The sequence below is a fragment of the Chitinophaga sp. CCNWYY40 genome, assembly GCF_037483205.1.
Classification (GTDB): Bacteria; Bacteroidota; Bacteroidia; order Chitinophagales; family Chitinophagaceae; genus Chitinophaga; species Chitinophaga ginsengisegetis.
Map to the genome: position 1 here is coordinate 346029 of NZ_JBBHLF010000005.1, position 115343 is coordinate 461371.

90 protein-coding genes and 1 pseudogene (2 of these 91 cut by a window edge) are annotated in these 115343 nt (G+C 45.8%); 36 read left to right on the top strand and 55 right to left on the bottom strand.

Annotated elements, in window-relative coordinates; all coding sequences use genetic code 11:
- From porL to V7S65_RS20445, 5 genes are all read right to left on the bottom strand, one after another.
- Positions 1 to 91, bottom strand: the 5' end (the start) of a protein-coding gene (porL, locus tag V7S65_RS20425) for a type IX secretion system motor protein PorL/GldL (RefSeq protein ID WP_079469906.1). The gene continues 653 nt to the left of window position 1, outside the view; 91 of the gene's 744 nt are visible here — the first part of the coding sequence; the start codon lies at positions 89 to 91; its stop codon lies off the left edge, out of view.
- Positions 92 to 231: 140 nt separating this feature from the next.
- Positions 232 to 1515 (bottom strand): type IX secretion system lipoprotein PorK/GldK, encoded by a 1284-nt coding sequence (gene porK / locus V7S65_RS20430; RefSeq protein ID WP_227024431.1) that lies wholly within the window; start codon positions 1513 to 1515, stop codon positions 232 to 234.
- A 271-nt stretch (positions 1516 to 1786) separates the two neighbouring features.
- Positions 1787 to 3832 carry a thioredoxin domain-containing protein gene (locus V7S65_RS20435; RefSeq protein ID WP_336387782.1) on the bottom strand — a complete coding sequence of 682 codons (2046 nt, stop codon included), beginning with the start codon at positions 3830 to 3832 and terminating at the stop codon, positions 1787 to 1789.
- Positions 3833 to 4006: 174 nt separating this feature from the next.
- A complete protein-coding gene (locus V7S65_RS20440; RefSeq protein ID WP_079469908.1) occupies positions 4007 to 4798 on the bottom strand; it encodes a uroporphyrinogen-III synthase in 792 nt (263 codons plus the stop codon).
- 35 nt (positions 4799 to 4833) lie between these two features.
- Positions 4834 to 5886: a DUF4271 domain-containing protein gene (locus tag V7S65_RS20445; RefSeq protein ID WP_147252292.1), complete on the bottom strand. Its 1053-nt coding sequence runs from the start codon at positions 5884 to 5886 to the stop codon at positions 4834 to 4836.
- A 217-nt stretch (positions 5887 to 6103) separates the two neighbouring features.
- Between V7S65_RS20445 and hemW the strand changes: the two genes are divergently transcribed.
- The gene (gene hemW / locus V7S65_RS20450; RefSeq protein ID WP_336387780.1) at positions 6104 to 7231 is read left to right on the top strand and encodes a radical SAM family heme chaperone HemW; all 1128 of its coding nucleotides are present in this window, start codon (positions 6104 to 6106) and stop codon (positions 7229 to 7231) included.
- Between the two features lie 66 nt (positions 7232 to 7297).
- Here the strand turns inward: hemW and V7S65_RS20455 are convergent, their stop codons facing one another.
- Both V7S65_RS20455 and V7S65_RS20460 read right to left on the bottom strand, forming a co-directional pair.
- Complete coding sequence (locus V7S65_RS20455; protein WP_079469911.1) at positions 7298 to 8272, bottom strand: deoxyhypusine synthase family protein; 975 nt, start codon at positions 8270 to 8272, stop codon at positions 7298 to 7300.
- Positions 8273 to 8424: 152 nt separating this feature from the next.
- A complete protein-coding gene (locus V7S65_RS20460) occupies positions 8425 to 8877 on the bottom strand; it encodes a hypothetical protein (RefSeq protein ID WP_079469912.1) in 453 nt (150 codons plus the stop codon).
- Between the two features lie 302 nt (positions 8878 to 9179).
- On the opposite strand from V7S65_RS20460, the gene V7S65_RS20465 reads away from it, so the two are divergent.
- From V7S65_RS20465 to V7S65_RS20490, 6 genes are all read left to right on the top strand, one after another.
- The gene (locus tag V7S65_RS20465; RefSeq protein WP_079469913.1) at positions 9180 to 9779 is read left to right on the top strand and encodes an acyl carrier protein phosphodiesterase; all 600 of its coding nucleotides are present in this window, start codon (positions 9180 to 9182) and stop codon (positions 9777 to 9779) included.
- 97 nt (positions 9780 to 9876) lie between these two features.
- Positions 9877 to 10473 carry a DUF2911 domain-containing protein gene (locus V7S65_RS20470; protein ID WP_336387779.1) on the top strand — a complete coding sequence of 199 codons (597 nt, stop codon included), beginning with the start codon at positions 9877 to 9879 and terminating at the stop codon, positions 10471 to 10473.
- Between the two features lie 379 nt (positions 10474 to 10852).
- A complete protein-coding gene (locus V7S65_RS20475; RefSeq protein ID WP_336387778.1) occupies positions 10853 to 11992 on the top strand; it encodes a cystathionine gamma-synthase in 1140 nt (379 codons plus the stop codon).
- A 143-nt stretch (positions 11993 to 12135) separates the two neighbouring features.
- Positions 12136 to 12909, top strand: coding sequence for a TIGR02757 family protein (locus tag V7S65_RS20480; protein WP_111577076.1), 774 nt, complete (start codon positions 12136 to 12138; stop codon positions 12907 to 12909).
- 17 nt (positions 12910 to 12926) lie between these two features.
- A complete protein-coding gene (locus V7S65_RS20485) occupies positions 12927 to 13868 on the top strand; it encodes a DUF6263 family protein (RefSeq protein ID WP_111577077.1) in 942 nt (313 codons plus the stop codon).
- Positions 13868 to 14212, top strand: coding sequence for a hypothetical protein (locus V7S65_RS20490; RefSeq protein ID WP_079471746.1), 345 nt, complete (start codon positions 13868 to 13870; stop codon positions 14210 to 14212). The genes V7S65_RS20485 and V7S65_RS20490 overlap by 1 nt, the downstream gene beginning before the upstream one ends.
- Before the next feature lie 43 nt (positions 14213 to 14255).
- On the opposite strand, the gene V7S65_RS20495 is transcribed toward V7S65_RS20490, so the two are convergent.
- Both V7S65_RS20495 and V7S65_RS20500 read right to left on the bottom strand, forming a co-directional pair.
- Positions 14256 to 14912, bottom strand: coding sequence for a sterol desaturase family protein (locus V7S65_RS20495; RefSeq protein ID WP_079471745.1), 657 nt, complete (start codon positions 14910 to 14912; stop codon positions 14256 to 14258).
- A 189-nt stretch (positions 14913 to 15101) separates the two neighbouring features.
- Positions 15102 to 16349 carry a serine hydrolase gene (locus V7S65_RS20500; RefSeq protein ID WP_336387777.1) on the bottom strand — a complete coding sequence of 416 codons (1248 nt, stop codon included), beginning with the start codon at positions 16347 to 16349 and terminating at the stop codon, positions 15102 to 15104.
- Between the two features lie 120 nt (positions 16350 to 16469).
- Here V7S65_RS20500 and V7S65_RS20505 point away from each other — a divergent pair, with 120 nt between their 5' ends.
- Positions 16470 to 17483, top strand: a complete 1014-nt coding sequence (locus V7S65_RS20505; RefSeq protein ID WP_336387776.1) for a fumarylacetoacetate hydrolase family protein — start codon at positions 16470 to 16472, stop codon at positions 17481 to 17483.
- 2 nt (positions 17484 to 17485) lie between these two features.
- Positions 17486 to 17923 (top strand): annotated as a pseudogene (locus V7S65_RS32255) (flavin reductase family protein); the annotation flags it as partial.
- Positions 17924 to 18438: 515 nt separating this feature from the next.
- Here V7S65_RS32255 and V7S65_RS20515 read toward each other — a convergent pair.
- The 3 genes from V7S65_RS20515 to lysS all read right to left on the bottom strand — a co-directional run bounded on the left by V7S65_RS20515 (position 18439) and on the right by lysS (position 21743).
- The gene (locus tag V7S65_RS20515) at positions 18439 to 19197 is read right to left on the bottom strand and encodes a DUF4197 domain-containing protein (RefSeq protein WP_079471800.1); all 759 of its coding nucleotides are present in this window, start codon (positions 19195 to 19197) and stop codon (positions 18439 to 18441) included.
- Between the two features lie 39 nt (positions 19198 to 19236).
- Positions 19237 to 20070, bottom strand: a complete 834-nt coding sequence (locus V7S65_RS20520; RefSeq protein ID WP_336387775.1) for a universal stress protein — start codon at positions 20068 to 20070, stop codon at positions 19237 to 19239.
- 158 nt (positions 20071 to 20228) lie between these two features.
- Positions 20229 to 21743 carry a lysine--tRNA ligase gene (lysS, locus tag V7S65_RS20525; RefSeq protein ID WP_336387774.1) on the bottom strand — a complete coding sequence of 505 codons (1515 nt, stop codon included), beginning with the start codon at positions 21741 to 21743 and terminating at the stop codon, positions 20229 to 20231.
- 293 nt (positions 21744 to 22036) lie between these two features.
- Here lysS and V7S65_RS20530 point away from each other — a divergent pair, with 293 nt between their 5' ends.
- Positions 22037 to 24187 carry a S9 family peptidase gene (locus V7S65_RS20530; protein WP_336387773.1) on the top strand — a complete coding sequence of 717 codons (2151 nt, stop codon included), beginning with the start codon at positions 22037 to 22039 and terminating at the stop codon, positions 24185 to 24187.
- A gap of 697 nt (positions 24188 to 24884) precedes the next feature.
- Here V7S65_RS20530 and V7S65_RS20535 read toward each other — a convergent pair.
- From V7S65_RS20535 to V7S65_RS20550, 4 genes are all read right to left on the bottom strand, one after another.
- Entirely contained in the window at positions 24885 to 25223 is a 339-nt protein-coding gene (locus V7S65_RS20535) for a tRNA-binding protein (RefSeq protein WP_079471739.1), read from the bottom strand.
- Between the two features lie 300 nt (positions 25224 to 25523).
- Entirely contained in the window at positions 25524 to 26075 is a 552-nt protein-coding gene (lptC, locus tag V7S65_RS20540) for an LPS export ABC transporter periplasmic protein LptC (RefSeq protein WP_079471738.1), read from the bottom strand.
- A gap of 126 nt (positions 26076 to 26201) precedes the next feature.
- The gene (locus V7S65_RS20545; protein ID WP_133256123.1) at positions 26202 to 27497 is read right to left on the bottom strand and encodes a hypothetical protein; all 1296 of its coding nucleotides are present in this window, start codon (positions 27495 to 27497) and stop codon (positions 26202 to 26204) included.
- Between the two features lie 170 nt (positions 27498 to 27667).
- On the bottom strand, positions 27668 to 28303 hold the full coding sequence (locus V7S65_RS20550; protein WP_079471736.1) for an LON peptidase substrate-binding domain-containing protein: 636 nt from the start codon (positions 28301 to 28303) through the stop codon (positions 27668 to 27670).
- A gap of 171 nt (positions 28304 to 28474) precedes the next feature.
- Here V7S65_RS20550 and V7S65_RS20555 point away from each other — a divergent pair, with 171 nt between their 5' ends.
- The 4 genes from V7S65_RS20555 (at position 28475) to V7S65_RS20570 (ending at position 31626) form a co-directional block, all read left to right on the top strand.
- A complete protein-coding gene (locus V7S65_RS20555) occupies positions 28475 to 29521 on the top strand; it encodes a glycosyltransferase family 4 protein (protein ID WP_336387772.1) in 1047 nt (348 codons plus the stop codon).
- Positions 29522 to 29569: 48 nt separating this feature from the next.
- Positions 29570 to 30472: a methylmalonyl Co-A mutase-associated GTPase MeaB gene (meaB, locus tag V7S65_RS20560; RefSeq protein ID WP_336387771.1), complete on the top strand. Its 903-nt coding sequence runs from the start codon at positions 29570 to 29572 to the stop codon at positions 30470 to 30472.
- Between the two features lie 6 nt (positions 30473 to 30478).
- Positions 30479 to 31144 (top strand): DNA alkylation repair protein, encoded by a 666-nt coding sequence (locus V7S65_RS20565; protein ID WP_336387770.1) that lies wholly within the window; start codon positions 30479 to 30481, stop codon positions 31142 to 31144.
- 155 nt (positions 31145 to 31299) lie between these two features.
- The gene (locus V7S65_RS20570) at positions 31300 to 31626 is read left to right on the top strand and encodes a DMT family transporter (RefSeq protein ID WP_079471732.1); all 327 of its coding nucleotides are present in this window, start codon (positions 31300 to 31302) and stop codon (positions 31624 to 31626) included.
- A 20-nt stretch (positions 31627 to 31646) separates the two neighbouring features.
- Here the strand turns inward: V7S65_RS20570 and V7S65_RS20575 are convergent, their stop codons facing one another.
- Positions 31647 to 32903 (bottom strand): chloride channel protein, encoded by a 1257-nt coding sequence (locus V7S65_RS20575; protein WP_336387769.1) that lies wholly within the window; start codon positions 32901 to 32903, stop codon positions 31647 to 31649.
- Between the two features lie 184 nt (positions 32904 to 33087).
- On the opposite strand from V7S65_RS20575, the gene V7S65_RS20580 reads away from it, so the two are divergent.
- From V7S65_RS20580 to V7S65_RS20590, 3 genes are all read left to right on the top strand, one after another.
- On the top strand, positions 33088 to 33666 hold the full coding sequence (locus V7S65_RS20580) for a protoglobin domain-containing protein (protein WP_111577087.1): 579 nt from the start codon (positions 33088 to 33090) through the stop codon (positions 33664 to 33666).
- A gap of 34 nt (positions 33667 to 33700) precedes the next feature.
- Positions 33701 to 33961: a DUF2024 family protein gene (locus V7S65_RS20585; RefSeq protein ID WP_079471729.1), complete on the top strand. Its 261-nt coding sequence runs from the start codon at positions 33701 to 33703 to the stop codon at positions 33959 to 33961.
- A 99-nt stretch (positions 33962 to 34060) separates the two neighbouring features.
- Positions 34061 to 34669 (top strand): MarR family winged helix-turn-helix transcriptional regulator, encoded by a 609-nt coding sequence (locus tag V7S65_RS20590; protein WP_079471728.1) that lies wholly within the window; start codon positions 34061 to 34063, stop codon positions 34667 to 34669.
- Positions 34670 to 34676: 7 nt separating this feature from the next.
- Here the strand turns inward: V7S65_RS20590 and V7S65_RS20595 are convergent, their stop codons facing one another.
- The 16 genes from V7S65_RS20595 to V7S65_RS20670 form a co-directional block, all read right to left on the bottom strand.
- On the bottom strand, positions 34677 to 35150 hold the full coding sequence (locus tag V7S65_RS20595; RefSeq protein ID WP_079471727.1) for a GNAT family N-acetyltransferase: 474 nt from the start codon (positions 35148 to 35150) through the stop codon (positions 34677 to 34679).
- Between the two features lie 26 nt (positions 35151 to 35176).
- Positions 35177 to 35392, bottom strand: a complete 216-nt coding sequence (locus tag V7S65_RS20600) for a hypothetical protein (protein ID WP_079471726.1) — start codon at positions 35390 to 35392, stop codon at positions 35177 to 35179.
- 62 nt (positions 35393 to 35454) lie between these two features.
- The gene (locus V7S65_RS20605; RefSeq protein ID WP_079471725.1) at positions 35455 to 36027 is read right to left on the bottom strand and encodes a DUF420 domain-containing protein; all 573 of its coding nucleotides are present in this window, start codon (positions 36025 to 36027) and stop codon (positions 35455 to 35457) included.
- Positions 36028 to 36105: 78 nt separating this feature from the next.
- Positions 36106 to 36798, bottom strand: coding sequence for an SCO family protein (locus V7S65_RS20610; RefSeq protein WP_168771264.1), 693 nt, complete (start codon positions 36796 to 36798; stop codon positions 36106 to 36108).
- 53 nt (positions 36799 to 36851) lie between these two features.
- Positions 36852 to 37256 carry a cytochrome C oxidase subunit IV family protein gene (locus V7S65_RS20615; protein WP_079471723.1) on the bottom strand — a complete coding sequence of 135 codons (405 nt, stop codon included), beginning with the start codon at positions 37254 to 37256 and terminating at the stop codon, positions 36852 to 36854.
- Between the two features lie 82 nt (positions 37257 to 37338).
- On the bottom strand, positions 37339 to 38013 hold the full coding sequence (locus V7S65_RS20620) for a cytochrome c oxidase subunit 3 (RefSeq protein ID WP_079471722.1): 675 nt from the start codon (positions 38011 to 38013) through the stop codon (positions 37339 to 37341).
- Positions 38014 to 38040: 27 nt separating this feature from the next.
- A complete protein-coding gene (locus tag V7S65_RS20625) occupies positions 38041 to 38622 on the bottom strand; it encodes a cytochrome c oxidase subunit 3 (RefSeq protein WP_227024432.1) in 582 nt (193 codons plus the stop codon).
- 1 nt (position 38623) lies between these two features.
- Complete coding sequence (gene cyoE, locus V7S65_RS20630) at positions 38624 to 39523, bottom strand: heme o synthase (protein ID WP_111577089.1); 900 nt, start codon at positions 39521 to 39523, stop codon at positions 38624 to 38626.
- A gap of 125 nt (positions 39524 to 39648) precedes the next feature.
- On the bottom strand, positions 39649 to 41460 hold the full coding sequence (locus V7S65_RS20635; protein ID WP_079471719.1) for a cytochrome c oxidase subunit I: 1812 nt from the start codon (positions 41458 to 41460) through the stop codon (positions 39649 to 39651).
- Between the two features lie 112 nt (positions 41461 to 41572).
- Positions 41573 to 42625 carry a cytochrome c oxidase subunit II gene (locus V7S65_RS20640; RefSeq protein ID WP_079471718.1) on the bottom strand — a complete coding sequence of 351 codons (1053 nt, stop codon included), beginning with the start codon at positions 42623 to 42625 and terminating at the stop codon, positions 41573 to 41575.
- Positions 42626 to 42688: 63 nt separating this feature from the next.
- On the bottom strand, positions 42689 to 43894 hold the full coding sequence (locus V7S65_RS20645) for a quinol:cytochrome C oxidoreductase (protein WP_079471717.1): 1206 nt from the start codon (positions 43892 to 43894) through the stop codon (positions 42689 to 42691).
- A gap of 43 nt (positions 43895 to 43937) precedes the next feature.
- Positions 43938 to 44537 (bottom strand): c-type cytochrome, encoded by a 600-nt coding sequence (locus V7S65_RS20650; RefSeq protein ID WP_079471716.1) that lies wholly within the window; start codon positions 44535 to 44537, stop codon positions 43938 to 43940.
- Between the two features lie 83 nt (positions 44538 to 44620).
- Positions 44621 to 45214, bottom strand: coding sequence for a DUF3341 domain-containing protein (locus V7S65_RS20655; protein WP_079471715.1), 594 nt, complete (start codon positions 45212 to 45214; stop codon positions 44621 to 44623).
- Between the two features lie 48 nt (positions 45215 to 45262).
- The gene (nrfD, locus tag V7S65_RS20660; protein WP_079471714.1) at positions 45263 to 46699 is read right to left on the bottom strand and encodes an NrfD/PsrC family molybdoenzyme membrane anchor subunit; all 1437 of its coding nucleotides are present in this window, start codon (positions 46697 to 46699) and stop codon (positions 45263 to 45265) included.
- 109 nt (positions 46700 to 46808) lie between these two features.
- Positions 46809 to 49877, bottom strand: a complete 3069-nt coding sequence (locus V7S65_RS20665) for a TAT-variant-translocated molybdopterin oxidoreductase (RefSeq protein WP_079471713.1) — start codon at positions 49875 to 49877, stop codon at positions 46809 to 46811.
- Positions 49878 to 49947: 70 nt separating this feature from the next.
- On the bottom strand, positions 49948 to 51213 hold the full coding sequence (locus V7S65_RS20670) for a c-type cytochrome (protein WP_336387768.1): 1266 nt from the start codon (positions 51211 to 51213) through the stop codon (positions 49948 to 49950).
- Positions 51214 to 51662: 449 nt separating this feature from the next.
- On the opposite strand from V7S65_RS20670, the gene V7S65_RS20675 reads away from it, so the two are divergent.
- Genes V7S65_RS20675 through V7S65_RS20685 form a run of 3 tightly spaced genes read left to right on the top strand, consistent with a single transcriptional unit; the run spans position 51663 to position 53764 of the window.
- A complete protein-coding gene (locus V7S65_RS20675) occupies positions 51663 to 52415 on the top strand; it encodes a copper resistance protein NlpE N-terminal domain-containing protein (RefSeq protein ID WP_336387767.1) in 753 nt (250 codons plus the stop codon).
- Between the two features lie 56 nt (positions 52416 to 52471).
- Positions 52472 to 53047: a phosphoribosylglycinamide formyltransferase gene (gene purN / locus V7S65_RS20680; RefSeq protein ID WP_079471711.1), complete on the top strand. Its 576-nt coding sequence runs from the start codon at positions 52472 to 52474 to the stop codon at positions 53045 to 53047.
- Between the two features lie 48 nt (positions 53048 to 53095).
- Positions 53096 to 53764 (top strand): hypothetical protein, encoded by a 669-nt coding sequence (locus V7S65_RS20685; RefSeq protein WP_079471710.1) that lies wholly within the window; start codon positions 53096 to 53098, stop codon positions 53762 to 53764.
- A 6-nt stretch (positions 53765 to 53770) separates the two neighbouring features.
- Here V7S65_RS20685 and V7S65_RS20690 read toward each other — a convergent pair whose 3' ends face one another.
- The 3 genes from V7S65_RS20690 to V7S65_RS20700 all read right to left on the bottom strand — a co-directional run bounded on the left by V7S65_RS20690 (position 53771) and on the right by V7S65_RS20700 (position 58061).
- Positions 53771 to 56236, bottom strand: coding sequence for a TonB-dependent receptor (locus V7S65_RS20690; RefSeq protein WP_336387766.1), 2466 nt, complete (start codon positions 56234 to 56236; stop codon positions 53771 to 53773).
- A gap of 134 nt (positions 56237 to 56370) precedes the next feature.
- Complete coding sequence (locus V7S65_RS20695) at positions 56371 to 57555, bottom strand: GTP-binding protein (protein ID WP_336387765.1); 1185 nt, start codon at positions 57553 to 57555, stop codon at positions 56371 to 56373.
- A 62-nt stretch (positions 57556 to 57617) separates the two neighbouring features.
- Positions 57618 to 58061 carry a MerC domain-containing protein gene (locus V7S65_RS20700; protein WP_336387764.1) on the bottom strand — a complete coding sequence of 148 codons (444 nt, stop codon included), beginning with the start codon at positions 58059 to 58061 and terminating at the stop codon, positions 57618 to 57620.
- A gap of 202 nt (positions 58062 to 58263) precedes the next feature.
- On the opposite strand from V7S65_RS20700, the gene V7S65_RS20705 reads away from it, so the two are divergent.
- Positions 58264 to 58890, top strand: coding sequence for an SCO family protein (locus V7S65_RS20705; protein WP_336387763.1), 627 nt, complete (start codon positions 58264 to 58266; stop codon positions 58888 to 58890).
- Positions 58891 to 58903: 13 nt separating this feature from the next.
- Complete coding sequence (locus V7S65_RS20710; RefSeq protein WP_079471705.1) at positions 58904 to 59338, top strand: Fur family transcriptional regulator; 435 nt, start codon at positions 58904 to 58906, stop codon at positions 59336 to 59338.
- Between the two features lie 52 nt (positions 59339 to 59390).
- On the opposite strand, the gene V7S65_RS20715 is transcribed toward V7S65_RS20710, so the two are convergent.
- The 3 genes from V7S65_RS20715 to V7S65_RS20725 form a co-directional block, all read right to left on the bottom strand.
- Entirely contained in the window at positions 59391 to 61112 is a 1722-nt protein-coding gene (locus V7S65_RS20715) for a M3 family oligoendopeptidase (protein ID WP_336387762.1), read from the bottom strand.
- Positions 61113 to 61319: 207 nt separating this feature from the next.
- Positions 61320 to 61994, bottom strand: coding sequence for a DUF5606 family protein (locus tag V7S65_RS20720; RefSeq protein ID WP_336387761.1), 675 nt, complete (start codon positions 61992 to 61994; stop codon positions 61320 to 61322).
- A gap of 93 nt (positions 61995 to 62087) precedes the next feature.
- Positions 62088 to 63797, bottom strand: coding sequence for a lamin tail domain-containing protein (locus V7S65_RS20725; RefSeq protein WP_336387760.1), 1710 nt, complete (start codon positions 63795 to 63797; stop codon positions 62088 to 62090).
- A gap of 148 nt (positions 63798 to 63945) precedes the next feature.
- Here V7S65_RS20725 and V7S65_RS20730 point away from each other — a divergent pair, with 148 nt between their 5' ends.
- Together V7S65_RS20730 and V7S65_RS20735 are read left to right on the top strand one after the other, a co-directional pair.
- A complete protein-coding gene (locus V7S65_RS20730; protein ID WP_079471701.1) occupies positions 63946 to 64935 on the top strand; it encodes an aspartate-semialdehyde dehydrogenase in 990 nt (329 codons plus the stop codon).
- A gap of 315 nt (positions 64936 to 65250) precedes the next feature.
- On the top strand, positions 65251 to 65502 hold the full coding sequence (locus tag V7S65_RS20735) for a hypothetical protein (RefSeq protein WP_079471700.1): 252 nt from the start codon (positions 65251 to 65253) through the stop codon (positions 65500 to 65502).
- Between the two features lie 85 nt (positions 65503 to 65587).
- Here the strand turns inward: V7S65_RS20735 and V7S65_RS20740 are convergent, their stop codons facing one another.
- The 4 genes from V7S65_RS20740 to uvrB all read right to left on the bottom strand — a co-directional run bounded on the left by V7S65_RS20740 (position 65588) and on the right by uvrB (position 71629).
- The gene (locus V7S65_RS20740; protein ID WP_336387759.1) at positions 65588 to 66247 is read right to left on the bottom strand and encodes a DUF2461 domain-containing protein; all 660 of its coding nucleotides are present in this window, start codon (positions 66245 to 66247) and stop codon (positions 65588 to 65590) included.
- A gap of 154 nt (positions 66248 to 66401) precedes the next feature.
- Complete coding sequence (locus V7S65_RS20745) at positions 66402 to 67487, bottom strand: porin (RefSeq protein ID WP_111577098.1); 1086 nt, start codon at positions 67485 to 67487, stop codon at positions 66402 to 66404.
- Positions 67488 to 67773: 286 nt separating this feature from the next.
- Complete coding sequence (locus V7S65_RS20750; protein WP_079471697.1) at positions 67774 to 69165, bottom strand: ammonium transporter; 1392 nt, start codon at positions 69163 to 69165, stop codon at positions 67774 to 67776.
- Positions 69166 to 69574: 409 nt separating this feature from the next.
- Entirely contained in the window at positions 69575 to 71629 is a 2055-nt protein-coding gene (uvrB, locus tag V7S65_RS20755) for an excinuclease ABC subunit UvrB (RefSeq protein ID WP_336387758.1), read from the bottom strand.
- Between the two features lie 105 nt (positions 71630 to 71734).
- Between uvrB and V7S65_RS20760 the strand changes: the two genes are divergently transcribed.
- Positions 71735 to 72526, top strand: a complete 792-nt coding sequence (locus V7S65_RS20760; RefSeq protein WP_336387757.1) for a S1/P1 nuclease — start codon at positions 71735 to 71737, stop codon at positions 72524 to 72526.
- 120 nt (positions 72527 to 72646) lie between these two features.
- Here V7S65_RS20760 and V7S65_RS20765 read toward each other — a convergent pair whose 3' ends face one another.
- Both V7S65_RS20765 and V7S65_RS20770 read right to left on the bottom strand, forming a co-directional pair.
- Entirely contained in the window at positions 72647 to 73570 is a 924-nt protein-coding gene (locus V7S65_RS20765) for a PfkB family carbohydrate kinase (protein WP_079471694.1), read from the bottom strand.
- Positions 73571 to 73648: 78 nt separating this feature from the next.
- Positions 73649 to 75064, bottom strand: a complete 1416-nt coding sequence (locus V7S65_RS20770; RefSeq protein ID WP_336387756.1) for an MATE family efflux transporter — start codon at positions 75062 to 75064, stop codon at positions 73649 to 73651.
- Positions 75065 to 75513: 449 nt separating this feature from the next.
- Here V7S65_RS20770 and V7S65_RS20775 point away from each other — a divergent pair, with 449 nt between their 5' ends.
- Entirely contained in the window at positions 75514 to 76023 is a 510-nt protein-coding gene (locus V7S65_RS20775) for a hypothetical protein (protein ID WP_079471692.1), read from the top strand.
- Positions 76024 to 76243: 220 nt separating this feature from the next.
- Here V7S65_RS20775 and V7S65_RS20780 read toward each other — a convergent pair whose 3' ends face one another.
- From V7S65_RS20780 to V7S65_RS20790, 3 genes are all read right to left on the bottom strand, one after another.
- Positions 76244 to 78301, bottom strand: coding sequence for an OmpA family protein (locus V7S65_RS20780; protein ID WP_336387755.1), 2058 nt, complete (start codon positions 78299 to 78301; stop codon positions 76244 to 76246).
- 63 nt (positions 78302 to 78364) lie between these two features.
- Positions 78365 to 79372 (bottom strand): PorP/SprF family type IX secretion system membrane protein, encoded by a 1008-nt coding sequence (locus V7S65_RS20785; RefSeq protein WP_079471798.1) that lies wholly within the window; start codon positions 79370 to 79372, stop codon positions 78365 to 78367.
- 89 nt (positions 79373 to 79461) lie between these two features.
- A complete protein-coding gene (locus V7S65_RS20790; RefSeq protein WP_336387754.1) occupies positions 79462 to 92451 on the bottom strand; it encodes an Ig-like domain-containing protein in 12990 nt (4329 codons plus the stop codon).
- 633 nt (positions 92452 to 93084) lie between these two features.
- Between V7S65_RS20790 and V7S65_RS20795 the strand changes: the two genes are divergently transcribed.
- The 5 genes from V7S65_RS20795 to V7S65_RS20815 all read left to right on the top strand — a co-directional run bounded on the left by V7S65_RS20795 (position 93085) and on the right by V7S65_RS20815 (position 101064).
- Positions 93085 to 95682 carry a hypothetical protein gene (locus tag V7S65_RS20795; RefSeq protein WP_133256125.1) on the top strand — a complete coding sequence of 866 codons (2598 nt, stop codon included), beginning with the start codon at positions 93085 to 93087 and terminating at the stop codon, positions 95680 to 95682.
- A 21-nt stretch (positions 95683 to 95703) separates the two neighbouring features.
- Positions 95704 to 96624: a transglutaminase-like domain-containing protein gene (locus V7S65_RS20800; protein WP_227024435.1), complete on the top strand. Its 921-nt coding sequence runs from the start codon at positions 95704 to 95706 to the stop codon at positions 96622 to 96624.
- Positions 96625 to 96640: 16 nt separating this feature from the next.
- On the top strand, positions 96641 to 98491 hold the full coding sequence (locus V7S65_RS20805; RefSeq protein WP_336387753.1) for a chloride channel protein: 1851 nt from the start codon (positions 96641 to 96643) through the stop codon (positions 98489 to 98491).
- Positions 98492 to 98564: 73 nt separating this feature from the next.
- Complete coding sequence (locus V7S65_RS20810; RefSeq protein ID WP_111577106.1) at positions 98565 to 99170, top strand: NAD(P)H-dependent oxidoreductase; 606 nt, start codon at positions 98565 to 98567, stop codon at positions 99168 to 99170.
- A 1-nt stretch (position 99171) separates the two neighbouring features.
- Positions 99172 to 101064 carry a monovalent cation:proton antiporter-2 (CPA2) family protein gene (locus V7S65_RS20815; RefSeq protein ID WP_336387752.1) on the top strand — a complete coding sequence of 631 codons (1893 nt, stop codon included), beginning with the start codon at positions 99172 to 99174 and terminating at the stop codon, positions 101062 to 101064.
- 1 nt (position 101065) lies between these two features.
- Here V7S65_RS20815 and V7S65_RS20820 read toward each other — a convergent pair whose 3' ends face one another.
- From V7S65_RS20820 to V7S65_RS20830, 3 genes are all read right to left on the bottom strand, one after another.
- Positions 101066 to 101317 carry a hypothetical protein gene (locus V7S65_RS20820; protein WP_111577108.1) on the bottom strand — a complete coding sequence of 84 codons (252 nt, stop codon included), beginning with the start codon at positions 101315 to 101317 and terminating at the stop codon, positions 101066 to 101068.
- 7 nt (positions 101318 to 101324) lie between these two features.
- On the bottom strand, positions 101325 to 101582 hold the full coding sequence (locus V7S65_RS20825; protein WP_336387751.1) for a hypothetical protein: 258 nt from the start codon (positions 101580 to 101582) through the stop codon (positions 101325 to 101327).
- A 155-nt stretch (positions 101583 to 101737) separates the two neighbouring features.
- Complete coding sequence (locus V7S65_RS20830; protein ID WP_339546307.1) at positions 101738 to 102997, bottom strand: DUF5009 domain-containing protein; 1260 nt, start codon at positions 102995 to 102997, stop codon at positions 101738 to 101740.
- Positions 102998 to 103059: 62 nt separating this feature from the next.
- On the opposite strand from V7S65_RS20830, the gene V7S65_RS20835 reads away from it, so the two are divergent.
- From V7S65_RS20835 to V7S65_RS20845, 3 genes are all read left to right on the top strand, one after another.
- A complete protein-coding gene (locus tag V7S65_RS20835) occupies positions 103060 to 105111 on the top strand; it encodes a M13 family metallopeptidase (protein WP_336387749.1) in 2052 nt (683 codons plus the stop codon).
- 142 nt (positions 105112 to 105253) lie between these two features.
- Entirely contained in the window at positions 105254 to 106354 is a 1101-nt protein-coding gene (locus V7S65_RS20840; protein ID WP_336387748.1) for a carbohydrate-binding family 9-like protein, read from the top strand.
- 5 nt (positions 106355 to 106359) lie between these two features.
- Positions 106360 to 107448: a family 10 glycosylhydrolase gene (locus tag V7S65_RS20845; RefSeq protein WP_336387747.1), complete on the top strand. Its 1089-nt coding sequence runs from the start codon at positions 106360 to 106362 to the stop codon at positions 107446 to 107448.
- A gap of 81 nt (positions 107449 to 107529) precedes the next feature.
- Here V7S65_RS20845 and V7S65_RS20850 read toward each other — a convergent pair whose 3' ends face one another.
- Entirely contained in the window at positions 107530 to 109818 is a 2289-nt protein-coding gene (locus V7S65_RS20850) for a GH92 family glycosyl hydrolase (RefSeq protein ID WP_336387746.1), read from the bottom strand.
- A 63-nt stretch (positions 109819 to 109881) separates the two neighbouring features.
- Positions 109882 to 111099, bottom strand: coding sequence for a glycosyltransferase family 87 protein (locus tag V7S65_RS20855; protein ID WP_336387745.1), 1218 nt, complete (start codon positions 111097 to 111099; stop codon positions 109882 to 109884).
- A 338-nt stretch (positions 111100 to 111437) separates the two neighbouring features.
- Here V7S65_RS20855 and V7S65_RS20860 point away from each other — a divergent pair, with 338 nt between their 5' ends.
- Positions 111438 to 113285, top strand: coding sequence for an ABC transporter ATP-binding protein (locus V7S65_RS20860; protein WP_227024436.1), 1848 nt, complete (start codon positions 111438 to 111440; stop codon positions 113283 to 113285).
- Positions 113286 to 113365: 80 nt separating this feature from the next.
- On the opposite strand, the gene V7S65_RS20865 is transcribed toward V7S65_RS20860, so the two are convergent.
- Together V7S65_RS20865 and V7S65_RS20870 are read right to left on the bottom strand one after the other, a co-directional pair.
- On the bottom strand, positions 113366 to 113737 hold the full coding sequence (locus V7S65_RS20865; protein WP_336387744.1) for a hypothetical protein: 372 nt from the start codon (positions 113735 to 113737) through the stop codon (positions 113366 to 113368).
- Positions 113727 to 114212 carry a sigma factor-like helix-turn-helix DNA-binding protein gene (locus V7S65_RS20870; protein ID WP_336387743.1) on the bottom strand — a complete coding sequence of 162 codons (486 nt, stop codon included), beginning with the start codon at positions 114210 to 114212 and terminating at the stop codon, positions 113727 to 113729. The genes V7S65_RS20865 and V7S65_RS20870 overlap by 11 nt, the downstream gene beginning before the upstream one ends.
- Before the next feature lie 113 nt (positions 114213 to 114325).
- Between V7S65_RS20870 and V7S65_RS20875 the strand changes: the two genes are divergently transcribed.
- Positions 114326 to 115343 carry the 5' portion of an MrcB family domain-containing protein gene (locus V7S65_RS20875; RefSeq protein WP_336387742.1) on the top strand. The gene runs 77 nt beyond the window's last position, so only the first 1018 of its 1095 coding nucleotides appear in the window; the start codon lies at positions 114326 to 114328; its stop codon lies off the right edge, out of view.

Below are 115343 nucleotides of genomic sequence, written 5' to 3' on the forward strand. Positions count from 1 at the left end.
GTAATTTGAACAATGCTCCTACGATTACCACGGAAGCCGCAATACATACGAAAAAGTTCAGCCATTTAGCTTTGTTAGGATTCATAGCCATAGGTTAAAATTTACTGGTTAAAATGTTAGTTAAAGTCTGTATGGAATAGTTAATTCTCACTGATTTACTCATAATAGTGTACATACTACAAAGGTTTCTTTGGTGTTAATAAATACAGGCTATTACTGATTTTAATTATCCTATCTGTGCTTTACTCGTCTGCTCAGGGCAATGGTACATCTGAAACCAACATAGGATTTCGAACTGTCCTGATACTCATATGTTCTGGTACCTGTTTGAAGGAAATATCCTACGTCTTTCCATGAACCGCCCCTGATTGCTTTACGCTTCATCTTTAATGGTGCATCATCCGGTACATCCATTCTCAGATATGGGTTCATATCTGATGTGAAAGAATAGGCATTTTCGTAAAAGATATCTGCTGTCCATTCTGCAACGTTGCCGGACATGTTATATAAACCATAATCATTGGGCCAGTAAGCATCTGCGCGAACTGTGTAAAAGCCACCATCTTCCGGATAATTACCACGGCCTGGTTTGAAGTTGGCCAGCAAACAGCCCTTTTTGTTACGGATGTAGTAACCACCCCACGGATAAGGCGTTTGTTCTCTTCCGCCACGTGCAGCATATTCCCACTGTGCTTCAGAAGGTAACTGGAATTTATCTTCCGTAAACAGCTTCTTGCTGGCGCGGTAGTCTTCCCAGAATTTACTTCTCCACTCACAGAAAGCGGTTGCCTGGTGCCAGTTTACACCTACCACCGGATAGTTATCAAACGCCGGATGCCAGAAGTACATACGTGTCATCGGCTCGTTGTAGGCGTATGAGAAATCCCTGATCCAGCACAGTGTATCCGGATAAATGGGCACGTCTTTCTTTACAATGAACGTAGAACGCGGCTTGCCGAAATTCTCTCTCAGCTTTGCTTTATCCCAGTTAAAGGTTTCCTGGTGGTAAATCAGTTTACCCACGTCAATATCCTTACGGCCATATAACCGGTCTGCTTCGGTATATACCATCGCATCCAGCTTCTCAATGGTCGCTTTGTCTTTCCAGACAATCTTCTGCTTCCAGTCAATCACATCATGACCGTCATCAGATTTTACATGACCCAGCAAAATGTGTGCAATAGAGTCCTGTACCCAATTCACAAACTGACGGTACTCGTTATTCGTAATTTCCGTAGCATCCATATAGAAGCCGGAAATAGAAATCGACTTGTTACGTGCAGTGTATGCATAGTTTACGTCCTCATCACTGGGACCCATGTGAAAAGTTCCGGCTGGTACGTATACCATCCCATACGGTACAGGGGGAGAGTACTTCGGTCTAGGACTTACGCCGATCAATTGCCCTTGCGCATTTTTAGGGGTTTTACTACCGCCACAGCTGGCCAGCAGGGAAACCAGCAAAACTGCCAACAGACCTTTTACATAGTTAAGCTTCATAAGGGTAGCTTTCATCAGAATATGTTTTTTCTATTAACCAGCCTGGTGTGATTTGCCTGTATACAAGGGAACACATTTCTCATTTTTTCACCCGCTTTGTTTATATGAAAGATAGCAAATGTAATAATTAATTTTAATCCGTAGTGACTTTTTATCCAACTTTTTCAATTCGCCTTATATCCGTTCTGTAACTAGTTTAAACGCGCCTTTTAACATTTTATTATATAAACGTAATAACATTTATTGAATCAATAGCCTCCCTTACAAACGGCAAGTTACATAATTATTATATTAAATTAATAATTTCTTCTATATAATATACGGGCTTAATGCAATGATAATCTTTACATAAATACACCAAAGTGTCATTTTCCCGCTCCCGTTCGGTCAGCAGCGGAATTGCCGGAATATTTTTTTCTGCGCCGACAAGAACCCTGTACGGGATAAACCATTTTCCCGCTTCATTCATTCTTTCCCTGAAATCTTTTCCAACAATGGCCAGTTCGGGGGTACCCTTTACCAGTTGTAATAACTGGCTCGCCCACACGCCAAAGGAAGTAGGGTATCTGACTATCGTTTGCGACAGGCTGGAAACGGCTTCCACACAACGGTTCGCCCATTCCTTCTGATCAAAAACAACAGAAAGGTACCAAAGGTTCTGCATCATTACCGCATTTCCACTGGGCACCGCCCCGTCGTAGATCTCCTTCTTCCGCACAATCACATCATTCTGACCTTCAATAGTATAATAAAAAAACTGTCCCGCTTCATCACCGAAATGAGCTATCACAAACGCCGTAATATCACGCGCCTCGTATAAATACTGTGTGTCACCGGTAACTTCCTGCAATGCTATCAGCGCGCGGATCAAACACGCATAATCATCCAGGAACGCCGGATACTTTGCCTGGTCCTGTTTCCATGTATGATAAAATGCGCTACCAGCGGCTTCCTGGCGGAAATTGGCCATACAGAAATCCATATTGCGGACTGCCATCTCCCGGTAAGCCGGTACACCCAATGCCGCATAAGCTTTACAGCAGGCATGTACCATCATGGCATTCCATCCCAGCAGGATCTTATCGTCCAGCCCCGGCCGGATACGGTTGGCCCTTACTGCCAGCAGTTTTTCTCGGCAACCCTTTAACATAGCCCCGAAAATATCCGCATCGTATCCCTTCTCTGCCGCAAAGGCCAGCAGTGGCTGCTGTACCCATAAAATATTCTGTTCTTCCCAGTTACCATGATCCGTTACATCATAATACTCGCAGAAAGGCTTCGCCTGTTCCCCCAGGATATGATGGATCTCCGCTTTGCTCCAGGTATAAAACTTCCCTTCCACGCCTTCGGAATCCGCGTCCAGGGCCGCATAAAAGCCGCCTTCGGGGCCAGTCATTTCATGGGTAATAAAGTCCATTGTATCCCTGATCGTTTGGGCGTATACCCCGTTGTGTGTCAGCTGGTAAGCATCGCACAACACATCAAGGAGGAGGGCATTATCATACAGCATCTTCTCAAAATGAGGCGCCAGCCATTTTTCATCAGTGGAATAACGGGCAAAACCGCCGCCCAGCTGATCATAAAGGCCGCCCTGCAACATTTTATCGAGCGACAACAACGCCTGTTGCAGCGCTCCGGGATGCTGATACGCATGATGATACCTCAGCAGATAGGCAATGGTAAAGGTTTGCGGGAACTTCGGCGCCCGCCCAAAACCACCCCAGCGGGTATCGGCCTGCTTCAGTATATTTTCGCAGATAGTATCACACTGCGCTTTGGTAAATAATTCTTCAAAGGGAATATTGAGGTGCAAACCAGGCTGTTGCCCAATCTGGGCCGACTGCTGTATATGCTGCACCAGGTTATCTGCCTGTGATTCAATCTCTTCCCGCTTATGCTTGAAAGCATCGGCGAGCGACAACAGTACATCCGTCCAGGAAGGGCGGCTGTATGCCTTCACCGGTGGAAAATAAGTGCCCCCGTAAAAAGGTTTTTTATCCGGCGTAAGAAAAACGTTCAGCGGCCAGCCACCAGCGCCGGTCATAGCCTGTACAGCATCCATGTAAATATGATCCAGATCGGGCCTTTCCTCCCGGTCTATCTTAATATTTATGAAGTGTTCATTCATGATGGCCGCCGTAGCTTCCTGCTCAAAACTTTCCCGCTCCATTACATGGCACCAGTGACAGGCGGCATATCCGATACTTACCAATATAGGTTTATCCTCCTGCAACGCACGTTGCAGCGCCTCTTCTCCCCACGGATACCAGTTTACAGGATTATGCGCATGCTGCAGCAGATATGGACTGGTTTCACTGATAAGCTTATTCATGGATTCCCCCCTACGCGATAAATAATGATTGATCTTCTATTTCTTCTACAAAGAAATTTATTTTTTCAGGATTACAAAGAAATATTTTGAAAACGGCCCCTGCACCGCCATAGCAGCAAAAAAACAGGGATGGCGTAATGCCATCCCTGCCCTGTTTTATCGCAGAAAAATTGCTTATTTCTTTATTAATGTAGTCAGGTACTGCTCCAGCGCAGCTGCCATAGAAGGCGCCTGTGGAAGTGGTGCCTTTACATCGAGTCTTAACCCTGCTTCTTCCACAGCAGCAGAAGTGGTAGGACCGAAGGCGCCGATATGCGTCCCGTTCTGCACAAATTCAGGCATATTCTCAAACAGCGATTTCACACCGGAGGGACTGAAAAACACGATCATGTCATAAGCAGTAGCAGCCAATACTTCCTTTACATCTGTAGAAACGGTTTTGTAAAGGGTAGCGGTAGCATAGTCGCACTTGTTTGCTTTCAGCCATTCTTCAATATCTTTCTTCTGGCTATCGGAACTCGGGAAAAGGAATTTCTCATTGTCCCGGTGTTTGTTCATTACCTCCAGCACTCCTTTGGTAGAACCGTCTGCTCCGTAAAATACCTTCCGCTTTCGATAGAGAATGAATTTCTGCAGATACAACGCAACTGCTTCCGTAATACAAAAGTATTTGCAGTCCTGTGACACCTTAATCTTCATTTCCTCACAAATCCGGAAAAAGTGGTCTACCGAGTTACGACTGGTGAAAATCACCGCCGTAAAGCTGAGAATGTCGATTTTCTGTTTTCTGAACTCCTTCGCTGGCAAACCTTCCACCCTTATGAACGGATAAAAATCCAATTTTATATTGAATTTCCTGGCCAGATCAAAGTAGGGTGACTTTTCTGTTTCAGGCTTAGGTTGAGAAATTAGGATTGACTGAATTTGTTTTCCTTGCAAATCTTTTTTTGGCCCGCCTTTTATCATACGTTTTTTGCTCTTGTGTTAACAATAGGCGATAATCAGGGATTACCAGTTAACCAGATATTCTGCAGCACCTTGGTTAATATTAAAACAGGCGCTACTTCGAATGCGCAAAGGTAAAGAAAAAAATGCAATTTACTGAAAGATAGGTACTGCCTAACCAGTGAATAAGATCTAATATACCTGTAGATAATGAGTAATACAATAAAAAACAAGGATATATATAGGAAAGTACGGGCTATTTCGGGCTTACAGAAGGCAATTATCACCAGGAACGGCACCAGTAACACCCCCAAAATCTTGTTGATCAGGTAAAGAATGAAAATATAAGCATCCGCCAGCTCAGAATTCCCGAATAACCAGCCGCAGAAACGCAGCATAATATACTTAAAACCATACACCACGGCCACCATCACTATTAAACCAGGTATCAGCAACCAGGGCTCCGCCTGTGGAAATACCTGCTGACGGTACAGCACCAGGTAAAAATACAGCCCCAGCGCAATAGCAAAGAAAATATTCAGCAACATGTTAGGGAAAGGCGATTGCGACAACTGGTCCTTTAACTGCCGCTGACTCAAAGTAGGATTCAGAAATGCACGGAACAGATCCGAGAAATATTTCCGGTAAGCCAGCCGGATCACGCTCAGCACCAGCAATACCCCCGCCATCAGGTAAATGAGCCAGTCCATATTACGGTAGGGCCTTATGGGGTTGGTATCTGCAAACCGCGGTTTGCCGGGTTTCAGGAAGACGTTTTCCTGCGATATCTTCTTCAGGTAAAGATCATATGCCGATACCGGCTTTTTTTTAGGCGCAGCCGCCAATGCCAGGCTATCTGTTTTCAGATTTGCCGTGTCCTTCAGCAGCTTTGTGGTATCCTTTTTCACCCGCGCAACAGCCGGCAAAGCAGCCCTGGTGCTGTCTCTCTTAACAGGAGCAGTACGCGCCTTCGGGCGTGATGAATCTGCAGCTGTACGGGTAATCACCGGTTTTTTCTTTACTGCCGGCCGTACCGCAGCGGAATCTGTTGTTTGTGCCAAAACGGGCAAATAACCTAAAATGAATAACAGCAGTAACCAGTTTCGCACCAGGAAAATATTTTGCAATGACTTTAAATCGGTTTTTCAATAACCCGTTTCCCACACAAAGGAATCAACGGCAATTAACAACGTCCTGCCCACATAACAAAAAGGAAACGTAATTATGATATCGCAAAGATATTAAAATAGTCCATAGTTGACCGGAGTGTAGTAAAGGGAAGAAGGTATCTTTGCGGCCAATACGGGTAAACAATCATAAAACGTTATGGCCGGAATTTATTTACATATTCCTTTTTGCAAGCAGGCCTGCTACTATTGTAATTTTCACTTTTCCACCTCGCTGTTGCAGCAGGAGGCAATGGTGAATAGCATTGTGCAGGAAATCGCCCTGCAAAAAGATTACCTCGCACAGGAGCCGGTACATACCATTTACTTTGGCGGCGGTACTCCCAGCCTGCTGAAGGAGCAGGAACTCACTGCTCTCCTGTCGCACCTGCGCGCCACATTTGCGGTAGCAGCGGATGCGGAAATTACCCTGGAGGCCAACCCCGACGACCTTACGGCCGAAAAACTGGTGCAGCTGAAAGCCGCCGGCATCAACCGCCTGAGCATAGGCGTACAGTCGTTTCATGAAGAAGACCTCACCTGGATGAACCGCGCACACAACAGCCGGCAGGCACTGGATTGTATCAAACAGGCGCAGGACCTCGGGTTTCAGAATATCACCATCGACCTTATTTACGGAGGGCCCACGCTCACCAATGAAGGCTGGGAACAAAATGTGAAGCAGGCCATTGCACTGGGCGTTCCGCATTTATCGTGCTATGCGCTCACCGTAGAACCGGGAACGGCGCTGGATCACTTTATAAAGAAAAAGAAAATGGCCGCCACCGACCCGGACAAAGCAGCACAGCATTTTGAAATGCTGATGGAATGGCTGGGAGCAGCCGGCTACGAACATTACGAAATCTCCAATTTCGCTTTACCGGGGTGGCATTCCCGGCATAACAGCAGCTATTGGCAGGGCAAACCCTATCTCGGGCTGGGCCCGTCGGCCCACTCGTTTAACGGCACATCACGGCAATGGAACATCGCAAACAACGCCCAATACATAAAAAGCATTGCGGCAGGTACGGTTCCTTTTGAGATAGAGTCGCTCACTACTGCGATGCAGTTCAACGAATACATCATGACGTCCCTTCGGACCTCCGCGGGATGCAACCTGGAATGGGTGGCAGAGAAGTTCGGAACCGATCATACCATTCATTTACTGGCGCACAGTGAACCGTATATTAAAATGGGCCGCATAGAGCGGGTAGGGGAAGCATTACGGTTAACAAAAGCCGGTCGCCTGTTCGCAGACGGAATAGCCGGCGAGTTATTCATCTTATAAAAAATAAAAAAAAGCAGCGGAGGTAATATCCCCGCTGCTCTTCTATATAAACACAATTAATGTTAATTACCATCCCAGGATATACGCAAACATCAGCGGCGCCACAATAGTAGCATCTGATTCTACGATAAACTTAGGCGTATTAATATCCAGCTTACCCCAGGTAATTTTCTCATTAGGCACAGCACCGGAGTACGAACCATAAGAAGTAGTGGAGTCGGATATCTGGCAGAAATAACCCCAGAAAGGTACATCTGTCCATTCCAGATCCTGGTACATCATTGGTACCACACAAATCGGGAAGTCGCCCGCAATACCGCCACCAATCTGGAAGAAGCCAACACCCTTACCTGCGGAATTGTTGCGGTACCATTCAGACAGGTAGATCATGTATTCAATACCGCTTTTCATGGTAGACGTTTTCAGGTCGCCCTTAATGCAGTAGGAAGCAAAGATGTTACCCATGGTACTGTCTTCCCATCCCGGAACGATGATAGGAATATTTCTTTCGGCAGCTGCAATCATCCAGCTGTTCTTTGGATCAATTTCGTAGTGTTCTTTCATCACACCGCTCAGCAGGAGCTTGTACATGAATTCGTGCGGGAAATAGCGCTCACCGGCTTCTTCAGCATCTTTCCATATTTTGTAGATATGTTTCTGAATACGGCGGAAAGCTTCTTCTTCCGGGATACAGGTATCTGTAACACGGTTAAAGCCCTGCTCCAGCAGATCCCATTCTTCCTGCGGGCTCAGATCACGGTAGTTAGGTACTCTCTTATAATGTGTATGCGCTACCAGGTTCATGATATCCTCTTCCAGGTTGGCGCCTGTACAGGAAATGATATCCACTTTACCCTGACGGATCATTTCCGCGAAAGAAATGCCCAGTTCAGCCGTACTCATCGCACCGGCCAACGTCACCATCATTTTACCACCTTCCAGTAAATGTGTTTCATATCCTTTGGCAGCATCCACCAATGCGGCTGCATTAAAGTGGCGGTAATGGTGCTGGATAAATTGAGAAACAGGTCCCTTATTCATGTCATTTAATCATTTATACATTAACAGTCTGGCTAATAAAGCCTTAACAGGTGGCAAAGTTAAGATAATTTTTGCAGGGGCAAGGGCGTGGGGATAAAACAAAAAGGCCCAGGGTAAATGCCCCGGGCCTTGTATTTTTAACACTACTAAAACTAAGCTTTTTTCAAACGGCTGTATACTTTCATATTGGCGTCTGTATCGGTTTTGATGACAGTCCAGGTATCAGTACTTTCCAGCGTTACAAAATATACTACATTATCTGAAGACGCATATTCCACTACGCAGTAAATGCTTGTGTTAGGATACTTTTTATTCAGTTTGCTGAGTACTTTCAGTGGCAGCTGTTCTGCCTGCAGGTACCGGGAAGTAGCCAGCAGGGTACCGTCTTCCTTGAAGAAGGCTGTCACCTTGGTGTTACTCATGGTAAACTTGGCGGTAAAGGTTTTGTTATCGTCTGTGTACCACTTTACATCGGTAGCACCGTTGAAAGAATCATGGAAAGTACTGTTGATCTTGTTGTTAACAGTAGTTTCATAAGGGCTTGCGAAAAGCACATTGGCACTTAACACGAGCGCTGCGCTGACTAATAAAATAAGTTTTTTCATGGCGGAAAAAATTTATGGTGATTGTAATTTTTTTTGTTTTGATAAGTCAAAGCTACACCCGGAAGTGCCCAGTGGTCAAGGCATACTTTACTGATGGGGGCACATGATTAGTTGGGCTATCCGTTAATGAACGTCCGCCTGACCGGTGGCGGACATACGGCCATACAGACCAGCCATAGCCTGTTTGTTGGTGCCAACCTGCCAATGTTGCTTGGGCGAGAGTTAAGAAATTGTTAAAATGGATAAGGTTTTTCAGCGGTCGACCGGCCACTGCCAATTGCCGCATAAATGTGTATCTTGAGATGATGAATCACCTGGCCCATGCTTACTTGTCTTTCCGCCAACCGGAACTGATCACCGGTAACCTCATTGCAGATTTTGTAAAGGGCCGGAAAAACATGGCTGCCTATACAGAAGGCATCCAGCAGGGCATCCGGATACACCGGGCTATCGACAACTTTACTGACCAACATCCGGTAACGGGCAGGGCTAAACAATTTTTCAGACCGTCCTGCGGATTATACAGCGGCGTGTTCACGGACCTGGTATATGATCATTTCCTGGCCATTGACCCCGAGCGCTTTACAAACGATTCCCTGTATTCGTTTGCCCGTTACGTTTATAGTGAGATTAACCAGCGCGCAGACCAGCTGCCGCCGGCTTTTTTGCAGATGTTTGAACATATGCAGGCGTACAACTGGCTCTATAACTACCATACTACAGAAGGAATTTCCAAATCCATCAGGGGAGTAGCCCGCCGGGCCAGGTATTTGGAAACCGATGGCAATATTGTATTTGCTGTGTTTATGGAACACTATGCCGCCCTGAAAGAATGTTACCAGGATTTCTTCCCTGAGCTTCAAACTTATGTGGAAGAACTGTTACAAACCGAAAACCGCTAACGGCTTGTTAAATGAGAGAACTACGCTTTTCAGATTCCTTAAAAAAAAGTAGGTTTGCCGCCAATAATCTATAAAAGAAATAAAGCTTTCCAGGATGATGAAAAAAGTTCTCCTTTTTGCCTTTGTAGCAGGTTTAATCAGCTTAAGCGCTGCTGCACAGGATAAAAAACTACCTCCACTTGATGCCAGCCCGATGGATATGGCGTATTACCCTGTAATGTATCCCTATGTTGTAAAAGTAAAAGGCGAACCCGGAACACTGGTAGCCAGAGTAATTTACAGCCGCCCGCAAACCAAAGGAAGGGATATCTTCGGGAACCTGGAAGAATACGGTAAAATATGGCGACTGGGCGCCAACGAGGCCACAGAAATAGAGTTCTTCCGGCCCGTGATCATCGCCGGTAAAAACATCCCGAAAGGACGTTATACCCTCTACGCCATTCCAACAGAAAAAACCTGGACCATCATTCTGAACAAAGACACCGACGTATGGGGAGCTTTCAAATATGATCAGAAAAAGGATGTGGTAAGAACTGCCCTCCCGGTATTGTCGCTGGATACGCCTGTAGAAGCATTTACAATGGTGTTTGAAAAAGGAGATCCGGGCGCCAATCTCATTATCGCCTGGGATAAAGTAAGCGTAAGCCTCCCTATTAAATGGTACGAGGGTTCCGCTGTTCCAAAAAAGAAATAAACCTTACATTATAAAATGCCGCCGGGGCGGGGTAAAAGCAGTGTTCTCCTGCTTTTGCTCCGCCCCGGTAACGTTTATACGAAAACTGTTTACACAGTGGTTGCTGTAAAAAGAAAAAGCGGTAAGAATACCGCCTTAAGAATTTTAACCATATCCTATGAAAAACCTGAAACGAATTTAGCCGGTTTATTCATATCCGTTAGTACCTAATTGGTGAATGATATAAAAATGTTCGTAAGCGTCGAATTTTATGCGATCATATTTTAATATATGCTAAAATGGACAAGTTTGCCCTTCATCAATTGGCCAATCTCCAATCGCAAAAACTGGAGTATATTTGGAAACCATCAGAAATTGATCATTCTAAACTATTTAAGACATGAAGCTGGGTACTAAACTCATACACGCAGGTGTAGCTCCCGATCCGTCTACCGGCGCTATTATGACGCCGATCTTTCAAACGTCTACCTATGTACAAAGTGCGCCAGGGGTGCATAAGGGCTACGAATACGCCCGGACGCAGAATCCTACCCGCGACGCCCTTCAGAACGCATTGGCAGCCATTGAAAACGGTACGCATGGCATTTCTTTCGGCAGCGGACTGGCAGCTACAGACGCAGTTATGAAACTCCTGAGCCCCGGCGACGAGGTAATTGCCACCAACGACCTTTACGGCGGCACCTACCGGATCTTTACCAAAGTGTTTGAACGTTACGGTATCCGGTTCAATTTCATCGACATGTCTGATGCCCGGAACATAGAAGCCCATATTACCCCAAAAACCCGGATGATATGGCTGGAAACACCTACCAACCCGCTTTTAAAAATCATAGATATTGCGGCCTGTGCAACGATAGCGCGTAAAAGTGAAGTGATACTTTGTGTAGATAATACCTTTGCATCGCCTTACCTCCAGAATCCGCTGGACCTGGGCGCTGATATCGTGCTGCATTCGGCCACCAAATACCTCGGAGGCCACAGCGATGTGGTTCACGGCGTAGTGATTGTAAAAAATGAAGACCTCGCCAAACAGCTGTATTTTATCCAGAACAGCTGCGGCGCCGTTCCCGGTCCGCAGGATTGCTTCCTGGTGCTCCGCGGTATCAAAACCTTACACGTACGCATGCAGCGCCATTGTGAAAACGGCGTAGTAGTAGCCAATTTCCTCCGCAACCACCCCAGGGTGGATAAAGTATACTGGCCCGGATTTACAGACCATCCAAATCATGATATTGCCAAACAACAGATGAGAGGCTTCGGAGGCATGATGTCCTTTACATTAAAAGATGATAGCATAGAGTCAGCAAACCGGATCCTGAGCAACACACATTTATTTGCCCTGGCAGAATCGCTGGGAGGGGTAGAGTCGCTGATAGGCCATCCCGCCAGCATGACACACGCCTCCATTCCACGCGCAGACAGAATAAAGAACGGACTCGCAGACTCTCTGATCCGGCTAAGCGTGGGTATTGAAGACGCAGATGACCTCACTGAAGACCTCGCAAAAGCCATCGGGTGAGTAATAGATTTTAATTCTTATGCGGTAAAAATTATCTTTACCGGGAGCGTAAATATTTATCCTAACCATGTCCAGAGCCTTTTTATATCTGAATTGAAGATTCCGGTGTAAAAAGGCTTGTGGTAATACACGTGATTAAACTTATGAAGATCCAGAAACTAAGGGAGTTTTTAGATGCCAAGGCAGCATACTATAATCACCCGGACTTTATAGCTAATGATCCTATTAGCATACCACACCGGTTCACTGTATTGCAGGATATCGAAATCGCCGGCCTTTTTGCAGCTATACTGGCATGGGGAAACCGTACCAGTATTATCAACAAATGCACGGAACTAATGAAAATGATGGATGATTCGCCGTACGATTTTATCCGTCATCACCAGCCGCGGGATCGTATGAAATTACTTTCCTTCTGCCACCGTACTTTCAACGGCCTGGATCTGCTGTATTTTGTAGAGTTCCTCCAGCATTATTACACCAATGTAACATCGCTGGAATTTGCCTTCAGTGCCCACATCACCCCACAGGATGAAAATGTGGAAAAAGCACTGATCGGATTCCGGAAAGTGTTTTTTGCTCTGGAACACCCGGAAAGAACAGTTAAGCACATCGCCACACCGGCAAAGAACTCTGCCTGCAAGCGATTGAATATGTATTTACGCTGGATGGTGAGAAATGACGAAAATGGCGTGGATTTTGGGCTCTGGCAGCACATATCACCTTCGCAACTGGTATGCCCGATGGATGTACACGTGAGCAGAGTGGCCACCAGGCTGGGAATCATTGCCGAGCCAAAGGCCGACTGGAAAACAGCCACCGCCCTTACACACCAGTTGAAGAAACTGGATCCTGATGATCCTGCCAAATATGATTTCGCCTTGTTTGGCCTCGGGGTGATCGAAAAATATGTCTGATAAAATAAAAAATGATAATGAAAAGAATCCTGGGACTGATTGCAATGGTAGTAACACTGTCTTTATCCGTTAAAGCACAGGAATATGTAGCCCTGAACTATACCTTCAACAAAGGAGAGCTATTTGAACTGGAACAGAAAAGCAGAAGCGAAACCTATATGACGGTGAATGAAATTGTACAAAGAACCACCCGCGATTACAACAATATCATTACTATGGAGGTAACCTCCGTGGAACCAGGCAAAACCATCCTCACGTTCCGTTACAAAGATCTGAAATTCAATTTCAACGCTAAAAATCAGAACATCTTTGTAGATGCAAAGGTCACCAAACAGGAAGAACCCTTCCAGGCAGGACTGAAAAAAGTGCTGGACCAACCCTTTACCGTGGAAATACAAACCACCGGGATCATCAATAAGGTAGACGGACTGGAAACTATCCTGGACAATGCCGCCGGGGCTTTCAGCACCCTTAAAAAAGATGAACAGGAAGCCTACAGGAAACTGATGAAAGACCAGTTCGGAACAGATGCTTTCCAGAGCTGGCTGGAACAACTGCTGATCATGTATCCTGCACATGGTATTAAAACCGGCACACAATGGGAGGAAAATGTTCCGCTGCGCGGTGGCCTGATAGGCCGGATAGACCTCTACTGGAACCTGCAGACATGGGACACACAAACCGCAAAGATCGGCGGCACTTCAAAAATCAATACCGATAAAGTACAGATGCTCACCCTGGATGATGGCATCAAAGCTACCGCGGAAATCAGCGGTACCACCTCTTCCAATTACCTGATTAACCGCAGCAGCGGCTTACCCAGCATCTGTGTACAAAATACCGATATGTCTGGCAACTACACCTACAAAGCCGATAAAGCAAAACGTATAAAACACGACCTGAAAGTACCGGTGAAAGTAGTTACCAACGCCTCCTACAAGATAAAACAAATGAAATAATGACCGCACAGCCAGCGCAATATCTCCAGGAAACAGCGGCCTGGACGCGGGACAACTTCGAAATAAGTGTACCCGTGAATGTTAGCTATGAACTACTGGAAGAAATACTGGCGGAGAAACTGCAGCAACTGATCAGCGAAAACTTCTCCCGGTTTATATTCCTGCTTTACCGCACAGATGTAGCAGAAAAAAAAGTAAAAGGAATACTGGAAGATGCCGCCGCTACAGGGGAAGACCCTTACAAGCCCATTGCTGCACTCATTATAGAAAGACAACTGCAAAAGATAACTTCCCGGGCCACATACAAACAAAACGACTTGCCCGATGATGAAGAAAGATGGTAAAAGAAGAAGGGGTGATGCTAAGCGTCACCCCTTCTTCTTTAATTTAAAATGTCAGTTCCTTCACTTTTTCCTTGTCTTCCTTTTCCTTTTCCAGGTCAAAGAAAGTTCCGAATACGTGATCCCATACGGAAGAACTTACACCAAAACCTTTGTCCTCACTCTTATAATGATGGAGGTGATGGTTACGCCACAACGGCTTCATAAACCGTAAAGGCGGGTTCCACGCATGAATGGCGTAGTGCATGCTGCCATAGATCAGGTACCCCAGGATAAAGCCGGGGAAAAACATAAACGTAATTTCACGCAGGAAGATATATTGCACACCAAAAATGGCGGACGCGAGTATCAGGCTTGGTACCGGAGGCATAAATAAACGCTGCTTGTCTCTCGGGTACTCATGGTGGTTACCATGCATTACATAAATAAAGCGTTGCACCCTGGGGCTGTCGCTCGCAAAGTGAAACAAAAACCGGTGCATGATATACTCAAAAAACGACCAGAATAACATGGCCCCAACGAATATACCTGCTACTGAACCGGGTGTAAAGCCGAGGGTATTGTGGCTATAGTAAAGCATGTAGCCAATAATGGGCAAATATAGCCCCCAGATCACCAATGGATGCGTTTTGGTAAGCATCTCAAGATACTGGCTCTCAAATAATCTTGCCTGTCCTTTGTTCTTAATCTTTTCAAACTTCATAACTCCCAAATTTTAGAGTGCAGTTACGGGATATGAATAAAACCTTCCTTATCTACCCTGGCAGCCGTCTCAAAAATGATGCGCATTTTGAAGATGACTGTCGTTATCGAACGCAAAAATACAACGTTCATGCATTATTTCGCTCACTATACTACTCTATAAGGCTATAAATAATATTTATCCCCTCTGTCAATCTTTATAGTTTATCTTAAAATTATGCAGGTCAGGTTTATACTTCCGCCTGCGTTGTAATTCATACCTGTAAATTATTTCCCCCACTTCTTTAAAAAAGGGGTGTCCATCCTCCTCATATTCGTATTTATCATCATTCAAAATACCATCCCTGTTTACATAAATATTGCCTGTAAGCATAAACTCCACCTGGTTCTTAAAGTCAACGATATAGGCCACATCAGTAAGGAAACCGTAAGACCAGCCAGCTTTATTAAATACACGTATATACGGCGGAATGTTCTTTTTACCGGCCTTGAAAAAAAAGAATTTTGTGAAACTGTCGTAATACTCCGCAGTGTCGTACTTCGGCCACAAAGTTTCGGACGGATATTGCGACATATAACGATATAAAAAACGGTAATCATCTTCCGAAATATCAAACCGCTGTGACGCCGGCACACTGGCAGGAAATAACACCGACTGCAGCATCTGTTGTAAATCTGTAAGCGGCAGGTTGTTATGTTTGGTAAAGTCCATCGGCATTAATACCAGCCTGTCGTTCTTATCCAGGTAACCATGCCCCAGCGTTACCTTCCGGCTGTAATCAAAGGTCAGGGTATCATATGCAGCCGGCTGCTCGTATACCAGCTTCCCGTTATCCACAAAACGCACAGGGTTGGTGTGGCGGTTTTCTTCTTCGGTAAGCGGCATAAACCGGCGCACAATGCGTACATCTTTATACCCTTTTGCCCATAACTTTTCGTGAATGGTTTGCTGACCTACAAATTCATACAACCGGTTATAGGCATCGTTATCACTGACAAGAAATATTTTTTTGATATAGTGCTCCACCGATGGCAACAAATTACTGGCAGAACTATCTGTGTGCACGGTCACCTGCCCCTGCCAGGCGCTATCCGTAAGCATAGGCGTATTCCTGTGAAGGCCGGGGGCCCGCAATTCATGCATCTTTTCCAGCGCCAGCAAAGCAATGGGCAGCTTCACCGTACTGGCAGGATTGAAATATTTATTGCCATCCACTTCCAAGTAATAGCTCTTAAAATGAGGTCTGTTATGGGCATCCCGGTCAATTTGCGTATAAATAAGCTGGCAGCGGAACGAATCAGGGTATTGCAGTACATGCCGGAGAGCCGGAGGCGCCTCACGGTCCAGCAGGTTTTTCAGCAGCGTATCTGTGCGGGGTTGTGCCTGCACAACGAATATTTGGCCATACATCAGGAGTAGCAGCAAACAGCAACGCATATCGGTGGTTCTGTTTATAAATATAAAGTAATTCGCCGGCAGCACACAAAAAAATAGCCAACGCTTTTAACCGCCATTCTTATATTTGATCCTTCATACAACCAGAACAATTACCAAACCATGAAACTAGTAAGTTATTTAAGAGAAGAAACAGATCAACTGGCCATCCTGGTGGACGGACTGCTATACAATACGCAGGAACTGTACCCGGATCTGCCTAACAATATGGGCATGTTCCTGATGATGTGGGAAGATGTGATAGACATCGCCAAACGTGCAGACGCCCTGCTGAAAGAAGGCAAAAACCCCAGCTCTGCTATCGGTATTCCCGTAAACAGCGTACAGCTGCTGTCGCCCGTACCTTTCCCCACTTCCTGCAGGGACGGATATGCTTTCCGGCAGCACGTTGCCGCGGCACGCCGCAACCGCAAGGTGCCCATGATCCCGGAGTTCGACCAATACCCGATTTTCTATTTTACCAATCATAACGCAATCCAGGGCCCCGGCGAAATTGTATGTATGCCCGACCATTTCGAAAAACTGGATTTTGAATTGGAAGTGGCCATCGTAATCTGTAAGGCAGGCCGTAACATCACCGCCGCGGAAGCAGACGATTATATCGGCGGATACATGATCATGAACGACATGAGTGCACGCACCCTCCAGATGGAAGAAATGCTGCTTAACCTGGGTCCCGCCAAAGGCAAGGATTTCAGCACCGTAGTAGGCCCCATGCTGGTTACTGCCGACGAACTGGAATCACTGAAAGTGCCCGCGAAAGACGGACATACCGGCAATAACTTCAACCTGAAAATGACCTGCAAGGTAAACGGCATCCCTGTAAGCGAAGGCAATATGGGCGATATGGACTGGACCTTTGCTGAAATTGTGGAACGCTGCGCCTATGGCGTAAATATCCTGCCCGGCGATATTATTGGCAGCGGCACCGTAGGCACCGGCTGCTTCCTGGAACTGAACGGTACCGGCAAACTGAATGATCCCGACTACACCGAACAATGGCTGCAACCCGGCGATGTAGTGGAAATGGAAGTAACCGGCTTAGGTACCTTATCCAATACTATTGTAAAAGAAGATACAGACTTCTCCCTGCTGGCCCTTAAGAAAAAAGCATAACCATGCAGATAGATCCATCACAGGTAAAAACAAGTGAGCTGCATGCTTACCTCCTGGGTGCGGTATCACCCCGCCCCATTTGCTTTGCCAGTACAATTGATGCTGATGGCCAGCCAAACCTGTCGCCCTTCAGCTTCTTTAATGTGTTTGGCTCCAATCCTCCTACACTGATCTTTTCGCCGTCGCGGCGTGTACGCGATAATACGGTAAAGCATACACTGGAAAATGTATACGCCACCAAAGAAGTGGTGATCAACATGGTAAGCTATGATATGGTGCAGCAGGCATCTCTATCTAGCTGCGAATATCCCGCTGGTGTAAATGAATTTGAAAAAGCCGGCTTCACCCCGTTGAAATCTGAAAAAGTACGGCCGTTCCGGGTAAAAGAAAGCCCGGTACAAATGGAGTGTATTGTAAGAGAGATCATTGAAACAGGGCAGGGCGGCGGCGCCGGCAACCTGGTGATCTGCGAACCGGTAATGCTGCACATCAACGAGAACATACTGGATATCAACGGCAAAATAGACCCGCATAAAATAGACCTGGTAGCCCGTATGGGCGGCGACTATTATTGCCGCGCCTCCGGCGATGCCGTGTTCGAGGTAGCCAAACCCAATACCAAACTGGGTATCGGCGTAGATGCGTTACCGTTGGCTATCCGGAATAGCCGAATCCTTACCGGCAACAACCTGGGGCAACTGGGCAATGTTCATGAAGTTCCTTTTGTGGATGCCACCTTTAATGATGATCATCTCAAAAATATTATCCAGTATTACAGCATAACACCGGATGAAATGGAAAAAGAACTGCACTACTATGCAAAGAAATTACTGGACGAAGGCAAAGTAGCCGCAGCATGGCAGGTATTACTGGCCGGCAGCTATTAAGCCGCAAAATAAAAAAGGAAAGGGGCAGAGATGATGATCTCTGCCCCTTTCCTTTTTTATCAGTAATATTATTTTGCACCAAATACCTTCTTCAGCAGGTCGGTAGTTCTGGCTGCAGGATTGGCGCGAATGGCCAGTTCCTCTTTTGCTATCTGGTCAAATAAAGCATTTACGGCCATTGTGGTTACGTAGTCCTGTAAATCAGGGTTTACTTTATTGAAGGTAGTAGGCAGCTTGTTATAATTATTTACGATATCCGCATAATAACGGGTAGCGCTGGTGCTGTCGAGCGATTTCTTGATCACCGGCATGAACGCGGTTTTCAGCGAATCGGTTGTTTTGCTTTTAAAGAAATCGGTGGCAGATGTGTTTCCACCTTTCACCAGGTTCACTGCGTCGGTGAGGGTCATTTGTTTGATGGCACCTACGAAGATAGGAGCGGCATAACCCACTGCTTTTTCCGCGGAACGGTTAATTTGCAGGATGGCCTTATCTACCTGGCTACCCAAACCAATTGCCCGTAAGGTGTTACCAATTTTCACCGCATCTTCCGGCAGTAACAGCTTATATACATCACTTCCAAAGAAACCATCTTTTTTATTCAGCTTTGCAATACCGGCAGCCACCCCTTTAGCCAAAGCTTCCTTAATACCGGAACCTGCATCAGATTCAGTTAACCCGGCGAGGGAAGTACCACTACCGGTACTTGTGCTGCTACTCTTGTTTGTGGCGGTTTCCAGCTGTTTACCCAGCTTCTTCAGGAATTGGGCCTGGGTAGCCTGCAGACTAAAAAAGCCCAGCAGTACCAATAATGAACGTTTAAGCATAGTGTTATTATAAATATTAATATCTTTCAAAAGTATAAATTATTCGTGTAAAGTCAACAGTGGTATATGGGTCTGATATGCCAGTTTTGAAGTACGGCTGCGCTTGAAGATGCTTTCAAATAATCCATGTTTTTTGGGAATTGTAAGAATAAGATCTGCTTTATTCTCTTCGGAAAATTCCACAATTCCCGCTACTACATTGGGATTATCGATGAAATGGTACTCCGGGCGGAAATCTTCCAGCAGGGTATCCAGCATCAGTGTTTCAAAAGGTGTATCAGTGCTGAAATGCCTGCTTTCATGATCTATATTGATTACATGCAGTTCTGCATTAAAAATATGTAATAGTTTCTTTAGTGGTTCTACCGGTGTGGTTTCCGCCACTTTCCGCAGATCCGCTGCAAAAACAATCTTTTCTATGGGTTTATATTTTGCAGACCCGGGAACGATCAGCACCGGGTAGCTCGTATTTTTCACTACATCAATTGTATTGGAGCCAACCAGTACTTCTTCCAGTTTACTGCCACCGGTAATGCCCATTACAATCAGGTCCACTTCTTCATTTTTACATACATCCTCAATAGTGGCGGCCAGCAAAGTGTTGTCTGCACGGGTCAGCAGCGTAGTGCCTTCCTGGATGAGGGGCGTCAGCTCTGCTTTCATTTTCTCCAGACCTTCAAGGCTGGCATCTCTCAGATCATCCGGATTTACCATTGGAATCATGGTAGGCACATCGGGGATAGGTACAATCAGCTCATATGCGTGGTACAATACAATGCGGGTAGCCCCTAAACTGTTTCCCAGGGCAATAGCGTAGGTAGCGGCATTATAAGCGGTATCAGAAAAATCAGTAGGTACTAAAATTGTTTTCATATGGGCTAATTTTAAGATACTAATAAGCACTACTTAAAGTTAACGATGTGCATTGGTATATGAACGCTTTATGAAAATTTAATGCCACATTTACATTGTATAAAACAAAAAGGCGGATGACCATAGCCATCCGCCTTTTTATTTTTATTAAGATGATTTTATTTCTGTTGTTCCGGCTTCATCTGCGGGAAGAAGAGTACATCCTGGATAGATGGCTGGTTTGTCATCAGCATGGTTAAGCGGTCGATACCGATACCGATACCGGAGGTAGGTGGCATACCATATTCCAGGGCGCGTAAGAAATCGTAGTCGATGTACATGGCTTCATCATCGCCGCGTTCCATCAGTTTCACCTGTTCTTCAAAACGTTCGCGCTGATCAATAGGATCATTCAACTCACTGTAGGCATTGGCAATTTCCTTACCGTTTACCATCAGCTCAAAACGTTCTACCAAACCAGCTTTGCTGCGGTGCTTCTTGGTGAGCGGGCTCATTTCTACCGGATAATCGGTGATGAAAGTAGGCTGGATATAATTGCCTTCGCATTTTTCACCAAAGATCTCATCTATCAGTTTGGCTTTGCCGAACTTGGCGTCCACGTGGATACCCAGTTGCTTACATGCGTCGCGCAGCTGTGCTTCATCCATAGCGGCAATATCCAAACCGGTATGTTCCTGTATGGCTTCATACATAGACACCCGGCGGAATGGCGCTTTAAAATCAATGGTTTTGTCGCCTACCTGTACAATGGTGGTGCCATGTAAGGTGAAGGCAATTTTCTCCAGCAGCGATTCTGTGGTGCGCATCATCCACTCGTAGTCTTTGTAGGCAGCGTACATTTCCATTACCGTAAATTCCGGGTTATGGGTACGGTCCATTCCTTCGTTGCGGAAATCTTTTGCAAACTCGTACACCCCTTCAAAACCGCCTACGATGAGGCGTTTCAGGTATAACTCATTGGCTATACGAAGATAGAGTGGCATATCCAGCGCATTGTGGTGCGTAACAAACGGACGGGCAGTAGCACCGCCGGGGATAGGTTGCAGGATTGGCGTTTCTACTTCCAGGTAACCCAGGTTATTATAGAAGTCGCGGATCGTTTGCATCATCCGGGTACGCTTGATGAACACCTCTTTTACTTCGGGGTTAATCACCAGGTCCACGTAACGCTGACGGTATTTGAATTCCGGATCGGTTACCTCATCAAATACTTCCCCTTCTTTCGCCTTTACTACCGGCAGGGGACGCAGTGATTTGGACAGAATGGTGATTTCCTTTGCATGGATGGAGGTTTCACCGGTTTTGGTGATAAAGGCGTAGCCTTTTACACCTATAAAGTCGCTGATATCCAGCAGTTTCTTGAATACGGTATCGTACATGGATTTATCTTCCCCGGGGCAGATGTCGTCCCGGCGGATATATACCTGGATACGGCCTACGCTGTCCTGGATAACGGCAAATGCCGCCTTACCCATATCACGAACGCTCATAATACGGCCTGCCAGGCATACTTCCTGGAATTGTTCCTTTGTTTCTTCCGAATAATTGGCTTTTATGTTTACGGAAGTATCATTAACCGGGTATTCAGCTGCAGGGTAGGGGTCTATACCTAGGTTATGCAGTTCCTGTAATTTTTCCCGGCGTATAATCTCTTGCTCAGATAATTGTGTCATGTAGTAATTTAATTGCACTAATGGAGTGCAAAAATAGTAAAAAGGGCTGTAAGACTACAGCCCTCTTATTTTTTGACCATATCCTATGAAAACCAGACTAAAGATAACCGCTTCCACTGCTATTTACAGCCCCAATTAACCGTCGCGGGGAAATCTTTCATATCTGGTGGTATTTGACCTGTTGCCGGTTTGCGGGGTATGCCCGTTTGTGTAAATTGTGACCGCTATTTTTCAGTTATGCTTATTTTCGTCCGCTAACGACAACAAAACAACCACCTGATATCTTACAAATGATGAGAAGCGAACAATGGTTAAAACCAACCACTATCAGCGGTGTAGGCTTACTGCTGCTGACTGCCCCCTGTTTAAAGGCCCAGCAAAAGCAGGACCTTACCTATGAACAGGCTTTTAAAGGCAAAGCAACCCATATCACCAAACCATTACCGGCCATCCGCGACTGGGCTGATGGAGAGCATTACCTGGAAATGCGCCCTGATGCGGCTAATGGCCGTATGCAGGCATGGTCTGTAGATGCGCGCACCGGCAAAGCCACCATTTACACTGCACCGGTAGACGGCCCCAGTGTAGAAGTACGCGAAAAAGATGTGTTCTATAAAGCGGCTGATGGCAACACCGTGCGGTTGACCAACGACGCTGCAGAAGAAAAAAATCCAACCCTTTCGCCGGATGGGAAATATGTGGCATTTACCCGCAACAATGACCTCTACAGCGTGGAAGTAGCTACCAAAAAAGAAACCCGCTACACTACCGATGGTTCCGATGTAATATATAATGGTTGGGCATCCTGGGTATATTATGAAGAAATCCTGGGCCGGCCTACGCATTACCGCGCTTTCTGGTGGAGTCCCAACAGCAGGCAGATCGCCTACATGCACTTTGACGATACCAAAGTGCCCGTATTCCCTATCTATAGCGAGAAAGGCCAGCACGGATACCTGGAAAACACCCGCTATCCTAAAGCCGGCGATCCCAACCCAGCTGTGAAAGTAGGCGTGGTACCCGTTACCGGCGGCGCCACCGTTTGGGCCGATTTCAACGAAAACGACGACCAGTATTTTGGTACGCCCTTCTGGACCGACGATAGCCAGCAACTGTGGATGCAATGGATGAACCGCGGACAGGACAACCTGAAAATATACAGCATCAACCCGCAAAGCGGCGTCAAAAAGGAAATCTATGATGAAAAACAAAAAACCTGGATCGATTGGTTCGATGCCGTTCCTTTTGTGCAAAACAATCACGGTTTCCTGCTGCAAAGCGATAAAACCGGCTGGTCGCACCTCTACCTCCATAATATGGATGGTTCCCTGAAAAAACAACTGACCTCCGGCAACTGGACCGTGAAAGAAGTTCTGCAGATAGACGATAAGAATCAGCTGGTATACTTCACCGCCCGTAAAGAAGCGTCTACCCGTTTCGACCTGTATAAGGTGAGCATGAAAACCGGTGCACTTACCCGTTTAACCAACGGTAACTATAATAATGTGATCAAACTGGCGCCTGGAGGTAAATACTTTATTACTACTTATTCCAACCTGCAAACGCCCTCAAAAATGGCCCTGCTGGACAATAATGGTAAACTGGTGCGGGAACTTGGCGACAGCAAAGGAGAAAATTTTAACGATTACAACCTCGCCCAAACAACGCTGAAAACATACAAGACCCGCGACGGACTGGAACTTCCACTCACTATTACCATGCCGCTGCATATGGAACCTGGTAAGAAATATCCAATTCTGATCAGCATTTATGGCGGCCCTAACGCCGGTACCGTTTATGATACCTGGAAATATGGTAATGTACAACAGTGGTGGGCGCAGGAAGGCGTAATCCAGGTGGCTATTGATAACCGCAGCAGCGGACAGCTCGGCAAAATGGGCATGAATTATATTCACCGTCAGCTGGGTAAACATGAAATAGAGGATTATATGGACGCCGCTATATGGCTCCGTTCCCAGCCCTGGGCCGATAGTAGCAAAATATGCATGACCGGCGGCAGTTTTGGCGGTTACATGACCTGCATGGCCCTCACCTATGGCGCCGATGTATTTAACTATGGCATGGCTAACTACGCGGTAACCGATTGGCAGCTGTACGACAGCCACTATACCGAACGCTATATGGATACCCCGGCTGAGAATCCCGAAGGTTACAAGGCTACCTCAGTAATGACCTACGCCGATAAATATAAAGGACTGATCCGTATTGTACATGGTACAATGGACGATAACGTGCACATGCAGAACTGCATCCAACTGATCGATAAACTGGAAAATCTTAATAAGCATTTTGAATTTATGCTGTATCCGGGCGAACGTCACGGATGGGGTGGCTTAAAAAGTGTGCATTCTTCCGGTGAATCTTACCGGTTTATTTATAATAACCTGCTGGATAAACCTTATCCTGCACTGTTCAGTAAGTAAGTACAACACTATAAAAAAGCATTACGGCTTGACATACAGATATACGCTTGTATCTGTTTGTCAAGCCGTAATGCTGTTAATGAGTTTTGGAAAATTACCGGAAAAGAGAAGGCAGAGGGAAAAATAGGACTTCAGAAAAAAGAAACAGGGCTGCAAGACTACAGCCCCGAAAAATTTTAACCATATCTTTATTGAAAAACCTATACCAAAGGTGGCCGATTTTTATCATACTGCGATGGCCATTCTAGTGAATGATATATTTTATCCGGTAAACGTATCAAAAGTGAAGGTGAACGTATGAGGGCAAAAAACACTTCATGATAAGCTGGTATGCGAGTAAAATCCCACAATAAATTGATTATCAGCTCAAGTAGGTGTTTAAACAGTTATTTTACCCTTTTTCCGGGTCTGGTGGGTAAAAAGCAAAAAAAAAGGGCTGGTAAGAATACCGCCCTTGTAATAATTTTAACCATATCCTATGAAAAACCTAGAACAAAGATATACTGCCGATTTTAGTAATAGGTTTCATTTCCGTGAACGATGTATTATTGTTCGTAAACTGATGATAATGGATAACGTCTTATTATATTATTTTAATAATAATATTATTAATATTTAGAATTATATAATTTAAATATCTATTACTCTATGATAATAAGATAGAAGAAGTATTTTCCGGGTTTATTTATAAATCCAATTAAGCTATACGTTGCCCGTTGACCACTTTCATATCCGGCTGAAGTAACACAATTTCCTTGTTATCGCCCACTGCACCCAAAACGAGGCATTCCGACATAAAGTTTGCGATTTGCTTTGGCGGAAAATTCACCACCGCCACAATTTGCTTTCCAACCAGGTCCTCTTTCCGGTAAAGACGGGTAATCTGGGCAGACGATTTCCTGATCCCGGTTTCCGGGCCAAAATCTATTACCAACTGATAAGAAGGATTACGGGCTTTGGGAAAATCGTTTACTTCCAGGATAGTGCCTACTCTCATTTCAACTTTTTCAAAATCGGGCCAGCTGATAGTTTCCATGCGCTAATTTTTTCGGCCAATATAGCCATCCCGGTTGTTGTTAGCAAGTTTAAAACAAAGCTTTGCACAAGGGCAGTCGTCTGTATTCCATTATTTTGAGGTTTTGGTATCATAAGATGACTACATAACAATGATTGTATTCAAATGTTATGAACGGTAGTAAACAATGCACCAAACCCGGCAAACTGGCATAATTATTGACTTTTTTATTCCAAATTTTAGGTTAAAAAATAGGTTAAAGCGAAAGAACCCCACCTGCAGAGGTGGGGTTCTTTCGTGTATATATTCACGTTAGTGATATCAGTTGAGGGCGGCGGTGCTGTCCTGGACAGTAATAGGACCACTAACCTTTAGTATTTTCTTTTCGCTGAAGTCCTGGTTAGCTTCCAGTCCCCATCCATGCAACGAGTCGGTAGGCGTTTTAATAAACACTTCTTTTGTAGAGTAGAAGATCTTTCTCTTGGGATCCCAGTTCAGTTCTTTGGTATCCAGCCGCTCTCCCTTCTTATTAATTACAATCACGCTATCTGACAGGAATACGTCTCCGTCATCTTCCATAAATTTTCCCTTCTTGGCCGATAGTGTACTTTCCAGCCCCAGGCTATCATTATACATAAACACTTTCAGCCCGTTATTAAAGGCCACATAGGTTGGCTTATCCAAACCACGCTCCATAGTGGGGCCCATTAATTTTGCATTTACCTTTCCGCCCTGGCTGAATATGATCACGATATCCTGCCCGTTTTCCGTGGCTGCTTTTTTGGAATCCAGTTCCATCACGGCATCAATATCGTTTTCGCAGCTACTAACGGCAATGGCTATTATAAAAAATAAAATGGCTCTTTTAATCATTTGAATGGATAATACTTCAAAGATAGGAATTCGCTTTCAGCTTCCTTTAAAACGAAGCGGAGATATAAGCGTAGTCCGTATTTAAACTTAGCTTATATCTCCGCTGCATGTATATGTGCAAAAAAGTTATTCGTATTTACGTTTGATAAACCATTTATCACTCAGGGTAAAGCCCAGTGATATACGGTAAATGTTTTCTTTCAGTACGGTTTCGTTGTTACCGCGGTGAGCTACTTCAAACGCCAGGTTGATCATACTGTACTGGTTGGAGTAAGGCATGCGGCGCACGGGCAAACCAGCACCTACTGTGAAGCCCAAAGTAGGCATATTCACACCTTGAAGCTGGAGGTAGTCTTTTCCGTAGTAACCACCCAGGCGATACGCTACCCGGTTCCAGTAACCGCTGAGTGCAGTTGCATTGGGGACAAACTGTCCGCCGACAGCCAGCTTCCAGGAATTCTGCAGGGAATCTTTGTTACCGAAATTTTTATAATTCTCCCACTGGCTGGAATTAAAGTCTACCCCAATCATCCATTTATCAAATTTACGGAGCATGATACCTGCGCCAAATTCCTGCGGAAATACCACAGTTCCCCTGTCGCCTTTTGTATACTTAACGGTATCCTGTGTAACGTAGTTATTGGAAGATGCATCAAACTGCACGGTTTCATTAAGTATTTCCTGGCGGGCATTCATGTTCTGCTTCAAACTTCCGGAGGCGCCAAAGGTCAGGTCCATATCCGATTTCAGCTTAGCCCTGTACTGTACACCCACTTTATAAAAAAAGCTGTTGTAGGTAGTACGGAACATACGGTGGGAAGCATACATGGTAGGATCCGGGAAGGTGAGGCGGGTATTGTTTTCGATGTTGCCAAAAAGATAACCCAGGTTTACCCCAACGCTGAAGTGGCCAAAACGCACACCAGTACCGGCATATAGCTGGTAAAGACCGCCGCTGCCTTCGTATTTGCTGGTCAGTGGAACCCTCAGTGTGTCAAAGAAAGTACCGTTACCTGATTCCTGGATGTTATAGGATACCCTTGTTACCGGGCGCAGCCCCAGATTCAAGCCCCATTTGTTGGTAATCAGCGGAATACCCAGCTGCAGGTAAGAGAGGGTACCGAATCCGGAACTAAATTTTGATCCCTTGTCGTTAATAGAGCGGGCGCCGCCTTCCACTCCCACGTCAAATGTGGTGAGCAGCAGGCTGGAGTAGCTGGCCGGATTAATAAAGTTGACTGATTGCGGATCACTATAAGCCTGAGAAACGCCTCCCATTCCACGGTTTACCGTGTTCTGGTTATTATGCAGATCTCCTAATCCGTAACGGGAGTATGGTGAGTTGTCCTGTGCGATAGCCTTATTTGCCAATAGAAAAAAACTTCCAAGCAGGCAAAGAATACTGACTTTTGTCCAATGCATTTAGTATCAGAATTGAGTTTAAGCCCTTATTCCAGTGAAAATATGGGTCTGCAAATATCTACTTTTTAAGGCGGGAAGCAAAAAAATCCAAAAAACCACCTGTTAAATGCACGTTAAAGTTGCGGTCTTGATGCCCTGAAAATCAAGTCAGACGGGCATCTTCATAAAAATTATAAATTGTCGGCAGATAAGTTCCTGAAGTGACCATTTAATAAAACCCGCTCTTTCAGCCTTTCCATCTCCGCCATCATGGGAATTACCTTGTGTAAATGGCGCTTCAGGTACTCCAGTCGCTGCGCTTCGTAGAAAAGGTGAAGCATTTCATATTCCTCATCGAGCGATAGCCCGGCATGGTGCGCCAGATCGTAGGAACTGAGCTGGCTGTCTTCTTTCTTAAACGATTTATGGATCTGGAGAATAGCATGCAACTCCCGGACACCATGCAATACCTCCTGCAGTAACCGGTTATTGCCGGCTTCATTATTCTCCGGATAATTTACAATGGCGCCGGCGTACAATTTCTCCGGGATCTCGGAAACATGCTCCAAAATGCGAAAAACACTGTCTCCGACGGTAATTATGTCCATTTCCCCGCTCTCATATATTTTTTCTACCTTTTTTATTTGGACGAGTGTTCCATATTCCATAATTTTTTTATTTATTACAACTGGAATACCAAATGGCTTTTGCTCGGCCAAACAGGCTGCAATTAATTGCTTGTACCGGGGCTCAAAAACATGCAGATTTAACTGCTCTCCCGGATACACTACAATTCCAAGCGGAAATATGGAGATAAAATTCGTCATCTGTATTAATTATTCGCCATCGGACTGACGACCAATATACGCCAGGAAGATAAATTTATCTGGAAATGGCCGAAAGATAATTATCGCTTTTTCGTAAAAAGTTGTAATATCTTCGCTTAAGCATTTAGTTATATATAAATATATACCTGACAATTATTCAAACTGATTAACATGCCAAGATTTGTGATAGACTGTGAAAGAATGAAATATCCGAATAACGGTCTATATACTTATTGCAGTGAACTTGGCCAAACATTAACAAAGCTGATCTCTCCTCCTGAGGAGTTGTACTTCTACCTGCCCTCCTATAAAGAAACACTTTTTTCAAACCACCCACATTACAAACAAAAAGCATGGCATAAACTGTGGATGCCCTATTCAAAAGACATTCAGCTCTGGCATACCACCTACCAGTTATCCGACTATATCCCTGCTTCACCTGATATCAAACGGGTATTAACTATACATGATCTCAATTTCTTATACAAGCCTAATTACAAACATAAAATATCGGGCCAGCTGGCAAAAGTACAGCGGATGATCAACAAAGCCGATCATCTTATTACTATTTCAAATTATGTAAAAGAAGATGTTATGCAGCATCTTGAAATAGGAGATACCCCGCTGAGCGTTATTTATAATGGCTGTGATGTAAAATCATTCCCATCATTTAATGAACCGCTTTACCGCCCTTCCCGGCCGTTTCTTTTTACAATTGGTACCATCTTACCGAAGAAAAATTTTCATGTTATTCCGCGGTTGTTAAAAGACACTGATTATGAATTGATTATAGCCGGGAATGCGAATACCACCTATCAAAAACAGATCCTGCAGGAAGCAGCTGCCTACGGCGTTCTGGACCGGGTTAAAATCATCGGCCCCATAGATGAAAAAAGCAAATACTGGTATTTCAGTAATTGCGCCGCTTTTGTTTTCCCGTCTATCGCAGAAGGCTTTGGCATTCCTGTAATAGAGGCCATGCACTATGGGAAACCGGTATTTCTTTCAGACAAAACCAGCCTGCCCGAAATTGGCGGCGACCTTGCCTACTACTTCGAAAATTTTGACCCTGCCTACATGCAGGAGGTTTTCAATAAAGGGATGACCCATTACGAAGCCACCCAACCAATGGCTGCCCTTAAAAAGCACGCCGACAGCTTCAGATGGAAGGAAATAGGGGAACAATACCTCAATATTTACCGGTCATTGATCGCGTAAACAGGGAATACCGCTTATTTTTGTTCTTTAAATTCTGTAAACAGTAAGATGTACCAGCAGCATATACCCGGACTCTTAAACGGAAATATCAAATCACTGGCCCGTTGCATTTCCCTTGTTGAAAACGAAGCAACAGGATATGAACAGCTGCTGGAACAAATACCTGTGAATGACCATACCAAGGTGGTGGGCATCACCGGTCCTCCCGGTGCAGGTAAAAGCACTCTTGTGAATGTACTCATCACTCAATTACTGGAACAGGATAAAAGTGTGGCTATCATAGCCGTGGATCCTTCTTCTCCTTTCAACTTCGGCGCCCTGCTGGGCGACCGGATCAGGATGAGCCAACACTTCAACCACCCGCGTGTGTTTATCCGCTCTATGGCCAGCAGAGGTGCCCTCGGCGGATTAAGCCCTAAAATTATAGAAGTAAGCGACCTTATTAAAGCCGCCGCATTCGACTACCTTTTTATAGAAACCGTAGGCGTAGGCCAAAGTGAAGTGGAAATAGCCGGCGTGGCAGATACAACGGTTGTGGTAGTAGTTCCGGAAGCCGGCGACGAAATACAAACCATGAAAGCCGGGTTAATGGAAATCGCAGACATTTTTATTGTGAATAAAGCAGACCGGGATAATGCCGATGCCTTTGTGAAAAATTTACGGCTGCTTGCGCATAGTAAGCATCGTGGCGACTGGGAAATCCCGGTGATCAAATCGGTGGCTACCCAACAGTCAGGCATACACGAAATTATTGAAGCCATTGAAAAACATCATGCCATCATCTCCCATCAGCAACAAAAACATGTTCTGCTACTCGCAGAAAAAGCCTGGCAACTGATACAGCACAGGCGCATGAAAGATATCTCCAAACAAATTCTCCAACAGGAAATACAACAACTGCTGCAACAAAAAACGTTTAACCTTTACCGTTATATCGGCACTAAAAGCTAAGGATACATGCGCTATCTTAACCTGATCACGGATGCATATCTGGTGGCGGCTAATCCGGCCAATGCCGTTGCTATGAAAGCATACATGCGCGACCAGTTTGAATACCTGGGCATTACTGCGCCGGAGCGCCGCCTTATCAACAAAGGGTTAAAAGCAGAATATGGATTGCCTGCCATTGGCGAAATGCCGGCCCTGGTAAAAGCATTATGGAAAAAACCGGAACGTGAATATCAGTATGCCGCTATAGATTTTATGCAACTGTTAAACAAAGAATGGAGAGCAGAAGATATCCATCTCTTTGAATACATGATTGTTCATAAATCGTGGTGGGACAGCGTGGACGCTATAGTATCATGCCTCGCAGGTCCGTGGCTGAAAAAGTTTCACGAAGCATCACCGGCTATTACCAACCAATGGATCAGCAGTGAAAATATGTGGTTGCAACGTGCAGCCATTATACACCAGAACGCATACAAGCAACATACCAACGAGCAGCTGTTATATCATTATGTAAAACAATGCGCCCATTCCAAAGAATTTTTTATCCAGAAAGCCATTGGCTGGGCTTTGCGGGAATATGCCAAAACAAATCCCAACAGTGTACGCAAATTTGTTGATGGCCATACACTCGCACCACTCAGCAGGCGTGAGGCGCTTCGCAGAATTGTTTAGATAATTTTTTGCTACCTTTGCCGCATGCGTTTTACTTCTTTCGGCATATCTATCGCTTACGCAGTGTTTAATTACGGTCTCTGATCCACAGGGAGCGGGCGTTTTATACCCATTCATTTCCAATATTTTTTTCTTACTTTCTAAATTCAGTAATTATGCCTTGGTTATTCCTTGTCATTGGCGGGCTGTTTGAAATAGGCTTTACTATTTCATTAAAGTATTCCGAAAATTTTTCCAGGTTGTGGCCTTCCGTCAGCTTTGCGGTGTGTATCTGTCTGAGCTTTTTCTTCTTGAATAAAGCCATTAATGGCGGTCTTCCTATAGGTACCTCTTATGCAGTATGGACGGGCATTGGCGCGGCCGGTACTGCTATTGCCGGTATGATCTTTTTTAAAGAACCTGCCGCTATGTTGCGTATCTTTTTCCTGATGTTACTAATAGGATCTATTGTAGGGTTGAAGTTTGTTTCGGGACACGAATAAAATAAAAAAGCGCAGAGCGGTTAATCGTTTTGCGCTTTTTTACTTTTGAAGATGGCAATGCCATAAGCCAGTATGCAGGCCAATATTGCAGGAAGAGCCACATTGATATCATGGGTCATTTCCAGCAGTAATATAATAGCCGTTAACACTGCACGGGTTGTACCCGCCAGCATGGCGCCCATGCCCACTACTACCACTACTCCGGCGTTGATCATTAAAGAAGGAAAAGCCATTTGCAGCGGTGCGCCAATCAACAACCCCATAGCGCCTCCTATGACCAGCAATGGAATAATGCCGCTGCCGGTTTTATTGGCGCCCGAAAAGAAAAGCCAGGCGATCCATTTCAGAAAGGCCAGTGCAAAAAGGATGGCTAACGTAACATGTGCCTCCAGCAGGTCACGGATATAACCTTCGCCGGCACCCAGTATCCGCGGGGAAATATAGCCGATGATACCTGTCAGCAATGCTGCCAATAAAAGATACCATGTATTGTATTTAGTTAGTTTTCCGAACCATTTCTCAACAAGACGATACAATACTATACTTAGTCTCGCCCATAACCCCACCAGTAAAGCTACTATCATATAACCTGCTACTGCTTTTGCATTCATAGCCGGCAGGGGGGTGAAGCTCAGTACAGGGCTGGTACCACGATACAGATAACTCCCTGCAGCAGCGGTGGCGGCCGCCGCTGCAACCGGTAATATATTGCCAGGCGTCCATTCCGCCAGAAACACTTCCAGGGCGAGGAATACCGCCGCCACCGGTGCGCCAAAGAGACTGCCTAAAGTGCTGCACACGCCGGCTGTAAAAAGGATCCGGCATTCGTCGTTTGTACAACGGAATAGTTTACCGATCCAAGCTCCTAAGCCTCCGTTAAATAACATCGCGGCATTTTCTATCCCCAGCGGATTACCGGCGCCAATTGCCACGGTTAATCCCATTGCGCGAAGCAGGGGAGAGGTATAACGGGCAATGGCAACGAGTAACAGTGCGCCTGCTACCGGAATACCAATGATCCACCATCCCTGTTCTGTATTTTCAATACCGGTGGAAGCGGTACTCATTTCTCCATAATAAGCCAGTGAAGTAACTGCATGGATGATAACGCTAATGGCCCATGCGGCAACAGTGCCTGCTGCCGCCGCCAGTATGGCTGCAACGGAAAGATACAACGTGCGCGATGCCCGTTTGCCGGGTACATCCGCAGGTATATGTACAGCTGCCGCTACCGGCGGCCAACCGTTTTTTGTTATTGCGTATAGCTTATTAATCATGAAAGGATATTATCAACCAGATTATCAAAGCTATATAGTTCATTGTAGAATCACAAATAATTTTTTAATAATATATTTAATAGCTAACGTATAGGAATATACGTCATTATATTATTGTTTTAGTTAGGTAACCTTATTATATTTGTAATAACCAATCCGTGAAGGAAACCAAAATTTAAACTGTATGAATGACGCTATGCATCAAGGCACAGCTGGCGCTGATAACCCCCAACCCTCACTGGATGCGCAAACACTGGTCAGACTAAAAAGGATGTTGTTGTTTACCCATGAGGACGAGCAATACCTGGTGATGGCAGGAAACATCCTGGCCCCACATACAGAAGACATTCTGACCAGCTGGTATGATACCATTTTAAAGAATAACTATCTCGCTACCTATTTCACCAGGGATGGCGCTCCCGATATGCAATACCTGCTATCGCTCCGCCCGCAATTCCGTAAATGGATAGCTGATTTATGCAGCCGCCAGGAAGGAAACCCGTGGTGGCAGTTTGAAGAACGGATTGCGGCACAGCTGCAACTCAGGCCCGCGGCGGAGCATGATATGGACCCGTTGCCCATGATATACTTACGCTACCTGTCTTCTTTTATATATCCTGTTTCAGAAGCCGGCAGACCCTATTTAAGCAAACACGGGCACTCTGCCACGGAGGTAGAGCGCATGCAGCAGGCATGGTTCAAAGCAATTAGTTTTAGTGTATTGTTATGGGTATACCCTCAACCCCGACAACTCCCTTTTTAGTATAACCATTTACGTTAGCATCAAAAGTATTCCAATGCAAGTTGCTGTCTTCGACACTTATGTTAAGAAAAAAGATGGAGGATATCTGCATTTCGACATCATAGTTACAAAGGAGACCTCATTTGATGATGTACTGATTTATGGGAATACTTATCTCCAATCCAAAAGGGGGGAGGGGTTAATTGTTTCCCGGAAAGACTGCCGTTTTTGTCATATCACCGAAATTATACCCCGCTGGGAAACCCATATCCGGCAAAAAGGGTATTATATCCATGAATTGGAGGGATGTCACTAAAAAAAGCCGGATTCACGCAGGAATGTCACTAATATGCTATTTCACGCCATATATTTATATTGTACCTTGCCACATTAACTATAAGGACAGCAAGAATATATGGGGAAAGTTTCCACATTCAGCCCTGCACAGCAGGCAGAAAACACACCTAGTAAAGTAGTGGCCTCCCTGGAGCGATTATCAGAAGCCTTCCGCGTATTATTATGGCAGGAAGCAACTCAGTATGGACTTAGTCCCATACAAATCCAGGTACTTACCTTTTTACTGCACTACCCGGAAGAAAAACGTACTGTAACAACATTGGCATCGTACTTCAACATGACCAAAGCCACCATCAGCGATGCAGTAAAATCACTGGAACAGAAGAACTACCTGACGCGTAAGGCAAGCCCTACAGACACCCGCAGCCACACCTTACACCTGGTAAAAGAGGGAAAGGCAGTTGCCAGGAAAGTAGAGCAATTTGCGGATCCTTTACAGGCAACGGTAGCACAACTGCCATTGAAAGATCAGGCCGGACTGCTGGAACAGCTGATGCAGCTGATTTACCAGCTTAATCAACAGGAAATTATTTCCACGCAGCCCATGTGCTTTAACTGTGAGCATCTCAACGAAAAGAAAGGTTATCACTGTAACAAACTGAAGATCTCTTTGAACAACGGTGGCTTAAGAATGGAATGTCCCGTTTTTCAGCTCCGCGAAGAGTAGCTGCTATTTATTGAATACGGGGCAACTGGCAGGTCATTTCATTATCACCGGCCACAAACCCGAACTGTTCATATAATAAACGGCCTTCTTTACTGGTATGTAAGCTCACCTTTCCGGTATTACGCTCTCTGGCTTCGTCGAGGATCTTTTGCATCAACGTTTTTGCAATACCCTTCCGGCGGAAGGCAGGAAGCGTGTATACGTTCAGAATATAGGCCACTTTGCCTTCGAGGTTGTGGTACAGTGGAGGCTGGTTGTAAAAAACGATGCCTGCGCTGGCCACTACCTCGCCTTCTGCGTCAGCAAACCAGTTTACAAAATTATCTTTAGAGAGATGTTCTGTTAAGTAGACCCTGAGCTGATCCTTCAACACGGCATCCTGGGAGTTATCAGACTTAGGGTAAATTTCTTTCAGAAACTGCAGCCGCAAATGCACTAACTGCGGGATATCCGTTATATCCGCCTTTCTGTAGGTAATCATAGTTATTTTGGGTTATACGAAAATTGTCAGGCTTCTTTATTACTTCTCCACCACCGGAAAGCCAGGAAACCAATAATGGCCAGGGGCGTTAAAGCCAGCATCAGAATACCATTGTTCAAACCTTTTGCCGGGCCTTCGCCCAGCTGCTGAGCCGTTTTTGTACACAGGGAACATTGCGCCATTACTGATCCGCTCATCACCGTCAAAAACACTGTCAGTAAAAACAAACCTGTCTTCTTCATAGTATTATTGTTTGATCTCACAAAATTAGGCTATCTGTCTTAAAAAAATCTCCTTAATTCTATCAATGGTAATAAGGGGAAATCATAATATAAACAATCACACCCGTTACCGCTACATAAAACCAGATAGGCCATGTAATACGGGCAATTTTGCGGTGGCGTGGAATATCATTCTGAAATCCGCGTAGCAGCGTGAAAAGCACCAACGGCACTATAATGGCGGCCAGTACAATATGTGTCAGTAACAGGAAGTAGTAAATATAACGGATGCCGCCCAGCATTGCTTTTTCGCCGGCATCCAGGATACCGTTATGATCCAGGTCGCCAAAACGGGTTTCTGTAGCCAGTGCATGGTACGTAACATACGAAAGCAGGAACACTGCTGACAAACCCACTGCAATTAAATTGGTGATCTTATGGGCTTTTACATGTCCGTTCTTTATAAAATACAAGCTGGCCAGTAGTAAAACAGCGGTACTGGTATTGAGGATGGCATGGAACAGCGGCAGTATCCTGATATCAAAACCAGGATGCATTTCCGGCTTGGGCAACACAAACAATAACGCAACCAGCGCGGGTATAGCTATCGACACGATGGTAATAGGCGTATTGAGATTTCTGTTCTTGAATTCCATATCCACTAAAATGTAAAAGGTGAATAAAGAAAGGTGAACAACCTTTCCTTATTCACCTTTCCTTTATAATTATTTTTATTACTTCTCCCCGGAGAACAGTTTTTTGAGGAAGGCCGCAAAACCCGGTCGGTGTCTGTCTTTTGCCAGATGCAATATGGCGATATCGCCTGCGCATCTTTTTACATCATTGGAATCAAGACCGTTATAATATCCACGGATATTCCTGTTTTTGTCGATTAATACCAGCTTCTCGGTATGTATAAAGTCGTCCGGACCGCCATCTCCCTGTGTTACAGAAACAAAGAAATCATTTCTGGCGAGGTCATAGATCTCCTTTTTACTACCTGTGAGCAGCCACCAGTTGTCGGGATTGATCTGGTAGTCGTATGCATACTTACGCAGCTTATCTACCGTATCCCTTTCCGGGTCTACTGAAAAGGAGAGGATCTGCAGCAAAGAATCGTTCTTTACGTAGGCGCTCTGTACCTTTTTCAGGTTTTTTGTTAATGTAGGACAGATACTTGGGCAGGAGGTGAAAAAGAAATCAACCAGTAACACTTTTCCTTCCATGTCTTTCAAACTCACCTGTTCACCAAGTTGGTTGGTCAGTTTAAAATCCCTGATCTTATGAAAAACGGTATCGTACGAAACTTTACCATTTTCTGAGATCGTATCTACTCTTTCCGGGATGAAGTATCCGGGTACAGGCACCACATTTTTTCCATAGTGATCTACAATGAGATAACCCAAAAGCGGCACCAGTATAGCCAACGACACTCCTAATAAAGCCCTGCGAGAGATGATCCTGATAGTTTATGATGAAATTAATAATGATGTCCTTCTTTTGCAGGAGCCTTTGGCGTTTCAATTGGAGTACCTGGTTTCAGGTCTTTCCGCATGTTTTTCCAGGAATCACCTTCGTACAGGAATGCAATGATAAACCATACAAATAACAGTAACGGAATCAATATGGTAAGGATCAGGTTTTTGATTTCGTGACCCAGGTGCATGAATTCAGCAACGATATAGAAGGCTTTCACTACGGTGAGGCCAACGAAGATCGCATTCAGGAATACCCTGCTTGGGAAACCTGTTTCCAGATGTAAAAAGGCCAGACCTACTTCCACCATTGTGATACACAACAGGATCCAGAACGTTCTCCAGATTGTTTTGGTAGATGAATCGACATGTGCAGCTTCATGCCCAGCCTCAGTATGTGTATGCTCCATTACTATTTAAATTAAATAAATTCTAAAAATCAGATTCCAAATAATCAACAACAAACCTTGTACTATTCTGCTTGCCTTTGGCTCAGAGCAGGTAGAAACAGGTGAATACGAATACCCAAACCAGATCTACAAAGTGCCAGTATAAACCTACTTTTTCTACCATTTCGTAGTGACCTCTGTGCTCATAAGTACCTTTCAGTACGTTGGCCAGGATAACGATATTCAGGATCACACCGGAAGTTACGTGTAAACCGTGGAAACCGGTAATGGTAAAGAAGAAGTTGGTAAAGTTGGTAGATGCCAGTGTACCGTCAACGTTCAGGAAAGGATTACGACCCCACCATGCGCCTTCGTGATACAGATGTGTCCATTCCCATGCCTGACAGCTCAGGAACGCGATACCACCAACGATGGTCCAGAGCATCCATTTGGCCACTGCTTTTTTATCTCTCATGTGACCGGCATGTACCGCCAGTACCATGGTTACAGAACTCATGATGAGAATGAAGGTCATCAAACTCACAAATACCAACGGCAAGTTGGCATGGCCCATGCCAGGGAAGGAGCGGAACACCTCATTCGGATCAGGCCAGGATGGGCTGGAAAACCGGATGGTACCATATGAAATCAACAATGCGCCGAATGTGAACGCATCTGACATCAGGAAGTACCACATCATCAACTTACCATAGCTCACATTAAAGGGAGAATATCCTCCGGCCCACCATTTTTTCTTCGCTGTAACTGCTGTATCCATTGTTTGTTTTATAAAATTTTACAAAGTTTATCTGGCGATACTTAAAAAAATTAACAGGTAAATCCACAGTACGTCCACGAAATGCCAGTATGTTGCGGCTACTTCAATGGGAACTGCGCTATAGGTCCGTACACGGGTTCTGTAAGCCCTGCCAAACATAATGAGCAGTGCTACTACACCACCCAAAACGTGCAGCATGTGCACTCCTACGATAACATAAATAAAAGAAGCGGAAACTGGCCCGTTGAGGGGTAGTCCTACCGACTTCAATTGTGAAAATCCTATCCACTGGCAGGCTGCAAACGCCACACCCAAAAATGCTGTAAGGGTGATCAGTTGCTTGTAACGCTGCATATTCCTTTCCCTGAACTGCTTTAAAGCCAGGTGTATAGTTAAGCTGCTGGTTAAAATTACGGCAGTGGATATCCAGAAAATGTGCGGCAGTTCAAATGCCAGCCAGTTTGCCTGGGATCTTTTAACAATATAAGCACTCGTAAACCCGATAAACATCATGGTAATACTACCCATGGCGATCCATAAGGAATATTTATGCGGATGTATTTTCTTACGTTGTTCTAATGTCATAGTATCCATCACTCCTCTTTTCATTTTACGCTTTGTCCAGCAGTTGTACCAGCTGAACAATTGTCAGATAAATATAAGATCCGAACATGAGCTTTCTTGCTGCAGGAACATCATTCTTTCTGTACAGGTTAATGGCCCTGTAAAGGAAGAAAATACCCGCCAGAATGGCCACTATCGCAGAAATGCTTCCAGTGATCTTCAGGAGGTACGGTGCTACGCCGGCTGGGATCAGCAACAACGTGTACATAGCAGCCTGTATGGCGGTGTACTTGTTGGGCTCTCCGCTGCCCGGCAGCATTTTGAAGCCTGCCCTGGTATAGTCTTTATACGCAATCCAGGCAATTGCCCAGAAATGCGGAAACTGCCACAGGAACTGGATAGCAAACAACGACCAGCCACCTTCGCTCAGGTTGTTGGCGCCGGCTGCCCAACCGATCAGGGGAGGCATGGCACCTGGAATAGCCCCTACCAGTACGGCAAGAGAATTCCATTTTTTCCAGGGTGTGTACACAAAACCGTATAACACCAAAGACACTCCGCTCAATGCAGCACTCAACCAGTTAAAGCAGTACCCCATTACCAGGAGACCCGCAATACCCGTTATCACAGCCAGGGCAATCGCCTCGTTGTCGTGCATACGCCCGGAAGGCAATGGACGAACAGCGGTGCGCGCCATCAGTTTATCTGTATTCTTCTCCCAGATCTGGTTAATGGTATTGGCTGATCCGGAAACCAGCAAACCACCTGCAAATAATAAAAGAACTTTTACTAAGTTAAACTCCACGCCGGGCACCAGCAGGTAACCAACCACAGATGAAAATACCACCATAAAGGTGAGATTAAACTTCATTAGCTGAGAGTAATCTTTCACCTTGCTTGCTACCGCATATGATGACGACAATTTTATGGAGTTTTCTTGCAACATTTTTTTTCTAGCCACATTCCGGGTTTAAGTCCGGAACAAATTTACAAACATCACAGTGAACAAAATCCCGGAAGGAAGATTTTTCATGCGAAAGGTATCTTCCTGCCGGAATTCCGAACTATATTTTAGTGCGCTGATTCATTAGGTCCGATAGGCTCAGTTTGCGGAATGAAATCTCTTCCATCCTTGCTATAGTCATAAGCCCAGCGATATACTTCCGGAATTTCACCAGGCCAGTTACCGTGACCGGCATGGATAGGTGTAGTCCATTCCAGGGTAGTTGCATTCCACGGATTCTGAGTGGTCAGCTTTCTACCTTTAAAAATGCTGTAGAAGAAGTTGAACACAAACAGCAGCTGTACCGCAAATACGAGGATTACCACGATGGTGATGAACTCGTTCAGGCCACCAAACTGTTTGAAGGAAGCCCAGCCGGATACATCATAGTACCTTCTTGGCATACCCGCCATACCTTCGTAGTGCATAGGCCAGAAGATCAGGTAAGCGCCGATCATGGTTACCCAGAAGTGGATATAACCAATGGTCTGGTTCATGAAACGGCCATACATTTTAGGGAACCAGTGGTAGATACCGGCAAACATACCAAAGAACGCAGATACACCCATTACAATATGGAAGTGGGCGATCACAAACATGGTATCATGCAGGTGAATATCGATAGAAGAGTTACCTAACCAGATACCTGTTAAACCACCGGAGATGAAAGTGCTCACAAAACCGATAGAGAACAGGGAAGCAGGCGTAAAGTTGATATTACCCTTCCAGATAGTAGTGATCCAGTTAAATACCTTGATGGCAGATGGTACCGCAATCAATAAGGTTAAGAGTACGAAGAATGCACCCAGGAACGGATTCAAACCTGTTACGAACATATGGTGCGCCCAAACCAGGAAGGCCAGGATACAGATTGCGAACAGGGAACCGATCATCGCCAGGTAACCAAAGATAGGCTTGCGGGAACTTACCGCCAGTACTTCAGAAACCATACCCATCGCAGGGAGGATGATGATATATACCTCAGGGTGACCTAAGAACCAGAATAAATGTTGATAGAGAATAGCGCTACCACCTTCATTTGCCAGTGCTTTACCGGCGATAAAGATATCAGACAGGTAGAAGCTGGTACCAGCGTGACGATCCATGAGCAGCAGGATGAAACCTGACAGCAATACAGGGAAAGACAATACGCCCAATACGGCAGTGAAGAAGAATGACCAGATAGTCAAAGGCATTTTGGTCATCGCCATACCTTTGGTACGCATATTCAATAAGGTAGAGATATAGTTCAAACCACCGAGCAGCTGCGAAACAACGAACAGCGCCATGCTGGTTAACCAAAGATCCACACCTATTTTAGAACCGATAGAAGCGTCTCCCAGTGCACTCAGCGGCGGATACATTGTCCAACCTCCGGAAGCAGGGCCTGTTTGAACAAACAGGGAAGCCATCATTACCAGGCTGGCCAAAAAGAAGAACCAGTAGCTCAAACAGTTCATAAAAGGGGAGGCCATATCACGTGCACCTACCTGCAAAGGAATCAGCAGGTTGGAGAAGGTACCGCTCAAGCCGGCCGTTAATACAAAGAATACCAGGATGGTACCGTGCATTGTTACCAATGCATAGTAAGCTTCCGCTGTAATGCGGCCACCTTTAGCCCAATGACCCAGGATGCTTTCCAGCCAGGGGAAAGTGGCATCAGGAAAACCAAGTTGCAAACGGAACAGTACAGAGAAGAAAGCACCAATGATAGCCCAAACGATACCAGTAATCAGGAATTGTTTGGCGATCATTTTGTGATCCATGCTGAACACATATTTCGAAATGAAACTGTCTTCATGGTGGTGCTCATGATCATGATGATCATGCGCTCCGTGCATTACCTCCTGTTGACTGTGCAATGTTGCTTCGTTACTCATAATCGGTTCGGTTTATTATAAACTAACGCCCGGGAAGTATCGTCGTTTGTCAGTTTGTCTTTATTGTTTTTAATTGTACTCCGTCAAAAATTCTTCTACGCAAAATTACAGCTTACTGAATATTGGCAGCTACTGCTTTTTGTGTGCTATCTGCTTTCGCTTCGCCGGCAGGCGCAGCCGGAGCTGCAGTGTCAGCGTGTGTCAGGCTATACGTTGATTTCTGGGAAGCTACCCATTTATCATATTCTTCCTGAGTTTCCACAACTATCACGCCTCTCATGGAGTAGTGACCGCTACCACACATCTGATCGCAGGAAATTTCAAATGTAAAGTCCGGGTTACCGGTTTTTTCCTTCATCTGTTTGGTAGTGAACTTAGGAGTAAACCACAGGGTGGTAGGGATACCGGGAACCGCATCCATTTTCATGCGGAAGTGAGGTAAACCCACATCATGGATTACGTCGCGGGAACCGATGATGAACTTTACCGGTTTACCAACTACGAGGTGCAGTTCGGTAGGCATAAAGTCATCCTTGTTCAAAGGATCGTTCCAGTCCAGACCCAGTTCATTACCGGCGGAAGGATCGATGTTTTTAATATCACGACGACCCAGTGCGCCATCCTTACCAGGATAACGGAAGATCCAGTTAAACTGTTTACCGGTTACTTCTACCACAGCAGCGTCTTTTGGCGCTTCTGAAGTGAGCTGGAACCAGTGTTTCAAACCGAAAGCCACCAGTATGGTTAAGGCGATAGCCGGGATAACGGTCCAGATAACTTCCAGTTTATTATTATGCGGAAAGTAAAATGCTTTACGGCCTTCTTTCTCCTGGTACTTAAATGCAAACCAGAATAAAGCAATTTGGGTAATCACGAACACCACACCAGTGATGGCAAGTGTTACATAAATAAGGGTATCAACGCCTTCTCCCTGTTCTGATGCAGATTCGCCCAGGATTTTGCCTTTCAGCAAATCGTTACACCAGTACACTCCTATAAGCCCCAGCACCAGGAATGCAATCAGCAGGAAACCATTTATACGGTTGCTTTGCTCGCGCGCTTTCTTTTCTCCCTTCAATATGGACACATATTCGCTCGCCTTCGCAATCTGGAAGATGACTATGAATATGAGAACAACAACTAAGACTGCTAAAAATCCTGACATTGCTATATGAAATAATTAAGTTATCTAATGCTTTTCTTTTGCCTAATCTCCTTGATCACCCAATCAGGTGTGGTGAATGATACTTTCTTTCAGGTAAGGATGATTCTTCGGAACCAGTGCAGCTTTAGTCAGCTGGTTAGATACCAGGAAGATGATCAGTCCTACGAAACCAAGTCCGAGTCCGAATTCATACCAAGGGAATACCAGGGTTTTAACGGTGCCTGGATAAACCATTTGCCAGAAATCCAGCCAGTGACCGAAGATGATCACGATAGCGATGAAAACAATGGCAGTATAGTTACGTTTGGTGTCCCTTTTCATCAGGAACAACAACGGAGTAACAAAGTTGATCAGGAGGTTCAGGAAGAAGATTGGTCTCCACTGGCCCCAAACACGCGGCTGGAAGTATTCAGTTTCTTCCGGCATGTTGGCGTACCAGATCAGCATGTACTGGGAGAACCAGAGGTAAGTCCAGAAGATGCTGAATGCAAACATGAATTTACCCAGATCGTGCAGGTGTTCTTCAGTTACATAAGTGAGATAACCGTGTTTTTTCAGATATACTACGAACAGTGCTATCAGCGACAGACCGGATACCCAGGTGCTGGCGAAAGTGTACCAGCTGTACATGGTAGAGAACCAGTGTGCATCGATACTCATTAACCAAACCCATGGCGTGGTAGATCCAACGCTCAGGGTAAATACTACCAGGAAGCCACCGCATACAACGGTATTTCTCCAGAGTAATTTACGGCCTGTTTCAGGACGCAGATCCCATCCATCTTCTTCGATAGACATTCTGCGGAGCTTCAGGGTAAAGAAGATCCAGAGGCCCAGTGTCAGGATAGTTGCTACGGTAAAGAATCCTTTGTTCAGGAAAGCAGATTTCCAGGTCAGGATCTTATCCTCTGCCACGTGGTGTGCGTTTACCCAGTGGTAGATATCCTCTTTTCCACCAAAAACAAGGATCATTACAATCACAAATAAAATGGCGGACAAAACGGGAACGGCCATTGAAATAGCTTCAGGTACACGGCGGAAAGCAATCTGCCAGCCACCATGTGCCAGGGTAGTAGCAGCTATAAAGAAGGTGCTCGCCAATGTAATCAGCAAAAAGAAGCTGCTGTTTTGCAACAGACCGGCCCAAAACCGTGTCGCGTTCTCACCTTGAAACGCAATTAATCCGATCAATAACGTCAGCAAGCCCACGCCCATTAACACGAAGCTGGTCTTTTTTAATCTTGCCGGTACTACAAATTGGTCTTTCATTACTGTATATTAAAATACTTGATTGAAATTCAGTTTAACTCATTTATTTAGCTGCAGTGCTATCGTTAGCAGGAGCGGCAGACGGGGCGGCAGCACCTGGCTGTTTACTCTTGATATAAGCAGCAATCTTCCAGCGCTGGTCTCTGTCGAGCTGGCTCGCATAGCTACCCATCATGTTATAACCATAAGTCATTACATGGAACAGGCGGCCTTCTGTGTAACCGGATTTTGCACCGGCAACCAGGTTGGCAGGAGCTGCAGGATAAGGTCCATCTCCACCTTTGTACAGCGGACCATTACCATCTAATGCAGTACCATGACAGATACCACAGTAGATATTAAATAAACGTTCGCCTTCTTTAAGATCAGACGGCGTAATAGTTAATGGATTTTTCACCAGATTAGCCAGTGCCGTATCTGATTCTTTCAGATGGTATGGCAAAAGTTCTCCTCTTTTTACTGTTCCTTCCACTGGCTTCAGGCCTGACAAACGAGCACTGTAAAATTCATACGCACGGGATTCATACATGTCTGGCATATAAATCCTGCCGGGCTTTCTGTTATGCTCCCCCCTGTTACAGGCTGCCAGGAAAGCTCCAGTTGCCAATGCGGCTACAATCAATATGTTGGAAGTCCTTTTCATCAGAAATTATTTATCTAGCTTTCATTAGTTCTTGCTTGCTCAAATCCTAATGTCGCAACGGTATGTTTTAGCTGTTATTTTAATTAAGCGTTTGCGGTCTGAATCTTACGGAGATAAGGCTCATCATCCTTATCGTACCTTCCGAACCACCATCCTGCTTCAGCCTTCTGCTCATTGATATCCTGCGCACCTGCAGCAGCGAGGAAGCTCTTTACTTCTTCCGCATTGGTTTTCTCTGTCAGCTCTATTACCATCACAAACTTATCGTCTGTTTGTCTTGGATGGAAGATGTGTTTCTTCACACCCGGCATTAACTGGCACAGATAACAGAAAGTCATCACCATACCTACCGCCGCAAATAATACGGTCAGCTCAAAGGTGATCGGAATAAAAGCAGGCAGCGGGAAATGTGGTTTACCACCAATGTTCAGCGGCCAGTCTACATTAAATACCCAACTCATGAAGGATAATGCTGTAGTAGTACCAGTGATACCATATATGAAACCGGCTGTGTGCAGACTGGTTTCTCTTAAACCCATTGCATGATCGAGGCCGTGAACAGGAAAAGGAGTGTATACATCGTGCAATTTGTATCCTGCAGTGCGTACTTTCTTTACTGCCGGAAACAACACTGCCTCATCGTCAAACAAGCCTACAACAAATTTTTTAACAGCCATATATTTAAAAATTCAAATTCCAGGTAATTAGTTCTCTTAATTCGTCTTTTAGTGTGCATGTGCCACGTCGTGCGCAAATTTCTCAGCACTCTCTTCTTCGTAAACTTCCATTTTCTCTTTGTAGTTCTCACCGGAAGTTTTCAGGACAGCCTTGATTTCAGCTACCGCAATTACCGGGAAGTATTTAGCAAACAGGAAGAAGCAGGTGAAGAACAAACCGAAAGTACCCATGTAGAAACCTACTTCAGGCCAGGACGGACGATAGTAAGCCCAGCTGGATGGCAGGTAATCGCGGTACAGTGAAGTACAGATGATTACAAAACGCTCAAACCACATACCGATGTTCACAATGATAGACATTACGAAAGTCACCATTACATTTCTTCTCATTTTGCGGAACCAGAACACCTGCGGAGTGATTACGTTACAGGTCATCATGATCCAGTAAGACCAACCCAGCGGACCGGCAGCACGGTATTTGAAGAAAGTGGCGAACTCGTAAGGGTTAGCGCCGTACCATGCCATGAATAACTCAGTCAGGTAAGCACAACCTACTACGGAACCCGTTAACACAATTACCTTGTTCATGGCTTCCATGTGACCCAGGGTAATATATTCTTCGAGATGTAATACTTTACGGGTAATGATCAGCAACGTTTGTACCATCGCAAATCCGGAGAAGATCGCACCCGCTACGAAGTAGGGAGGGAAGATGGTAGTGTGCCAACCGGGAATTACAGAAGTCGCAAAGTCAAAAGATACGATCGTGTGTACAGACAGTACCAGTGGAGTGGATAAACCTGCCAGTACCAGCGACAGCGCTTCATGACGTTGCCAGTGTTTGGTAGAACCGGTCCAGCCAAAAGCAGCTACACCATATAATAACTTGCGTAATTTAGTCTTAGCCCTGTCACGAACGGTAGCGAAATCCGGAAGTAAACCAGAGTACCAGAACAGGAGGGATACGGTAAAGTAAGTAGAGATCGCAAATACGTCCCAGAGAAGCGGAGAGTTAAAGTTAACCCATACCGGACCGCGGGTATTTGGATAAGGCAGAATGAAAAACGCCATCCATACACGACCCATGTGAATGATCGGGAACTGACCGGCGCACATTACCGCGAAGATCGTCATCGCTTCCGCCGCACGGTTCACCCCTGTACGCCAACCCTGGCGGAACAGGAGGAGGATCGCGGAAATCAGGGTACCGGCGTGACCAATACCTACCCACCATACGAAGTTGGTAATGTCCCAACCCCAACCGATGGTTTTATTCAGATTCCATACTCCTACACCGAAATAGATCTGCCAGAACACGGAAAAGGCACCAAAGCCCAACAGTGTCAGGGAGATGAAAAAGCCTACATACCACAGTTTTCCAGGCTTCCCTTCAATGGGACTAATGATATCTTCCGTTACCTGGTGATAATCCTTAACCCCGTCTACCAAAGGTTCTCTCAGTGTGGATTCGTATTTTAAATGCATATTCTATAAGCTTTTAGCTGCTAGCTTCTAGCTACTAGCCCTTGTCTTTTGTTATGATCTCAGATTCTGTTCTTTCTGTCTTTTTCTTAACGATTACCGGTTAAGATCATTACGCGTGGTGCGCTTCTTCCTTGTGAGCAGACTCTTTTTCTGCTTTAGGAGCGGCATCCTTGTTTCTGATCTTCGCCAGGTAGCTGATAGATGGCAGTACGTGTGTTTCTTCCAACACATAGTACATCCTGTCTACCTGCTGCTCGTTACGAATCTTATAGATTTCGCTGTTCTTGTCGTTGATGTTACCAAATACGATCGCATCAGCGCCACAAGCTTGCTGGCAGGCGGTTTTAGCGGCTCCATCTTTCAATGGGTGACCAGCTTTCTTCGCATCCAGTTTCGCTTCCTGTAAACGTTGTACGCAGAAAGAACATTTTTCCATCACACCACGGCTACGAACCACTACATCCGGGTTCAGTACCATGCGGGTCAGGTTATCGTTCATATCAGCCACATCGTACAGGTTGTTTTCAAAGCTGTCAGCACCATTCCAGTCTCTCCAGTTCAGGCGACGTACTTTGTAAGGACAGTTGTTAGCGCAGTAACGGGTACCGATGCAACGGTTGTAAGCCATCTGGTTAATACCTTCAGAGCTGTGGTTGGTTGCTCCAACCGGACAAACGTTTTCGCAAGGTGCGTTATCGCAATGCTGACACAGCATCGGCTGGAACACTACTTCCGGATTTTCTTCATCACCGCTGAAGTAACGGTCGATGCGGATCCAGTGCATTTCATGTGCTTTCGCCACTTCTTCTTTACCTACAACAGAAACGTTGTTCTCTGCCTGGCAGGCAATTGTACAGGCACCGCAACCAAAACAGGTGTTCAGGTCGATAGACATGCCCCATTTGATACCAGGGTAGCTGTAGTTAGGATAGAGGGTAGCATCCTTACGGAAGTCAGGACCAAATTTCTTCAGTTCCAGTCTGTCTTCGTTTACCTCTTTAGGGTTCTTGATGAACTCTTCCAGGGTAGTTTCTTTAACGATCGGACGACCTTCGTAACTATTATGTGTTTGTGTTAAAGCAACAATTTCTTTCTGACCGGTAGCTTCTACAGATGCGTCAGTAGTGAAGTAGTCAAAGTTCTGACCGTTGAAGCTAACAAAAGGATAAACATTTTTACCGATACCGGCAGCAGCTCTTCCTACGTTATTACCACGGCCGTAACCTACTGCGATAGCGATTACTTCAGGGTGCATACCCGGAACAATCAGCAGCGGCAGTTCGATTTCTTTACCGTTGGATTTAACTTTCAGTACTTTCTTCTCTGCATTGATTTCGTAATCATCACCTAACTGGGTAGAGAAAGTTTTAGCCAGTTTGTTGGAGATACAGGCGTAGTTACCCCAGGTAGAACGGGTAATCGGGTCAGGCATTTCCTGTAACCACGGGTTGTTGGCAGATCTGCCGGTACCGATAGCTACTTTTTCATACAGCACCAGCTCCAGTTTACCACCTTTCTTAGCGCTGCTGATTTTGGATGCAGCACCGGCAATATCACCGGCAAATGCAGCACCACCTAATGCAGGAGCAGTAGCTGGTTCAACAATACCATCCTGTAATGCTTTATCCCATGCTTCCTGTCCGCCCAGTTTGCTGATCCACTCATTTTTCAGGTAGTCAGCCCAGGTAGTGGTAGTGTTACCAGACCAGGTGAGGAGCGTATCCTGTATAGCGCGTGTTTTAAACAGCGGCAGGATAGTAGGCTGAGCGAAGCTATAGTAACCTGCTCTTCCTTCAGCGTCATTCCATGATTCCAGGAAGTGATGATCAGGAGCTACATATTTACACAGTTCAGTTGTTTCGTCGTTTCTGTCGTTGAAGGATACCGCGATCTTCACTTTCTTCAGACCTTCTGCGAATTTCTGGGATTCGAAGTAGTCGTAAGCAGGGTTAGCGCCATAAACCAGTACAGCACCGATGCTGCCTGCGTTCATATCGCTTACCAGTTTGGTCATATCGCTGTCGATACCCTGACGGTAGTTGGAAGGAGAAGCGAAGTCGATGGTAGTACCATTGGCGCCAACGATGTTGTTGATGGCGTTTACAATGATCTGTACGTTTACATCGTTAGAACCGCTTACTACCAGTGCTTTACCAGCGTTTGCTTTCAGTGATTCTGCCGCTTTCTTGATACCATCTGCTACACGTTTGTCAGCAATAGCCGGAGCGGTTACGCTGCCGCCAACTGCTGCCAGCAGTGCCAGTGCTACTGCACCGGTTTCAGAAGGTTTGTGTGTATATCTTTCGTCCGCATTTGCACCGGTAAGGCTCATATGGCTTTCGAACGCGAAAAGTTTGGACATTTCGGGTTTCTGTGCATTGATCTTACGGGTAGAAGCAAATTGGCGGGCATATTCAACCGGGTTCAGCCAGGTTCCGATAAAGTCTGCTCCTAAACTCACTATCGCTTTGGCATTTTCAAAGTGGTAGGAAGGAACAACTCTTTTACCGTAAGAGGCTTCGTTTGCCTGCAGCATACCTGAGTAGGAAACTGCATCGTATACTACGTGGCGGGAGTTTGGATATTTTGCCAGGAACTCGCCGATCACTTTTTTAGTAGTGGGGCTGAGTAAAGTGGCGCTTAATAAAACAACAGGAGCACCGCCTAATCCGGCCAGTGCTGCACCTATTTGTTTATCCAGTTCTGCCCAGGTTGTTTCCGTACCACCGATAGATGGGAAACGAAGACGGGCAGTATCATACAGGCTTAATACAGCGCCCTGTACTTTGGCGGATGTAGCGCCCTGTGTGATAGCTGATAAAGTATTCCCTTCCAGTTTGATGGGACGACCTTCGCGGGTTTTCACCACAACCGGTACATATTCGCCATCAATGGCATAAGAAGAAGCATAATAATTGGCTACACCCGGGGTGATCTCTTCCGGTTTGTTTACATACGGAATCGCTTTCTTAACCGGTGTTTCACAGCTGGCAGCAATAGCGGCAGCAGCGGTGGTGAACCCCAGATATTTCAGAAAATCCCTGCGGGGGGTAGTAGCATTCAACAGGCCTTCACTCTCGAACGGAAGTTCTTCACTGAATTCGTTCTTCACAATTTCCTGATGCGCATCGGTATTGTGCAACTCCTCCAAGCCTTTCCAATACTTTTTTTGCTCCATGTTATATTAACGAGTTACGTTTATAAATTTTGATATCTTCTGATTAAGAGAAAATCTCTCTAAATCCTTCCTAGTAGTGACATTTTTGACATTCAGTACCACCTACCATCTCAACTGTTACGCTATCGATCTTCTTATCTTTAATATCCTGATGAAGCTTTTCGAAGATGCTGTAATAGTTGTTGTCAGCAAACTGCACTTTGGTAGTACGGTGACAGTTGATACACCATCCCATAGAGAGATCGGAGAACTGATGTACTTCATCCATTTCGGTGATGGCACCGTGGCAGGTTTGACATTGTTGCTGACCGGCAACCACGTGTTGAGAGTGGTTAAAGTAAACGTGGTCAGGCAGGTTGTGGATTTTAGTCCATTCGATTGGTCTGCCTGGCTTGGTATATTTACCAGCTTCAGGATCCCATCCTACGTAATCGTATAATTTTGCAATTTCAGCAGTACCATCTACCTTCTTACCTTCTGCAGTTGTCAGCTCAGGACCGGAGTATTCCTTAATGGCCTTGTGACAGTTCATACAGATATTTTCAGAAGGGATCATTGCGTGTTTACTCTTCTCAGCACCGGCGTGGCAGTACAAACAGTTGATCTGGTTGATACCTGCGTGCACCTTATGGCTGTAGAAGATAGGTTGCTCCGGCATATAGTCTTTCTGGCGACCCAGGCCGATTGCACCCTGAATAGTGAAGTAACCGCCTACCATGAACAGCACCAGGATGATCAGCGCCAGGTAAGCTTTATTTTTGTAGAAAGGAACAGGGTCCGGAGTAGGAACTCCTTCTTTATCACCAGCCAGCTTATTCAGATTGCTGTTGATCTGCATGAGGATCAGCGCTACTACTGCGAGGATCAGTGTTATGATACCAAACAGTAAACTGTTGTCATTGCCTTTGTCTTCAGCAACTGGGTCTCCTGGAGTCTCCTTTGGACCAGTTGTTTTCGCTTGCTCAACTTTTACATAAGCCAGGATGTCGTCAATCTCCTCATTTGATAACTGAGGGAAAGCGGTCATCGCTGTCTTGTTGTACTGATTGAAGAGGTCATTGGCATATTTGTCCCCTGTAGCCAGTACAGAAGCAGAGTTGTGGATCCACTGGTGCAATAATTTCTTATCGGGCCAGCGATCTTCTACCCCCGCTAATGCAGGACCTGTCAGCTTCTTATGGACATTATGGCAGGAAGCGCAGTTTGTTTGGAATAATGCTTTACCCTTCGCTGGATCCGCTGCCTTAACAGAAGAAAACGGAATTACTATACTAGCGCATAGAATAAGCACACTCACAAAATGCTTGCGCAAAAGAATGGAAACACGACGATACACAGCCTATATAGTTTAGATTTGACCTAAAGTTTCTTAAAAGTGCCAGCAAAAATAAGACAGAATGTTGACAATTTACCAACAATTAAAAAAAATTATTGTCTTATAGAATGCTGTTTTCAACCTCTTTTTTGAGCAACGATTGAGCTGGAAGTCTTTCTGCTGGCCTATTTAAACGCTTCACCTATTATTTCCTTTCAAAACTTATTATTTTGATTGAAAGTTTAATTCCTCTGTGGGCGCACGTCTACATCATAACGTGGGGCAAGGTTTGCGGGGATATAATTATAATATATGCAGATGAAAATCAAATAGTGGTCCCCTATATCCTTTAACACACAATATAATATATTATCTGTCAGCGCAGTTAATTTCTGTGAGAGTTGTTATTTTTACCTTAATAACCTGCCGGCGGACCAGAATGTTCAATCTGCCATCAAAAAATCGCTCCCATGAAAAAAAGTATCATACTCCCCGTTTTGCTTACCGCCTTCGTGGCCTGTAACAATAATACCACCACCACCACCCAAACCGATAGCACCACGCAACATACCACGCCGGGTACAGCTACCCCCACCGTTATCACCGGCACCTTCCAGGGTACCCTTCCGTGCGCCGACTGCCCCGGTATGGACTACCAGATCAGTTTGTTTGATGATCATACCTTTCATGAACTGGTGGCCTACCAGGGAAGAGGACAGGGGATAGCCTCCGTGGAAACCGGCACCTGGAAACAAACCTCCGACTCCACCGTAATGCTTCAGAAGAAAACCGACAGCAGCTCCTTCCTCGCCTCCGAAGGGAAACTCCTCCTCCTCGATACCAAAGGCAAACGGATCGAAGGAGTACTGGCCAGCAATTATATCCTCAAGCCGGTAGAGGGCGGCGACCGCAGGCAACTGCTCGCCGAAAAGTCGAAAGCCGGCATCCGGTTCACCGCCAGTGGCAACGAACCCTTCTGGAGCCTCGACCTTGATAACAAAAAAATACGTTTCAACAACGTTAATGGCGACAGCCTCCAGGTTACCCTCCCCCCGGCCAGGCCTAATACCGATACTTTAAAGGTATACACCACCCCGGATATCACGATAAGTATCCGCAATACCGTTTGTACCGACGATATGAGCGGCCTGATGAAACCCAATACCGTACAGATACAGGTGAAAGACAAAACATACCAGGGCTGCGGGGAATATCTCAAATAACTTTAAATCCCTGCTAAATTGTCTATTTTTGTACCCTACTCAAACAGTAAGAGACTTTGAAAAATATTGCCATATTCGCATCGGGTGCAGGAAGCAACGCGCAGAAAATTATAGATCATTTCAAACAGTCAGATAAGGCCAGGGTTACCGTAATCGTTTGTAACAAACCCGGAGCCGGTGTTTTACAGATTGCCGAACGCGAAGGTATTACCAGTATACTCATTGAAAAGGAGGCGTTCCTCCATTCAGATAAATATATCCAATTATTAAAAGAACAAAAGATCGACCTGGTAGTGCTGGCCGGTTTCCTATGGAAAATCCCCGCCAACCTGGTACAGGCTTTTCCTAACCGCATTATCAATATCCACCCGGCCCTGTTACCAAAATTTGGCGGAAAAGGGATGTATGGACATTTTGTGCACGAAGCGGTTATAGCTGCCGGAGAAAAAGAAAGTGGCATCACCATCCACTTTGTGAACGAGAAATACGACGACGGAGAAACGATCCTGCAGGAACGAATTATCATCACACCGGAAGATACGCCCGAGTCAGTAGCACGCAAAGTACAGGCGCTGGAACATCAATGGTTTCCGGTAATTGTGGAACGATTATTGACCAGTTCTGAAAGCTGACACACGCCCGGATTGAGGTTCTGAAGCCAGTCTAACCCTTACAACTGTATGAAAAAGACACTGCTGTTAATATGGTTATCCTGTTCATTTATTTTATCATCCTCTGCCCAGGATGGCAAAACACAATTGAGCAAAAACACCTTTCTTAAAGTAAATCCTACCACCTTAATTAATGAACTCGATATTTACCTGGAACAGGAAATAACTGATAAATTCAGCCTGGAGGTAGGTATCAGCGGTATATATACAGATTACCCCGATTATGTGCTGGCAAAAAAGATTGATATCGGACAGAAAAAACCGGATATCAGTACTGAACAGTTTGTAGATGGCCGGGGACTGGGCTTCCGCGTAGGAGCACGCCTGTACCTTATTTCACAGGAAATGTCGCCCTCCCGCGCAGCCGGCACCTACTTCGAACCCGTGTTATTCGTAAAAAAGGTTTTCTACCCTAATGAAGACAATACCTTCAGTAACATTACCTACACCAACTCAGGAGACAAAACCGTTATCGGCCTGCAACTTCTGGTAGGACGGCAGTTCAAAAAAGACCGCTTTATCCTTGATCCCTTTATCGGTGTAGGTATCCGCAGTAAAATCTATAAATACAATACCTATCATTTCGACGACGACAAAGTATCCCTGAACGATGGTAAAATGGTCAGCATACTGCCCAGCCTCCAGATAGGTATTAAAATGGGGCTCAAACTGTGGTAATCTTCCCTAAAACGGTACAATCACTTTAGCACTGAAATTTCTACCCATATTATAGATGCCCAGCCGCCCGTTAGGGGAGGAGCTGTAGTATTCAAAATATTTCAACCGGTTCATATTGGCCTGGTAAGCCACGTTGGCCACATTATCCAGCTGCAGGAACACTTCACATACCGTTTTTCCTTTCTTATTGAGAATACCGGTACCGGCGCCTATATTGAAAAGGGTATATCCCGGCGTAAATGTTTCGGTATCATCCACCCCGTAAAAATGCGGCTGGTCTGCAATAATATCAGCCTCCACGCGGGCATAGGCTTTGGTAAAGATCCCGTAATTGCGTTGGGTGGTTGCCTTTAGCTCGCTGCGTATATGCGTGGGAGGTATAAAGGGCAGGTACCGTGCTTCGTCGCCATGCGTGCTGATCAGTTCCATGTTCCGGTTACGTCCCTGCGTGTAGGCAACACTGTTATTCATGGTAAGCCAGGCTATACTGCGCGGATGGAGATTTACACTCACCTCCGCTCCAAATAGCCTCGCGGCAGATTGCTGGTATTTATAGGTGGCGTTACCCGGCACTATTACCACGGGGTTGCCGGTGTTATCGTATAGCTTTGCCTGGTAGATATAGTTCTCAATATTATTATTAAACAATTCCACACTGATATCCGCATCCGGTAACCATGCCTGTATACCGATGTCTTCCTGCAAACTGAACTCCGGCTTAAATCCACGGTTCCCCAGGTATACAATATGCGCGCCCGGATCAAGACCATTGGAGCCTATCTCTGTAATATTCGGCGCACGGTAGCCCCGTGCAATGTTAGCCTTTACCAGCACCCGCTCGCTGATATTCCAGGTAGCGCCCAGGCTGCCGGAAATACCGGTATACCGGTGATTGAAAGAAGGGAACTGCAGATGGGCCCCTGCCGTATCAGGCAACTGCGCATGTTGCTCAAAGCCATTCTCTTTATTGGGTCCTACGTAGAAATCGTTCCAGCGGATAGAACGGTTGTCGTAACGGATACCACCCGATACATCTACCTTACCAAAAGATTTCCTGGCAAAAATAAATCCGCCTATGTCAAACAGGTTATAGTCCGGAATGGGAAAATCGGTACCGTTCTTACTCTTATTCGACTGGTACATACCATTCACACCTACGGTTGTTTCCAATCCGTTCATCACGGGCAAATTATAGCGCACATCATAGTTCAATGTATTCAGCACTACGTACAGGCCAGGCTGCTCAGTCATCTCCGGGTGATTGTACTCCCGCCGGATGCTTTGTTGCACCCCAATCATGGTATTAATATCGCCGGTACCCACATTCCATTTGGAATGGTTGTATACCCGGTAATGCTGGATATGCTGATGTAACGGGTTAATGGTGTAGGTACGCAGCTCATTGTCCGGTACCAGTGGCCGGTCTTTTATATTGTCATCAGCATCCTTCACCTGCCTGGTAAATTTACGGGTCAGGGAATCACGGCTACCATCGGGGATTTCCTGGGTGTTGTCATAAAGCGTAGCACCAAATTGGGAGTGCCCCCATGATTTATCCACCCTTGCCAATGCGGTGAGATTGTATTCCCGGAAGGCGGTGCCATATACAAATCCGTCCACACTGTTGCGGTAGTTATGCGCCGCCTTGGCGGTGCCCCGCAATACATATTTCCAGTCGTTTTGCCGGTAAGCCAATCCTAGTGAGGAGCCTACCATTCCATTATTACTATGGTAATCAGTAAGAAAGCTACCCTGTAGTTTTCCCGGTGTCAGTTCCGGGATGTCGGGGATCATGTTAATTACACCGGCCAGCGCATCAGAGCCATAAGTAAGACTGGCAGGACCTTTCACCACTTCCGCCCGCGAAATACCATACTGGTCTATTTCAATACCATGCTCATCGCCCCATTGCTGTCCTTCCTGCCGCACACCGTCGAACAGCGTCAGTACGCGGTTATAGCCCAGTCCCCGGATAAATGGTTTTGAAATATTGGGGCCGGTTGTTACCGCGCTTACGCCCGGCACTCCTTTAATAATAGCATCAATAATGTTATTATTTACGTTCATGTTCATTTCCCTTTTACCGATAACGGCAATGGGTATGGGGTTTTTCCGGACAGCGGTGGCACGGGAAACACCGGTTACCACTACTTCATCCAGCTTCGATAAATCTTCTTCCAGGGAAACGTTCAATACCGTTGTTTGGCCCGCTGTAATTTGTTTCTTCAGCTTAACGGTTTGGTATCCTACCATTGATATTTTGATATCATAAGTCCCTGCTGCCAGGTTTTTAATATTGAAAAGCCCCTGCTGATCGGCAGTAGCGCCGGTATGTAGGGCGGGGATAGCAATGTTGGCAAACTGCACCGGCTTCCCGTCTTTGTTCACAACTGCTCCTTTCACCACGCCTTGCTGGGCATATGCCGTAGTAATGAATAATAATAAGAATAGTAATGTAGATAGTTGTTTCATGCGTATAAGTAATCTTGGTTTTAAACTCAGTACAGTGTTTTCACGGATAGTAACAATGGATTACACTTCCAATTTAATTTTCAACAAAACTATCTTCTATTTTTATACTTGTCTTAATTATTTTTTAGATTAGTCTAAATATCTGGAAAAGGGTCTTTAAAAAGATGACCATCCCGGAAGTTTTTGATTTCCAATTCGGTGCACAGGCAGCTGTCAAGATCAATGATGATACCATGTGAATCCAGTTCCTGTCCTATGATTACCAGTTCATTATACCTGTCGGCAAAGCGGGTATCCCAGCGGCTGGTAATGAGTTCATAGGTTTCGGGATCCATTTGCCATTGCTTGCGGGGGATGACGCACCACCAGTAACCGGCCTTCTCGGCACGCAGTGATCCGCCCGCCTGGCTCCAGTTTACAGCGATGTCCGGGCGGGAGGCCAGCCAAAATAATCCTTTACTGCGGATAATATTGCCGGGCCAGCGTTCATTGATATACTGCCAGAAGCGTTCCGGGTGAAAGGGTTTGCGGCTGCGGTATACAAAAGAAGATATGCCGTATTCTTCCGTTTCCGGGGTGTGTTCATTTTCCAGTTCGGCCTGCCAGCCGGCGCTTTGGGAGGTGGTGTCGAAATCGAAAAGGCCGGTATGCAGTATTTCTTTCAATGGTACCTGGCCCTTGATGGATTCCACGATGCGGGCCGTGGCGTTTAATTTACGCAGCACTGCTTTCAGGTTGCCCAGCTGTTCTTCTGATACCAGGTCGCATTTATTCAGCACAATCACATTGGCAAATTCCACCTGGTCCGTCAGCAGGTTCACGATGGTGCGCCGGTCTGCTGCATCATCCGTTAGGCCCCTGTCCTGCAGGAACGACATACTGCTGTAATCGTTGATAAAATTATACGCATCCACTACCGTCACCATTGTATCCAGCTGGCTTACCGTGCTGAGATCAACGTTGTTCACTTCATCCTGGTAACAGAAAGTTTGCGCCACCGGTATAGGTTCCGAGATACCGGTAGATTCAATCAACAGGTAATCAAACCGTTTCTCTGCGGCCAGTGCAGCTACTTCTTTCAGCAGATCTTCCCGGAGAGTACAGCAAATGCAGCCATTGCTCATTTCCACCAGGCGCTCTTCCGTTTTGTGCAGTGTATTTTCATTCTTCACCAGTTGCGCATCGATATTCACCTCACTCATATCGTTAACAATAACGGCTACACGAAGATTTTCGCGGTTGTGCAGCACGTGATTAAGCAGCGTAGTTTTCCCCGCGCCGAGAAAGCCACTCAGCACCGTAACAGGTAATTTTTCCATATGTGATAAGTTATATTGCTATGTGTGTGCGTATTTTAATTACAGCAATTGTTTCAGCAGTTTTACAGCCCGCCAGCCGGCAGATGCCGCCGGCTATGTTCATGGGTGTGGCCTTTAACCGTAGTGCACTGTTTACAACGTTTCAGGTTTAGTATATGCGCCCCCGTTACTCCTGCCGCACCGGCAAAGATGACAACAGGTTCCCAGAAACCGCCGGCAATCCCGAAATGCCCTCCCAGTAACAAGGCAAACCCCACGGTAAAGATCAGCAGGGGCGCTATGCGCCGGTGATGCCTGAAATATCCCCGTCCCAACGACAAACAACCTACCCCAAAGGAGAAAGACAACAAGCCATACTCCAGCATTTCATTTTCCAATACGTGCGATCCCACCAATGGCAATACCGTGAGCAGCAAAGGGAGTAAGGCGCAGTGCACGGCACACAACAGGGAAGCCCCTATTCCAATAGTGTCCAAACTCATCTTCTTTAAAATATTCACTTCCATGTTCCCATTTTTCTATCCGGACAAAACTACGTAAATTTGCAACAATGTTGCAAATTAAAATATCTCTTATCTTCAGATAATTTATTTTTTCAACTATAAAATGTTGCAGGCGTGTTAAAAAAATAAGAGATGCATTGCACTGATGGGCATCTGTTAACTATGTGCTACCTTTGTATATCGAATAAAACAAGGAATCATACCTATGTCGAAGAAAGCAATTATACTGATTTCGTTTTTTGTGTTGTTGAGTGCAGGTTTCCTGACCTATGCCGGTTATATTATTAAAGGAGAAACAGGTACCTTCTTTGGAAAAGACAAGTTACCTCACCTGGGGGCGCCGGGACATACCATCCCCGGATTTTCCTTTACAGACCAGGAGGGCCGCACGAAAACGAAGGCAGACGTTGAAGGCAAAATTTATGTATCTGAGTTCTTTTTTACCACCTGCACCGGTATTTGTCCGAAGATGAATGCCAATATGGACAAGGTATATGCGAAGTATAAAGACAATCCCAGCTTCCTGATCCTTTCCCATACGGTAGATCCCGAACACGACAGCGTGCCGGTACTAAAGGCATATGCCGCCAAACATGGCGCTGATTCTAAAAACTGGTGGTTCCTTACCGGCGACAAGAAACAGCTGTACCGGTTGGCCAGGCAAGGTTACCTGGTAGACGATGGCGTATATACCGGGGAAGAAGATTTTGTACACACCCAATGGTTTGCATTGGTTGATAAAGCAGGACAGATCCGCGGTTTGTATGAAGGCACTAAAAAACAGGACGTAGATAAATTGATTGAAGACATAGACCGTTTAATGGAAGAATAAAGTTTTTTTCATCATGGGCACCAAACAACAAATAACAGAACGAATTGGCAGTATATTGCGCGAAAGCAAGCTGAGTGTAACAGAAACCCGGACAAGGATCCTGGAACTGTTCATGAAAAGCAACGGTGCGCTGGAACATAGCGATTTTGAAAAGCTGGCCGGTCAGTCATTCGACCGTGTAACCGTATACCGTACCTTACAAACATTCCTCGACAAAGGAATCATTCATAAAATACCTACTACAGATACCTCTGTACGCTACGCTTTATGTAAGTCGGAGTGTTCGGAGCACCACCACCACGATCATCATATCCATTTCAAGTGTGAAGAATGCGGTAATACCATTTGTTTAGATGAAACAGATGTTCCGCAAATACAGCTTCCCAAAGGTTATGCAGCGCATAATGTGGAAGTAGTGGTGAGTGGGGTTTGTAAATCCTGTAAATAAAAAAATGCCTTTGTTAATGTTCCGTATAGCGGCATTAACAAAGGCATCCTTACTATATCTTCTCTATTTCCGCTTTCACGAAATCGGCCAGTTCCTTCACATAAGCCGGAGAAAAATCAAATTTAATTCCTGCTGCTTTATACAACTCAGGCAACGTTTTGGTATTACCTAAACTTAACGCCTGTACGTAGTTATCCAAAGCCTGTGTTTTGTTTTCCTTGAATTGCTTCCACATGGCAATAGCTCCCAGTTGCGCAATACCGTATTCTATATAATAGAAAGGCACTTCAAACAGGTGCAGTTGCTTTTGCCAGGTGATAGCACGGTACTCTTCGTGGCCGCTCCAGTCAACCACTGCAGGGGAAAATTCATTCAGTATTTCCAGCCATTTGGCGGTACGTTCTTCTATGGTGTGCTGCGGATGTTCATAGATCCAGTGCTGGAATTTATCGATGGTGGCAATCCACGGGAAAATGGTGATGGCCCTTTCCAATTGCTGTAACCGTGCGCGGCGCAGCTGTGTTTCGTCATCAAAGAAAATGTTCCAGTAGTCCATAGTAAATAACTCCATGCTCATGCTGGCTACTTCAGCTATCTCCATCGGGTATTCCTTGAAGGCGCTGAGTGCCAGGTGATGGCTGAGGAAAGAGTGTACCGCATGGCCACCTTCGTGTACCATTGTGGTAAGATCTTTCATTTGTCCGGCGGCATTCATAAAAATGAAAGGCACGCCTGTTTCCGCCAGCGGGCAGTTATAGCCACCCGGCGCTTTACCATTACGGCTTTCCAGGTCGAAGCGGCCCATTTGTTTCATCACCCGGAGGCAATTGCCAAAGAAGGGACCCAGTTCATCAAAGGTGGCGATGGCTTTATTCACCAGCTCTTCACCTGTGTGGAATGGCTCCAGTGGCTTCACACCCGCTGGTTCTGCTTCTGTGTCCCAGGGACGCAGGGTATCCAGCTGCAGTTTGGCTTTCTGCTTTTCCAGGATCTGTTGTACCAGGGGAACAATATGCGCTTTGATGGCTTCATGAAACTGGAAGGCGTCTTCTTTTGTATAGTCGAAGCGACCCAGTTCTTCAAATTTATAGTCGCGGTAATTAGCGAAGCCGGCATTTTTTGCTACCTGGTCACGTTTTAAAATCAGCCCTGTGTACAGGTCGTCCAGTGCTTTCCTGTCTTCCAGGCGACGGGCGCCGGTTTTGGTGAACACTTCTTCCCGTAGGGAGCGGTCGCTGTTTTCCAGGAATTTAGCTGCCTGTTGCAGGGTATATTCCTGGTCTTTTACTTTGATGGTCATTTTACCTGCAATGGCGCCATATTGTTGTGCCATTACGCTCAGTTCCGCCTGGATAGGAATATTTTCCTCGCGGAACAGTTTCACCTGTTTCTCTACATTGCGGAGATACGTTTTATAAAGGTCGGGATCCAGTTCTTTTACAAACGGGCTTTCCAGCAATTTTTTATTGAGCGCATCTGCATAGGGTTGCAGTTTGGGCTGAATTTCCATACAGAAGTAAGCGAAGGCTTCCTCAAGTGATTTATCGGTGATATCGCAGGTCATTCGGATCTGGCGCCAGCAGGCATCTTCACTGATTACTGCTTCCAGTTCGCTCATATCTTTCAGCCATTTTTCCAGGTCTGATACGCTATTGATCTTTCTTTCCTTCAGCGCTTCAAAGTAAGGCTGCAGGGTATCCCAGGTAGTTACTTTAAAATCTTCCGGGAGAAATGTACGCGGTAGTTTCTTTATATCTGCACTTAGTTTATCCATGCTATCTGTTATTTTTAAATTTTCGGATGTAGAAATTTAGGCAATTTTACGCTAATGCCGGGTGTTTCCGGCTAAAAGAATCGTTAAATATCGGGAATGCTAAAACGATTCAGGCTTCTATTTACAGAAAAAGATCTCTGTAAATAGAAGCCTGAAATATTTTGCCGGCTGATGTTTGCTTCAATCATCAGACAACCCGGATCCTTACTATTCTTCTGTTTTCTTCTTGCGTGGCTTAGCAACTTTTTTAGGCTCTTCGCCTTCTGCTGCCGGTGCATCATCTTTCTTAGCTTTGGCTTTCTTAGGTGCTTTTTCTTCAGCGCCTGTTTCGCCTTCTTCTTTTTCAGCGGCCTTTTTAGCGCGTGGCTTCTTAGGCTTTTCTTCTGTAGCTGCTTCTTCAGTAGCTTCAGGAGCTGCTTTCTTCTTTTTCTCCGGAGCAGCGGTTTCTTCTACTGCCACTTCTTCCGCTTCACCATCACCTTCGGCGAGGATCTCATCAAATTTCAACAGATCGTTTGCTTTGAGGATACCAAACCATTTTACCATCTTCTTCATATCACTCACATACACTCTGTCTTCATCGAATTCAGGGAATACGCTTTTGAAATAAGCTTTGATAGCATTGTTGTCTGCTTTACCAGCTACAGGCGGGTGTACCGCTGCTTTTTCCTCCATAGCCTTGAATACCTCAGCCAGGTTTACATTTTCGCCGGTAGTGAATACTTCAATACTTTCCAGTGGAGTAAAATTATGCACGCGGGAAGATACAAACCTTGTACTTTTATCTTCCAGTGACCTTACGATGGCGCCATCTTGTTTACTGGCTACTAACTGAAACAAACCGCCCAATCCGGTTACTGCAACAATTTCTCTGTACTGCATGTTCAAATTTTTAGGAAGCGCAAATATAAATAATTATAATAGATTGCCCACGGCTATTTTTGGCTTGGAAAAAGCCGGCAACGGGGGCGTGCGTCAATTCAACTTTCGTGCCATGACCACCGTGCGTTTACAGCGTTTCACGTACCCCTGAAGATTAAATATCTCTATAAAAAATATATAAATCCCTGGTGGCAAAACTACTGCATTTTCTCCAGTTCCATCCCACGGCAAATATCCGGTATTTCCCATCAATATATTGCGGGCCAGGTACCGCACCGGTTTACCCTGCAGGTCATACACAGTAACATTGCCCACAAAGCCAGGAGCGGGCAGTTGCCAGGAAAGCTGCGTTACATCAGCGGTTCCGTCGTGATCAGGGGAAAACACTTCCGGCAACAATGCAATATTCAGCGAATCGCCTGCATCGCCGCGGCGCTGGGAATTAAGCCACCCGGGGGTGGCATATCCCGCTGTGGCAGCAGCAGAATGCCAGTTGGCAGCGTCAGAAGCCGGAAGCTGGTACTGCAACCGCTCCAGCGAAATGCCCTGCAATTCACTCGCCAGCGGAAAGTGTTGTCCGCTGGTATAGGGTAGTTCATCTATAATCGTACTATCGACCCGCAGCAGCACCACATCGCCTCCGTCCAACGGCATCGATGGCAGGCTGCTTACTTCCTGGATATTTTCCGGCGACCGGCAATTGTAGTAGCTGCAAAGCAAATCCTTATTGGTAGTCAATGCCAGCAATTGTCCGGGCATCAGCAAACGGCCGCTGGTGGTCATCTTTTTAAAAACTCCTAACCCGCCACCAGCGTTACGGGCGCAAACACGCAGCTCATTTAAGTTCACCACCTTCCCGCTGGCGTTATACAATTCAATAAATTCAGGGATGCCGGCAGGCGGATAAAACAGCACTTCATTGATTAATATATCGTTGCCAACCGGTTGTTGCGGTATGCCCAGCGTAACACTGTTATAGATATTACTGGTAGCGCCATTGCAATCTGCCACCCCGTTGCTGGTGATGGTGTATACCTCCTGTGACCGGATAGCCGCATCCAGCTGCAGTTCTACGCTGCTGAATACCGGAGGCTGCACCCGGCAGGAGGTTACATGCAATCCACCACTGATTTCATAATGTGCAGGATTGGCTGCCAGTGCGCTATCCAGCGTTTTACTGAAGTGCAATAATACATGCATGCTGTCTGCAATGGCGGCAAATAACAGGTCCGGTTTGGAAACGTCGGGGGTATTTGCTGCCACGGCATTAATGAAACCGGGTGTGCCGCCCGCAGCAGCGGTGCTGGCTGCCCAGTTTACTTTTCCGCTGCAAGGAAATGCCGTATTGATCATTTCCAGGCTGATGCCGCCCCTGCCGGCCTTTCCACCTGCATACCACCCTTGATGGTAATCTACCGCATGTATCACCCTTCTGAATGCATCATATAAAACAATCAGTGCACTGTCGTCTGCTATTGCCGGGAAACGGTCTATTCCCCTGATATTGGGAATGTTATAACTGCTTACTGCGCCTGGAGCGCATAGCACCAGCAAGCTGTCGGGCTGCAGCAAACAGGCCGGCAGCGCTACTTCCCGCCTGTTTACCGCGAGGCGCCAGTTGCTCAGCTGCACGGGTGTGGTGCTGATGTTCCGCAGTTCTATATATTCATAAGGTGGCAAGCCTGCTACAGGAGAGGGTTTCGGCATTACTTCATGAATAACCACGTCATAAATGGCCGGTGTTTGGGCGAAACCGGGGAGGGCCTGCAGCAGCAGGCAGAAACAAACAATGGGTAACCGCATGAACAATTATTTTATAGCTTTCAAACTTAGTATTCTGTTGATCACCCGGTGTTAATGCCATGTAAATGGTAAAAAAAAATCTTAATGTTATGAAAAGCGGGGGCTATATGTTAATTTTGGGCTTCCAAAATTAAAAATGTAAAACAAAATGAAAGTTGCCGTAGTTGGAGCGACCGGACTGGTTGGCTCAAAAATGTTACAGGTGTTAACGGAAAGAAATTTTCCCGTTACTGAATTGATTCCCGTGGCTTCTGAGAAGTCCGTTGGTAAGGAAGTAACATTTAAGGGCAAGACCTGGAAGGTGGTAAGTGCTGATACGGCGATTTCCATGCAACCAAATGTGGCTATCTTTTCTGCCGGTGGCAGTACCTCCCTGGAGTGGGCGCCTAAATTTGCAGCCGCAGGTATTACGGTAATTGATAATTCCAGCGCCTGGAGAATGGACCCTACCAAGAAACTGGTAGTGCCGGAAGTAAATGGCGATGCCATTACGCAGGAAGATAAAATTATTGCCAATCCTAACTGTTCTACTATCCAGATGGTGCTGGTGCTGAAACCTCTGCACGAAAAATATAAAATCAAAAGGGTAGTAGTATCTACCTACCAGTCGGTAACCGGTACCGGTGTAAAGGCAGTAACCCAATTGATGAATGAAAGACAAGGCATTACCGGTGAAATGGCATATGCTTATCCGATAGATCTGAATGTTATTCCACAGATAGACGTGTTTCTCGATAACGGCTATACGAAAGAAGAGATGAAGATGGTAAATGAAACCAAGAAGATTATGAGAGATGACAGCATCCTGGTAACGGCTACGACTGTACGTATTCCGGTGATGGGTGGTCATAGTGAAGCGGTGAACATAGAGTTTGAAAATGAATACGATGTGGCAGAACTGAGGGCATTGCTTGAAAAAACGCCAGGAGTAATAGTTGTAGACGATCCGTCAAAGGCTTTATACCCGATGCCAAAGGATGCACACGATAAAGATGAAGTGTTTGTGGGCCGTATCCGCAGGGATGAAACACAGCCTAAAACAGTGAATATGTGGATAGTAGCAGACAACCTTCGCAAGGGAGCAGCTACCAATGCAGTACAGATAGCAGAATACCTTAGCAGTAAAAACTGGCTGTAATCATACTGTTGTGCTATGTAATTAAGGGGTATACCACTCTTAATAGCACCTCCCGTATATGACTATACGAAAATATATTTATAACTCGTTAAGAGCAAGCATTTTACCGCTTGCTCTTTTTTGCGCGTTTTACAAAAGCATAACACATAAAACTTAAAAATTACACGGAAGTAGTATTGATTTGTGCAGGATAAAATCCAATTTTGGTAGTAATAATCCTATGCCAACTTAACTCTTTGAAAAAGAAGAGAAGTCCAATTTTAGAGATGCCGGTATTTTTCGTTATTTTCTAATCAGAAAACACCCTTAAGTCCTATGAAAACCAACACCAATCGAGAGCTTCTGTTAATGCACAAGTTCACCGAAGAGTGGAGCACTAATTTCTCTTCACAAGTATCCAGGATCATGAACATCGTTGATCAGCAGGATACGCTTGACGGAATTATACCTATTATAGAGGTGGCCAATGTTTACAATCAACGTTTTGCTCACGCGCGTACGGACAAGGAAAATCTTTTAAAGAATCGCAAAGCGCGGCCGTTCGAATTCCTGATTCACAAGAATTAATCCTGGAGTAACCAGGGGGAAGTGGTTTATTGGTTTAAGAGAGGTATGAAATCCTTATGTAAACCAATAAACCACTTTTTTAGCTTTAGTCCATTGCGCGATTGATAAATTGCAGCAGGGGTTGCATCAGGGCGAAAGTTCTCAGAATTTCTCTTACTATTGCGGGTTGTGTACTGCTTTCATCTGTAAAGGGATGGGAAACGATCACACTTTTCAGTTTCAGATAGGCTATAGCGGGATTGTCCGGCTGGTAGCCCTGCGGAGCTGTTTTCAGTGCGTCGCCCTCAATTTTCCCGAAATGTTTGATGAATTCTTTATTGGAGATCAGTTGTTCAAATTCCTGGAAGTTATAGTCGATTTCCTGTCGCAATTTTTTGAGCTGGGGTGCAGCAGGCATCCAGATACCGCCGCCGGCAAAACTGTTTCCTCCCGGTTCCAGGTGAAAATAATACCCCGCAAGGGTAGATTTTTTTCCACCGGCCTGGAAAGAAGCGGCCATATTTACTTTATAAGGGGTTTTATCCTTCGAAAATCTCACATCTTTATAAATACGGAAAACACAATCTTTCAGCTGGAGGCCCTGCATGGTGGCATCCTGTCTTGCCAAACCATCTATCAGCTGCTGTACCATACTTTCAAAATCGGCCTTGGCGGCCATGTATTCGGTTTTGTGCTCGTCGAACCAGACTTTATTATTATTCAGCCTGAGTGACTTAAGAAATTTCAACGTGGACGGCTGCAACATTACTTCTTTTTGCCAACAAGATAATACAAATCATTTATGGTTTTTTGAATTTTGAGGGGCCATCCGGAGGGGTTCTAAAAAAACAGATACAGGATATTTGCCGGAAGGCGATCTCTTCCCGTGGCAAACTCCTGCATCTGTTTGAATGCAACTTTTAGAAGTGATAGGTGGCGGCTAATAAAACATTGGATGTTATATCAGCAGGTTTACCGTCCGACTTGCTGAAAATATCTGCAGAAGCCTTATCCAGCCTAAACTCTGGCATAATAGTAAGGTTTCCTACCTTATAATTAAAGGTGAGTGTACCGGCAACTACATTACCGCCATCCGGTACGGCTCCAAAAACTTTAAGCCCGTCTTTATCACTGAAATATTCTCCACGAACCGTTAAACCAAATTTTTCAGTGAAATCAAGGTTTACGTACAGTGCATTGCCCCACCATTTTGCGTTTTCGCGGGTGCTTTTGGGTGCACGTGTGTCGGTATAGGTGCTGTAGGTAGCGTTATAACCCAAACCGAATACAGTATTGATCTGGTAAGTGGCTACCAGGTCTACCTGGTGGTTCTGAATGCCGAAGGTATCTTTTCCTTCCAGGTAATTCAGGTATAATTTAACAGGTGTTTCTGCCGGAGCAAAGCCCAGCTGAGCACCAATATATTTGTGGCTGTTAAGGCTAACCGATTTCAGATCTGTAGGGTTAAACACGCCTACCATAGCACTTAAAGAGGAAGTGAGTGCAATGTCTGCCTTCACACCTGTATTAAAGAAAGGACCATAGCTAAACATATAGCTCATGCTATAGTTCCTGTTGGCGTAGGCATCTACCAGTTCGTAGCCCACATGCGTGGCAAAACTACCGAGGCTTAATTTTATTTTTTCAGCTACCTGGTAAGAAACGTACAATTGTTTGATAGCCATAGACAGGCCATTGGAAGAACCGGGTACATCGTTATAGGAAAACTCACCGGCTCTTTTACCGAAGCCGAGGTCGGCTACGATGCTACCATTTTTGAATCCGTGTTCTACTTTTAGTGATACCATTCCCAATTCGAAGGAGTTGTGGGAATTGGTAAAACTGGTTTTATTATCAGTATAATTTCCGTTGAGATTGTACTTGTAATACACATCTGCAGATCCTGATAATTTGAAAGCGGGAGCAGATGTACTATCTGTCGTGGATTGTGACATGGCAACCAGAGTGCTGCCCATGGCAAACAAGGTCGTTAACATTCTTTTCATACTTATAAATTTGGTTGATAAAATGGTAAGTACTAATGCGGCCTTTTCTCACGGATTGTTTCGGGGGGTGCGTGCTAATATTCCTGATGCTACATTCAGAAAATAGAAGGAATGGATAATCAGTAATTAATGATTGGTGCGAGTTTCACTTATTTACAGCAAGTTTAACTACCAACTATCCATTCCAGGTTCTTACAACGTAAAGTATATGCGTTTAATAAAGTTGATAAAGATCGTACTCAAAGAACTGTAACTCTTTTCTGATTCCTGTGAAAGACGTTCTGTCTCAGGAGTGAATCAGTTCATCTTCTTCTTTCAGGGAACCGTTGTCGGATACACTGATCATAGAAGGGTGATAGTTTTCGTTGTGCTGAGTAACATCCAGTCCCAGTTCTTCTTCTTCTTCAGATACACGCAGTGGGTGAATCAGGTTGATGAGTTTGAAGATACCGTAAGATACTGCGAAGCTGTAACCTACTACCAGCAACAGACCCAGTACCTGGTTTTTGAACAGCTCGAAGTTACCATAGAACCATCCGTTGGTACCAGCTTCGTTTACTGCTTTGGTAGCGAAGATACCGGTGAGCAGCATACCTACCATACCACCTAAACCGTGGCAAGGGAATACATCGAGTGTATCATCAATGCTGGTTTTAGATTTCCAGTGTACTGCGATGTTAGAAATGATAGCGGCAATGAAACCGATGAATATACTTTGCGGGATAGCAACAAAACCAGCAGCAGGAGTGATGGCCACCAGACCAACTACCGCACCGATGCAGAAGCCGAGTGCAGATGGTTTCCGTCCGCGGATTACATCAAAAAATACCCATGATAAACCGGCAGCAGCAGTAGCTGTGTTAGTAGTAGCGAAAGCTGAAGCAGCGAGGGCGTTGGCGCTCAAAGCAGAACCTGCGTTGAAACCGAACCAGCCGAACCAGAGTAAACCGGTACCCAGTAATACAAAGGGAATATTTGCAGGTTGTAATTCTTTCTTTTCGATATGATCCTTTCTTCTTTTCAGTACCAGGGCACCTGCCAGGGCAGCGCAACCTGCAGAAATATGTACTACAGTACCACCGGCAAAATCCAGTACGCCTAATTTAAACAGGATGCCATCAGGATGCCAGGTCCAGTGTGCAATTGGTGCGTACACCAGCAAACTGAATAATACCATGAACAATACATATGAAGTGAAACGGATCCTTTCCGCTACTGCTCCTACTACCAACGCAGGAGTAATGATTGCAAACTTCATCTGGAAGAGTGCAAACAGTAACAGCGGAATAGTGGGGGCCAGGCTCCAGGGGGCTCCTGACCCTACATTTTGAAACATAAAAAATGTACGGGGATCTCCAATGATACCATTTACAGATTTACCAAACGCCAGGCTAAATCCAACTACTAACCAAACGATGCTGATTAAACCGGTAGCAATGAAACTTTGCATCATGGTAGAGATCACGTTCTTCTTATTTACCATGCCTCCATAAAAGAAGGATAAACCGGGAGTCATCAAAAATACCAGGGACGATGCTACAAGAATCCAGGCGATATCAGCGGAATTATATTTGCTGGCATCAGCAAAATTCGGGAGGGCAGGCATAAAAATTCCAACTATTGCGATGAGCGCAAGGAAAATGAAGGGGAGATAGTCCTGAAAAGATATTTTCTTCATAGCGTTTGATTTTTAAATTTCTTAAATAAAAGTAGGTCCGAAATTTAAAACATCAAATAGAAGGGTCTAAAAATAGAAATATTTGAATAAGAGGTGCGATAATTAGGATTAAATCAATGATATTATAATTTATAATAATATTAATTATTATTTTTTAAGATATCTGGGTTTTTATAGAGCTGAAATACTAACGTAAATAGTTGAATATCAATACAATTAGAAGAGTATTAAGGAAAGGTTAACAATTTTCAAATTTACCAGGTGCACGCGCTACTGTAATAAGGGAGGAAGTCACGTAAGCACCTGATAAATAAATATATACAAATTATTAATTTATTACTTTAATTGCTGGAACAACTAATTTATATTATAAATAATTACATGTGATGTTCTGAATTTGCAAAGCCGATTATTGTTTCATTTCAAGTAATTCGCGCTCCATTGCAAACATCTGATCCCTCAAACGGGCGGCTTCCATAAAATCAAGATCGCGGGCTGCCTTCTCCATATCCCTCTTCACTTTGGCAATGGATTTCTCCATCTGCGGGATAGTTTTTACACTGGCCGCAGAGGATTTCGCATACGCCATCGCATCTTCTGCCACCAACTGCACCTCATCATGGATAGCCATTGGCGAATTTTCATCGAAGTGCTTGATTTCCAGTACAGAAGTTTGCCCCATGATCTGCTCCTTGCTTTTACGGACGGTGCGGGGAGTAATATTATGCTCTATATTAAATGCTACCTGCTTCTCGCGGCGTCGATCCGTTTCATCAATAGTACGCTGCATGCTCTCCGTTATCTTATCAGCATAAAAGATCACCAGCCCGTCCACATTACGCGCTGCACGACCCGCCGTTTGCGTGAGAGAGCGCTCATCGCGCAGAAATCCTTCCTTATCCGCGTCCAGGATAGCTACCAGCGACACTTCCGGTAAATCCAATCCCTCCCTCAGCAGGTTCACGCCTACCAATACATCTATATTACCTAACCGCAGGTCACGTAATATCTCAATACGTTCCAGGGTGTCCACCTCGGAGTGGATATAACGCGACTTAATATTAATACGTCCTAGATATTTGTCCATTTCTTCGGCCATGCGCTTTGTCAGCGTGGTTACCAGCACACGGTCTCCCTTCTGCACCCGCTTGTCTATTTCCTCCAGCAGGTCATCCACCTGGTTCACACTGGGCCTCACTTCAATAGGCGGCTCCAGCAAACCTGTAGGACGCACCACCTGTTCCACTACCACCCCCTCTGTTTTCTTCAACTCATAATCGCCGGGGGTGGCGCTCACAAATATGGCCTGGTTCACCAGATTCTCAAATTCATAAAAATTCAGCGGACGGTTATCCAGCGCAGAAGGCAAACGGAAGCCAAATTCCACCAGGTTCAGTTTACGGGACCTGTCGCCTCCGTACATGGCGCCAATCTGCGGGATGGTCACATGGCTTTCATCCACCACCAGCAGAAAATCTTTCGGGAAATAATCCAACAGGCAGAAGGGCCGGGCGCCAGGCTTACGACGGTCCAGGAACCTGGAATAGTTTTCAATACCACTGCAATAACCCAGCTCACGGATCATTTCCACATCATAGTTTACCCTGTCGGATAAACGCTGTGCCTCTATCAGCTTTCCATTAGCCTTAAAATATTCCACCTGCGCCTTCAGTTCATCCTGTATTTCATATATGATCTGTTGCATCATGTCTTTTGGAGCCAGGTACATGTTTGCAGGAAAAATGGCCGCGTTGTCTACCACTGTGATCCGCTTACTGTTTTGTACATCAATGGTTTCTATCTCTTCTATCTCATCTCCAAAAAAAGTAATCCGGTAACCATAATCCACATAAGGCAGGTTAATATCCAGGGTATCGCCCTTTACGCGGAAGTTACCCCGGTTAAAATCGCCGGTAGTACGGCTGTACAGGGAGTTTACCAGGCCATGCAGCAAGGTGTTGCGGCTTACGGTTTGTCCTTTCTGGATACGGATGATACCATTTTCATAGTCGGTAGGGTTACCGATACCATAAATACAGGAAACACTGGCTACCACTATAATATCCCTTCTGCCGGAAAGCAGGTTGGAAGTGGCTTTCAGCCTGAGCTTATCCAGTTCCTCGTTAATGGCCAGGTCCTTTTCTATATAGGTATCACTCACCGGCATATAAGCTTCCGGCTGGTAATAATCATAATAGGAAACATAATATTCTACCGCGTTGTCCGGGAAAAACTGCCTGAGTTCGCCGTAAAGCTGTGCTACGAGTGTTTTGTTATGGGTCAGCACCAGGGTAGGGCGTTGCACCTGCTGGATAACATTAGCCACGGTAAAAGTTTTACCGGAGCCGGTTACCCCCAGCAGCGTCTGAAACGGTTCGCCTTCCTCTATTCCTTTTGTTAATTGTTTGATCGCTTCCGGCTGATCACCAGCTGGAGCGTATGGAGCATGTATATTAAAAGACATATTGAAATTTCTGTTTGGGAAGTATCTGTAAAAATACTAAGAATATGGAAGTGAAAGTGTTAAAAAAGAAGCTTTAATTTTGCTGCCACAATCAAGAAAGGACTTATGAGAAAAAAAATTTTAACGGGGCTGATACTGGCCTTCCTGTTACCCCTTGCCACTTTTGCCTGGGGCCCTAACGGCCACCGTATTACCGCCGAAATAGCCTGGCTTCACCTTACCCCCCAAGCCCGCAAAGCAATTACCAACATCCTGGGCCGCGAAAGCCTGGCCATGATCGCCAACTGGCCCGATTTCATCAAATCAGACACCACCCACCAGTACGATCACACCAGTAAATGGCACTACCTCGATTTTCCCGGCAATATCGACCGGGCAAAGTTTGATGAGCTGCTGAATGCAGCTAACGGTGAAAACCTGTACACGCAAACACAGGCCATGATAAAGGAGCTGAAAAACCGTAACCTGCCGAAAGACAAACAACGGTTTGCACTCACTTTCCTGGTTCATATGATGGGCGATATGCATCAGCCCCTGCACGTAGGCCGTGACGAAGACATGGGCGGCAACAAAATTGCTGTAATGTGGTTCGATAAACCTTCCAATCTGCATAAGGTATGGGATGAACAACTGATCGATTTCCAGCAGCTGAGTTATACAGAATACACCAAAGCGCTGGACATCGCATCTGCAGCGGAAATTAAGACCATACAGCAGGGCTCTATCGCCGATTGGATGTTTGACTCGCACCAGCTCTCCGACAAGGTATATGCCTATACCCAGCCCGATGCCAAGCTCAGCTACCGGTATAATTATGTTTTTGTGAAGGATCTGAATCAGCAATTGCTGAAAGGTGGGCTGCGTTTGGCAGCTATCCTCAATAATATTTATAAATAAGCGGGGGATCCCTTTGGGATTCTTATAAAAGATTAAGGGAGATATATGCGGGCTTCGCTTATATCTCCCTTAATCTTTTATAAAAATCAATATAATCAGTCGCCGGAGGCGATACATTCACTATACCAGGTCAATATCAAAATTCACCAGCTGAACAAACTGCTCCAGGCGGGCCGCAATATCTTCGTGCGTAATTTCGCGGATGCGTTCAGTTCCAAACTTTTCCACACAGAAAGAAGCCATAGCAGAACCTACGATGATAGCGGTTTTCATGTTTTCAAAGGAAATATCCTTTGTTTTAGCCAGGTGGCCTATGAAACCTCCTGCAAAAGTATCGCCAGCGCCGGTTGGATCATATACATCATCCAGTGGCATAGCAGGAGCGAAGAATACATGATTTCCGGAGAATAATAATGCGCCATGTTCTCCCTTCTTGATGATCAGGTAACGGGGACCCATAGACATAATTTTACGGGCAGCTTTCACCAAAGAGTATTCACCGCTCAGCTGACGGGCTTCTCCATCGTTTACCATCAGCACATCCACTCTTTTTAATACCTTCAGCAAATCGTCCAGTGCTACTTCCATCCAGAAGTTCATGGTATCCATCACTATCAGCTTAGGGCGTTCTTTCAACTGATCCAGTACACTCATCTGCACCTGTGGGGTAAGGTTACCGAGAATGAGGAACTCACTTCCCTGGTAGCTTTCCGGGATAACAGGCTGGAAATCGGCCAGTACATTCAGTTCTGTTGCCAGTGAATCACGGGTATTCATATCCATGTGATACTTGCCTGACCAGTAGAACGATTTTTCACCTTTCTTCACCTGCACACCATCCAATACCACTCCTTTAGCAGTCAACGCATCCAGTTCTGAAGCCGGGAAGTCCTCACCTATTACAGACACCTGGTTAATAGGCTGAACAAAGTTAGACGCTGCCCATGCGATGTAGGTGGCGGAACCACCAATGATTTTACCTGACTTTCCAAAGGGGGTTTCGATTTCATCGAACGCCATAGTACCTACGACTGTGAGTGACATGCTTATTGAGTTATTTTTATTATGTTAAAATTTAATGCAAACCTCGCAAAGGTAACTACTTATACAGAAAGCAGGAAGCTAAATCTTCACCTGCTTCCAGGTACCCCGGCGAAACAGCCATACAGCCACCAAAGCGGAGGTAGATTCAGATATAGCCATCGCCCAGAAAACCCCTACCGGTCCCATTTTTAGCAGGATAGCCAGCGTATAGGCCAACGGCATCTGGAATAGCCACATAATAAACATGTTGATCAACATAGGCGTACGCGTATCGCCGGCGCCATTGAAAGATTGGGTAAGTACCATGCCATAGGCAAAAAACACATAACCGGCGCTCATTAACCGGATACATTGCACGCCGTAGGTGATTACAACCGGATCGGTTGTAAAGAAGCCAATAATGGCGGGCGCCCACATCATAAATACAACCGCTACCACACCCAGGAAGATCATATTAAAGAAGGCCGCCCTCCAGGCCGATTTTTCGGCCCGCCCGGGTTGTTTCGCGCCAAGATTCTGCCCTACCAGTGCTGCTGCTGCATTAGCCATTCCCCAGGCGGGTAATATAGTAAAGATCACCACCCTGATGGCAATGGTATATCCTGCTACGGCATCTTTTCCAAAATGAGAAATAATGCGCACCAGGAAAATCCAACTGGCAGAAGCTATCAGCATTTGCGCAGTAGCGCCGGCAGCAATTTTAAGAATGGCGCCAATCAATGGAAATGCCGGAGCCAGATGCTTTTTCGTAATGCGGATCAGGTCTTTTCCTTTTACCAGGTGATACAACTGGTACATCACGCCCGTGCCTCTTCCGATAAAAGTGGCAATAGCAGCGCCTTTCAGTCCTAATGCAGGAATTGGTCCCCATCCCGAAATTAACAGCGGGCACAATATAATATTCAGTCCGTTCGCAATCCATAATGACCGCATGGCCAGGGCTGCATCGCCAGCCCCGCGAAAGATACCGTTGATCAGGAATAATAAAATGATCACGATGTTGCCGCCAAGTATTATCTGCGTATATACGTAACCGTAGTCGGCTACTTCTTTGGCTGCGCCCATTACCAGTAAGATATCTTTCGCAAAAAATATCCCCGCCAAACTTATCAGCACAGAAATAAGTAATCCCGGGTATAAGGATTGCATGGCTGCATGCGCTGCGGCATCAGGATCCTTTTCGCCGGTTCTGCGGGCAATCATAGCGGTGGCCGCCATGCTTAATCCCATAGCACCGGTATATACCAGCGTGAGCACGGATTCTGTAAGCCCTACTGCAGTGATGGCGTTTACACCCAAATGACTCACAAAATAAATATCTACCACCGCAAACAGTGACTCCATCGCCATTTCAAGGATCATTGGAATGGAGAGCAGGAATATAGCCCGGTCGATACTTCCTGTTGTAAACTCTTTTTCACTACCGGTAACGGCTATCTTAAATAATTGAAAAAAACGACGTGTACGCTGTGGCGCGTTCGTTAAAAGAGGCATAATTTACTTTTGAAAATAATAACGAGGAACAGTGCATTACCCGCACTGCAAACTAAAACAGGAAAAGTGGAAGGGCGACAAGCGGAACTACCGTGGTCTTAATAAATTTTCATATGCTATCAGTTCTGGCATCTCATGATGCTCCGCAAATGTAATTTAATTTTTCAATCATCAAAAACCATCTTTAAAAATGCGCAGGTCAACATCAGTTATAACAGGTATTTTTTCATGAAAAGAAAATACGATCGCTACGATCCATGATACGTAAAGGTTACAGGCAGGTGAAAAAAAATATTTAAAAAATACTTTACCTATAGCTGTAACTTTTCATTTTCACTTCCGTTTAACATTCCAAGTAAGCGCTGAAAACCTATATTAAAACAAGATCACAATCACAAACATTACAATTACAAAATTACAATCGTAAAACCTTTATAAAAACTGAAATCATGCTTATGTTCAACAAAAACACACTCCTGACGGGAGTAGTGATCGCTACTGTATTGGGTATTACTGTAAGCTCCTGCAAAGATGATGATAATCCAACACCACCTCCTCCAACACCACGTTCCAAGTCGTTTGAACTGAAAGGATCCGGCGCTGATAAAGATAAAAAGGTAGGTGATATTACCATCACCGAGAACACTGATAGTAGTGTGAACGTTGTATTGAATCTTACTAAAAACATTAAAGACGCAGATCATGGCGTTTACCTGATTGCTGGCACTGCTGCGGCTCCCAAAACAGATACCCTGCTTAAAGGAACGTTTAAAGGAACCGGTGCTGCACTGAAGATAGATCTCTTAACGAAAGTAAAATCTATCAAGGTTTCAAAACCAGGCGGTATTCAGAAAGATACTGCATTCAAGTATAACAATGCGATAGAACTCAGTTCCCATCTGAAAGTAATGAAAGCCGCTGATACCATTGCTATTGGTCTCTTTGGCAAGAGCAACTAATTCTAAAGTCGGAAAATTTACATTAGAACTATTGAAAGCATGTTCATAGTAATGAACATGCTTTCTCCTGTATTTTATTTAAGAAGGAATCCTAATTAAATAAATTCTTTCAGATATCGAAAATCATTAAATAAAAAAGCCGACCAGGAGGCCGGCTTTCTAAATGGTTATTACAGGATATGGAAGGATCCGGCCAAACAGCCGGTTTAAGGGAAAATTTTTATTGACTACTGCTGTTACCATCATCTTCCACCTTTACCTGAACCTGTCTTTTTAACACCTTGAATTCAGTTCTGCGGTTAAGCTGACGTCCTTCTGGATTGTCTTTATGATTAGGCAGTGAGTTTGGTGCAATTGGTTTGGATTTACCGTAACCTTTAGCGATGAGCCTTTCCGAAGCAATACCCCTGCTGATCAGGTAATCCACGCAGGATTGAGCCCTGGCCTGGGACAGCTTGTCGTTGAATTTCACAGAGCCTACGCTATCGGTATGTGCGCTCATCTCGATCGTTAACTTCGGATTATCGTTCAGCATATCAACCACTGTATCCAATACTGCTCTAGATTCCGGACGGAGCGTTGCCTTTCCGAAATCGTAGTAGATATTATTAAGTACAATTGGTTTTTCTATTTCGTAATGCTTGAGACAAAGGGTGGGATTGTCCATAGAATCTATCCTCACCAATGAATCTGTATTAAAATAGAGTGTTTTGGTGAAGTAGTTGTCTTTTTCAGCAATCACTTTGTAAAAGCGTTGTGGATCCACTTCAAAGGTATACCTTCCGGTGGCGTCCAGTGTAACTTTGCGGATTGTTTTTCTTCTCACTGTATCCAGTAAGGTAACGGTAGCGCCTTCCAGCGGCAGATGGGTATCGCAGTCGATGATCAACCCACTTGCTATTTTGCGGATGCGGTTAATGCTGAATACTTCCAGGCAGCAGATAGATTCCCTGTCGGAACTGATGAAGCCTGCTGCAAAGGGATGTGTATTATCCAGTGCCGTATAATAGATATCATCTTTAGGAGAATTCAATGGTTTACCCATATTAACCGGGGCCGACCACGTACCGAAGTCGCCCTCGCTCTGGAAGAAATCGAGCCCACCCAAACCTACGCGACCATCGGTGCTGAATACGAGCAGGTTTTTCTCTGCGTCGTAGAATGGCGCCTGTTCCTCATCTTTGGTGTTGATGGCTGTACCCATATTGCGGGCGCCACCGGGCGTGCCGTTGGTCATGATGCAATACCACAAATCATTTTTGCCCATACCTCCGGGTCTGTTGGATGCAAACAGCAGGTATTTTCCATCGGCAGTGATATAGGGCTGCATAGAGTTATACCCTGTAACGTTTACATTGTCGCCTAATATTTTTGGTTCAGACCACACTCCATTCTGGCGACTGCTGAAATAGATAGCGGATTGTTTCACGCCATCTTTCATCGACCAGCGGGTGATATACAGAGAGTTACCATCCGGGGTAATCGCAGATACTCCCTGGTCGAATCCTTTAGTGGTAGGGATTTTCAGCTTCTGGCTGTTATCGAAGGTATTGCCGCTGCCGGTAGCAGTGTAAAGATCATTTACATATGGGGTTCCTTTTTTTGCTTGCTTTTTTGTGGTGGGCTGCTTAACAGTGGTAGGCAGCGGTGGATTTTCCGCACGGGAAGAGGTAAACATTAAAGTGCCCGGATCCAGGATCACCGGCGCATAGTTTGCTCCGCCTTCATTAACATTACCGGCAGTTTTTACGATCGTAAATCTTGGTTCCTTATTGGCTTCAGAGAGTGCGAATTCACAGCAGGCAATTTCGAGCGGGGTTCTTACAGACAGTTCATCGGCGGCGGTATAGCTTTGTTTGAATTTTTTAAATTCATCCAGTGCCTCCTGGTATTTTCCATTGTTCCTGAGGCAGATGGCGTACCAGTACCGGGCCTGGGGATATGCCGGATTATTAAAGCCTACCAGTTGCGCATACCAGGTTTCCGCATTACCATAGTCGTAGAAGAGCCGGTAAGATTCAGCCAGCCTGGCTACCACCTGTTGATAATCCTTCAGTTTACCACTGGGAGGAGCGCCGGCAACTGTATAGGGTAATACCTGCTCTGGCTTGATTTTGAAAGTGCCCAGTGCTTTATTGTAGTACTGTGCCGCGGAATAATAATCCCGTGAGCCGTAAAAAACGTCTGCAGTATGTTTAAAATCATAAACATACTGCGCTTGTAGGGAGCCAATTATTCCTGTAAAAACCACCAGCCAACAGAGTGTAATTTTTTTCATGAGGGTTCCATTTCTTTTTTCTGTATATGTTTTTGCCTCCATTCTGATCCGGTTTTTGATAAATTATAACCTGGGACAAATAAAGTATTCTTCGTTAAGCATTCTTCTTTTGCGGCTGATAAAAGAGAGTGATATTTCAAAGCTCTGGCTGCCATTTACCAGGCGGCGCATGTTGGAGGTATTGGCATCATAGCTTAATCCCAGTACAAAGCTTTTGAAATGGAAACCGGCAAAAGGAATTACGGCATCATTGAAGCGATAGTTACCTCCCACCAGGAAGTCGAATTCAGGATTTACCATCAGCTGGGCATACATACCCGCCACAATTTCTTCGGCATTTCCTTGTCTCATGTAAAGTCCGGTAGGAGTAAGGGTTACGGCATCATTCAGCCTGATTTTGGTACCACCGTGTACCAGGTATCTTACCGGCAGCTTTCTTTCGGTGCCATCGGAGGAAAACGGATCCTTTGGTTGTGTAAGATGCTGTGCTGCAAATCCGGCGAATGGATTTAATGTATGATTTGGATTACCATCAAAAAATACTACACCTGCTCCTGCGTCAAACTGGTTGGACGTGGTATTGCTTACATTCTCCCCGTTAAATATGCTGGGATCAAAACCGGTTACCGGCTGATACTGGCTGCCGGTCTGGAATTTAGCAGGATCCAGCCTTCTGTTGATCAACCCTGCGTTGATCCCGAACACCAGCTGGCTGGTTTTGGTACGGCCAAATTTCACACCGGTGTAAGAAACGCTGGCCATTGCATTGAAGAAATTATAGCCTGCATCACCTGCAGACATGTTCATTACATTAATACCTACGCCTATATTCTTATCCGTAGCGGCATCTGCAGAAATACCCACAGTGGAGAATGGTTTCCCGTAATTGGCCCACTGATTACGATAGTCGGCACTAATGCGGTAATCACCGTCTATCACGCCTGTAAGAGCAGGGTTAAGCCATAACGGGTACGCATAGTATTGCGAAAAGTGCGGATCAACCTGGGCAACAGAAGTGCGGGGCAATAAGCTGCTCCATAAAATCATTGCAACTATAAAAATCCTTTTCATAGGAACATTTTTAAGTATTTCTGGATAAACCGGGATGCTTTGCAGCACCCCGGTTTTATTTTTGATTTGATCTTGCTGATGAATCATCATTATCTCATGAGGGTTACGTTACCTTTCTTCGTGATCACCGTGCCATCCTGCATGGTAGCCTTCACTATCCATACATATACGCCTACCGGTTGTTTCTGTCCGCTCATGGTACCATCCCATCCCTGACGTTGATCTTTCGATGTGAATACCAATTGACCCCACTGGTTGTAGATCCTGAATTCAAGCTGTGCAATGGCGGTTCCATATACATACTCGATATCATTTATACCATCGCCGTTCGGGCTGAAGAGGTTTGGTATATAGATGTTATTGCCTTGCGGGTTCTTCGTTTTATCCGTTACTGCGGCAGACAATGCACTGTTCTGACAGGTGGATGCCCCGATGGCACGTACCTGGATCGTAGCGCTTTGATTTGGCTGCAGACCAGAGATAGTATGTGTGGTACCAGTTGCACCTGAGCTTGGCGCTATGAATGTGACGCCGTTGTCTACTGTTACTTCGTAACGTTGTGCTCCTGTAACCGGTGACCAGCGGAAGGTAATAGATGTAGCCGTAGTGTTGTCCACTGTTACAACTGGTGCAGGCAGTGGTTGTGCCAGGCTGATATCTACCCTTGTTCTGGCGGAGCTGGTGCAACCACCTGCTGTAAATGCTTCTACATAGTAAGTAGTATTGGCATTCAGCGCTGGTGTAACAAATGTTGCACCTGTGGTTATCGGCGTACCGTTAGTTGCTACGGAGTACCAGCGGAAATCAACATCCGGTGTGGTGGAAGTAGCCATCAGTATTGCTGTGCTGCCCGGGCATATCGGATCGTTTCCGGTTACACGTGGTCCGGCTGGTGGAAGTATTACTTCAACGCTCACCGCAGTACGTGTTGGACTTGTACAACCATTGCTGCTGGATGCTTCCAGGTAATACATCTGGTTAGCTGTTACCGCCGGTGTTGTATAAGAAGCACCTGTGGAGATAGCAGTACCACCTGTTGCGGTAGTATACCATTTGTAAGTGAGGGCGCCATTCGGACCCTGTACACCGAGCGTAGCTGTTTGACCAGTGCAAACCTTGATGACTGCATTGGTTACTATAGGAGCAGCCGGTGACGGATTCACGGTTACTTCTACCCTTGTTCTGCTTGCACTGATGCAACCGCCGCTGGTAGATGCTTCCAGGAAATATACAGTACTTACGCTTGGTGTGATAGTGAAATCTGCACCGGTAAATACGGCTGTTCCTCCGGTTGATGCGCTGAACCATTTGTAGATGATACCTGGTTGTCTGCCTTTCACAGAAAGTACCGCTGTGTGTCCGCTACATACTGTCAACGGATCTGCCAATGGCGCATCTATATCGTTTCTCACATTTGCTGTTACTGCTTTGCGACCGCTGCTGCAACCCTGACTGTTCAGTGCTTCCACATAGAATGTAGTGTTTGCTGCCAGTGGTTTCGTTGCGTATGAAGTACCGCTTGCGAGGAATACGCCGTTATTCTGCGCATCATACCAGCGATATGTCAATGAAGCGTCTGCACCCTTGATACTGAATGTTACGGTACCACCTATGCAGGTTGTGAGGTTATCAGCATTTACTTCCGGTATTGGCGGAGTTGGGTCAACGGTTACTGTCACCGCTGTTCTGCTGCTGGAGCAACTTCCCAGATTTGCCTGTACATAGAAAGTAGTATTCTGAGTAACCACCGGTACGCTGTACACTGCGTCAGAAGAGAGCAGGTTGCCGCCCGTTGCAGCGTCGTACCACTGATAGGTAACTCCAGGTTTGATTGTTTTCACCGATACGGTAACACCAGTGCCGGCACATGTTTTAAGTGCAGAGGCTACTACATCCGGAGCTGTTTGTGGTGCCACTACTGTTACAGTAGCTTTCACTCTTGCGGATGGACTACCGCATTGACCTGTAGTTCCTGTTGCTCCCACATAATAATCCATGCTGGCATTGAGCGGTCCTGTCTGGAATACCGGTCCTACACCTACAGAATCATTACCTGCGGCAGAAGTATACCATTTGTAGATTACTCCGTTGGTAGCTGAAGTTACACGGAGTGTACCGGAAGTTCCCATACAGATAGTGAGTGCATTGCTTTCCAGGATTGGTGTTGGTGCTTGTCCTACACCTATTGAAACTTTCGCTCTTACACTATTACTGCAATTACCATTGTTAGCTTCTGCATAGAAATCGGTACTTGTATTTAATGCGCCCGTAGTGTAGCTATTGCCTGTGGCAAGCAGCGTACCACCAGATGCAGCGTTGTACCAACGGTAGGTTACACCTGCTACTGGATTCTGAATAGAAAGTGTTACACTGCCTCCCTGACAAATGAACAGGGAAGTGGATGAAATTTCAGGTATTGCCGGTACGCTCTTCACGGTGATGGTGGCCTTCGTTCTGCTTGCGCTTGGGCAGCCTCCATTTACCAGTGCCTGTACGTAGTAGCTCACTGTAGAATCCAGTGCCGTGATATTAAACGTTGATCCTTCGTTTACTTTGTTGCCGCCTGTTGCTGCATCAAACCATTCGTAAGTAATGCCGGCTGCAGGACTTTGTATCTGCAATGTTACATTCTGACCTTTACAAACTTCCACACTGTTGCTTACCAGTACAGGAGCCGGTGGTACAGGTACCACGTTGATCTTCGCGGCAGCTCTTACAGAAGGTTTACCACAATTTGAAGTATCACCGGTAGCTTCCACATAATAGGTTGTATTAGCTGTCACATTATTCACGGTGAAGATTGGTCCTGTAAATACAGCCACTCCGCCGGTTAATGTAGTATACCATCTGTATGTGATATTATTCACAGAAGACGTTACTTTCAGTACCGCTGTTCCACCCTGACATGCTGTTACATTATTGTTTTCGAGTATCGGGGTTGGAGCAACACCTACGCCTATTGACACTTTCGTTCTGGCAGCACTGCTACATCCACCCAGAGAAGCTTCTGCATAGAAGTCTTTCGAAGCAGTGAGGCCCGTTACCTTGTACACCGGACCGGTGAACAGTAATGTACCGCCTGTTGCCGCACTATACCAGCGGTAGGTCAGCGTATTATCCACGTTCTGAATGCTCAGTGTTGCGGTATCGCCTACACAAATGCTGATCGCTGATGCGCTAATAATCGGAGCCGGTATATCACTCACTGTCACTTTCACTTCTTTGGCGCTGCCGGCTGCATTTGCGCATCTGTTGCTTCCTTCTACTGTTACATAGTAAGAAGTGGTTGCGCTCAGGGCACTGGTAGTATATGTTGCGCCTGAAGCAAGGAATGTTGTCAGGGCAGCATCTGCATACCATTTGAATATTGGGTTTGTTACGGTTGTTGAAGCAGCCGTGAGTTTAACCGTAGTATTTGCACAGATAGTTGTATCTGCCGCTACGATGTCTGTTGGAGTGGCGGTGTTATTCACCGTTACTTTTACTGCTTTCAAGTCACCTGCTTTATTTTCACACTTGCCGGCGTTGCTTACACTTACATAGTAGGTGTATGTTCCCGGCGTCAGTCCTGTGATAGTTAATACGCCCGCGCTGCTTACACCTTGCGTAATCGGACCCGTTCTGTCGGCATTAGCATACCATTTGAATACAGGATTCTGTACTGTAGTGGTAGTTGGTGTTAATACCGCTGTATCACCTGCACAAATTACTTTATCAGTGATTTGAATATCGGCAGCTGTTGAAGCACTGTCTACAGTGAGGGTAATCCTGGTGCGTCCGCTGTCGTTAGCGCAGCCACCCGCGTTCACCGCTTCCACATAGAAGTTATAGGTACCTGCCTGCAGACTGGCTGGGGTAGTATATTCATTACTGTTAGTTACCAGTGTTGCACCACCTGTTGCTGCGTCGTACCAGTTGTACCGAACCCCTGCTACTGCTTTTACCCTGAGGGTAGTTGGTGTATTCAGACAGGTAGATACATTATTGGCTTCCGCAACCGGAGCTGATGGAGATCCCTGAACAGTTACTGTGATTGCCGCTGATGCTGCACCCGGACAACCATTTCTGCTTGGTACTACTGTATAAGTATGTACTCCGGAATCGAGTGTGGTTGGTGTTACATAAGCAATGCTATCCAGTAAGTGGTTACCCTGGCTATTGTACCAGCTGTAAGTGATACCTGCTGCAGGATTTATTACGCTGAGGGTAGCTTGTTTACCCTTACAGATAGTAGCGTTGTTCACCTGTACTTTCGGCTGAGCAATGGCACGTTGTGCGTAATTGAAATCAACATCGAGTAAGGCTCCCAATATACCTGACCTGAGTTTCACTTCCACACCATCAAACTGTTTGGTTGGTACAAACCACAGAATAGCACTTCTGTTGCCGCTCAGCAGATCCAGGTGCAGAATTGGATTAGAAGTCAGCACTGAATCACCTGGTGTATTACCATTGTATGTAGTGAGTTGTATACTGCCGAGCACCGCTGCAGAAAGGATCTGACTTGGGTTGGACAGTTTCACTCTTACGGTATCACCCGGAGTAGATAATCCGTTGAAGGTTGCTTTCTGGAATACCGTTGCATTGATTGCTCCGAGGTTGATTACCAGGGAAGATCCGGTGCTTGTAAAGGCATCCACTGCAAGTTGCGGGTTGTAAACATTACCCAGCACCAGCAAACCAGATCCACCTATTGTTTGTCCGGTTGCGGCTTCGCATGGTACCTGACCTGACGGAGTTACAGTAATAGCATTCACTGCTACTCTTGCAGACTTACAGGTAGCTGCACCCGGCAGGGCTGCTTCCACCCAGTAGGTAACGGTTCCCAGGGCAGTAGATGCAGGACCTTCGAAGGATGCACCTTTAAATAAGGTGTCTGTTGCTGTTTGTGTTCTGAACCAGTAGAATTCTGCATTCGCTGCATCTGCTTTTGCAATGAACAGCGGACGCTGACCAATCACAACGGTATCATTTACAGGTGTTACTGTTGGCGGAGCCAATGAGGTACCTGTTTTAACGGTAACCGCCGTTCTGGTGGCAGATATTGTATTACAGCTGTCGTTGATAGCTTCTACATAATAGGTTGCCTGTGCGGTTACGTTGGTCACAGTAAATGTTAAGCCGCTGTCCGGAACCGGATTCAGTCTGGTTCCACCGGTAGCCACATTGTACCATGCGTAGCTATAGCCACTCACAGGGTTGTTGATAGCAAGTTCCGCATCAGATCCTGCGCACACTTCTACATTTGCAGAACGTACTACAGGAGGTGCAGGCGCTGCCACCACTTTCACATCCACTCTTGTGCGAACGCTGCTCGCGCAATTGTTCCTGAACGCTTCTACCAGGAAGGCGGTGTCTGTAGTCAGGATACCGGTGGTGAAGGATACACCATCTTTACCTGTGAGATAAACACCTTTACTGTTGTACCAGCGATAAGTAACGCCAGCCACAGGATTCTGTACATCCAGTTTAGCAGTGTTGCCGGCACATACCGTTACTTGTGCTGCCTGAACTTTCGGAGCCGCCAGTGCGCGTTGCGCGTAGTTGAAGTCTACTGTTGTTAATGCACCGAGTATACCTGATTTCAGTTTTACTTCCACTGCATCAAATGCTTTAGTCGGTACAAATTCAAGAATAGCTTGTCTCTTGCTGCTCAGTATAGTGAGTTTAATGAGCGGATTATTTACCAGGAGAGAGTCTCCAGGAGTGGTACCGTTGTAAGTTGTTAACTGTACGCCACCCAACAGTGCTGCAGAAAGCACCTGGCTTGGGTTCGACAACCATACCCTTACAGTATCTCCAGGAGCAGATACTCCGTTGAATTTAGTTCTTTGCCATACCTGTGCGTTCAATGCACCCAGGTTGATTACCAGGGAAGATCCGGTGCTCAGGCTACCGTCTACCGCCAGGGCAGGATTGTACACATTACCCAGTATGAGTAATCCGCTGCCGCCGATTGTTTGCGTAGAAGCGCCTTCACATGGGCCAGGATCCGGACCTGGTTCAGGGCCATATATTACTACAGCCGGTACCCTGATAGATTTGCAGGAAGCGCCACCTGTTAACCTGGCTTCTACCCAGTAGGTAACGGTTCCCTGTACATTGGATACAGGAGGCGTGTATACTGGTCCTGTAAACAGGCTATCATTACCTGCCTGACTTGCATACCATACAAACTGAACATTTGCGGTATTGGAAGTAGCTGTCAGTGCAGTTTGTCTGCCTACTACCGTTGAATCCGGGTTTGGTGTTACCACCGGCGCACTTAATGAAGCAGATAATACAATGCTGATGGCTTGTCTGCCTGATGCAGCACCACAACTGCTAACAGCTTCTACATAGAAGGTAGTATCCCTGTTAACTGCTGTTACATTAAATACAAAGCCACTGTCGGTATTCAGCTTCGTACCTCCGGTTGGTACATTGTACCAGTTGTAGGTCAGTTGATGATCCGGGTTAGTTACCTGCAGTGACGCATTTGAACCAGGGCAAATATTCACGGTAGCAGGAGCGCCTGGTACCGGAGGAGCAGGTGTAACAGTAACGGTTACAGGTATACGATCCGGGTTAGGACAGTTGTCTGGTCCGCCCAGTACCGCTACATAGTAGGTTACTTTACCTGCTACTTTCAGCGTATCAGTAGTATAAGTATTCTGTGTGCTTAATACAGTACTGCTGGTTGAATCAGCATACCAGCGTACAGATGTGCCAGCCGCAGGTGTTACAGAAAGCGTAGCCTTACTGTTGATACAAGCGGTGGCATTTGTAGTATTTACAGTTGCCTTAGGATAAATGATCCTTGCACCATAGATATCAATTGAATTCAGGAGGTTCAGTACACCGGTCATTCTTACTTCTACCCGGTCGTAAGCAGCAGGAGCTACTACAGTAGCCTGGAACTGCTGACCGTTGAGTAAACGCAGGGTAAGCAATCTTGACAGGGTGTCTGTTTTAACCAGTGTATTATTATTATAGAGACGGATCAGTGTACCTCCCAGGAGACTAACATCGGCCAGTCCTACTGAGTTACCCAGACGTATCTGAACACTATCTGCTGCAGATCCTGCATGCGGGAAGATCAGCTGTTGATATACAGAGCCTCCGAGCGCACCAACAGGCACAGACAGTGTAGTGAAATTGGTTTTGACACTGTCGATATCATTGGTAGGATTATTTACGCTACACAGGATACAACCCAGGGTAGTACCTGAAGTCTGACTGGTAGGAACGTTACAATCCGGAGAAGGAATCACACCTCCTGTTACTTTCACATTTACAGCTGCGCGGGCAGATTCACAGGCACCGGCAATTCTTACCGCTGCATAATAAGTGTAAGTACCCGGCGTATTAAATGGTCCTACCTGGATGGTGTCACCCATACCCTGAACAGTAGTGGCATCTCTATACCATACGATGGTAGCACCTGGTACCGGCTGCGCGCTTAAAACAGCTTTTACACCAGTAGTTACTACTACATCGCCGGTTACAACCGGAGCAGCAGGAGCTGGTACTACGCGTACTGTTGCTGCCTTCAACGTACCGGCTGCATTTTCACACTGACCGGTTCCGGATACACTTACATAATAAGTATAAGCACCGGCAGTCAAACCAGTAATGGTCAGGTTACCTGTGCTGTCCAGTGCATAGCTTACCGCACCTTCTACCAGTCCGTTGGTAATCGGAGATGTTTTGTTTGCATTCTTATACCACTTGAATACAGGAGCTGCAACACCCGGTGCAGTTGGTGTTAATACTGCTGGTCCGCTGGTGCAGGCGGTAGTAGTGTCTGCGATCGTGATATCACCAGACTGGCTGATCGGGTTAACCGTTACCCTAACAGGTACACGGTTTGGATTCGCACAACCATTTGCGCCAACTGCCTGAACATAGTAGGTAAATGTACCTGCTGTTTTCAGGGTGTCTGTAACATATGTATTTGAAGTGCTCTTTACAATAGTGGTGGTAGAATCAGTATACCAGCGTACAGTTGTTCCTGCGGCCGGTGTTACGGTTAATGTGGCAGGTTGACCAGCACATACCACCAGGTTTTGTGTAGTAACGGTAGGATCAGGAACAACGGCACGTACATCATAGATGTCCAGTGAATTCAGCAGGTTGGCAACACCTGTCAGTTTTATTTCCACACGATCATAAGCGCCGCCTGCCGGAACAGTGGCATAATAGCGGGTACCGCTTAATATTCTCAATGTAAGCAGCTGAGATAATGTTTTGGTGCTTACAACGGTTGTTCCGTTATAAACAGTTACCACTGCACCACCGAGTAAGCTTACATCTGCCAGTCCGCCCGGTGAAGCCAGCTCAAAACGGATGCTGTCTGATGCCGCGCGTACTGCAGGGAAGATGAGACGTTGATAAACAGAACCTCCCAATAAACCTACCGGTATATTGAGGCGGGTGAAATTAGTAGTAATAGAATCGATGTCGTTGTTTGGATCAACAACGCTACACAGCACGCAACCCAGCGTAGTTCCGGTTACCTGGCTGGTAGGCATATTACAGTTGGCAGGTATAACCGGTCCGGTTACTGTAATCACGATTGGCAAGCGGTTGGATAAACAACCACCTGCCAGGCTATCGCCTACATAATATGTATATACTCCCGGACTTGCGAACGGAGGCAAAGTAATGGAATTGCCGGTGGCTATCGGCGCCAGTGTGGTATCGCTATACCACAGCACGGTAGTGCCGGGAGCAGGAGTTGCTGTGATGGTTAACGGCAACCCGGTGCTGATGGAATAATTCTGTACTACTGTTGGCGGAGCCGGAGCGGTGGCTACCTTGATAGTCGCAGCTTTCAAACTTCCGGCGGCATTTTCACAACGGTTAGCACCGGATACACTTACATAATAAGTGTGATTGCCTGGTGTAAGACCGGTAACACTAAGCTGACCGCCCGCGGTGATGGTGAAGGTAGCGCCGCCTATAACAGCACCGTTTGTAATCGGATTAGTTTTATTGGCATTTGCATACCATTTGAATACAGGTGTAGTAACACCGGCCGCAGTTGGTGTCAACACTGCCGGTCCGCTACCACAGCTTGCTGTAGTATCTGCTATTGTAATATCTGCCGCAGTAGCTAATGGATTTACAGTGGCTGTAACCGGGATACGGTTTGGATTAGGGCAGGTGCCATCCATTACCTGTACATAGTAGGTGAAGGTACCGGCTGTTCTTAAGGTGTCTGTTGTAAAGGTAGGCTGATTACCCAGGGAAACGCCACCGGTTGAATCAGCATACCACTGAACAGTAGTACCTGCAGCCGGAGTAGCTGTGAATACTGCAGGTAGGCCAGCGCATACCGCTACATTTCTGGCGGTAATAACCGGATCCGGAACAACGGAACGAACACCATAAATATCCAGGGAATTTAGCAGGTTCGCTAAACCGGTTAATTTTATTTCTACGCGGTCATACACGCCACCGGCAGGTACTGTAGCATAGTAACGGTTACCGCTTAATAATCTTAGGGTGACTAACTGTGATAAATTCTGTGTGCTTACCACTGTGGCGCCATTGTACACAGTTACTACTGCACCGCCCAGTAAACTTACGTCTGCCAGTCCGCCTGGTGAAGCCAGGTCAAAACGAATGCTGTCAGTTGCTTCGCCTAAGCCGGGGAAGATGAGCTGTTGATAAACAGAACCTCCCAATAAACCTACCGGTATATTGAGGCGGGTGAAATTAGTACTAACAGTATCGATGTCGTTGGTTGGGTTTACAACACTACACAACACGCAGCCAAATGTAGTTCCGGTCACCTGGCTGGTAGGTACGTTACAGCTGGTAGTAGTAACAGGCCCCGTTACAGTGATGGTGATCAGCACGCGGCTTGAAACACAACCACCTGGCAGGCTGTCGCCCGCGAAATAGCTGTATACACCCGGAGTGGTAAACGGCGGCAACGTAATAGAGTTACCGCTACCAATGGATGCCTGTGTGGTATCGCGGTACCAAACGATCGTTGATCCCGGAGCAGGTGAAGCTACCAATGTTAATGGTAACCCGGTAGTTACGGTGTATGACTGAACCAGGGTAGGAGGTGCAGGTGGGGTAGTTACTTTTACAGTAGCAGGTTTCAGGCTGCCGGCTGCATTTTCGCAACGGTTGGCACCTGATACGCTTACGTAATAAGTATGGTTACCCAGTGAGAGGCCGGTAACGGAGAGGCTGCCGGCTGCATTTATAGTAAAGGTAGCACCGCCAATAACAGCGCCGTTTGTAATAAGCGTTGTTTTATTGGCATCTGTATACCATTTGAATACCGGAGTTGTTACGCCTGAAGCAGTTGGTGTGAGTGTGGCAGCACCGCTTCCGCAAACATTGGTAGTATCGGCAACAGTGATATCAGCTGCAGTACCCAAAGCATTTACAGTAACGGTAACCGGTATACGATTTGGATTCGCGCAGGTACCGTCCATTGCCTGTACATAATAAGTAAAGGTACCGGCTGTTCTCAATGTATCGGTAGTAAATGTCGGTTGACTACCCAGGGAAATGTTACTGGTTGAATCTGCATACCACTGAACAGTTGTACCCGCAGCAGGAGTAGCCGTGAATACAGCAGGCTGGCCAACGCATACAGTTACATTGCCGGCGGTAATAACAGGATCCGGTACAAGAGAACGTATACCATAAATATCAAGGGAATTGAGCAAATTGGCTACACCAGTAAGTTTCACTTCCACCCGGTCGTATACGCCGCCTGCGGCCACTGTAGCATAGTAGCGGGTACCGCTCAATAATCTTAAAGTGACCAACTGTGATAAGGTGTGTGTACTTACAACCGTTGCACCATTATAAATGGTAACCACGGCGCCTCCAAGTAGGCTTACATCTGCCAGTCCGCCCGGGGAAGCGAGATCAAGACGGATGCTGTCTGTTGCATCACCTGCAGCAGGGAAGATAAGTTGTTGATAAACTGATCCTCCCAATAAACCTACCGGTATATTGAGGCGGGTGAAATTAGTAGAAATAGTATCTATGTCAAACCCAGGGTTTGTAACACTACACAATATGCAACCCAAAGTGGTTCCGGTTACCTGGCTGGTGGGCACGTTACAACTGGTAGTAGTAACAGGGCCGGTTACAGTAATCACCACAGGAACACGGTAAGACGTACAGCCACCGGTAGTTTTTACACCTGCGTAATAAGTAAACACACCCGGATTGGTAAACGGTGGCAGGGTAATAGAATTCCCTACCGCAATAGGTGCCTGCGTGGTATCGCTGTACCATTCAATATTGGCACCGGACACCGGGGTGGCTGTTAATACCAATGGTATGCCGGTTGTTACCGCGTACGCCTGAGAAAGTACAGGTGGCGCAATTTGCGCAGCTACAGTTACCGGAGCTGCCTTCAGGGCGTTAGCTGCATTTTCACAATGATCGCTGTCTGATACGCTTACATAATAGGTGTATGATCCTGCAGCCAGACCGGTAATACTTAATTTTCCGGTTGTATCGATGTTATATTTAACGGCTCCTTCTATCAGGCCATTTGTAATAGGACCGGTCTTATCAGCATTTTTATACCAGCTGAATACCGGGTTATTATTAACGGTAGCAGAAGTAGGTGTAATTGTTACGGTGTCCGCCAGGCAGCCCTGCGTACTGGCAGGAACTGTGATATCTGCAGCGGTTGAGAAATTATTAACCTTTACTGTTACCAGTGTTTTGGCTGATTCAGTTGAACAGCCAACCCTGGTGGCAGAAACATAATAGCGGAAACTTCCGGCTACCCCTACAGGAGGACTGTAGCTGGTACTATTGGATGCTACAATGGTGGTTTGGGTAGAGTCGTACCATGTATAAGTTAATCCGACTTCCGGATTACTTACATTCAATGTAAGCGGCGCATTTAAGCAGGTGGTCCTCAATGGTCCACCAGCACCTGTTGACGGGCCTGCCGGGAAACGTTGTATTTCATGTACTCTCAGGGAGGCGAGGGCGCCTACCAGTCCCGATCCGATCTGCACCTGTACATGGTCGAAAGGAGCGGTAGGCAGGAAAGTTAATGCCTGCAAATTTCCTGCTCCTGAAAGAAGATTGAGATGTAATAAGTTACCGTCGGCCTGAATATTATCAACCACGTTAGGACCATTGTAAGTAATGATTCTAACGGAACTGAGCAGCTGTAAAGTAATCAATGAGGCAGGATCAGAAATCACTACGCGGATAGAATCACCGCTTTTAGAGAGACCAGGGAATACTGCAGTTACCTGGGCACTGCTGCCTAATGCACCTACAACGCTGCTCAGCGTTGCATAGTTGGCTGCAGTGACAATACCATCGCCTGCTGCTGCAGGATTGGTTACCACACCGAGTGAAGCTGCCTGCCCGGTAACACCGTATAGCACATCTATTGCTGCGCCACAGTTTATTGTACCTGAAGCAGGTGTATCATAATATGCTGAAAATACCTGTATGCTGCCGGCTACTCCTGCTAATCCGCCATCTACTGTTACCCGTACCCGGTCGTATGTTCCGGCGGGAGCAGGTAAAAATATTTCCGCCTGGTTACCGCTTGCCAGCAGGGTTAATACTGAATTATTGGCGAATACAGTACCTCCTACCGGGGTACTGCCGTTATATGCCTGAACATAAACACCTCCAAGCAGATTTAGATTCACCAGGGTGCCGAGTGTACCGGCAGTACCGATTTTAACCACCGCCGGCGTGTTATTGGTAACTGGCGCCGGAAAGATCAGATCCTGTGATGCCGTAGCGCCTAAGAGTGTAACCAATGTAGAGATGGTGGATGCTGTAGTAAGGGAACCATCCACTGCCTGCGCGCCATTTGTTACACCACAACCAATGCAAAGCCCTGTGGCTCTGCCTATTTGGGTATTGGCATACACCCTGGTGGTGTACGTTTGCGCCTGACTAACCTGAGCGCCTATACTAAATAGTAATAATAGTAACACGAGACTTTTCCATACTATTGACCCGGCCTTATGAAAGAAGTGGGCAACGCTGGTTCTCACAGCATCCTTCCCTGCGAAGCTAGGGAAACAGAAAAGGGCAGTAAAAGGGCTATTAGGAGTAGCTTTTGAATGCATAGCATCAAATATTTGAATAAAAATTGTTCAGTTTCATTGCAATACAACAAAACTCTAAAGGGAGGCAGGCAGGTTAGGAATGGCTTGGGGAAGGGATACTGGTTGATAAAAAAGTATACTTCCTTGCGGTTATTTGTTAAAAGAATGTTACAAAAACGCTACGAATGTATATTGAAGGGCTGGTTTATTGATATGTCTTTCTTGTTCATTTCCGGTTAACAGTTCAGTTTGTTCAATCATAATTTTCACTGTTCATTTTGTTCATTCAGAAAGAGGGATTAGGAGAAAAACAGGCCGGAAAATGCGTGGTAACCTCGTTAAAACGGGAATAGAGAAAAAAAATTAGCGTCGTCAGCAAAAAGTTATACTTCCCTCCATCCCTTTCAAAGTTTAAAAAAATAATATATTAATATTATTTATATAAAAATATTATATTGTACGTCATCATATTTATATATGATATCCAGATAACAACTAAGGAGGTAGGTATTTATTATTATCTATTTTTATATATATAATTCAGTTTAATATTTTCTGTTCATTTTGTTCATTCAGCAATTCGAAAATCTAAACGCAAATACGATACGTAATTAAACAAGTACCGACAATTCGAAAATCCATTTATTGTCCCCTATGATTGATCTATCCTATGACTTTATCATTACCCTGCAGAATGAAGTTCTACGCAGGTTTGGTGTTGAAGTCATGTTGCCAGGAGATTGCAAACATCTCTCTCAGTCCATATTGGATAACACCACGAAACTGGTAAGCGAAACTACGCTTAAAAGGGTGTTCGGATTCGCTGTAGCTCAACACAGCTTCTCCAGATACACCCTGAATACGCTTTCGCAATATTGCCAATATAAAGACTGGGAAGACTTTCAGCAACATCACTACCGGAAGCTGAACACCGCTTCCAGGACAACCAATGCGTCTACTTCAGCCGCAGCATTGGATAATAGTAAATGGTCTGATTTGAAAAACAAAGCAGATGCCGTTTCCCATTACACCATGCTTACCCTCAAGAACCGCTCTGGTATTGCCTTCCCGTACACCGTTCACAGGCCATTCTGTAACGCCCACATTGAAAAATTTCTGGAAAGCGACTACGCGGCCACCGCCTTAATAGCGCCCTCCGGATGGGGTAAATCACTGGCATTGGTGCATCTCGCGGAATACTGCTGGTTTGGTAAAGAAGCCCGCTATAAACAGGATGTTTGCTGGTTTATCCACGCTCACGCCGCCGGCAGCCTCCTGCTGAAAGGATTCTCCCTTTCATCCTGGCTGGATAACCAGATGAACCTCGGTAACGGCGAAAACTTCCGCGAATACTTTTCCAGCCACTTCGATAAAAAAGGCGGACGCCTTATATTAATAATAGACGGCTTCGACGAAATCGCTGTAGCTGGCGAAAAACTCCGTTTACTATATTCCAAACTGGAAGACTTCGTATATTCCAACGATTTATACCCCTGGGTAAAAGTGATCCTTTCTATCCGGAGCAGCACCTGGGCCGAAATATTCCAGCACTCCCAGCAATATCCCGCCTTCCGGCGCTATTGGTACCTGGGCGCTGAAATGGATGAAGAAACCAATATCAACATGCCCCGGCTTACGGAACAGGAAGTGAAGTCTATTCTTTATAACCACCAGTTTGATCCTGCCACTGTACGACTGTTCTCTGAAAATTTCCTGCAAAAACTGCGTTATCCTTATTACCTGCAACTCTTTTGTCAGCTTAACAGCGGTCCGGATCAAACCTTTGTAGATGAACACCTTAGCCTGTTTGAGATTGTATCGCGCTTTATCCAGAACCGCGTGTTCAACTCCCAGAGCAATTCTTTCAAAATAAAAATCATCGAAAAATTACTGACCCTGCTCGATCTCGGCAGAACAGGAATCTATGCGGATAAAAATTTACTGCTCACTCAAAACGCCGATCTGTTCCCTGCCTACAAAGAACTGCTCGCCGATAATATATTAGTGGAAGAAAACCTGAGCCAGGAAATTATGTTCAACGTGAAGGTGCGCTTTGCCCACACCATGCTGCTCGAATATTTTGTGGCCATGCACTACCTGAAAGAAAACGGCCAGGAAATAAATGAACCGCTGCTGATGGCAATACTCGAACACCTGCCACAGTCGCCATACCGTATAGGCGTATTCAGATGGCTGCTCCGCTATGCCATCAACCACGCGCAGATCGATGGCATCATCAAAATGTTGCATTTACCATTATCCAACATAGAAAAATCCCACCTGCTGGAATACCTGGTATTACATTACCAGCACGACGGCAACAATCAAGGAGAACTTAAATCCATCTTCCCGGCGGGCTTCTTCAAGAAAAACCCTATTGGCCCCTTTATCAGTGACGAATTTATTCATTTCAGGAAACGCAAAGTACTTACCGCTTTGCTGGGACTTGCTGAAGCCCGGGAAGATAAACTCAAAATCAGAAGCAAATTATTCACAATGGCCCTGCTGCAACTCGATGCAGAACAGTGCGAAATAGAACTCAACAACATAAAAAAAATCTACACAGCCGATGAATTTGAAGATGAACTTTGGGTAACACCTTATGAAATCCAGCTCTTCATCTATGAATTCCTCAAATTTGGTATTATAAACGAAGATATCCGGGAGAAGATCTATAACTATTTCCGCTACTGGACCGGCGGTGGCAAGAAGCCCATCAGTGAGCCCCAGGAAATCGTATTCCGGAATATGGGCATCGTTTTCACCCTGCTGGGAGATAACGAACACTTGCTGAGCTTTACTACCCGGATCTTTGAAACATATCCATCTTTACAACACCGTAAAACAGATTCACTCCGCCTCATGCTGCTCTGCTGGCAGGCACAAGCCTACCTCGGCCTTGGCCAAACAGCGTCTGCTGCGAGGATTTGCCGCCATACCGACCAGGTGATCAAGAAATATTCTGTCGATTATTTTGGTGGAAAATACCTGGAATCTGTGCAGAAACTGCTATACGCAGGCGTATATTTTAACGAACACGAATTCAATAAAGCCATCCGTACAGCAGAAACAGCCGTGGAAAACGCACAAAAACTGGATTTCAAAGTATTGGCGCTGATGAATTTCGGACTGCTGAACAAGATCTATCAGCAACTGCAAATGGATAAACAAAAAAATGATACGGTGCAGCAAATAGAACTCATCCGGAAAAGTACTTCCTTTAAACAGGCAGTTTCAAACTTTGCGAGGTGATTATGGCATAATTTTGCTTTATTGCGTAGCATAATGGCCATAGACGAAAGCAAATATACCGTAGTACAGAATATATTGTTCAACACATTGAGTCTGTTGACTTTACTATTGCTGGCACCCTATATCAACAGCTTTACGCCTCCACTCGTGGCAAATGGCTGGCACATCGATCTGCTATTGGCCGTGGTGGCTAGTTTCATAGTCGTTTATGTGCTCCGCTGGATCTTCAGGCCGCTGATCATTCCCATCTTTTTACTGGTATGCAGTGTAATGGTCATTAACAAACTTAGTGACCGCTATACCTTTTATAATGTGCTCAACGATTATAAAGGTATGGTGCAGGGAAACCTCAACACCAAAGGCAGCAAGCAGCTGGATATCCTCAGTCTTTACCCGAGAAGGGTAGAAAGCTACCGCGATAAAACCGTGCGCGGCATGCGGGAAAAGATCAACTTCCAGGACTCCGTGGTCCGCAACTTCTCCGTGAAGCACTCCCTCGATTATTACGATGAGTATTTCTATAAATACGGAAAAATAACCCGGTTCCTGTCCCTGTTCCGGTTTATCAACAGCCAGTTCAAATATGTGCTGGACTCCCGCCGTGACGAATACTTTGCCACCGCACAGGAAACCATACAAAATGGCCTGGGCGGCGACTGCGACGATCACTCTATCCTGATGACCTCCTGTCTGCAATCGATCGGGGCAAGGTGCCGTATTGTACTGGTAAAAGGCCATGCCTACCCGGAGCTTTATTGCGGCGACAAAGAGGAGTTTGAAATCATGAAACAGGCTATCATCACGCTTTTTCCGAAACCCGCCGTGAAAGAAATATATTATCACGAGCTGAAGGGCGAATACTGGATTAACCTGGACTACACGGCCCGCCGCCCTGGCGGACCTTATATGAATGATAAAGTTTATGCCCTGATTGAGCTTTGATCCTTAAATTTGCCGCATGAGTCAATTTAACCGCCTGCGGAAATACCATAGCTTTTTTCGATTCAAAAAGGATTTCGAACAATACAGTTTAAAGAGTGCCAAAAGCTATGAGCTCATATTACATTGGTTACACAGTAAAATGAGCCGCAGCCAGTTCCTCCTGCTCTCCGGTATCCTGGTAGGATGTTCTGCGGGATTAGCCGGCGTCATCTTAAAAAGCCTGGTACACTATATTCATTATGTAATCACCTATAAAGTACATTTCAGCACCCAGGTTATTTTTTATGTAGTGTTCCCCTTTCTGGGAATTGTGCTCACTACACTCATGGTCATCTGGTTTTTCAAGGGGCAGTCGAGGAAAGGCATACCAGCTATCCTGCACGAAATAGCCCGGAACTCCAGCCTGATCCCTCCTGTAAAAATGTATTCCCAGATATTGCAGAGTGCCATCACCGTAGGGCTTGGTGGCTCCGCCGGACTGGAAAGTCCTATCGCTGTTACCGGCGCCGCTCTTGGTTCCAATTATGCACGTACCTATAAACTTGGTTATAAAGAACGCACGCTGTTACTGGCTGCCGGCGCTACTGCCGGTATAGCGGCAGCATTCAATGCACCCATTGCCGGGATGATGTTTGCTTTTGAGATATTACTTACCGGCGTGGTATTTTCTGATTTCATGCCGCTGATTGTGGCGGCCGTTTGCGGTAGTTTACTTTCTAAAATTATTTTACAGGAAGAAGCGCTGTTTCATTTCGAGTCAAGGGTTGCTTTTAACTATCACAACGTACCCTATTATATAGCCCTGGGCATACTCAGTGGATTTTACGCAAGATATTACGTAGTCATCTCACAAAAAATAGAACATTTCTTTCACTCGCTCAACTGGACAGCGTTGCAACGCGCCATCCTGGGCGGTGTGCTGGTATCCGCCCTCTGCGTGGCGCTGCCGCCTTTATTCGGGGAAGGCTACTCCAGTGTGAAATCGCTGGCTGCCGGCAACGGCGAAGCCATTCTCCAAAACAGTTTCTTCCGGTATCTTCCCATACAAAGCTGGATGATACTGGTGTTTACCGGCTGCGTGTGTTTGCTGAAAGCATTGGCTGCATCCGTTACCATACAAAGCGGTGGTAACGGGGGGAACTTTGCGCCATCCCTCTTTGCAGGCGGCTTCCTGGGATTTTTTTATGCGATGGTTTGTCAGCAGATGGGATTCACGGATATCCCGGTTACCAACCTGGTAATTGTGGGTATGGCTGGTGTAATGGCCGGCGTGATGTATGCCCCGCTTACCGCCATCTTCCTGATTGCCGAATCCAGCTCCGGGTACGATCTTTTCATCCCGCTGATGATTGTTTCTACCATCTCTTTCCTGATGGCAAAATGGTTTTCACCTATCTCACCGGAAATCAAGGAACTGGCAAAAGACGGTAAAGTATTTACGCATGCCCATGACAAAAACATCCTGCTGCTCCTGAAAATGGAAGACCTCCTGGAGACAGATGTGCAAACAATTTCCATTGACGCTACCCTGCGGGATATCATAGAACTGGTGAAAGAAGGCACCCGGAATATTATTGCCGTAGTAAACCACGAGCAACTGTTTGAAGGCATTATTACGCTGGATGAGATCCGGCCGGTTATGTTTAATCCCGAACTGTACGATACCATTACCGTAAAGAAGCTGATGCAGGTCCCGCCGGCAGTAGTTAATTTAAAAGATAACATTAACGTGGTGATCAAAAAATTTGATGCTGCCCAGGCATGGAACCTGCCGGTGGTGCAGGACAAGCAACTGGTGGGCTTTATCTCCAAATCCAGCATCCTCAATAAATACCGGTTACTTTTGCAGGAATATTCGGAAGGCTGACGGGGAATTTGTGAACACAGAAGGGCTACTTTTGAAACAAAATACCTAAATTTCTTTATACGAAAATCCGATAATGGCGAGAGTTCTGATAAATTTTGCACATCCTGCCCTGGAGAAATCCAGGGTACATTCCCAGCTGCTGCGGGTGGTTAAAAACATCCCGGGGGTTACTTTCAATGACTTGTATGAACAATACCCCGATCTGGATGTGGATGTGGCCCGTGAGCAAAAGCTGCTGGAGCAGCACGATATTATTTTTATGCAGCATCCTTTTTACTGGTACAGCGCACCAGCTATTGTGAAACAGTGGCTCGACCTAGTGCTGGAACATGGCTGGGCATACGGGCATACCGGCAAAGCCTTACAGGGAAAATATTTCGGCAATATTATTACAGCGGGAGGCGCTGCACATTCCTATGAGCCGGATGGCCATCATGGACATACCGTGCATGAATTTCTGCTGCCTTTTATGCAAACCGCCAAATTGTGCAACATGCATTATACCGCTCCTTATGTGATATACGGCGTGCACCGGCAGGATACTTCAGATATCCAGGAGGATGCAGCCCGGCTGAAACAGGTGCTGGAGCGCCTCCGCGACGATAAATTTGATCTTACTCCTTTGCCTGGCCTGAAAGATCTGAATCAAATACTTCAACTACCCGCTCAAACCAGATAATATGGATCAACATTCTTTACTATTTCAGTCGATGGTATACCTGGCTGCGGCCATTGTATTTGTACCGCTGGCCAAAAAGATGGGACTGGGAGCCGTTTTAGGCTACCTGATCGCGGGTATTATCATTGGTCCTTCTTTACTGGGTTTTATAGGAAGGGAGGGAGAAGATATTATGCATTTCGCGGAATTTGGCGTAGTAATGATGCTGTTCCTCATAGGTATAGAGCTGGAACCGGCGCTGCTGTGGCGGCTGCGTTCCTCCATACTCGGGCTGGGAGGGCTGCAGGTGATATTGAGTGCCGCGGCCATAGCGGGCATTGCCTACCTCGTAGGACAACCAGTGAATACATCGCTGGCGCTGGGGATGATCCTCTCACTGTCGTCTACCGCTATTGTGTTGCAAACCCTGAATGAAAAAGGATGGATGGGCACTTCCGCCGGGCAGAGCGCCTTTTCGGTGTTACTGTTCCAGGATATTGCCGTGATCCCCATGCTGGCCATTTTTCCTTTGCTGGCAGGCAATGCCGCAGCAGATGCTGCTTCGCACAATGCTTCCCTAAGGGATAATTTACCTGGCTGGGCGCAAACGCTGGTAGTGCTGGGAGCCGTAGCCATTATCATCATTGCAGGCAGGTACTTGGTGCGGCCCCTGATGCGTATCATTGCCCGTACCCGTGTACGCGAATTATTTACCGCCACCGCTTTGCTGATGGTGGTAGGCATTGCGGTGCTGATGAACCTGGTAGGCCTCAGTTCCGCGCTGGGCGCATTTTTGGGCGGAGTAGTACTCGCTAACAGTGAATACCGCCATGAGCTGGAAAGTGATATTGAACCTTTTAAGGGATTGTTACTCGGTTTGTTTTTTATTGCTGTTGGAGCGTCTATTGACTTTAGTTTGATTATGAAGCAGCCCTGGCTGATCATGGGTTTAGTGGTGGGTGTTATGGCATTGAAAGGTATTGTACTACTGTTGCTGGGAAAGATTTTCAAACTGAGCACCGATCAGAACCTGCTATTTGCCTTTGCCCTCGCGGATATCGGTGAGTTTGCGTTTGTGTTGCTGTCGTTCACTGGCCAAACAGGGCTGATGAGTAAGGAAATGACCGCCATGATAACAGCGGTAGTAGCCATCAGTATGGCGCTCACCCCGCTGATTATGCTGGTGTATGAAAAAGTGATCCAGCCATATTATACCCGGTCGGAAATAAAGGCCGAAAGGGAAGCGGATGAGATCACTGAAAAGAATCCGGTGATCATTGCAGGCTTTGGCCGCTTTGGCAGTATGACCGGGCGTTTCCTGCGGGCCAATGGCATTCATGCTACGGTGTTGGACCTGGATTCCGACCGGGTAGATGCACTGCACAACCTGGGTATTAAAGTATATTATGGAGATGCATCCCGTTACGACCTGCTCGTTGCCGCAGGCGCTAAGGACGCCAAAATGCTGATCATTGCTACCGATCATGCGGAACAAACGCTGGAGATAGTGAGAATGGCCCAGCGGTATTTTCCACATCTGCAACTACTGGTAAGGGCAGAAAATAATGAAGATACTTTTGAACTGATGGACCTCGGCGTACTGCATATTTACCGCGAAACGGTAGACACTTCCCTGCGTCTTGGCGTGGATGCCCTGCGCATGCTGGGTGGAAGGGCTTACCGGAGCGAACGTGCCGCACGGACGTTTTTCCGCCAGGACGAACGTACCCTGAAAGGCTTATCTGCACTGCGCGACGATAAAAAGCAATATATCAGTTCCATGAAGGAACGTATTGACGAAATGGAAAAGCTCATTTCATCCGACCGTGTAAAAACATGGCTGGATGAAGGACAGGGGTGGGATCCTGAATCATTGCGTGATGAGATCCGGGGAGAAAAAATTGATGAGGAATAATTTACTGCTGAATATGCTGGATAATAAGTTCCGCCACATGATGTAACAAACCCACATCTACCGGGTTTAAATGATCGTGCATAGGCTTGCTGGAAACAGCGCGTACATAGCCTTCTTCATCGGGCTCAAAAGTAATTTCATGCTCTTCAATGGCTACCTTATAAACCGTTTTAAATTGCTGATGAGCGGTTTGCACATCCAGGATGTGCGGATGCCCTTTGTATTCAAATTTAAGTGTGAAGAAGTCAGACATATCATTATTACCGTTGTGCAGTATTTACTTCGCTTTCATCGTGCTGGCGATGATAGTAACGTTTGATCCTGTTTTTTTCATCACGGGAAAACTGATGAATTAACCACAGGAAAAAACAAGCAAGACCGCTGATGATCAATATGTAGCCTATAAAACCCAGGGCATGGAACACTTTGAACCACATCCAGTCGTTGGTTAGGGCATACTGCGCTAAGATAGCTAAAATCAATCCTGCTGACGCTAATACAATTGCAATTTTTTTCATGGGGGGAACTTTTGGGATGTAAAAATCTGTTTCCAGGAATTAAAGGGACAAACGAAATGCCACACATATTTACGCGCTATACTCCATTACGGATGTATTTCACGTAGATATTTCTCTACATTACGAGAGCTATAACGGAGTAATGTGTAAGATTGTTACAGTTGCAAACGAATTCCCAGCTTGTTTAATCCCTTTACCAGGAAGAGCATGATTACTGCAAAAAAAGCGCACCAGGCAATACCCGGCAGCCCTTCTCCCAATACAGCCGGCAGGCTGATCCCCGCAAGCAACATTCCATAAAAAACAATATCCGGTAGTATATAGGTAAGCAAAGGATTGGAACCGGCAGGCCGGAAGAAAGCCGTCCACTTACTGACCTGTTTTACATCTATCAGAAAATATAACAAAGAAAATATGGCCACGCATATCGCGCTGCTATACAGGCACCAGCTGGGTGTAGCCTGGATCTTGGATAGTTTATAGGCAGGTCTTAACAGCATGCCGGCAATCAATAGTAAAGCAAAGTACCCCGTTACACGCGACACCAGCTTACTCCCTTTCAGACCGAGGTCTTCATCAAAATAAAATAACGTCAGCAACATACCCGACAAAACAATAGCCGTATGCGCCGCGTGGCCTGCCTGTGAAGTAAGCCAGCTCCATTCTCCCATGAATGGCTGCTTGCATAAAATATAATACCCGATACACACGGCGATCATCAGCATAATAGCGCCAGCCACCCCTTTAAATACCTGGTAAATAATACATGCATACAGGTATGCCCAGCCTATGAGTCCCAGGATGCCCCACCAATCCGGCGTTAACCGCTCCGTTCCATCTTCACCACCACGGAAAATCAATGCCAGTATAATCAACCCTATCATGCCCACTCCCTTGAAACACCACGAAAGCCATGCGTTTTTGAACTTATAAACATTCCATACCAATATGGCGGATACGTAAAATAAAAGCGACCATGCGGCGCCACTCATCCCGGTAGCAGCGGCATTCACCTTTTCGGCATTTACCATAAAAATACCCAACACCCACAAACCTAATGTGCGCCAGGCAATATGCCGCTGCAACTGCCAGAAAGTATCTCCTTTTGCCAGCCGGCTATTGATGGCGAAAGGCACCGACATCCCCACTATAAACAGGAAAGCAGGGAACACAACATCTACAAATGTCATCCTGTCTTCATTACCATGCGCATGCTGCAGCCACGAAGGGATACCGCTCACACCCGCCACACTGTTAACGAAAATCATGACAAGAATAGTAATCCCGCGGAAAGCATCGATAGATAAAATGCGGCCAGTCTTTAAATTGTTGATCATAAGCGTTGCAGGTAAGGAAATGACTTTGTACCAAAATACATTATTTACTTTATATTCTTCTGCTGCCGTTAAGCCCATTTTAATAATCAGGGTGATAAAAAATAATTACCTTTCTTCCGGTAACAAAATCTCAACAGCTTATGATAAAATCTATCCTCACCGGAACCGGTTTGGCTGCCATTACCTGTTTCACTGCATGTAACCAGGGGCAGAAACAACCCGATGCCAACGCTTCTTCCACCCCCGACGCAGTAGCCGCTAATGTAGACAGCACCGTAAATCCCACACAAGATTTTTTTGATTATGCCAACGGCGGCTGGATAAAACGCAACCCTATTCCAGCAGAATATAGTTCATGGGGTATCGGCAACCTGGTACAGGAAGAACTGTACAAACGCCTGCGTATCATCAACGAAAAGGCAGTAGAAAATCCGACCGATCCTATCTCAAAAAAAATTGCCGCCTTCTGGACCAGCGGAATGGATTCTGTGCGCATCAACCAGGATGGTATAAAGCCCATCGAAGCAGACCTGAAAGCGATTGATGCCATTACCACCATTCCGCAACTGGTACAGGTGGCCTCCAAACTGAACATCACCACCGGCGCATTCTGCAGCCTGTACATCGCGCAGGATGCCAAAAACAGCGACGTTATTGCTGTGCAGCTGGCGCAGGGCGGCTTAGGACTTCCTAACCGCGACTACTACTTCAACACCGATGCGCGTACCACCAACATCCGGAACGCATATCCCGGCCACGTTGCCAAAATGCTTCAATTTGTTGGCTACGACAGCACCGCCGCTAAAAAAGCCGCTGCAGGCATCGTACAACTGGAAACAAGCCTCGCTAAAAACAGCCGCAAGCTGGAAGCACTCCGCGATCCGGAAGCCAACTATCATAAAATGGCCGTAACCCAGCTAAATAAAATTGCCGGGAATATCGACTGGAATGAGTTCATCAAACAACAGGGTATCAACAAATTTGCCGATACCATTATTGTTGGTCAGCCGGAGTTTTATTCCAACCTCAGCAACGCCGTTAAATCGCAACCACTCCAAACCTGGAAAGACTACCTCAAGTGGAACCTGATCAACTCCGCCTCTCAACATCTCAGCGATACCATCGCCAACACCGACTTCGCGTTTTATGGCACCCTGCTCAAAGGACAGGACAAGCAGAAACCGCGCTGGAAAAGAGTGCTGGATGCCGAGGAAAGCGCAATGGGAGAGGCCCTGGGCCAGCTGTTTGTAAAAGAGTTCTTTAATACTACCGCTAAAAAAAGATATGAAAACCTCGTAGAGGAAATACGTACTGAACTAAAAATACGCATTGAACACCTCGATTGGATGAGCGACAGCACCAAGCAAAAAGCATTGTACAAACTCTCCAAAATCACTAAAAAAGTAGGCTATCCTGATAAGTGGAAAGACTTTACCGCGATGGATATCAAGGAACAGTCGTACCATCAGAATATCGAAGCGGCTCACCAGTGGTGGCAAAATTACCAGATCAACAAACTGGGTAAACCGGTCGATCGTAACGAATGGGATATGACTCCGCAAACGTACAACGCTTACTACAACCCCAGCAACAACGAAATTGTGCTACCCGCCGGTATCTTCACCGTTCCAGGTAAGCGCGACGAAGAACTGGACGATGCCATTGTATACGGCTACGCCGGCGCCTCCACCATTGGCCATGAAATTACGCACGGGTTTGATGATGAAGGCCGTCAGTTTGACGCTGCCGGTAACCTGAAAAGCTGGTGGACCAAAGACGACGAAAAGAAATTCAACGAGCGCGCGGCCGTAATGGTGAAGCAGTTCAACAACTATGTAGTAGTGGATACTTTACGCATCAACGGTAAAGCTACACTTGGTGAAAATATCGCGGATCTCGGCGGTATCCTTCTCGGATGGGAAGCTTTCAAAAAAACAGATCAATATAAGAAGAACGAAAAGATCGCCGGATACACCCCATCACAGCGTTATTTCATGGGTTACTCCCTTGGTTGGCTCGGACATACCAAAAAAGAATCACTGGCCAGGCAGGTGCTCACTGATGTACATTCCCCCGCTAAATTCAGGGTGAACGGACCTTTCAGCGATGTGGACGCGTTTTATGAAGTATACGGCGTGAAACCGGGAGATGGTATGTACCGGCCGGATAGCACGCGGGTGCGCATCTGGTAATGTACATTTGTTTATGACACTTATTGTTAAGCCGGGCCTCACGCCCGGCTTTTCTTATGTTTTTATCGCAGGCAAAAAATTATCTTGATGTATATTTGGGGCTTCCAGCCTGGAATTAAAAGAATTGTCAACGAAAAAATAAATGAGAAGAGATCCTGCCAACATAAAGAAAATTATCGGTGTAATCAGTGTAGTCAGTTTAATGCTGGGTAAGCCAACCTTCGCGCAAACTGGCCTTGAGTTGTATAAACCGGCAAAGGAAACTCCCCTCCACTACGTGTGTAAGGAAACTAAAGGCAAAGTGGTGATTGATGGTAAACTCGACGAAGCCGGGTGGCAGCAAGCTACCTGGACAGCCGATTTTAAAGATATTGAAGGCGACGCCAAACCCGCACCACCACTGCGTACCCGGGTGAAGATGATGTGGGACCAGCAATACCTTTACATCGCAGCTACACTGCAGGAGCCTCATATATGGGGAACGCTGGTAGACCACGATGCTATTATTTTCCAGGATAATGATTTTGAAGTATTTATAGACCCCGATGGAGACACCCACCAATACTACGAAATAGAAATCAATGCTTTAAATACGGTGATGGACCTGTTTATGGGTAAGCCGTACCGCAATATGGGAGAGGCTTTGATCAACTGGGACACCAAAGGCATTATCACTGCTATACATATTGATGGTACGATTAATAACCCTTCAGACACCGATAAGGAGTGGACGGTGGAGATGGCCGTGCCTTTCAGTGCCCTTAGCTTCTTCAATAAAAATCAACGGCCGGTGGAGAATAGCCTCTGGCGGATCAATTTCTCACGGGTAGAGTGGGACACAGACATTAAAAACGGCAAGTACGTAAAACAACAACGGCCAGAGCATAACTGGGTTTGGTCGCCACAAGGAATTGTGAATATGCATGCGCCTGAACGGTGGGGATACCTGTTGTTTACCAGTAAAGCCAATACTACTTTCCAGTTACCTCCGGCGGAGGAAGCCAAACAATACCTCTGGCAAATCTACAGCGCCCAACTGCAATACAGGCAAGCCAATGGGCGGTATGCCAAAAGTTTAAAAGAGCTGAAGATCCCTGAAAAACAAACCGGTACTAATAAAGAAGTATATACGCTGTCAATGGAAAGCATTTCATCACAATACAATGCCAGTGTTTCCGGTAGTAATTTCCCTGGTTCCGTAAATATCAACCAGGAAGGTAAAGTGTATAGTAACAGAAAATAACAGCTATGGATAAACGTCTTTTTATAAAATCATTGGGTATCGGTGGATTGGCATTGGTAAAACCTTCGCTGCCAGCCAGCGCCGCTGTTGTAAAGGAAACAGTACCCACGCTGGAAAAGAACGCCGTGCAACACCGGGTTTGGATCAATCCTGATCATAAAGATACTGCTGCCATTTTAAAAGCAAGATATGCTGCTTACAGAAGAGCAGGGATCACTGATATCATGTTTGAGGCAGATAGCGAACTACATTTTAAAACCGCCAAAGCCAATGGTATCAAAGCGCATCGCTGGATGTGGACAATGAACCGCGGAGAAAAAGAATTGCTGGCCAGTCACCCGGAATGGTATGCGCAAAACCGGAAAGGTGAGTCCTGCGCGAATCACCCTCCTTATGTAGATTACTACCGCTGGCTGTGTCCCAGTAAACCGGAGGTAGTGAATTATCTGAAAGACCAGGTGGAAAAAATCCTCTCACTGGATTATGTGGATGGCATTCATCTCGATTATGTTCGCTACTGCGATGTGATATTGCCCGTAAATCTCTGGAGCAATTATGGTATTGATCAGTCGAAAGAATTACCGGAGTATGATTTCTGTTATTGCGAACAATGCCGCAATGCCTATAAAGAAAAACATGGCGTAGATCCGTTACAGATAGAACACCCCGACCAAAGCCCTTCCTGGCGCAAGTTCCGCTACGACCGCATCACCAACGTAGTGAGCAACCTGGCGCAGGTAGCCCAGCAACATAAGAAACCAATTTCCGCAGCAGTGTTTCCTACTCCTGAAATTGCCAAACGTATCGTACGGCAGGACTGGACCAACTGGCCGTTGAACGCCATTTGCCCGATGATCTATCATGGCTTTTACAGGGAAAATGTGAGCTGGATAGGCGATGCGGTGGCAGAAGGGGTGAAGGGGCTGCATGGCGCATTCCCGTTGTATGCAGGGCTGTATCTTCCTGACTTCCACGGCAACTACAACGACCTCGGCGAAGCCGTGAAACTGGCCATCCAGAATGGAGCGGCAGGCGTTTCTATCTTTGGAGAAGTAACACCGGAGGTATTGCGGGTGCTGGGTGAAAATGCTTAAAACAATGGTAAATATTTCGGGGAGATGAAAGCAATAAATATGCTTTCATCTCCCCGAAAATTTTATACCAGTACCTTGAAATTAAAGGGCATTCGATGGTCTGTCTGCTACGGCTTTACCAAAGCTGAGGTTTGGTTTGTTCCCCATTTTAACTACCAGCGTTCCACCGGCCACCACATCCTGGTGGGTGATAAAGCTTTTCGTATATGGTTTACCATTAAGAGTAACGCTTTGGATATAGATATTCTCTGCACTATTATCGATCGCCTGTACTGTGAAAGTTTTATTGGCGCCTACTTTAATAGATGCTTTGTCGAACAGCGGGCTGCCTAATACATATACGCCGCTGGCGGAGTTTTCAGGATAGAAGCCCAGCGATGAGAATACATACCAGGACGACATTGCGCCGCAATCTTCATTACCCGCAAGTCCTTCCGGCTGATCGAAGTAAAATTCTTTCATTACCTGTCTTACTTTTTCAGCGGTTTTCCATTGGTAACCGGAGAAAGCGTACATATAGGTAACGTGGTGACTTGGCTCATTACCATGCGCATACATGCCTATAAGACCGGAGATATCGTTAGATGCTTCTGCGCCCATATCGCCTTTAGCGGTAAAGAGGCTGTCGAGTTTACTGGTGAAGGCATCGTCGCCGCCCATGAGTTGGATCAGTCCTTCCACGTCCTGTGGCACCAGCCAAGTGTATTGCCAGCCGTTGCCTTCGGTGAAGTCGCCTTTTTCATGAACGGAGTTAAACGGATCGTAAGGTGTTTTGAAGCTGCCATCGCTCATACGCGGGCGTACGAAGCGGATGGTGCTATCGAAATAATTGCGGTAGTAAGCCGCGCGTTTTTTGTAGTATTCAAAATCGGCTGTTTTGCCTAACTTCTTTGCCATGGCTGCAATACACCAGTCGTCGATGGCGTATTCCATTGCTTTGGAAACGGATTCATATTCTTTGTCTGCCGGGATGTAGCCTAATTCTTTTACATATTTCAGGCCCAGGTCGTCGCGATTGGCGGTAACTTTCATGGCTTCAAAAGCTTCTTCTGCGTTGAACCCTTTAAATCCTTTCAGGTAAGCATCCACAATAGGAGGTACTGCGTGATAGCCCACCATACAGTTGGTTTCATTACCCATCAGCGGCCATACCGGCAATTTGCCCTGTTGTTTGTGGATGGTGAGCATCGAGTTCACGAAGCTGTTCACCTTTTCAGGATGCAGGATGGTAGCGAGTGGAGCGCAGGAGCGATAGATATCCCAGAGAGAAAATACGGAGTAATTATCGAAGCCTGGGTTAGCATATACTTTTTTATCGGTGCCACGGTAGCTGCCATCATGATCGTTGAACAAAGCCGGATCAATCATGGTGTGATACATGGCAGTATAAAATACGCGGCGTGCGGCCTCGTCTTTTGTTTCAATGCTTACTTTGGCCAGTTCCTTGTCCCATTTAGCATTGGCGCTGTTAATGGTTTTGATAAAGTCCCATCCTGGTATTTCCGCCTTAATATTAGCCAGTGCGTTTTCGCTGCTTACAGGGGAGATGCCTACTTTCAGCATTACCTGTCCAGGCGATTTATCGAATACGATAACGCCTTTGGCTTCTTTCGATTTTACTTCTTTACCGGTTTGTTTATTATCTCCATCAAATACCTGGAATTGTTTCACCGGCACATTTGATTTAATGGCAAACCAGAGGCGTTGGTCCACCGCCCATCCTTTGGAGTAGCGGTATCCTTCTAGCGTATATTCATCTACCTGGCGGATGAATGTTTCTACCGGTGCATCCCAGCCGATACCTTCTTTCAGGTCGATGATGATATTGGCAGGTTGATTTTTCGGGAAGGTGTACTTATGAAAAGCCACTCTTTCTGAAGCGGTTAATTCTGCTTTGATGTTGTAGTCATCCAGCTGAACGGCGTAGTAGCCGGGACGCGCGGTTTCGCGGTTATGAGAATAGTGGGAGCCATATCCGGAGGTGGGATCTTCCTGTGTGCCTCGATTGGTTCTCACTTTACCGGTGTAGGGCATAATGAGTACATCGCCCAGGTCGCCGATACCGGTTCCGCTGAGGTGCATCTGCGAGAAGCCTATTAATACGCTGTCTGAATAATGATACCCGGAGCACCAATCCCAACCTTTTACAATATTGGTAGGTCCTGTTTGTACTGCGCCATAAGGAACGCTGGCACCAACAAATACGTGACCGTGGCCGCCGGAGCCGATATAAGGATCTACTGAAGCAACTGATTTACTTTCAACAAAGCCTGGCAATGGTGCTGACTTCTTCTGTGCACTTGTTTGAATGCCGTGAAACAGCATCGCAGATAACGCAAATGCACTACCTATCTTGATTCCCGTGTTCATAATCAAAAACCTTTAATAATCCGGCAATTTACGCCCGGATTATTACTTTTTCAGTTAATTTTTTCACAATACAGGAGCGGCCTCCAGGTCCGTGACTGGCGCGGGGGAAACATCTTTTTTCAATAAATATTTCCGGGTGTAGATCTGATAAATGATCACCAGCCATAATACCAGGCAGGGCAAGGCTTTCACGGCATAGGGCATCGATATATTTTTCCTTACCCAGGGAGTAAGAATATCCGAATGGGAAAAGCTGATCAGGAAAATGACAAAAAACATAAATATGTTATTCTGTCTTGTGGATGGCTGCAATACATACCAGATACACACCGCCGGTATAGCGATGATGTAGGTGGGCGACTCAGAGCTGGTGCTGAAAAGCACCGGGAATATCAGTGTAGAGCAGAGAATATAGAAGCGATAACGGGAGTTATAGCGATCTTTTAACCGGGTATATTGTAAAAAGAAGAGTACTACCGCAGGAATGAGCACTACGTTATTACTCATGCCCGGCAAATGAAATACCCTTTTTATAAAGCCTCCGGCAGATATATCCTGGAACAGGGTATTCGCGCCTTCATTCAGTTCGTTTTTGTGTACCAGTGCGGCATACCAATCAAAGTAACATTGAATAATATATTGAGGAGAAGATATCACCATGGGCAATGCAAACATCACTGCACCCCATAAAAACAGGTACCCGATAAACCGCCTGGGATTGGGACTGAAAAAGAAAAATGCGAGTCCTACGATGCCATAAAACTTTGTAAGCGTTCCCAACACAATAAAGAAAGCGGCCCTATGTTCTTTTCCCTTAATAGTATTGGTAAAGGTGAGGATAACGAAAGCGCCGATGAACTGGTTCATCTGGAACCAGCTGCTGGCGCCCATCAGCTCCATTGAACACAACAGCAGGATAATATTCTGTTGCAGGCGTAAAAGCGGCAACTGCCGGATGGCATAAAATAAAACAGCCGAACCGGTGAGCGACCACAACATGGCTCCCAGGTGAATCTCCAAACCGGCAAAAGGAGCTATCACGATGCTGAATACCGGGCCATAAAGATTTACATCGTAATAATCGGCCGGGTAGGGGATATATAAAGGCTGCTGGTGAATGACGTGAAAGAATACGTCTCTGAATATGCGATAGTTATTGAAATTATTCCGGGAAACCTCCATGAAGGCCCCGATAAAGGACAAGCCAAACCATAAACTCATGATCAGCCATTCCTTTTCTGCCAGGTAAGTCAGCACATTCCTTTTTTCACGCATATCCATAATTGCTAATTAAATAAAAGCTATAGTACGCAGGTATAACGCACCTGGAGGGGCTATCCCTCTATTGTAGTTTTTATTTATTCGGCCTGGATATCCGGATTTATAAAGAAATGTTACTGCAACTAAAGCGCAGTACTAATTCTCTGAAGCCGCCCATTGTTTAGATTGTTCATTTACAGCGTATACAACGCCGGCAATAATCACACAACAAACTATCAATAAGGAAACGATCAATAATAACATAGCATCCTGGTTTATTCACATGAACCCAAATTTAAAACAAATCCTTTTAGATAATGCGCTTATGTTTGGAGAAGCAATTTTCGTAAATTACTTCTATGAGTGCAATGGCAACTCCCCGGAAAAAACGCCCGGGGAAAGATGAAAAATTAACCTTCAAAGAGCGGCTGGCCGCCCTTCGTAACTTACCGGCATTTTTCAGGATGGTATGGCAAACCAGTCCGGGGCTCGCTATAGGAAATACTGTTCTCAGGGTGGCGCAATCGGCCATGCCGTTATCGTTGTTATATGTGGGCAAGCTGATCATCGACCAGGTGGTGCATCTCACCAAAGATCCGGGGCACTCCACCACCTGGCTGTGGCAACTGGTGGCGCTGGAATTTGGGCTGGCCATACTATCCGATGCGCTTAGTCGCGCTATTTCACTGCTGGATGGCCTTTTGGGCGACCTCTTCGCCAACCATACCTCCGTGAAAATCATGGAACATGCCGCCAAACTGGACCTCGACCAATTTGAAGACGCCGAATTTTATGATAAGCTGGAACGCGCCCGGCAGCAAACCTCCGGCAGAACCGTGCTACTGGCGCAGGTACTGAGCCAGGTGCAGGACATCATCACGATCGTTTTCCTGGCGGCGGGACTGGTATTCTTCAACCCCTGGCTGATATTATTATTGTTGCTGGCCGTAATCCCGGCCTTCCTGAATGAATCGCACTTCAACGACCTGTATTATAAACTGGCCTGGGGCCAAACTTCCGACCGGCGTGAGCTGGATTATATACGCTATCTCGGCGCCAGCGACGAAACTGCCAAAGAAGTAAAGGTGTTTGATCTTTCCAATTTCCTGATCAACCGCTTTAAATTCATCTCCAATAAATTTTATACCGATAAAAAAGTATTGCAGATCAGGGATTCCATCTGGGGAACCATTTTCGCAATAGTAGGTGCAGCCGGATATTATGCCGCCTATGTGATCATCATCCTGCAAACGATCCGGGGTCATCTCAGCATCGGCGACCTGGCTTTCCTGGCGGGGTCTTTCAGGCAGTTACGTACCACGTTCCAGGGTATCCTTATCCGGTTTTCCAGTGTTACGCAGGGCGCCCTTTACCTGCGCGACCTGTTTGAATATTTTGAGATACAACCTAAAATGGTTCCTGTGCTTCATCCCCGGGCGTTTCCTCGTCCTATTCAACAGGGATTTACTTTTGAAGATGTAGGCTTTAAATATATCAACTCCGACAAATGGGCTATCCGGCACCTCAACTTCACCCTTCATCCCGGCGAGAAATTAGCGCTGGTAGGGGAGAACGGCGCCGGCAAAACCACCCTGGTGAAACTACTGTCCCGCCTCTACGATCCGGTAGAAGGGCGCATCCTGCTGGATGGCATAGATCTCCGCGAATACGATCTCAAAGAATTACGTACGCAGGTAGGCGTTATATTCCAGGACTACCAACGCTACCAGATGACCGTTTCCCAGAACATCGCTGTGGGGAACATCGCTCAAAGCAACAACCTCCCCATGATTGAGGATGCGGCCAGGCAAAGTCTCGCTTCCCCGCTTATAGAAAAGATGCCACTCGGCTACGAACAGATGCTGGGGCGCCGCTTTAACCAGGGCATAGAACTCTCCGGTGGCGAATGGCAGAAGATAGCATTGGCACGGGCCTATATGAAAGACGCCCAACTCCTCATACTGGACGAGCCCACCTCCGCCCTCGACGCCCGTGCAGAATACAACGTATTTCTCCGCTTCGCCGATCTTACCCGTGATAAAACCGCCGTATTAATATCCCACCGGTTTTCCACGGTACGCATGGCCAACCGCATCCTGGTGCTGGAACGGGGCACGCTGGTTGAAATCGGGAGCCATGAAGAACTGCTGGCCCGAAAAGGACGCTACGCCGAATTGTTTGAACTGCAGGCCGCCGGATACAAATAAAGCGCCTCCCGGAAGGAGACGCTTCATAAAAACCTATGGCGGAAAGAAGAGGAAATCCCTCTTTCCCTACAGGACGCAGCTCAACGGCTGATACCCCTATTGTCTATTTTTTTATCCGCAGGCGGCGCCTCCCGGAGATAACACCATTTCAGCGTAATGGCCAGCAGCAACATAATCAGCGTAGCAATAACTCCTGCCCACGGTACCTGTCTCTTTTCCTTTCTTCCTGCTTCCACTTTTTTCCATGCCTGCTGCGGATGATACTTACCCATCTGTTTCAACTCTTCCTTCAAAGTAACTTCCTTGCTCAACTCCGCAAACAACAAACGGTTCTCCTCACTGGCATCTATCCATGCCTCCAGCTCTTCGCTTTCTTCTTCTGAAAGCGTGTTTTCCCAATACTTTACTATTAGCCGGGACCGGTGGTAATATGATTCCAGATTACTCCGCAATGGATAGGAAGAAGTTTAATACGAGAAAAGTTTCCGGTTTCAGTCGCCAGTGCAATAACTCCTGTGCCCTTGCTTTCTGCGTTTTCACCCAACTCACCGGCATCGACATCTCTGCAGCAATCTCTTCATTTTTCAGTTCTTCCACATAGCTAAGCTTGAAAACTTTACCGCATCCCTCCGGCAGTGCGGCGATAGCCCGGTTTATTTCCCCACCTACCTCCGCCCTGAGAAAAGCAGTTTTTACAGTTGCTTTATGCTCCTGGCAAGCGTTTAACACCTCTTTATACAGGAACATTTTGATGGCCGGGAAATCATCATCTTCACACTCGTAATTTATGAACACTTTTTGAACGATATCCTCTGCCATAGCGGAATCCGCGATCAAAAGGTCGGCAAATCGGCAAAGGCGCAGGTATAGCAGGTCAAATAATGACTTCAGTTGGAGGTGAGATTGTTTTGGACGGTGCGTGGACATTATGGTAAAAATAGGGAGAAAAGGGGGGATTAGCAAAGGGGGGAATCTTTAATTTTAATTGTTAAATTGAGAATTACTGTACTATTTCAAGATACCCATTATCATCTATCACTATGATTAGAGAATTGTTTGAATCCATATTGGAAAATTATTTAGCGGAAAAAGAACATTATGCGCGTTTGGAAGCTGGTGAGAAGAAATTAAGTGAATTAACGATTCATAACACACTGGTAAAAAGATTGCCCTTTGAATTTAAGAGAGCTAGTAATTTAAATGACAAATATTTATTTGAAGGATCTATTGGAAAAGGTAATATAGCAGAAGTACCACATCTTTGTGTATTTGATACTGCTATTACGACATCAGCACAGGAAGGTTATTATATAGTTTATTTATTTAGTACAGATATGACAAAAATATACCTGACCTTAGAACAAGCTTGGACGCAATATTTGAATAGATATGGAATAGATCAAGGGAAAACAGAAATAGCCAGGAATACCCAAAAGATTAGAAATATTATAAGATCTGCCGAAGGCTTTTCATTTAACCAGCCGGTACTAGGTGCTACCAGGGCATTAGGGAAAGGATATGAACTTGGTGTTATTTGCTCAAAAGTATATTTTTTTGATACCTTACCTTCTGATGCCGAATTCATAGATGACCTTCGGAATTTGGTTGGTGTATATAAAGAACTAAAAGGTCTTGTTGGCACAAATATATTAGATATCAAAACGAGGTCTAGTGAAGAGAGTTTTCAAAGTGAGATTCAAAATACTCCTCCAGAAAAGCCTCCAGTAGGCCCTATCGCTAGAAATACCCAACGAAACTATAACGGTGTAGCATGGAGACGAAACCCGAAATATGCATCACAAGCAATAGAAAATGCAAATTATACCTGCGAACACCAATCCCATCATCAAACTTTTATTAGTGCTAAATCGGGGACTCAATTTGTAGAAGCGCATCATTTAATTCCCATGCAGTTTCAAGATAAATTTGAATATAGCCTTGATGTTCCCGAAAATATTATTGCCCTTTGCCCCAATTGCCATAAAGCTATTCATTTTGCAGAAGTTGCCATTAAAAAGGAGATGATAAAGTTCTTTTTAGAACAGCGAGAAACAGGTT

Excerpts from the sequence above, each read along its gene's own strand:
- V7S65_RS20605 (WP_079471725.1), bottom strand. The coding sequence starts at position 36,027 with ATGGAATTCAAGAACAGAAATCTCAATACGCCTATTACCATCGTGTCG.
- porK (WP_227024431.1), bottom strand. The coding sequence starts at position 1,515 with ATGAAAGCTACCCTTATGAAGCTTAACTATGTAAAAGGTCTGTTGGCA.
- V7S65_RS20440 (WP_079469908.1), bottom strand. The coding sequence starts at position 4,798 with ATGATAAAAGGCGGGCCAAAAAAAGATTTGCAAGGAAAACAAATTCAG.
- V7S65_RS20685 (WP_079471710.1), top strand. The coding sequence starts at position 53,096 with ATGAAAAAGACACTGCTGTTAATATGGTTATCCTGTTCATTTATTTTA.
- V7S65_RS20665 (WP_079471713.1), bottom strand. The coding sequence starts at position 49,877 with ATGGAGCAAAAAAAGTATTGGAAAGGCTTGGAGGAGTTGCACAATACC.
- V7S65_RS20475 (WP_336387778.1), top strand. The coding sequence starts at position 10,853 with ATGAAGCTGGGTACTAAACTCATACACGCAGGTGTAGCTCCCGATCCG.
- V7S65_RS20740 (WP_336387759.1), bottom strand. The coding sequence starts at position 66,247 with ATGTTGCAGCCGTCCACGTTGAAATTTCTTAAGTCACTCAGGCTGAAT.
- V7S65_RS20530 (WP_336387773.1), top strand. The coding sequence starts at position 22,037 with ATGAGAAGCGAACAATGGTTAAAACCAACCACTATCAGCGGTGTAGGC.
- V7S65_RS20600 (WP_079471726.1), bottom strand. The coding sequence starts at position 35,392 with ATGAAGAAGACAGGTTTGTTTTTACTGACAGTGTTTTTGACGGTGATG.
- V7S65_RS20815 (WP_336387752.1), top strand. The coding sequence starts at position 99,172 with ATGGATCAACATTCTTTACTATTTCAGTCGATGGTATACCTGGCTGCG.
- V7S65_RS20580 (WP_111577087.1), top strand. The coding sequence starts at position 33,088 with ATGAATGACGCTATGCATCAAGGCACAGCTGGCGCTGATAACCCCCAA.
- V7S65_RS20555 (WP_336387772.1), top strand. The coding sequence starts at position 28,475 with ATGCCAAGATTTGTGATAGACTGTGAAAGAATGAAATATCCGAATAAC.
- V7S65_RS20645 (WP_079471717.1), bottom strand. The coding sequence starts at position 43,894 with ATGAAAGACCAATTTGTAGTACCGGCAAGATTAAAAAAGACCAGCTTC.
- V7S65_RS20750 (WP_079471697.1), bottom strand. The coding sequence starts at position 69,165 with ATGAAGAAAATATCTTTTCAGGACTATCTCCCCTTCATTTTCCTTGCG.
- V7S65_RS20790 (WP_336387754.1), bottom strand. The coding sequence starts at position 92,451 with ATGCATTCAAAAGCTACTCCTAATAGCCCTTTTACTGCCCTTTTCTGT.
- V7S65_RS20760 (WP_336387757.1), top strand. The coding sequence starts at position 71,735 with ATGAGAAAAAAAATTTTAACGGGGCTGATACTGGCCTTCCTGTTACCC.
- V7S65_RS20625 (WP_227024432.1), bottom strand. The coding sequence starts at position 38,622 with ATGAAAAGAGGAGTGATGGATACTATGACATTAGAACAACGTAAGAAA.
- V7S65_RS20840 (WP_336387748.1), top strand. The coding sequence starts at position 105,254 with ATGAGAAGAGATCCTGCCAACATAAAGAAAATTATCGGTGTAATCAGT.
- V7S65_RS20835 (WP_336387749.1), top strand. The coding sequence starts at position 103,060 with ATGATAAAATCTATCCTCACCGGAACCGGTTTGGCTGCCATTACCTGT.
- V7S65_RS20485 (WP_111577077.1), top strand. The coding sequence starts at position 12,927 with ATGAAAAGAATCCTGGGACTGATTGCAATGGTAGTAACACTGTCTTTA.
- lysS (WP_336387774.1), bottom strand. The coding sequence starts at position 21,743 with ATGACACAATTATCTGAGCAAGAGATTATACGCCGGGAAAAATTACAG.
- hemW (WP_336387780.1), top strand. The coding sequence starts at position 6,104 with ATGGCCGGAATTTATTTACATATTCCTTTTTGCAAGCAGGCCTGCTAC.
- V7S65_RS20690 (WP_336387766.1), bottom strand. The coding sequence starts at position 56,236 with ATGAAACAACTATCTACATTACTATTCTTATTATTATTCATTACTACG.
- V7S65_RS20725 (WP_336387760.1), bottom strand. The coding sequence starts at position 63,797 with ATGCGGTTACCCATTGTTTGTTTCTGCCTGCTGCTGCAGGCCCTCCCC.
- V7S65_RS20515 (WP_079471800.1), bottom strand. The coding sequence starts at position 19,197 with ATGCTTAAACGTTCATTATTGGTACTGCTGGGCTTTTTTAGTCTGCAG.
- V7S65_RS20715 (WP_336387762.1), bottom strand. The coding sequence starts at position 61,112 with ATGGATAAACTAAGTGCAGATATAAAGAAACTACCGCGTACATTTCTC.
- V7S65_RS20830 (WP_339546307.1), bottom strand. The coding sequence starts at position 102,997 with ATGGGCTTAACGGCAGCAGAAGAATATAAAGTAAATAATGTATTTTGG.
- V7S65_RS20650 (WP_079471716.1), bottom strand. The coding sequence starts at position 44,537 with ATGAAAAGGACTTCCAACATATTGATTGTAGCCGCATTGGCAACTGGA.
- V7S65_RS20550 (WP_079471736.1), bottom strand. The coding sequence starts at position 28,303 with ATGACGAATTTTATCTCCATATTTCCGCTTGGAATTGTAGTGTATCCG.
- V7S65_RS20795 (WP_133256125.1), top strand. The coding sequence starts at position 93,085 with ATGATTGATCTATCCTATGACTTTATCATTACCCTGCAGAATGAAGTT.
- V7S65_RS20595 (WP_079471727.1), bottom strand. The coding sequence starts at position 35,150 with ATGATTACCTACAGAAAGGCGGATATAACGGATATCCCGCAGTTAGTG.
- V7S65_RS20765 (WP_079471694.1), bottom strand. The coding sequence starts at position 73,570 with ATGTCACTCACAGTCGTAGGTACTATGGCGTTCGATGAAATCGAAACC.
- V7S65_RS20735 (WP_079471700.1), top strand. The coding sequence starts at position 65,251 with ATGAAAACCAACACCAATCGAGAGCTTCTGTTAATGCACAAGTTCACC.
- V7S65_RS20730 (WP_079471701.1), top strand. The coding sequence starts at position 63,946 with ATGAAAGTTGCCGTAGTTGGAGCGACCGGACTGGTTGGCTCAAAAATG.
- V7S65_RS20850 (WP_336387746.1), bottom strand. The coding sequence starts at position 109,818 with ATGAACACGGGAATCAAGATAGGTAGTGCATTTGCGTTATCTGCGATG.
- V7S65_RS20820 (WP_111577108.1), bottom strand. The coding sequence starts at position 101,317 with ATGTCTGACTTCTTCACACTTAAATTTGAATACAAAGGGCATCCGCAC.
- V7S65_RS20770 (WP_336387756.1), bottom strand. The coding sequence starts at position 75,064 with ATGCCTCTTTTAACGAACGCGCCACAGCGTACACGTCGTTTTTTTCAA.
- V7S65_RS20455 (WP_079469911.1), bottom strand. The coding sequence starts at position 8,272 with ATGAATAAGGGACCTGTTTCTCAATTTATCCAGCACCATTACCGCCAC.
- uvrB (WP_336387758.1), bottom strand. The coding sequence starts at position 71,629 with ATGTCTTTTAATATACATGCTCCATACGCTCCAGCTGGTGATCAGCCG.
- V7S65_RS20635 (WP_079471719.1), bottom strand. The coding sequence starts at position 41,460 with ATGAGTAACGAAGCAACATTGCACAGTCAACAGGAGGTAATGCACGGA.
- V7S65_RS20590 (WP_079471728.1), top strand. The coding sequence starts at position 34,061 with ATGGGGAAAGTTTCCACATTCAGCCCTGCACAGCAGGCAGAAAACACA.
- V7S65_RS20745 (WP_111577098.1), bottom strand. The coding sequence starts at position 67,487 with ATGAAAAGAATGTTAACGACCTTGTTTGCCATGGGCAGCACTCTGGTT.
- V7S65_RS20775 (WP_079471692.1), top strand. The coding sequence starts at position 75,514 with ATGCTTATGTTCAACAAAAACACACTCCTGACGGGAGTAGTGATCGCT.
- V7S65_RS20675 (WP_336387767.1), top strand. The coding sequence starts at position 51,663 with ATGAAAAAAAGTATCATACTCCCCGTTTTGCTTACCGCCTTCGTGGCC.
- V7S65_RS20575 (WP_336387769.1), bottom strand. The coding sequence starts at position 32,903 with ATGATTAATAAGCTATACGCAATAACAAAAAACGGTTGGCCGCCGGTA.
- V7S65_RS20505 (WP_336387776.1), top strand. The coding sequence starts at position 16,470 with ATGAAACTAGTAAGTTATTTAAGAGAAGAAACAGATCAACTGGCCATC.
- V7S65_RS20520 (WP_336387775.1), bottom strand. The coding sequence starts at position 20,070 with ATGAAAACAATTTTAGTACCTACTGATTTTTCTGATACCGCTTATAAT.
- V7S65_RS20825 (WP_336387751.1), bottom strand. The coding sequence starts at position 101,582 with ATGAAAAAAATTGCAATTGTATTAGCGTCAGCAGGATTGATTTTAGCT.
- cyoE (WP_111577089.1), bottom strand. The coding sequence starts at position 39,523 with ATGTTGCAAGAAAACTCCATAAAATTGTCGTCATCATATGCGGTAGCA.
- meaB (WP_336387771.1), top strand. The coding sequence starts at position 29,570 with ATGTACCAGCAGCATATACCCGGACTCTTAAACGGAAATATCAAATCA.
- V7S65_RS20695 (WP_336387765.1), bottom strand. The coding sequence starts at position 57,555 with ATGGAAAAATTACCTGTTACGGTGCTGAGTGGCTTTCTCGGCGCGGGG.
- V7S65_RS20845 (WP_336387747.1), top strand. The coding sequence starts at position 106,360 with ATGGATAAACGTCTTTTTATAAAATCATTGGGTATCGGTGGATTGGCA.
- V7S65_RS20810 (WP_111577106.1), top strand. The coding sequence starts at position 98,565 with ATGGCGAGAGTTCTGATAAATTTTGCACATCCTGCCCTGGAGAAATCC.
- nrfD (WP_079471714.1), bottom strand. The coding sequence starts at position 46,699 with ATGCATTTAAAATACGAATCCACACTGAGAGAACCTTTGGTAGACGGG.
- V7S65_RS20470 (WP_336387779.1), top strand. The coding sequence starts at position 9,877 with ATGAAAAAAGTTCTCCTTTTTGCCTTTGTAGCAGGTTTAATCAGCTTA.
- V7S65_RS20785 (WP_079471798.1), bottom strand. The coding sequence starts at position 79,372 with ATGAAAAGGATTTTTATAGTTGCAATGATTTTATGGAGCAGCTTATTG.
- V7S65_RS20480 (WP_111577076.1), top strand. The coding sequence starts at position 12,136 with ATGAAGATCCAGAAACTAAGGGAGTTTTTAGATGCCAAGGCAGCATAC.
- lptC (WP_079471738.1), bottom strand. The coding sequence starts at position 26,075 with ATGATTAAAAGAGCCATTTTATTTTTTATAATAGCCATTGCCGTTAGT.
- V7S65_RS20870 (WP_336387743.1), bottom strand. The coding sequence starts at position 114,212 with ATGTCCACGCACCGTCCAAAACAATCTCACCTCCAACTGAAGTCATTA.
- V7S65_RS20805 (WP_336387753.1), top strand. The coding sequence starts at position 96,641 with ATGAGTCAATTTAACCGCCTGCGGAAATACCATAGCTTTTTTCGATTC.
- V7S65_RS20435 (WP_336387782.1), bottom strand. The coding sequence starts at position 3,832 with ATGAATAAGCTTATCAGTGAAACCAGTCCATATCTGCTGCAGCATGCG.
- V7S65_RS20860 (WP_227024436.1), top strand. The coding sequence starts at position 111,438 with ATGAGTGCAATGGCAACTCCCCGGAAAAAACGCCCGGGGAAAGATGAA.
- V7S65_RS20565 (WP_336387770.1), top strand. The coding sequence starts at position 30,479 with ATGCGCTATCTTAACCTGATCACGGATGCATATCTGGTGGCGGCTAAT.
- V7S65_RS20615 (WP_079471723.1), bottom strand. The coding sequence starts at position 37,256 with ATGGAGCATACACATACTGAGGCTGGGCATGAAGCTGCACATGTCGAT.
- V7S65_RS20705 (WP_336387763.1), top strand. The coding sequence starts at position 58,264 with ATGTCGAAGAAAGCAATTATACTGATTTCGTTTTTTGTGTTGTTGAGT.
- V7S65_RS20500 (WP_336387777.1), bottom strand. The coding sequence starts at position 16,349 with ATGCGTTGCTGTTTGCTGCTACTCCTGATGTATGGCCAAATATTCGTT.
- V7S65_RS20460 (WP_079469912.1), bottom strand. The coding sequence starts at position 8,877 with ATGAAAAAACTTATTTTATTAGTCAGCGCAGCGCTCGTGTTAAGTGCC.
- V7S65_RS20780 (WP_336387755.1), bottom strand. The coding sequence starts at position 78,301 with ATGAAAAAAATTACACTCTGTTGGCTGGTGGTTTTTACAGGAATAATT.
- V7S65_RS20720 (WP_336387761.1), bottom strand. The coding sequence starts at position 61,994 with ATGCAGTACAGAGAAATTGTTGCAGTAACCGGATTGGGCGGTTTGTTT.
- V7S65_RS20655 (WP_079471715.1), bottom strand. The coding sequence starts at position 45,214 with ATGGCTGTTAAAAAATTTGTTGTAGGCTTGTTTGACGATGAGGCAGTG.
- V7S65_RS20585 (WP_079471729.1), top strand. The coding sequence starts at position 33,701 with ATGCAAGTTGCTGTCTTCGACACTTATGTTAAGAAAAAAGATGGAGGA.
- V7S65_RS20545 (WP_133256123.1), bottom strand. The coding sequence starts at position 27,497 with ATGCATTGGACAAAAGTCAGTATTCTTTGCCTGCTTGGAAGTTTTTTT.
- V7S65_RS20620 (WP_079471722.1), bottom strand. The coding sequence starts at position 38,013 with ATGGATACAGCAGTTACAGCGAAGAAAAAATGGTGGGCCGGAGGATAT.
- V7S65_RS20855 (WP_336387745.1), bottom strand. The coding sequence starts at position 111,099 with ATGGATATGCGTGAAAAAAGGAATGTGCTGACTTACCTGGCAGAAAAG.
- V7S65_RS20700 (WP_336387764.1), bottom strand. The coding sequence starts at position 58,061 with ATGGAAGTGAATATTTTAAAGAAGATGAGTTTGGACACTATTGGAATA.
- V7S65_RS20710 (WP_079471705.1), top strand. The coding sequence starts at position 58,904 with ATGGGCACCAAACAACAAATAACAGAACGAATTGGCAGTATATTGCGC.
- V7S65_RS20495 (WP_079471745.1), bottom strand. The coding sequence starts at position 14,912 with ATGAAGTTTGAAAAGATTAAGAACAAAGGACAGGCAAGATTATTTGAG.
- V7S65_RS20490 (WP_079471746.1), top strand. The coding sequence starts at position 13,868 with ATGACCGCACAGCCAGCGCAATATCTCCAGGAAACAGCGGCCTGGACG.
- V7S65_RS20570 (WP_079471732.1), top strand. The coding sequence starts at position 31,300 with ATGCCTTGGTTATTCCTTGTCATTGGCGGGCTGTTTGAAATAGGCTTT.
- V7S65_RS20535 (WP_079471739.1), bottom strand. The coding sequence starts at position 25,223 with ATGGAAACTATCAGCTGGCCCGATTTTGAAAAAGTTGAAATGAGAGTA.
- V7S65_RS20465 (WP_079469913.1), top strand. The coding sequence starts at position 9,180 with ATGATGAATCACCTGGCCCATGCTTACTTGTCTTTCCGCCAACCGGAA.
- V7S65_RS20640 (WP_079471718.1), bottom strand. The coding sequence starts at position 42,625 with ATGTCAGGATTTTTAGCAGTCTTAGTTGTTGTTCTCATATTCATAGTC.